This is a genomic window from Flavobacterium sp. P1_E4 (assembly GCF_056405915.1).
In genome coordinates this window covers 1-115,343 of the sequence record NZ_JBFUBE010000003.1, presented here as the reverse complement: position 1 = coordinate 115,343, position 115,343 = coordinate 1, and the positions used below count along the sequence as shown (strand labels likewise).

The 115,343-nt window shown below is 33.5% G+C and carries 104 protein-coding genes and 3 tRNA genes (1 of these 107 running past the window's edge); 50 read left to right on the top strand and 57 right to left on the bottom strand.

What is annotated here, in order from left to right; all coding sequences use genetic code 11:
- On the bottom strand, positions 1-382 hold the 5' portion of the coding sequence (locus tag AC1DY0_RS04160; RefSeq protein ID WP_477187408.1) for a 3-deoxy-D-manno-octulosonic acid transferase. It extends 866 nt beyond the left edge of the window; only the first 382 of its 1,248 coding nucleotides appear in the window; its start codon is at positions 380-382; its stop codon lies off the left edge, out of view.
- A gap of 261 nt (positions 383-643) precedes the next feature.
- On the opposite strand from AC1DY0_RS04160, the gene AC1DY0_RS04155 reads away from it, so the two are divergent.
- From AC1DY0_RS04155 to AC1DY0_RS04145, 3 genes are all read left to right on the top strand, one after another.
- The gene (locus AC1DY0_RS04155; protein WP_477187407.1) at positions 644-1,774 is read left to right on the top strand and encodes a DegT/DnrJ/EryC1/StrS family aminotransferase; all 1,131 of its coding nucleotides are present in this window, start codon (positions 644-646) and stop codon (positions 1,772-1,774) included.
- A 46-nt stretch (positions 1,775-1,820) separates the two neighbouring features.
- The gene (galE, locus tag AC1DY0_RS04150) at positions 1,821-2,834 is read left to right on the top strand and encodes a UDP-glucose 4-epimerase GalE (RefSeq protein WP_477187406.1); all 1,014 of its coding nucleotides are present in this window, start codon (positions 1,821-1,823) and stop codon (positions 2,832-2,834) included.
- 111 nt (positions 2,835-2,945) lie between these two features.
- Positions 2,946-3,143, top strand: coding sequence for a hypothetical protein (locus AC1DY0_RS04145; protein WP_477187405.1), 198 nt, complete (start codon positions 2,946-2,948; stop codon positions 3,141-3,143).
- A gap of 384 nt (positions 3,144-3,527) precedes the next feature.
- On the opposite strand, the gene fabD is transcribed toward AC1DY0_RS04145, so the two are convergent.
- Together fabD and AC1DY0_RS04135 are read right to left on the bottom strand one after the other, a co-directional pair.
- Positions 3,528-4,400 (bottom strand): ACP S-malonyltransferase, encoded by an 873-nt coding sequence (gene fabD, locus AC1DY0_RS04140; protein WP_477187404.1) that lies wholly within the window; start codon positions 4,398-4,400, stop codon positions 3,528-3,530.
- Positions 4,401-4,426: 26 nt separating this feature from the next.
- Complete coding sequence (locus AC1DY0_RS04135; RefSeq protein ID WP_477187403.1) at positions 4,427-4,579, bottom strand: hypothetical protein; 153 nt, start codon at positions 4,577-4,579, stop codon at positions 4,427-4,429.
- A 324-nt stretch (positions 4,580-4,903) separates the two neighbouring features.
- Between AC1DY0_RS04135 and AC1DY0_RS04130 the strand changes: the two genes are divergently transcribed.
- The 3 genes from AC1DY0_RS04130 (at position 4,904) to AC1DY0_RS04120 (ending at position 9,279) form a co-directional block, all read left to right on the top strand.
- Positions 4,904-6,370 (top strand): glycoside hydrolase family 130 protein, encoded by a 1,467-nt coding sequence (locus AC1DY0_RS04130; RefSeq protein ID WP_477187402.1) that lies wholly within the window; start codon positions 4,904-4,906, stop codon positions 6,368-6,370.
- A gap of 71 nt (positions 6,371-6,441) precedes the next feature.
- Entirely contained in the window at positions 6,442-8,712 is a 2,271-nt protein-coding gene (locus tag AC1DY0_RS04125; protein WP_477187401.1) for a glycosyltransferase, read from the top strand.
- A gap of 9 nt (positions 8,713-8,721) precedes the next feature.
- Positions 8,722-9,279: a sugar O-acetyltransferase gene (locus AC1DY0_RS04120; RefSeq protein ID WP_477187400.1), complete on the top strand. Its 558-nt coding sequence runs from the start codon at positions 8,722-8,724 to the stop codon at positions 9,277-9,279.
- Here AC1DY0_RS04120 and AC1DY0_RS04115 read toward each other — a convergent pair.
- From AC1DY0_RS04115 to AC1DY0_RS04075, 9 genes are all read right to left on the bottom strand, one after another.
- Positions 9,276-9,506, bottom strand: coding sequence for a (4Fe-4S)-binding protein (locus AC1DY0_RS04115; protein ID WP_173503571.1), 231 nt, complete (start codon positions 9,504-9,506; stop codon positions 9,276-9,278). The genes AC1DY0_RS04120 and AC1DY0_RS04115 overlap by 4 nt on opposite strands.
- 2 nt (positions 9,507-9,508) lie before the next feature.
- Complete coding sequence (locus AC1DY0_RS04110; protein ID WP_477187399.1) at positions 9,509-9,919, bottom strand: OsmC family protein; 411 nt, start codon at positions 9,917-9,919, stop codon at positions 9,509-9,511.
- On the bottom strand, positions 9,919-10,203 hold the full coding sequence (locus tag AC1DY0_RS04105; protein ID WP_477187398.1) for a GNAT family N-acetyltransferase: 285 nt from the start codon (positions 10,201-10,203) through the stop codon (positions 9,919-9,921). The genes AC1DY0_RS04110 and AC1DY0_RS04105 overlap by 1 nt, the downstream gene beginning before the upstream one ends.
- Positions 10,204-10,326: 123 nt before the next feature.
- Complete coding sequence (locus tag AC1DY0_RS04100) at positions 10,327-11,043, bottom strand: pirin family protein (protein WP_477187397.1); 717 nt, start codon at positions 11,041-11,043, stop codon at positions 10,327-10,329.
- A gap of 298 nt (positions 11,044-11,341) precedes the next feature.
- The gene (locus AC1DY0_RS04095) at positions 11,342-12,643 is read right to left on the bottom strand and encodes an amidohydrolase family protein (protein WP_477187396.1); all 1,302 of its coding nucleotides are present in this window, start codon (positions 12,641-12,643) and stop codon (positions 11,342-11,344) included.
- A 1-nt stretch (position 12,644) separates the two neighbouring features.
- Positions 12,645-15,644 carry an amidohydrolase family protein gene (locus tag AC1DY0_RS04090; protein WP_477187395.1) on the bottom strand — a complete coding sequence of 1,000 codons (3,000 nt, stop codon included), beginning with the start codon at positions 15,642-15,644 and terminating at the stop codon, positions 12,645-12,647.
- Between the two features lie 253 nt (positions 15,645-15,897).
- Positions 15,898-16,473, bottom strand: a complete 576-nt coding sequence (locus AC1DY0_RS04085) for a Crp/Fnr family transcriptional regulator (RefSeq protein WP_477187394.1) — start codon at positions 16,471-16,473, stop codon at positions 15,898-15,900.
- Positions 16,474-16,794 carry a DUF6370 family protein gene (locus AC1DY0_RS04080; RefSeq protein WP_477187393.1) on the bottom strand — a complete coding sequence of 107 codons (321 nt, stop codon included), beginning with the start codon at positions 16,792-16,794 and terminating at the stop codon, positions 16,474-16,476.
- 52 nt (positions 16,795-16,846) lie between these two features.
- The gene (locus AC1DY0_RS04075; protein WP_477187392.1) at positions 16,847-17,209 is read right to left on the bottom strand and encodes a DUF983 domain-containing protein; all 363 of its coding nucleotides are present in this window, start codon (positions 17,207-17,209) and stop codon (positions 16,847-16,849) included.
- 90 nt (positions 17,210-17,299) lie between these two features.
- Between AC1DY0_RS04075 and AC1DY0_RS04070 the strand changes: the two genes are divergently transcribed.
- Positions 17,300-18,163 carry an AraC family transcriptional regulator gene (locus AC1DY0_RS04070; protein ID WP_477187391.1) on the top strand — a complete coding sequence of 288 codons (864 nt, stop codon included), beginning with the start codon at positions 17,300-17,302 and terminating at the stop codon, positions 18,161-18,163.
- Between the two features lie 6 nt (positions 18,164-18,169).
- Here AC1DY0_RS04070 and AC1DY0_RS04065 read toward each other — a convergent pair whose 3' ends face one another.
- From AC1DY0_RS04065 to AC1DY0_RS04040, 6 genes are all read right to left on the bottom strand, one after another.
- Positions 18,170-18,511, bottom strand: coding sequence for a helix-turn-helix domain-containing protein (locus AC1DY0_RS04065; protein WP_477187390.1), 342 nt, complete (start codon positions 18,509-18,511; stop codon positions 18,170-18,172).
- 189 nt (positions 18,512-18,700) lie between these two features.
- On the bottom strand, positions 18,701-19,198 hold the full coding sequence (locus AC1DY0_RS04060; RefSeq protein ID WP_477187389.1) for a hypothetical protein: 498 nt from the start codon (positions 19,196-19,198) through the stop codon (positions 18,701-18,703).
- 432 nt (positions 19,199-19,630) lie between these two features.
- The gene (purT, locus tag AC1DY0_RS04055; protein WP_477187388.1) at positions 19,631-20,788 is read right to left on the bottom strand and encodes a formate-dependent phosphoribosylglycinamide formyltransferase; all 1,158 of its coding nucleotides are present in this window, start codon (positions 20,786-20,788) and stop codon (positions 19,631-19,633) included.
- 285 nt (positions 20,789-21,073) lie between these two features.
- Positions 21,074-21,646, bottom strand: a complete 573-nt coding sequence (locus AC1DY0_RS04050; protein ID WP_477187387.1) for a hypothetical protein — start codon at positions 21,644-21,646, stop codon at positions 21,074-21,076.
- A 174-nt stretch (positions 21,647-21,820) separates the two neighbouring features.
- Positions 21,821-23,026: a pyridoxal phosphate-dependent aminotransferase gene (locus tag AC1DY0_RS04045; protein WP_116796110.1), complete on the bottom strand. Its 1,206-nt coding sequence runs from the start codon at positions 23,024-23,026 to the stop codon at positions 21,821-21,823.
- 43 nt (positions 23,027-23,069) lie between these two features.
- A complete protein-coding gene (locus tag AC1DY0_RS04040; protein WP_477187386.1) occupies positions 23,070-24,161 on the bottom strand; it encodes a fatty acid desaturase family protein in 1,092 nt (363 codons plus the stop codon).
- Between the two features lie 107 nt (positions 24,162-24,268).
- Between AC1DY0_RS04040 and rsmG the strand changes: the two genes are divergently transcribed.
- The 4 genes from rsmG (at position 24,269) to AC1DY0_RS04020 (ending at position 28,839) form a co-directional block, all read left to right on the top strand.
- Positions 24,269-24,898, top strand: coding sequence for a 16S rRNA (guanine(527)-N(7))-methyltransferase RsmG (rsmG, locus tag AC1DY0_RS04035; RefSeq protein ID WP_477187385.1), 630 nt, complete (start codon positions 24,269-24,271; stop codon positions 24,896-24,898).
- Positions 24,899-25,100: 202 nt separating this feature from the next.
- Positions 25,101-26,162 (top strand): sensor histidine kinase, encoded by a 1,062-nt coding sequence (locus AC1DY0_RS04030; RefSeq protein WP_477187384.1) that lies wholly within the window; start codon positions 25,101-25,103, stop codon positions 26,160-26,162.
- Positions 26,159-26,878: a LytR/AlgR family response regulator transcription factor gene (locus AC1DY0_RS04025; RefSeq protein WP_477187383.1), complete on the top strand. Its 720-nt coding sequence runs from the start codon at positions 26,159-26,161 to the stop codon at positions 26,876-26,878. The genes AC1DY0_RS04030 and AC1DY0_RS04025 overlap by 4 nt, the downstream gene beginning before the upstream one ends.
- Positions 26,879-27,096: 218 nt before the next feature.
- Positions 27,097-28,839, top strand: coding sequence for a CocE/NonD family hydrolase (locus AC1DY0_RS04020; RefSeq protein ID WP_477187382.1), 1,743 nt, complete (start codon positions 27,097-27,099; stop codon positions 28,837-28,839).
- A 76-nt stretch (positions 28,840-28,915) separates the two neighbouring features.
- Here AC1DY0_RS04020 and pruA read toward each other — a convergent pair whose 3' ends face one another.
- The 7 genes from pruA to map form a co-directional block, all read right to left on the bottom strand.
- A complete protein-coding gene (pruA, locus tag AC1DY0_RS04015; RefSeq protein ID WP_477187381.1) occupies positions 28,916-30,544 on the bottom strand; it encodes an L-glutamate gamma-semialdehyde dehydrogenase in 1,629 nt (542 codons plus the stop codon).
- Between the two features lie 95 nt (positions 30,545-30,639).
- Positions 30,640-31,026: a Co2+/Mg2+ efflux protein ApaG gene (gene apaG, locus AC1DY0_RS04010; RefSeq protein ID WP_116796107.1), complete on the bottom strand. Its 387-nt coding sequence runs from the start codon at positions 31,024-31,026 to the stop codon at positions 30,640-30,642.
- Positions 31,027-31,106: 80 nt separating this feature from the next.
- Positions 31,107-32,357 (bottom strand): type IX secretion system plug protein, encoded by a 1,251-nt coding sequence (locus tag AC1DY0_RS04005; RefSeq protein WP_477187380.1) that lies wholly within the window; start codon positions 32,355-32,357, stop codon positions 31,107-31,109.
- A gap of 89 nt (positions 32,358-32,446) precedes the next feature.
- The gene (locus AC1DY0_RS04000; protein WP_477187379.1) at positions 32,447-35,353 is read right to left on the bottom strand and encodes a DEAD/DEAH box helicase; all 2,907 of its coding nucleotides are present in this window, start codon (positions 35,351-35,353) and stop codon (positions 32,447-32,449) included.
- A gap of 215 nt (positions 35,354-35,568) precedes the next feature.
- Positions 35,569-36,333, bottom strand: a complete 765-nt coding sequence (locus tag AC1DY0_RS03995) for a methyltransferase domain-containing protein (protein ID WP_477187378.1) — start codon at positions 36,331-36,333, stop codon at positions 35,569-35,571.
- Positions 36,334-36,383: 50 nt separating this feature from the next.
- Positions 36,384-36,797: a GxxExxY protein gene (locus AC1DY0_RS03990; protein WP_477187377.1), complete on the bottom strand. Its 414-nt coding sequence runs from the start codon at positions 36,795-36,797 to the stop codon at positions 36,384-36,386.
- Between the two features lie 72 nt (positions 36,798-36,869).
- On the bottom strand, positions 36,870-37,688 hold the full coding sequence (gene map / locus AC1DY0_RS03985) for a type I methionyl aminopeptidase (RefSeq protein ID WP_477187376.1): 819 nt from the start codon (positions 37,686-37,688) through the stop codon (positions 36,870-36,872).
- Between the two features lie 168 nt (positions 37,689-37,856).
- On the opposite strand from map, the gene AC1DY0_RS03980 reads away from it, so the two are divergent.
- Positions 37,857-39,113, top strand: coding sequence for a DUF445 domain-containing protein (locus AC1DY0_RS03980; protein ID WP_477187375.1), 1,257 nt, complete (start codon positions 37,857-37,859; stop codon positions 39,111-39,113).
- Positions 39,114-39,156: 43 nt separating this feature from the next.
- Here the strand turns inward: AC1DY0_RS03980 and AC1DY0_RS03975 are convergent.
- A tRNA-Gly gene (locus AC1DY0_RS03975) sits at positions 39,157-39,232 on the bottom strand.
- 48 nt (positions 39,233-39,280) lie between these two features.
- Positions 39,281-39,353: transfer RNA gene (locus tag AC1DY0_RS03970), tRNA-Gly, on the bottom strand.
- 136 nt (positions 39,354-39,489) lie between these two features.
- Between AC1DY0_RS03970 and AC1DY0_RS03965 the strand changes: the two genes are divergently transcribed.
- Positions 39,490-39,936: a GNAT family N-acetyltransferase gene (locus AC1DY0_RS03965; protein WP_477187374.1), complete on the top strand. Its 447-nt coding sequence runs from the start codon at positions 39,490-39,492 to the stop codon at positions 39,934-39,936.
- Positions 39,929-41,506: a L,D-transpeptidase family protein gene (locus tag AC1DY0_RS03960; protein WP_477187373.1), complete on the top strand. Its 1,578-nt coding sequence runs from the start codon at positions 39,929-39,931 to the stop codon at positions 41,504-41,506. Before AC1DY0_RS03965 ends, AC1DY0_RS03960 begins: the two co-directional genes overlap by 8 nt.
- Here AC1DY0_RS03960 and AC1DY0_RS03955 read toward each other — a convergent pair.
- On the bottom strand, positions 41,495-42,217 hold the full coding sequence (locus AC1DY0_RS03955) for a murein L,D-transpeptidase catalytic domain family protein (RefSeq protein ID WP_477187372.1): 723 nt from the start codon (positions 42,215-42,217) through the stop codon (positions 41,495-41,497). The two genes, AC1DY0_RS03960 and AC1DY0_RS03955, sit on opposite strands and share 12 nt — an antisense overlap.
- 188 nt (positions 42,218-42,405) lie before the next feature.
- On the opposite strand from AC1DY0_RS03955, the gene AC1DY0_RS03950 reads away from it, so the two are divergent.
- From AC1DY0_RS03950 to gpmI, 3 genes are all read left to right on the top strand, one after another.
- Positions 42,406-44,799 (top strand): DUF5916 domain-containing protein, encoded by a 2,394-nt coding sequence (locus AC1DY0_RS03950; protein WP_477187371.1) that lies wholly within the window; start codon positions 42,406-42,408, stop codon positions 44,797-44,799.
- Positions 44,800-44,925: 126 nt separating this feature from the next.
- Complete coding sequence (locus tag AC1DY0_RS03945) at positions 44,926-47,343, top strand: DUF5916 domain-containing protein (RefSeq protein ID WP_477187370.1); 2,418 nt, start codon at positions 44,926-44,928, stop codon at positions 47,341-47,343.
- Between the two features lie 246 nt (positions 47,344-47,589).
- Positions 47,590-49,107, top strand: coding sequence for a 2,3-bisphosphoglycerate-independent phosphoglycerate mutase (gpmI, locus tag AC1DY0_RS03940; protein ID WP_477187369.1), 1,518 nt, complete (start codon positions 47,590-47,592; stop codon positions 49,105-49,107).
- A gap of 88 nt (positions 49,108-49,195) precedes the next feature.
- Here the strand turns inward: gpmI and pepE are convergent, their stop codons facing one another.
- Positions 49,196-49,903, bottom strand: a complete 708-nt coding sequence (gene pepE / locus AC1DY0_RS03935) for a dipeptidase PepE (protein WP_477187368.1) — start codon at positions 49,901-49,903, stop codon at positions 49,196-49,198.
- A gap of 348 nt (positions 49,904-50,251) precedes the next feature.
- On the opposite strand from pepE, the gene AC1DY0_RS03930 reads away from it, so the two are divergent.
- The 7 genes from AC1DY0_RS03930 (at position 50,252) to AC1DY0_RS03900 (ending at position 56,617) form a co-directional block, all read left to right on the top strand.
- A complete protein-coding gene (locus AC1DY0_RS03930; RefSeq protein WP_477187367.1) occupies positions 50,252-50,947 on the top strand; it encodes a carboxypeptidase-like regulatory domain-containing protein in 696 nt (231 codons plus the stop codon).
- A 28-nt stretch (positions 50,948-50,975) separates the two neighbouring features.
- On the top strand, positions 50,976-51,695 hold the full coding sequence (locus tag AC1DY0_RS03925; RefSeq protein WP_477187366.1) for a hypothetical protein: 720 nt from the start codon (positions 50,976-50,978) through the stop codon (positions 51,693-51,695).
- Positions 51,696-51,932: 237 nt separating this feature from the next.
- A complete protein-coding gene (locus AC1DY0_RS03920; protein ID WP_477187365.1) occupies positions 51,933-52,691 on the top strand; it encodes a hypothetical protein in 759 nt (252 codons plus the stop codon).
- Complete coding sequence (locus AC1DY0_RS03915) at positions 52,688-53,191, top strand: DUF6702 family protein (protein ID WP_477187364.1); 504 nt, start codon at positions 52,688-52,690, stop codon at positions 53,189-53,191. Before AC1DY0_RS03920 ends, AC1DY0_RS03915 begins: the two co-directional genes overlap by 4 nt.
- A gap of 66 nt (positions 53,192-53,257) precedes the next feature.
- Positions 53,258-55,501, top strand: coding sequence for a M1 family metallopeptidase (locus tag AC1DY0_RS03910; protein ID WP_477187363.1), 2,244 nt, complete (start codon positions 53,258-53,260; stop codon positions 55,499-55,501).
- Positions 55,502-55,658: 157 nt separating this feature from the next.
- Positions 55,659-56,057: a Sec-independent protein translocase subunit TatA/TatB gene (locus AC1DY0_RS03905; RefSeq protein WP_477187362.1), complete on the top strand. Its 399-nt coding sequence runs from the start codon at positions 55,659-55,661 to the stop codon at positions 56,055-56,057.
- The gene (locus tag AC1DY0_RS03900; protein ID WP_477187361.1) at positions 56,057-56,617 is read left to right on the top strand and encodes a phosphatase PAP2 family protein; all 561 of its coding nucleotides are present in this window, start codon (positions 56,057-56,059) and stop codon (positions 56,615-56,617) included. The genes AC1DY0_RS03905 and AC1DY0_RS03900 overlap by 1 nt, the downstream gene beginning before the upstream one ends.
- A gap of 139 nt (positions 56,618-56,756) precedes the next feature.
- On the opposite strand, the gene AC1DY0_RS03895 is transcribed toward AC1DY0_RS03900, so the two are convergent.
- From AC1DY0_RS03895 to AC1DY0_RS03865, 7 genes are all read right to left on the bottom strand, one after another.
- Complete coding sequence (locus tag AC1DY0_RS03895; RefSeq protein ID WP_477187360.1) at positions 56,757-57,398, bottom strand: O-methyltransferase; 642 nt, start codon at positions 57,396-57,398, stop codon at positions 56,757-56,759.
- Positions 57,399-57,598: 200 nt separating this feature from the next.
- Positions 57,599-58,156, bottom strand: coding sequence for a YceI family protein (locus AC1DY0_RS03890; RefSeq protein ID WP_477187359.1), 558 nt, complete (start codon positions 58,154-58,156; stop codon positions 57,599-57,601).
- Positions 58,157-58,241: 85 nt separating this feature from the next.
- Positions 58,242-59,648: a hypothetical protein gene (locus AC1DY0_RS03885; protein ID WP_477187358.1), complete on the bottom strand. Its 1,407-nt coding sequence runs from the start codon at positions 59,646-59,648 to the stop codon at positions 58,242-58,244.
- A gap of 6 nt (positions 59,649-59,654) precedes the next feature.
- A complete protein-coding gene (locus AC1DY0_RS03880) occupies positions 59,655-60,218 on the bottom strand; it encodes a YceI family protein (protein WP_477187357.1) in 564 nt (187 codons plus the stop codon).
- Positions 60,219-61,081: 863 nt separating this feature from the next.
- Complete coding sequence (locus AC1DY0_RS03875; protein ID WP_477187356.1) at positions 61,082-61,633, bottom strand: hypothetical protein; 552 nt, start codon at positions 61,631-61,633, stop codon at positions 61,082-61,084.
- A 4-nt stretch (positions 61,634-61,637) separates the two neighbouring features.
- Positions 61,638-63,044 carry a hypothetical protein gene (locus AC1DY0_RS03870; protein WP_477187355.1) on the bottom strand — a complete coding sequence of 469 codons (1,407 nt, stop codon included), beginning with the start codon at positions 63,042-63,044 and terminating at the stop codon, positions 61,638-61,640.
- 11 nt (positions 63,045-63,055) lie between these two features.
- Complete coding sequence (locus AC1DY0_RS03865) at positions 63,056-63,622, bottom strand: YceI family protein (RefSeq protein WP_477187354.1); 567 nt, start codon at positions 63,620-63,622, stop codon at positions 63,056-63,058.
- Between the two features lie 634 nt (positions 63,623-64,256).
- Between AC1DY0_RS03865 and rlmN the strand changes: the two genes are divergently transcribed.
- Positions 64,257-65,300 carry a dual-specificity RNA methyltransferase RlmN gene (gene rlmN / locus AC1DY0_RS03860; protein WP_477187353.1) on the top strand — a complete coding sequence of 348 codons (1,044 nt, stop codon included), beginning with the start codon at positions 64,257-64,259 and terminating at the stop codon, positions 65,298-65,300.
- 79 nt (positions 65,301-65,379) lie between these two features.
- On the opposite strand, the gene AC1DY0_RS03855 is transcribed toward rlmN, so the two are convergent.
- Positions 65,380-66,225, bottom strand: a complete 846-nt coding sequence (locus AC1DY0_RS03855; protein ID WP_477187352.1) for a hypothetical protein — start codon at positions 66,223-66,225, stop codon at positions 65,380-65,382.
- 359 nt (positions 66,226-66,584) lie between these two features.
- Between AC1DY0_RS03855 and AC1DY0_RS03850 the strand changes: the two genes are divergently transcribed.
- From AC1DY0_RS03850 to dnaG, 5 genes are all read left to right on the top strand, one after another.
- On the top strand, positions 66,585-67,562 hold the full coding sequence (locus AC1DY0_RS03850; protein ID WP_477187351.1) for a polyprenyl synthetase family protein: 978 nt from the start codon (positions 66,585-66,587) through the stop codon (positions 67,560-67,562).
- A 161-nt stretch (positions 67,563-67,723) separates the two neighbouring features.
- Positions 67,724-68,281 carry an RNA polymerase sigma factor gene (locus AC1DY0_RS03845; protein WP_477187350.1) on the top strand — a complete coding sequence of 186 codons (558 nt, stop codon included), beginning with the start codon at positions 67,724-67,726 and terminating at the stop codon, positions 68,279-68,281.
- Positions 68,282-68,296: 15 nt separating this feature from the next.
- Entirely contained in the window at positions 68,297-68,995 is a 699-nt protein-coding gene (locus tag AC1DY0_RS03840; RefSeq protein WP_477187349.1) for a hypothetical protein, read from the top strand.
- A gap of 85 nt (positions 68,996-69,080) precedes the next feature.
- Entirely contained in the window at positions 69,081-70,070 is a 990-nt protein-coding gene (locus AC1DY0_RS03835) for a coiled-coil domain-containing protein (protein WP_477187348.1), read from the top strand.
- Between the two features lie 140 nt (positions 70,071-70,210).
- The gene (gene dnaG / locus AC1DY0_RS03830; RefSeq protein ID WP_477187347.1) at positions 70,211-72,187 is read left to right on the top strand and encodes a DNA primase; all 1,977 of its coding nucleotides are present in this window, start codon (positions 70,211-70,213) and stop codon (positions 72,185-72,187) included.
- On the opposite strand, the gene AC1DY0_RS03825 is transcribed toward dnaG, so the two are convergent.
- A complete protein-coding gene (locus AC1DY0_RS03825; protein WP_477187346.1) occupies positions 72,184-72,813 on the bottom strand; it encodes a LuxR C-terminal-related transcriptional regulator in 630 nt (209 codons plus the stop codon). The two genes, dnaG and AC1DY0_RS03825, sit on opposite strands and share 4 nt — an antisense overlap.
- 88 nt (positions 72,814-72,901) lie before the next feature.
- Positions 72,902-73,699, bottom strand: coding sequence for an NAD(+) synthase (gene nadE, locus AC1DY0_RS03820; RefSeq protein WP_477187345.1), 798 nt, complete (start codon positions 73,697-73,699; stop codon positions 72,902-72,904).
- A gap of 198 nt (positions 73,700-73,897) precedes the next feature.
- On the opposite strand from nadE, the gene gldB reads away from it, so the two are divergent.
- Positions 73,898-74,854, top strand: coding sequence for a gliding motility lipoprotein GldB (gene gldB, locus AC1DY0_RS03815; RefSeq protein ID WP_477187344.1), 957 nt, complete (start codon positions 73,898-73,900; stop codon positions 74,852-74,854).
- Positions 74,854-75,189, top strand: a complete 336-nt coding sequence (gene gldC / locus AC1DY0_RS03810; protein ID WP_111409904.1) for a gliding motility protein GldC — start codon at positions 74,854-74,856, stop codon at positions 75,187-75,189. The genes gldB and gldC overlap by 1 nt, the downstream gene beginning before the upstream one ends.
- Positions 75,190-75,271: 82 nt before the next feature.
- Here gldC and yihA read toward each other — a convergent pair whose 3' ends face one another.
- Both yihA and AC1DY0_RS03800 read right to left on the bottom strand, forming a co-directional pair.
- Positions 75,272-75,892 (bottom strand): ribosome biogenesis GTP-binding protein YihA/YsxC, encoded by a 621-nt coding sequence (yihA, locus tag AC1DY0_RS03805; RefSeq protein ID WP_477187343.1) that lies wholly within the window; start codon positions 75,890-75,892, stop codon positions 75,272-75,274.
- A gap of 31 nt (positions 75,893-75,923) precedes the next feature.
- On the bottom strand, positions 75,924-76,697 hold the full coding sequence (locus tag AC1DY0_RS03800; protein ID WP_477187342.1) for an alpha/beta fold hydrolase: 774 nt from the start codon (positions 76,695-76,697) through the stop codon (positions 75,924-75,926).
- Positions 76,698-77,071: 374 nt separating this feature from the next.
- Here AC1DY0_RS03800 and mraZ point away from each other — a divergent pair, with 374 nt between their 5' ends.
- The 16 genes from mraZ (at position 77,072) to AC1DY0_RS03720 (ending at position 94,884) form a co-directional block, all read left to right on the top strand.
- On the top strand, positions 77,072-77,545 hold the full coding sequence (gene mraZ / locus AC1DY0_RS03795; RefSeq protein WP_477187341.1) for a division/cell wall cluster transcriptional repressor MraZ: 474 nt from the start codon (positions 77,072-77,074) through the stop codon (positions 77,543-77,545).
- The gene (gene rsmH, locus AC1DY0_RS03790; RefSeq protein ID WP_477187340.1) at positions 77,520-78,428 is read left to right on the top strand and encodes a 16S rRNA (cytosine(1402)-N(4))-methyltransferase RsmH; all 909 of its coding nucleotides are present in this window, start codon (positions 77,520-77,522) and stop codon (positions 78,426-78,428) included. Before mraZ ends, rsmH begins: the two co-directional genes overlap by 26 nt.
- A gap of 4 nt (positions 78,429-78,432) precedes the next feature.
- Entirely contained in the window at positions 78,433-78,780 is a 348-nt protein-coding gene (locus AC1DY0_RS03785; protein ID WP_077370880.1) for an FtsL-like putative cell division protein, read from the top strand.
- Positions 78,771-80,774: a penicillin-binding protein gene (locus tag AC1DY0_RS03780; RefSeq protein WP_477187339.1), complete on the top strand. Its 2,004-nt coding sequence runs from the start codon at positions 78,771-78,773 to the stop codon at positions 80,772-80,774. Before AC1DY0_RS03785 ends, AC1DY0_RS03780 begins: the two co-directional genes overlap by 10 nt.
- Entirely contained in the window at positions 80,771-82,234 is a 1,464-nt protein-coding gene (locus tag AC1DY0_RS03775; protein ID WP_477187338.1) for a UDP-N-acetylmuramoyl-L-alanyl-D-glutamate--2,6-diaminopimelate ligase, read from the top strand. Before AC1DY0_RS03780 ends, AC1DY0_RS03775 begins: the two co-directional genes overlap by 4 nt.
- Before the next feature lie 93 nt (positions 82,235-82,327).
- Positions 82,328-83,557, top strand: a complete 1,230-nt coding sequence (gene mraY, locus AC1DY0_RS03770; protein WP_477187337.1) for a phospho-N-acetylmuramoyl-pentapeptide-transferase — start codon at positions 82,328-82,330, stop codon at positions 83,555-83,557.
- A 1-nt stretch (position 83,558) separates the two neighbouring features.
- Entirely contained in the window at positions 83,559-84,890 is a 1,332-nt protein-coding gene (gene murD, locus AC1DY0_RS03765) for a UDP-N-acetylmuramoyl-L-alanine--D-glutamate ligase (protein ID WP_477187336.1), read from the top strand.
- 96 nt (positions 84,891-84,986) lie between these two features.
- Positions 84,987-86,306, top strand: a complete 1,320-nt coding sequence (locus AC1DY0_RS03760; RefSeq protein ID WP_477187335.1) for an FtsW/RodA/SpoVE family cell cycle protein — start codon at positions 84,987-84,989, stop codon at positions 86,304-86,306.
- A gap of 79 nt (positions 86,307-86,385) precedes the next feature.
- Positions 86,386-87,474 carry an undecaprenyldiphospho-muramoylpentapeptide beta-N-acetylglucosaminyltransferase gene (murG, locus tag AC1DY0_RS03755; protein ID WP_477187334.1) on the top strand — a complete coding sequence of 363 codons (1,089 nt, stop codon included), beginning with the start codon at positions 86,386-86,388 and terminating at the stop codon, positions 87,472-87,474.
- Positions 87,475-87,553: 79 nt separating this feature from the next.
- Positions 87,554-88,903 (top strand): UDP-N-acetylmuramate--L-alanine ligase, encoded by a 1,350-nt coding sequence (gene murC, locus AC1DY0_RS03750; RefSeq protein ID WP_477187333.1) that lies wholly within the window; start codon positions 87,554-87,556, stop codon positions 88,901-88,903.
- The gene (locus tag AC1DY0_RS03745; RefSeq protein ID WP_477187332.1) at positions 88,890-89,612 is read left to right on the top strand and encodes a cell division protein FtsQ/DivIB; all 723 of its coding nucleotides are present in this window, start codon (positions 88,890-88,892) and stop codon (positions 89,610-89,612) included. Before murC ends, AC1DY0_RS03745 begins: the two co-directional genes overlap by 14 nt.
- 6 nt (positions 89,613-89,618) lie before the next feature.
- Positions 89,619-91,010: a cell division protein FtsA gene (ftsA, locus tag AC1DY0_RS03740; protein WP_477187331.1), complete on the top strand. Its 1,392-nt coding sequence runs from the start codon at positions 89,619-89,621 to the stop codon at positions 91,008-91,010.
- Positions 91,011-91,103: 93 nt separating this feature from the next.
- The gene (gene ftsZ / locus AC1DY0_RS03735; RefSeq protein WP_477187607.1) at positions 91,104-93,062 is read left to right on the top strand and encodes a cell division protein FtsZ; all 1,959 of its coding nucleotides are present in this window, start codon (positions 91,104-91,106) and stop codon (positions 93,060-93,062) included.
- 325 nt (positions 93,063-93,387) lie between these two features.
- A complete protein-coding gene (locus AC1DY0_RS03730) occupies positions 93,388-93,837 on the top strand; it encodes a GatB/YqeY domain-containing protein (protein ID WP_477187330.1) in 450 nt (149 codons plus the stop codon).
- A 69-nt stretch (positions 93,838-93,906) separates the two neighbouring features.
- Positions 93,907-93,980 (top strand) — tRNA-Arg (locus tag AC1DY0_RS03725).
- An 88-nt stretch (positions 93,981-94,068) separates the two neighbouring features.
- Complete coding sequence (locus tag AC1DY0_RS03720; protein WP_477187329.1) at positions 94,069-94,884, top strand: zinc-dependent peptidase; 816 nt, start codon at positions 94,069-94,071, stop codon at positions 94,882-94,884.
- Positions 94,885-94,918: 34 nt separating this feature from the next.
- Here the strand turns inward: AC1DY0_RS03720 and AC1DY0_RS03715 are convergent, their stop codons facing one another.
- The 15 genes from AC1DY0_RS03715 to AC1DY0_RS03645 all read right to left on the bottom strand — a co-directional run bounded on the left by AC1DY0_RS03715 (position 94,919) and on the right by AC1DY0_RS03645 (position 108,974).
- Entirely contained in the window at positions 94,919-95,350 is a 432-nt protein-coding gene (locus AC1DY0_RS03715; protein ID WP_477187328.1) for a GPW/gp25 family protein, read from the bottom strand.
- A gap of 6 nt (positions 95,351-95,356) precedes the next feature.
- Complete coding sequence (locus AC1DY0_RS03710) at positions 95,357-96,070, bottom strand: hypothetical protein (RefSeq protein ID WP_477187327.1); 714 nt, start codon at positions 96,068-96,070, stop codon at positions 95,357-95,359.
- Between the two features lie 56 nt (positions 96,071-96,126).
- A complete protein-coding gene (locus AC1DY0_RS03705) occupies positions 96,127-96,663 on the bottom strand; it encodes a hypothetical protein (RefSeq protein ID WP_477187326.1) in 537 nt (178 codons plus the stop codon).
- A gap of 95 nt (positions 96,664-96,758) precedes the next feature.
- Complete coding sequence (locus AC1DY0_RS03700; RefSeq protein WP_477187606.1) at positions 96,759-98,078, bottom strand: DUF5458 family protein; 1,320 nt, start codon at positions 98,076-98,078, stop codon at positions 96,759-96,761.
- A gap of 68 nt (positions 98,079-98,146) precedes the next feature.
- The gene (locus AC1DY0_RS03695) at positions 98,147-98,596 is read right to left on the bottom strand and encodes a hypothetical protein (RefSeq protein WP_477187325.1); all 450 of its coding nucleotides are present in this window, start codon (positions 98,594-98,596) and stop codon (positions 98,147-98,149) included.
- Positions 98,597-98,893: 297 nt separating this feature from the next.
- Positions 98,894-99,775, bottom strand: coding sequence for a hypothetical protein (locus AC1DY0_RS03690; protein WP_477187324.1), 882 nt, complete (start codon positions 99,773-99,775; stop codon positions 98,894-98,896).
- A 338-nt stretch (positions 99,776-100,113) separates the two neighbouring features.
- Positions 100,114-100,917, bottom strand: coding sequence for a DUF5991 domain-containing protein (locus AC1DY0_RS03685; protein ID WP_477187323.1), 804 nt, complete (start codon positions 100,915-100,917; stop codon positions 100,114-100,116).
- 45 nt (positions 100,918-100,962) lie between these two features.
- Positions 100,963-103,014: a hypothetical protein gene (locus tag AC1DY0_RS03680; protein ID WP_477187322.1), complete on the bottom strand. Its 2,052-nt coding sequence runs from the start codon at positions 103,012-103,014 to the stop codon at positions 100,963-100,965.
- 12 nt (positions 103,015-103,026) lie between these two features.
- Positions 103,027-103,521, bottom strand: a complete 495-nt coding sequence (locus tag AC1DY0_RS03675; RefSeq protein WP_477187321.1) for a DUF4280 domain-containing protein — start codon at positions 103,519-103,521, stop codon at positions 103,027-103,029.
- A 5-nt stretch (positions 103,522-103,526) separates the two neighbouring features.
- Positions 103,527-104,672, bottom strand: a complete 1,146-nt coding sequence (locus AC1DY0_RS03670) for a LysM peptidoglycan-binding domain-containing protein (protein WP_477187320.1) — start codon at positions 104,670-104,672, stop codon at positions 103,527-103,529.
- A 51-nt stretch (positions 104,673-104,723) separates the two neighbouring features.
- The gene (tssO, locus tag AC1DY0_RS03665; RefSeq protein WP_477187319.1) at positions 104,724-105,236 is read right to left on the bottom strand and encodes a type VI secretion system TssO; all 513 of its coding nucleotides are present in this window, start codon (positions 105,234-105,236) and stop codon (positions 104,724-104,726) included.
- A gap of 15 nt (positions 105,237-105,251) precedes the next feature.
- A complete protein-coding gene (locus tag AC1DY0_RS03660) occupies positions 105,252-106,424 on the bottom strand; it encodes a hypothetical protein (protein WP_477187318.1) in 1,173 nt (390 codons plus the stop codon).
- A 29-nt stretch (positions 106,425-106,453) separates the two neighbouring features.
- A complete protein-coding gene (locus AC1DY0_RS03655; protein ID WP_477187317.1) occupies positions 106,454-107,389 on the bottom strand; it encodes a TssN family type VI secretion system protein in 936 nt (311 codons plus the stop codon).
- A 3-nt stretch (positions 107,390-107,392) separates the two neighbouring features.
- On the bottom strand, positions 107,393-108,319 hold the full coding sequence (locus AC1DY0_RS03650; protein ID WP_477187316.1) for a type VI secretion system baseplate subunit TssG: 927 nt from the start codon (positions 108,317-108,319) through the stop codon (positions 107,393-107,395).
- Positions 108,306-108,974 (bottom strand): C40 family peptidase, encoded by a 669-nt coding sequence (locus tag AC1DY0_RS03645; protein ID WP_477187315.1) that lies wholly within the window; start codon positions 108,972-108,974, stop codon positions 108,306-108,308. Before AC1DY0_RS03645 ends, AC1DY0_RS03650 begins: the two co-directional genes overlap by 14 nt.
- Positions 108,975-109,559: 585 nt before the next feature.
- On the opposite strand from AC1DY0_RS03645, the gene AC1DY0_RS03640 reads away from it, so the two are divergent.
- Together AC1DY0_RS03640 and AC1DY0_RS03635 are read left to right on the top strand one after the other, a co-directional pair.
- The gene (locus AC1DY0_RS03640; RefSeq protein WP_477187314.1) at positions 109,560-110,624 is read left to right on the top strand and encodes a PKD domain-containing protein; all 1,065 of its coding nucleotides are present in this window, start codon (positions 109,560-109,562) and stop codon (positions 110,622-110,624) included.
- Between the two features lie 5 nt (positions 110,625-110,629).
- Positions 110,630-113,086, top strand: coding sequence for an AAA family ATPase (locus tag AC1DY0_RS03635; RefSeq protein ID WP_477187313.1), 2,457 nt, complete (start codon positions 110,630-110,632; stop codon positions 113,084-113,086).
- Positions 113,087-113,337: 251 nt separating this feature from the next.
- Here AC1DY0_RS03635 and AC1DY0_RS03630 read toward each other — a convergent pair whose 3' ends face one another.
- Positions 113,338-115,176, bottom strand: a complete 1,839-nt coding sequence (locus AC1DY0_RS03630; protein ID WP_477187312.1) for a type VI secretion system baseplate subunit TssF — start codon at positions 115,174-115,176, stop codon at positions 113,338-113,340.
- Between the last annotated feature and the right edge of the window lie 167 nt (positions 115,177-115,343).

The following is a 115,343-nucleotide window of genomic DNA, read 5'->3' as shown; positions in this document are numbered from 1 at the left end:
TGAAGAATACAAAGTCTGGATGGACTAATTCTAAAAAGCGTTTAGCATTTTTTGGGGTGTCCAAAGGTAGATAAACCGTTGCGTGGGCAACAGTATTGTTTTTTCGAACTTCATAACCTGATGGAGAAAAAAAGGTAACCACGATTTTATGGGTTGGATACTTTTCTTTGATTTTTTCAATGACGGGAAGCCCTTGTTCATACTCGCCTAAAGATGCAGCATGGAACCAAATGGTTTGATCATTGGCTGATATTTTTTGTTCCAAAATTGTAAAAACATCTTTCCTGCCATCAACGAAAAGTTTCATTTTAGGACTGAAAAGCGCTATGATTTTTAATAAAAATTGGGTGAATAGAATGGTTGAATTATAAAGAAAATGCATCGATAATTTTTTTGTAAAAATACATTTTCTTTGTGTTATTTTCTTCCTTAATAAATGTTTAAATTATGGTTGTTAGGAACCTACTTTTTATTTCTTCGGAAAAATATTTTTTATTGTGGGTTTGATTGGTTTGAACTCATTAAATAACTATTTTTGTTGTGCTTGTTTGGGGTGGTTAAATTGCAGTAAAATTTGACCTTAAAGCAAGTTTACTTCTATTAATTGTTCCTGTGAAAGGCATAGGATGCTAAAAAAGAATACATGAAAAAAATACAAATGGTTGACTTAAAAAGTCAATACGATAAAATCGCAGCAACTGTAAATGCTTCGATTCAAGAAGTTTTGGATACCAATACTTATATTAATGGGCCACAGGTTCATACATTTCAAAAATCATTAGAAGAATATTTAGATGTTAAGCATGTAATTCCTTGTGCTAACGGAACCGATGCCTTGCAAATCGCAATGATGGGATTGGGTTTGAAACCTGGAGACGAAGTTATTACGGCCGATTTTACTTTTGCCGCGACTGTTGAAGTAATTGCTCTGTTGCAATTAACACCAGTTTTGGTTGATGTTGATATGGTAAATATGAACATTTCTATTGATGCTATCAAAAAAGCGATTACTCCAAAAACAAAAGCAATTGTACCAGTTCATTTGTTTGGACGCGCTGCCAATATGGAAGCAATTATGGCTATTGCCAAAGAACATAATTTGTACGTGATTGAAGACAATGCGCAAGCCATTGGTGCTAATTGTACATTTTCGGATGGGACAAAAAAGAAAGCTGGAACTATTGGACATGTATCTTCTACTTCTTTCTTTCCGTCAAAAAACTTAGGTTGTTATGGTGATGGTGGAGCTATTTTTACCAATGATGACGCTTTAGCACATATAATTCGAGGTGTTGTAAATCATGGAATGTACGAGCGTTATCATCATGATGTTGTGGGAGTAAATTCTCGTTTAGATAGCCTTCAAGCAGCTGTACTTAATGCTAAATTACCTTTGTTGAATTCATACAATAATGCACGTCGTGAAGCAGCGGGGAAATATAACGCAGCTTTATCTGGACATTCTAATATTGTAATTCCAGAGTTTGATTCAAATGATGATGATCACGTTTTTCACCAATATACTTTGAGAATTATCAATGCAAATCGTGACGGATTGATGCAACATTTGTTGGATAAAGGAATTCCATGCGCTATTTATTATCCAATTCCGTTGCATTTGCAAAAAGCTTATTTGGATGTACGTTACAAAGAAGAAGATTTCCCAGTAACGAACCAGTTGGTAAAAGAAGTAATTTCATTGCCAATGCATACAGAACTTGATGATGAACAAATTAAATTTATAACGGACAGCGTTTTAGAATATTTAAAATAATTACAGTAAAGACGCTATTTATAGCGTCTTTTTTATAAAAACAAATATGAAAATACTAGTAACAGGAGGTTTAGGTTTTATTGGTTCTCATACTGTAGTAGAATTACAAAATGAGGGTTTTGAGGTTGTGATTATTGATAATCTTTCCAATTCATCAGAGGAAGTCTTAAAGGGGATTGTTGCTATTACAGGCAAAATGCCATTATTCGAACAACTAGATTTACGCGAGAAAAAAAGTGTGCAGGATTTTTTCAAAAAGCATAATGATGTTAACGGAGTTATTCATTTTGCGGCTTCCAAAGCAGTTGGAGAAAGCGTTGAAAATCCTTTGTTGTATTATGAAAACAACTTAGGAACGTTGGTTTATATTTTGCAGGAATTAGAAAAAAAGCCAGAAGCCAACTTCATTTTTAGTTCTTCTTGCACTGTCTATGGACAAGCAGAATTAATGCCTATAACCGAAAATGCTCCAGTGCAACAGCCAATATCTCCTTATGGGAATACCAAGAAAATAGGGGAAGAGATTATAATTGATGTTGCAAAAGCGACTAATATCAACGCGATTTTGTTGCGCTATTTCAATCCGATTGGTTCACACCCTTCTGCCGAAATTGGGGAATTACCATTAGGTGTACCACAAAACTTAGTGCCTTTTATTACCCAAACTGGTTTTGGTTTGCGCCAGGAATTATCGGTTTTTGGAGATGATTATCCTACACCAGATGGAACTTGTATTCGGGATTACATACACGTAGTCGATTTAGCAAAAGCGCATGTTATTGCTTTGCAACGTTTGTTGAACAAAAAGAATCTTGATAAAGTGGAAACGTTCAATCTAGGAACTGGGACAGGAAGTTCGGTTCTGGAAGTGATTCGCAGTTTCGAAAAAGTGAGTGGCAAAAAACTTCCTTATAAAATTGTTCCTCGCAGGGAAGGTGATATTACCGAAGCTTATGCCAATACTGATAAAGCCAATAATGTTTTGGGTTGGAAAGCACAATCAACCCTAGATGAAGCTATGGCCAGTGCTTGGAAATGGGAACAGAAGATTAGAGGATAGATTTCAGAATGCAGATTTCAGAATCAGAGAAACCCCAAACTATCTAATTGATAATTTGGGTTTTTTTGTTTTAAATAATTAGTTGTAAATTCGTTAAGTAAATTATGAGACATGAACCCTAAAAAAGAGAATCCGAAAATAACCAAAGTAGAAGAGCCTTCTGTTGCTTATGAAGCTTCGAAAGTTAAGTTCAAAGGAATTGATAGGGCAACTTTTGATTTTGATGAAGAAGTAAGGAATGGTTATGCACCTGAAGAATTTAAGGCTGAAATGCATAAAAGAATAAAAGCGTATCCTTTGAAAAAATAATTTTTAAGAACAAGGTTTTAGATTATTTTGATGAATTGGTTTATGCGCTTTTTGAAGAAGAGTATTTTAGTTATTCTGAAAATGCACAGCTTTATGTTGATAAAATCGTAGATTTCATAATTTTAGAAATAAATAGTTTTCCGCATAAGCCAACCCCTCAAAAACTCCAATATTTAGGCTCGAATTATATTTTCTATAAAGCCAATGCTAGAACCACTTGGTATGTTTTCTTTGAAAAAAGGGATGCAGTTTTCTTAATTACTGGAATTATAAATAATCATTGCCAGGAAGCAAAAGAATTTTAAATAAAAAAATCCTCATAAACGTAAGTTCATAAGGATTCTAATATTTTTATTCTGAAATCTAAAATCTGCAATCTAAAATTTAAGCATTCGCTGTAGCAGCTTCTTTGTCAATTTTTCCAATCAAACCAGCCAATACTTTTCCAGGACCTATTTCTGTAAACAAAGTTGCGCCATCGGCAATCATTTGTTGTACAGATTGTGTCCAACGTACAGGAGCAGTCAATTGAATGATTAAGTTTTTCTTGATTTCGTTGGCGTCAGATACTGCGCTTGCTGTCACGTTTTGATACACTGGACAAATAGGAGTTGAGAATGTAGTCGCTTCAATTGCAGCTGCAAGTTCTTCTCTTGCAGGTTCCATCATTGGTGAGTGAAAAGCTCCTCCAACAGGTAATAGTAATGCACGTTTTGCACCAGCGACTTTCATTGCTTCACAAGCTTTTTCTACTGCAGAAAATTCTCCTGAGATTACTAATTGTCCAGGACAATTGTAATTAGCAGCTACTACAACACCATCAATAGATGCACAAACTTCTTCAACGATATTATCTGCCAATCCCAAAACGGCAGCCATTGTTGATGGCGTGATCTCACAAGCTTTTTGCATTGCCAAAGCTCTTTGAGAAACTAATTTTAATCCGTCTTCAAAAGATAATGCGCCATTGGCAACCAATGCAGAAAATTCACCCAAAGAGTGTCCTGCTACCATTTCTGGTTTGAAATCTTCCAATGTCTTGGCCAAAATAACCGAATGTAAAAAAACTGCCGGTTGCGTTACTTTGGTTTCTTTCAATTCCTCAGCAGTTCCTTCAAACATGATGTCAGTAATGCGGAAACCTAGAATTTCATTCGCTTTTTCGAATAATTCCTTTGCTAATGGTGAGTTTTCATATAACTCTTTGCCCATTCCTGTGAATTGTGCGCCTTGACCTGGAAATACGTATGCCTTCATATTTTTTCGTTTAAAGTTTAAAAGTTTCAGATTTTCAAAAATGAAATCAAAAAACCGACTGCAAAAGTACTACTTTTTTTAGGAGCAACAATTTTTTGGACATCAAGAACAATTCTCCTGCTGTCATTCCAATCTTTTTGCTCGCTGAAAAAGCGTTCAAAAAGGATTTTCCCTTCCATCAGGGCTAAATTAGATTATTTTATTTTTATAAGAATAGAGCTTTTGAATTAGTTGTAATATGATAATTATCATACGTTTAAGTGATTTATTATTCGTAAATTTGGTTGAGTTTGGTTTTATTTAGCATAAAAAAAATGTTTTTTTAAATTGACTCTTTTTCCTAAAAAGGCAGAACTATTTAGTCTGAATTGATAAAAATGTACAAGCTCCGATTTGATGAAGTTGGACATATTTGTCAAGATGATAAAATAGTTTAAAAACTAAAATGCCTTTCTACAGCAACCAGAACACTTTTACTTATATGATAATTAAAAAATAATTTTATGAAAGTCTCTGTTACCCGAAAAAATGTAAAGTTTTTGCCTGATTCCAGTAGAGTTGTTGCTCGATATTTTATGAGCGGAGAAGAAAGAACCAAAGAATTGATTGGTCGTATTTTGGTTATGAACGATCAAGAGGTTAGTCATACTTTGGAACAAATAAATAGGGAGTTTGCAAGAAGGCATCGAAATATTTCGTCTTTATTTTATAGACATTGTGGAAACGTTCGATCGATAATTGAGGAAATGCAGGTGAGTTATGAGGAACTCTCAGACGAAAGAAAAATGCTTATCGGTTCATATCTTACTATGGAATATTCCATAGAATCAGCTGCTTTTTTTAATCCTTCCATGGTAGAAGATTTTGATCAATCGGGTTTGGAAAAAGGAGAAAAGCGTGTGATTATATCGTTTCGGGCTACGGGAGAAGGACATGTGTCGTCTATCGTATTCAGAAGAGGGATTATCGATAAAGATAATAATCTAAGGATGATGCGAATTGGTGACAGTATTGAAAAGGCCGAGGTCTCACATAAAATGATGTTTAATAAAAAGCGAGTTTTGTCTAAATTGACAGAAATGCATACACTGGATATTTATTCACCCATGATGTGTGATTTGCCAGACGTCTTTGAGTATTCTGTATTTAAAGATTTGATAAATAAAGAATTAGAGTGTCAAAATATCAGTAAAGAAAAAAAGGAAGCTTATGAAGAAGTGATTTGGTTGTTGGACTCGTTTTATGATGTGCAGTTCAAGCACGATTCCGATATTTCAGAGCGCGTTATATTTCCGGTTTCTGATGTTGAGAGTCGTGGGATTGAAGATGCCCGTTTTGTCCGTTTTGTGGATGATGATGGTTCCGAAAGTGTGATGGGGACTTATACGGCTTATAATGGACATTCCATTCTTTCAAAATTAATTACCACAGAGGATTTTTATACCTTCCGCATAATGCCTTTACACGGTGAAGGATCGCAGAGTAAGGGAATGGCCTTGTTTCCTAAAAAAATTAAAGGAAAATATGCCATGCTAAGTAGAATAGATGGAGTCAATAATTATCTGATGTATTCGACACGAACCAACGAATGGAAAGACCCACAAATTATTCAGCGACCACAATATCCATGGGAATATACTCAAATTGGTAATTGTGGTTCTCCTTTATGGACTCAAGAAGGTTGGTTGGTTATTACACATGGAGTAGGGGCAATGAGGCGTTATTGTATAGGTGTGTCATTGTTTGACTTGGACGATCCCTCAAAAGAAATAGGTAGGTTGCCTGAACCTTTGCTAGCCCCTTTGGAAGATGAACGCGAAGGATATGTTCCAAATGTGGTGTATTCATGTGGTTCGATAATTCACAATAACAGCCTTATATTGCCTTATGCTGTTTCGGATTATTCTTCCACTTATGCCGTAGTAGATATGGTCGAATTAATGGTTGCCCTAAAAAACAGTAAAAAGTAATTACTGCGAAATGTTCTAATCTAAAAAGAATTGCAATAGAAAAACATCGATGAAAATAGAAATAAGTACAAGTGAAAGCCAAAAAAAGCAAAACAATACTATTGATGAGTTCTTATCCACCGAGACAATGTGGATTGGCAACTTTTTCGAGTGATGTAGTTAATTCCGTTAGATTAGTCTTTGGGGATTCACTGCCTATTGAGGTATGTGCTTTGCAAAAAGAAGAAAATCAATTTGAATATAGTCTTGATGTACATTATGCGCTAACAGTTTCTTCGATTGAGGAATACCGTATTATAGCGGAAAAAATAAACAATCGCGAGGATATTGGAATGGTATGTATTGAGCATGAGTTTGGTCTTTTTGAAGGCGATTACGGGAATTATCTACTTTCCTTTTTATTAGCCATTAACAAACCCATAGCTACGGTTTTTCATACGGTATTGCCGGGACCAAATGATAAATTAAAAAAAATAGTTAAGGCGATTATTGATTTGTCTAATAAAATTGTGGTACTAACCAAAGGATCTCAAGAGATTTTGATAAAGGACTATGACTGTCCAGAATTGAAATTAAGGGTAATTCCGCATGGTACCCATATGGTGCTTTGGAACCAAAAAGAAAAATTAAAAAGAGAACACAATTATTCCGGTAAAATAGTATTGTCAACATTTGGTTTAATAAGTGATAATAAAAATATTGAAACCGTTTTGCATGCCTTGCCTGAGATTGTTGCCAAACATCCAGAAGTTGTTTATTTGGTAATAGGAAAAACACATCCTGAGGTCTTAAAAAGAGACGGAGAGAAATACCGTACTATGCTCATTGAAACGGCCAAAAAACTTCATATTGAGAACAATGTTTTCTTTATCAATGAATTTCTGGAGTTAAAACAATTGCTTAACTATTTGATTTTATCAGATGTTTATTTGTTTGCTTCCAAAGACCCCAATCAGGCCGTGAGCGGAACTTTTGCGTATGCAATGAGTTGCGGTTGTGCGATTATTTCAACTCCAATTGCCCACGCCACCGAGGTTTTGAATCCGGGGATAGGAATATTGTTGAATGGGTTTGATAATCCGGAAGAATTTCAAAGAGCCATATTAAAATTGGTTGAAAATAAAGAAAAACGTTTAGAAATGGGACGTAATGGCTATGCTTTGACCCACGAAACCACTTGGGAAAACATTGCCTTAAAGTATGGATTCCTTTTTGCTAAAGTAACAGAAAGCAAGGAGAAATTAAGATTTAACTTTCCGCCTATAAAATTGGATCACATCAAAGAGTTGACAACAGATTATGGGATTCTTCAGTTTTCAATTTTTAGCCAACCCGATTTGTCATCTGGCTATACCTTGGATGATAATGCTCGTGCATTGATTGATATGGTAATGTATTATGATATGAGTTCAGATCCTATTGCCTTGGATTTGGCAACAATCTATTTGAATTTTATTACCGAAATACAACGAGAAGATGGTCGATTTGATAATTACAAAGACATTAACCGTCAATTGACAAAACAGAATGAGTTGGTGAATCTTGAGGATTGCAACGGAAGGGCATTATGGAGTTTAGGTTTTTTGTTATCCTATCAAAAAAAACTTCCGATAGATTTAGTTCAACAGGCACAAAAAGCATGGGACAAAGCTGTTGTGCATATCGATGAAGTCATTTCTCCCAGAGCGATTGCTTATACACTCAAGGGACTTTATTATTACCGCCAAGTTAATAAAGAGGAGAAAATTAAAACAGCTATTGTCGAACTTGCGGACAAATTACTGAATCATTATCACATCAATTCTGATGATGATTGGTGCTGGTATGAAGATTATATGACATATGCCAACAATGTACTTCCAGAGGCGATGCTTTTTAGTTTTTTGGCGACTGGAGATTTAAAATACAAAAAAATAGCCTTGATTACTTTTGATTTTCTTTTGTCGCATTATTTTATGAAAGGAGAATTAAGCGTGATTTCAAATAGAGGATGGTTTGTTAAAGGCGAGAAAAAAAGCACTTACGGTGAACAACCTATTGAAGTGGCGACAACAATTATTACCTTGCATTTGTTTTATCAGGTAACCGGAAATGTGAAATACAGAAACCAACTGAATCTGGCATTTTCATGGTTTTTGGGGAATAATCATTTAAATCAGATTATTTACAATCCGGTAAATGGAGCATCCTATGACGGACTTGAAGATAAAAATGTGAATATCAATCAAGGTGCGGAATCGACACTTTGTTTTTTTAAAGCGCAGCTCATCATGAATGAATATAAAGATTATAAAAAATACAGACACTTGGATACTAAGAGTGCTTTACAATTTGAAAAATAATTTAGAAGAATGACCGAAAAAGAAAAAATGCTTTTGGGCGAAGTTTATTTTGCCAATGATAAACAACTAACTGAAGAGCGTACCAAAGCCAAAAAGTTATTACATAAATTAAATGTTACCGAATATTTGATGAATGGGCGATCACGTGCGATTCTTAGGGAGTTAATGCCGAATTCTCATAAACGATTGTATATAGAACCACCGTTTCACTGTGATTATGGATACAATATCCATTCTGGGGAGAATGTGTATTTCAATGTCAATTGTGTGGTTTTGGATACGATGAAAGTAACCATTGGGAATAATGTTTTCTTTGCACCGGGTGTACATATTTATACTGCAACCCATCCGCTCAATGCTGTTGAAAGAAGAACTGTCGAAAGTTCCAAGCCCGTGTCGATTGGCGATGATTGTTGGATAGGAGGGAACTCCGTTATTTGTCCTGGAGTCACTATTGGAGCCGGTTGTGTAATTGGAGCGGGGTCTGTAGTGACCAAAGATATTCCCGAAAATTCTTTAGCAGTGGGTAATCCTGCTAAAGTGATTCGGAAATTGAATGAGGATTAATCTTTTTTATTCATATAAAAGCTCAATGCTCCTGATGGACATTTATTGATAGTTTCAATAATTTTTTCTGTTGTTGAATTTTCAGCCGTAATCCATGGTTGTTCTTTCGGTTTGAAAACGTCAGGATTGTTGCGCACGCAATTTCCGGAATGAATGCATTTTCCAGATTGCCACACGATGGTTACTTCACCGTTGGTATATTCTTTTTTGATGTTTTTTGGATCCATGGTTAAAGGGTGGTGTTAATGATTGTTGTTCCTTTTAGTAGTTTTGAAATCGGACATTTGTCAGCAATGATTAGCAATCGTTCTTTTTGCTCGGCAGTAACTTCTCCCGAAAAGACAATCTTTCTTCTTATTGTTGTTGTCAATTCTCCACTTATTGTTTCTTGATACAAATTTAGTGAAATATTTATTTCGGGGATTATCCATTCTTTTCTGTCAATGTACATTCTTAGCGTAGAAAGTGTACAGCCCGCCAAAGAAGCTAGTAAAGTCGAAAATGGATCCATTCCTAAATTTTTACCGCCAACATTTTCGGGTTCATCCATAAGGAATTGCCCGTTTCTCCAAGTGATGTTGCATAAGTACTTTTGAGTACCAATGCGACCAAGTATGTCATTTTCGAAAAGATCTTCCATTATAATACGTCGTTAAATTGAGGGTTTCTGTCAAAAGTTTTTTTAGCAAAAGGACATAAGGGGATAATCTTCCAGTTTTTTTCTCTTGCTACTTCAACTGCTTTTTCCACTAATTTTTTACCCAACCCTTTTCCGTTGAATACAGGAGATACTTCGGTATGATCAATGATGATTTTATCGGGACCGGCAAATACAAAAGTCATTAGAGCTACTTTTCTACCTTCGGATGTAATGTTCAAATTACCGTTTTTTTCGTTGAATTCTATATTTACTGTTTCGGTCATTTTTTTTGTTTTTGAAGTTGCTTAGAATCTGAAATTCTAAGATTCTAAGATTTTTATATTTTATAAATTGAACTTTCTTTTTAATCTTAGAATCTCAGCTTCTCAGAATCTCAGTATCTATTTTTAGTAAGTCATCGGAATTTCCATTAATAGAAATTTCGCGTCAGTTGTTGCTTTAATGTCTAGGGTTTTGAAATCAGTTATTCCTAAACCGTCACGAGTTTCTAATTCCTGACCGTCAACAGTTATTGTTCCAGATATTACAAAAACGTACATACCGTTTCCTTCTTTTTTTACTTCATATTGTTTAGAAAAACCAGCTTCAAAATCGGCTAAATGAAACCAAGCATCTTGATGAATCCAAACTCCAGCGTCATCAGGATTTGGAGATAATATTTGAGCAAAATTATTTTTTTGCTCAGCAGTATCATAAGTGATTTGTTGGTAGCGAGGGGTTACATTTCTGGTTTTTGGGAATAACCAAATTTGAAAAAGTTTGGTGCGTAAATCTGCATTTGGATTGAATTCACTGTGTTGGATTCCAGTCCCAGCACTCATTACTTGTATATCGCCAGTTTTTATGGTAGATTCATTTCCCATGCTGTCTTTGTGGGCCAAATCCCCTTCCAACGGAATAGTGATGATTTCCATATTGTCGTGTGGATGTGTGCCAAAACCCATACCTGCGCCAATGGTGTCATCGTTTAAAACGCGTAAGGTTCCAAACTGAACTCTATCTGGATTGTACCAACTAGCGAAGCTAAAACTGTGATAAGCATTTAACCATCCGTGATCTGCGTGTCCTCTTGTGTCGGCTTTGTGTAAAACTGTATTTTTCATGATGTATAAATTTAGTGATTTTTTGTTATACAAATTTACACTCGATGTCAGCGAAAGACACTTAATCTAGATTAAGAAAGAAAGTTTTGGTATTTTGTTTTTTTGTTGAGAATTTTGAATTTGATAGAAATGAATCTATAAAATAATTAGCCACGAATTTTACGAATTAGTGTGTGCTAATTGGTATAATTCGTGGCTAATAAATAAGTGATACAGTGTTTAATCTGTCAACTAAATCTGTGTTTAGTATATGTCAAACATTTTAAAAAAATGTTTTGTCCAATTACAACAGCTCTATTTATTGTTGATTGTATTTGGTTTTATATTTTTGATAAAGTCTGGTTTGGTGTGATTCTAAGTCAATTTTTCGTCCTTGAATAAAAGCATCCGTCAATTTATTGGTACGCATATCCAAGGCATCTCCTTCGGAAATAAACAAAGTTGCGTCTTTTCCTAATTCGAGTGTTCCTAATTGATTATCGATTTCCAATAGTTTTGCAGTATTGGAGGTGATTAATTGTAATGCCTGCTCTTTGTTTAATCCGTAAGCAGCACAAGTTCCAGCAAGAAAGGGTAAGTTTCTAGCATTCATTCGTTCTTTACCTCCACTGTTTTCCAAACCAACAATAATGCCGTTATCAACTAGTATTTTTGCCATTTTGTAGGGCATATCTATATCTTGATCCTCTTTTGTCGGCATGTCGTGAACATCTCTTAAAAACACACCAATTTGATTTTTTTTCAATAAATCAATCACTTTATAAGCTTCAAATCCTCCGACAACAACGACTTTCTTGATACCGCTTTCTTGAGCGAGCTGTATGGCATCAATAATTTGTTTTTGATCGTTAGCTGAAATGAACAAAGTTTGAGTGGCATCAAATATTCCTTTCATTGATTCTAAAACGATGTTTTTATCTTTTGACGGAGCTCCCAAATAAGCTTTTGCGCTTGACAAAAACGTTCTTATCTCATTTACTTGTTTGTCATAATCTTTGTTTTCGGTTATGTCTCCTGGATTTGTCCAGTCACCACCTCTTGAAGCAATGGAAGGAAAATTTAAATGGATTCCGTCGTTTTCTTTAATTAAAGCATCTTTCCAATTCCAAGCATCCAGTTGAACAATTGAAGATGTTCCTGAAATTCTCCCTCCGTTTGGTCTAATTTGGGCAATCAAAACCCCGTTTGGACGGCAAGTTTCAATAACTTTTGAAGCTGCATTATAAGCAATAATACTTCTTACGTTAGGATTCATATCGCCAATTTCAGCCTCATCATCTGAAGCTTTTACTGCATCAATTTCGACCAATCCCAAAGTCGAATTTGGAATTATGAATCCTGGATATACATGTTTTCCTTTGGCATCAATTGTGATGTCAAAAGGAGTGCTTGTTTCCATGGTTTTAGAATCGGAGACCATAGTGATTTTTCCGTCTTTGAAACCAATAGCTGAATTCTCAATTGTTTTTCCGTTACCCAAATGAGCCGTAGCATTAAGAATCAATATAGATTTTGTTTGCTTTTGGGCTGGGGTTTGTTGTGCATTTGTGTGTGTAGAATGACTAAACACAAATAGTATAATTATAGCTAATTTTCTCATTTTATTGTTCTAAAGTGTCACAAGTATATTCAATTTTCTCTTTTTTCTTAGGCTCTTGCAAAGGAGATCCTTTTGATTTTTCCTGTAACAATTGTCCAATTAATTCATTTCTTTCTTTAGCAATAGATAATCTTTGCGTTTCGTCTTTTTGAATGTCAAAATAGACTACTCCATCGATTATTGTTTTCTCCGCTTTTGCATAAATGGATAAAGGATTGTCGTTCCAAAGTACCAAGTCTGCATCTTTTCCTGCTTTAACGCTTCCAACTTTATCGTCTATATGCAACAGTTTTGCTGGGTTTAAGGTTACAAATTTCCAAGCTTCTTCTTCGGAAATGTTTCCATATTTTACCGCTTTTGCTGCCTCTTGATTCAATCGTCTTGACATTTCGGCATCATCAGAATTGTATGCAACTACTACACCTTGATTATGGAGAAGTGCACCGTTGTACGGAATTGCATCGTTTACCTCAAATTTGTACGCCCACCAATCTGCGAATGTTGAAGCACCAACGCCATGAGCTTTCATTTCATCGGCTACTTTGTATCCTTCTAAAATGTGGGTGAAAGTGTTTACTTTAAAATTAAATTTATCGGCAACATTCATCAACATCAATATCTCTGACTGCACATAGGAATGGCAGGTTATGAAACGCTCCTTATTTAAAATTTCAACCAATGTCTGCATTTCTAAATCAACTCTTGGTGCTTTAGTTTTGTCTTTTTTCCCATTCGAGTTATAAGTCTTCCATGAAGTTTCGTATTCTTTTGCACGCTGGAAATAATCAGTAAATACTTGTTCTACACCCATCCTTGTTTGAGGAAAACGAGTTGGATCTGTAATTCCAAAATTGGATTGTTTTACATTTTCTCCTAAAGCAAATTTGATGAATTTAGGCTGATCTTTGTATAGCATTTCATCTGGTGACAGTCCCCATTTCCATTTTACTATGGCTGATCTACCACCTATTGGGTTTGCTGAACCATGTAACAATTGTGATATGGTCACTCCTCCGGCCAAATCTCTGTAAATATTGATGTCTTCAGAGTTAACAACATCTTGAATAGTGACTTCTGCACTGGAGTTGTGTCCAAATTCGTTCACTCCTTTAGAAATGGCAATATGCGAGTGTTCATCAATAATACCGCTGGTAAGATGTTTTCCCGTGGCATCAATAACTTTTGCAGAAGCGTCAGAAATATTATTTCCGATGGAAGCTATTTTCCCGTTTTTAACCAATACATCAGTGTTTTTTAGAATTCCGTCTTTTTCATTAGTCCAAACTGTGGCATTCTTAAATAATAATGTTTCTTGTACGGGTTTTTGAGTGTTTCCAAAAGCAACATTAGGATATGTTACAGGAATAACTACATTTGGTTTTTGAAAAGCAGATGAATCTATTTCTTCTTTAAAAGGAGCTGTTTTTAATGCAGACCAATTCACTTCTTTTCCATTATACAAAACAGCTTTTCCAGAAAGATTTTTTGGATCTTCGACAAGTCCAGTTAATCGGATAAAACTTGTTTTGATTGAGTCTTTTGGGTTAACAATAACCGAAATCCAATTGTTTGAAATTGCTAGTTTTGAATTTACTTTTTTAGAGTTTGCTGTTATATCTGACTTTGGCTTGTTGATGTCGCCACCAATTATCCATTTGTAAACATCTTTATCAATTGTCAAGTCATAATTCCCTCTAATGTCTTTGGCGTTAATATCGTTAACTACATATTTATTTCCTTGAACCCAGTTTTCAAATAAAATTGTTTTTTCGTCGAAAACAGGACCAGATGTGATCAAGAAATTGGCCACGCTTCCCACTTTCAAATTTCCTAGTTCATTGCCTTTTCCAACTAATGAAGCTGGAGTTGTTGTTAATGACTCTAATGCTTTGGTGGCATCAAATCCATATTTAATTGCTTTTAAAAGATTGATTCTAAAATCTTCAGTCTTTTTTAATTTATCTGTTGTTAAAGCAAATACGATTCCATTGTCAGATAAGATCTTAAGGTTTGTTGGCGCTTGATTCCAAAAACGCAAATCAGCCAATTCCATACGATCGGTTTGATAAGGATTTGAAACATCATACGCTTCTGGGAAATTAATTGGTATGATAAATTTTAAATTAGTCTTTTTAATTTCTTCTATTCTTTCAAATTCATTTCCAGAACCTTTCAAGACATAATCAAAACCAAATTCTTTGGCTAATTTCGAGGCTCTTAAACTGTTCAATTTGTCTTCAGTGGTAAATATTTTTACCAATTTTTCATTATCGATTAATGCTTTTAATGATAAATCGGTAGTGGTTGCGTTGCCGTTTTTATACCAGTTTTCATCCAAATATAACTGGCGAAGCAGTGCCATGGACCCCATCAATGAAGATGGATAGGTCTGGTTTGTAAGCACACTCTTGGTAAAACTAAAATGGTTTGTAATTTTATCCGACATTAGGCGAGTGCTTTTGTTATCGTTATTAAGAGCAACCAGGATACCAGTTCCTCTCGCAATACCATCTTGGACATGCGATCCAACAACACCAAATCCTGCTTTTAATAACTCCTCCGATTTCGACTGGTCATATGTAAAACTGTCATAAGCATTTACTTCAGAACGAATGCTTTCGTTCCAGTAGTAACCTACTCGTTTAGTGTCATATAATGGGCTTCTTTCGTTATCACCAGCTTTTTTAACTGGCTCTATCCCAAAGTTGGTATAAATATCTATAAATGAAGGATAAATTGATTTGCCTTCAAGATTTACAGTTACACAATTTTTAGGAATCGAAACCGAAGTTCCAGTTGCAATTACTTTTCCATCTTGAATAAGTAAAGTCCCTTTTTCTATAATTTGTGTTGGCGTAATATAAATTTTAGCATTTATAAAAGCGGTATAATTATTGTTTTTATTGTGAATACTTTCGTTATTTGGAAAGTAGTCTTGCGCACTAATTTCTGGGATAAATAGTCCGAGAAAGAAAAGGAGTAGAAATAGTTTTTTTTTCATAGGTTGAGAATTGTTCTTTGATTGGGTATTAATGATATTTTCCATTATTGCGTGCTAATTTAACAAAATAATACAATTATTAGATTTTATTTTTGATTTAATGGAGTTTTTTGACCCTTTCTATAGAGGGTGTGTTTATAATGTCTCCTTATTTTGATTTAAAGAGTTTTATTTTACGATTAAGTGATTTGCAGTTTTATTTACTTAGAGGTTATATAGAAGGATAGCAAATTATACGCTTTGTCTATTATAGTTATTTTCTAAGTAATTTGGATTTCATTTTACTGAAAAATTCTGGTGTGACTCCTAAATAAGATGCAATTTGCTTTTGAGCTATTTTCTGAATGAGTGTGGGGTACTTTTTGCAGAATTTTTCGAAACGTTCTTCGGCGGTAAGGCTTAGATTATCCATTAAGCGTTCTTGATTGGCTACCAATGAATTTTCGGTCAGTATTCTGAAGAAACGTTCCAGTTTTGGGATTTCGCGATACAGTATATCTTGGTTTTCTTTGGATAACAAAACCACTTCGGCGTCTTCAAGAACCTCTATAAACAAGTTGCCTGGCTTTTGCGAAAGCAAACTGTACATGTCACCAATCCACCAACCTTCGCAGGCAAAAGTCAATACATGTTCTACAATATTATCATTAATGTTGAAACTGCGTAAAATACCCGAATTCACAAAATAGGAATGTTTGCAAATCGCACCACTATTCAATAAAATAGTTTTGGCTTTGTAATGGTGTATCTCTGTTTTGGACAAGAAAAGTTCTTGCTCCTGTTGGGTAAGCGATACGTGTTGCGCAATGTTTCTGAGTATCAATTCCATTTATTTTTCCTGTGGAAGTAAAGTAAAGGAGGTAACTTTGAAACGATCATTTACTATCTCTCCAGTAACTTTGGCTTTTCTAATGGTCTCGCAAAAACCATCTTTGGCATGCGAATCCCCATGATCGTCTATGTGCGTTCCGTCTACAAAATATGCTTTACCATCAATGCGAACAGCCAGATCGCAGCTTTTTCCCTTTAGGCCAAAATTGCACTCGCCACAGGAAACTTCTACAATTTGAGATTTTAAAGGTTCTTTTTTGTCTTGGGCATTAGACAAAAACACTGTGAAAAAAGATGCAATTAAAAATAGATTTTTCATATAAGGCTAATTTGAGAGCCCTAAGTTAAGAATTTTATGAGTCTCTTATATTCTAAATGGAATAGTTTTTAAACATATAAATCCATAATAATCTTGAAAAGCGAATGTTGAAAGAGGCCATTGATACTATGACTACGGCAATAATGGCAATGATTCTTAGGTCGAATCTTTCTGTAAAAAATTGTTGCGCAATTAGATAGGTAGCTATTCCTTGTGCTACGGTTAATCCATAATTTACATACATAGCACCGAAGAAATAACCAGGTTCTTTTTCGAATTTGTATTGACAATGTGGACAATATTGATTCATTTTTGGGAAACCAATATTTAAAAAGATGTTTTTTTCGTTGAATACCTTTCCCTCATGGCAATGTGGGCATTCATTATTTAGGATGTGGACAAGTGTGTGTGACATTTTTTTATTTTTTTCAAAGGTATTTTTTATTCGTGTCACAGATGTTTTCTATATTCGCTAATTATAGCACAATAAAGACATTGAAGAGTTATGAGCAAATATCCAATTTATTCCATTCAGCGATTCAATTGCAATGATGTCAATAGTGATTTCTATATAAATACCTTCAAAAATCACTTAGTTGACCACAGTTTTGTTGAAGAGCCACATAGACATAATTCGTATGTGCTGGTTCTTTTTACAAAAGGATCCGGAATGCACGACATCGATTTTGATAGTTATGGGATTCAGCCAGGGAGTATGTTTTTTATGCAGCCAGGACAAATGCATCATTGGAGTTTGTCTGATGATATTGATGGTTTTGTTGTTTTTTATTCCCAAGAGATGTACAATCTTTATTTTAGGCAAAAGGGGATAGAGGCTTATCCTTTTTATTCTGCACTGGGGAATTCTCCCGAAATGATATTTGATGCCAAAGAATTAAAGGCAATAGAGCCTTATTTTTATAATATGCTTGAAGAATATCAAGGGAATAAAATCATGAAGCAGGATAAAATCATGAATTTATTGGACAGTATTCACATTGAAATCGCCCGAAAGTATAATGAAAGCCACGTCTTGGAAACACATTCCTATAATGTGAAAATCAAAGATCTTGATGTGCTTTTGGAAAAGTATTTTTGGACAGAAAAAGCGCCTTCCTTTTATGCTTCCCAACTTCATATTACGCTGAAACATTTGAATAGAATATGCAATGAAATCCTAAAAAAGACAACCACTCAGGTGATTACGGATCGAATTATTCTGGAGGCGAAAAGGATGCTAATGGATAAAAAAAGAACAGTCAACGAAATTGCAACAACGTTGGGTTTCGACGACTATTCCTATTTTGTGCGATTGTTCAAGAAGCATACTGCAATGACACCGACAGCTTTTCGGGATTCTAAGAAATAAAAGGGCTTAGTTTATTTTAGCTTTGATGAGGTTGCTTAGCACATCACGCTCCCGTTTCAGCATTTTTATTTCGAGTTCCAACTCAGCTATTAAATTGTCTTTGGTTGAATCCTTTATTTTGTTTGTTGAGAATTTCTCTGGCAGCGATGCAGCAATATCAGCAAAGAAATTATGTTCTAGTAAATTGCTTATTTTCAAAAGAATATCGGTGCGAATCCAATCTTGTTTAAGCCGAACTTCAAGATTTGCCGGGCCAATACCCAAGGCTCTTGCCAAAGCAGCTTTCGAAACATTATTTTCTTTGATATATCGCTTTAATAGCGCGCCAATGTGTATGTTGTTTTCCATTATTTGATTTAAAAATAGAAGTTAATTATTAAATATATCAATTTAATTATCAAAAATAACAATTTAATTGTTTTATATATCAATTTTATTGGTAATAATATCAATTAAATTGTAGTATATAATTATTTAATGTTTATATATATTAATTAAATTGTTTTAAATAACAATTTAATTATTTTTTAAAACAATTTATTGTTGTTTTCTTTTTAATTGGGTGTCAAATTTTCTGCCGGTGGTCGTTTTAAATCTTTGGTTAAGCTGTTCAAAAGAAGATTTAGATCCAGGTACACCCGATTTTGCGGCAGTTTCATAAAGTTCATACGCCTTTAGTGCAGTGTCATAAGCTTCTTTTCCGGCTATTCGTTGGGCGGCATTAATTTGACTCATAACTTGATTTAGCATTGATTTTAGAATGTCGAGTTCCTCGAATAGTTTTAAATCGGCGATAAGATTATCAATTTTGATATACGAAGGCATTGTTTCGGCGCCATTCGAGCGGAGCTGATTGATACAGTCTTCGGTAAATGCTTTGTTGGCTACATCCATACCCCGAAAAGATTTTTTCTCATCAGTTGTTAGTGAATAGGCAGGAAGTAAAGAGCTAATATGTTGCAAATTGGTCTTTATGGAATTGATCGATGACTCTGGAATTATGGTGTCGATGCGATTATAGGTAATATTTCCCATACGGTTGGTTTTTTGGTTCGAATACTAAGATATTAGAATAATACGAAATGCACTACATTTATAGCGTTTAATTTTTTTTGAAAAAAAAGTTATATAAAATGACGTTCAAGAATTGGCTAACGATATATCGCGCAACACCCTACGGCTAATATTGTCATTCCTGTAAAAGTTTGTGGATAATTGGAGTGCTTAAAAAACGTTAATACAAGTATTTTACTTATGTTAATTTCTGTAATAACCTGACTTCGATTAATACATAACAAAGCCTATTTATAAATAAATTATGTGATTGAATGTTCCTGCAAGGGTTTTTTTTTAACCTTGTAGGTATGATTACTAATGACGAGATACCTACAAGGTTAAAAAAAAACCTTGCAGGATATCCAATGAATTACAAATTATTTAATAATCGAACTCAGGTTAATAAGTATATTAAAGCAACTTTACTAATCCAGCGGCTGCTTTTGCTTTTTCCACCACTTCTTCAATTGCGGTGTCCAGAGTGTCATTGACTAAGGCAACTCCCATTCTGCGGTACGGTCTAGAGGTTGGTTTTCCAAAAAGCCTAAAATCGGTTTTGGGTAAAGAAGCTATTTTTTCTATTCCTGTAAAAGTTGGATTTGTTGAATTTTCGGAAGCCAAAATTACGGCACTCGCTCCTGTTTTTTCTAAAGTGATTTCGAAAATAGGCAAACTCAAAATAGCGCGTAAATGCAATTCGAATTCATTAAAGTTTTGCGTTCCCGCCAAAGTTACCATTCCGGTGTCGTGTGGTCTTGGAGATAATTCAGAGAAATATACACCATCATCGGCTAGGAAAAATTCAACGCCAAAGAGTCCTGCTCCACCAAGAGCGTCGGTTACTTTTTCGGCCATATCCTGTGCTTCGTATAAATCTTTATCGGATACTTTTGCCGGTTGCCAGCTTTCCTGATAATCGCCGCGTTCTTGTCTGTGACCGATTGGAGCGCAAAACAAAGTGGGGTTGTTGTTTTGAACCACAGTCAATAATGTGATTTCTGAATTGAACTTTACAAATGCTTCTACAATAACTTCTACAACATCGCCACGGGAACCTTCTACAGCGTATTGCCAGGCTTTGTTAATATCGGCAGCTGTTTTTATGGTGGATTGCCCTTTTCCGGAGGAAGACATTAACGGTTTTACTACGCAGGGCATTCCAACGGCTTCGACTCCTTTGCGCAATTCTTCGGCAGAAGTGGCATAACGGTAATTGGCAGTACGCAATCCCAGTTCTTTGGCAGCCAAATCCCGAATGGCTTTTCTGTTCATTGTAAAGTTCGCCGCTTTTGCAGAGGGAACTACCGTGATTCCTTGTTTTTCGTAATCATAGAAACGCTCGGTTCTGATGGCTTCTATTTCGGGAACGATGAAATCGGGTTGGTGCTTGGCTACGATTTTGTCTAGGGCATCTCCATCAAGCATATTGATGACTTCAAAACCGTGTGCTACTTGCATTGCTGGAGCATTTTCATAACTGTCAACAGCAATTATGGTTTGCCCGATGCGTTGTGCTGCGATTGTAAATTCTTTTCCTAATTCGCCAGAGCCTAGAAGTAGTATTTTCATTGAAAGAAGTTTAGAAATGTTATGCCGTTTATGAGTTTAGTCTGTATTGTATTATTATAACAAAAATACGTTTTTGGGTTGAATTTTTTATAGAAATGCTTGCTGTGTTTTGCTAATTTCTTTTGAAAATATTGAATAGCTCATTTAGCAGTTTGCTCGCGTGAGGGATAGAAGCAAGCTACCGAAGTAGCGCGGATAGCCCGACAGCATAAAGACAAGAGGCCGACTCACCGTTGCGATGAGTTGGCCTCTTGTCTTTATGGTGGCACGCCCCAATGATCTTGTTTAAAAGCTGTAGCCGAGTTTTACTCCGCAACGGAAAACGAAATTATCGGAGTAGATATTGTCGATGTCGCCTTTCCCTTTTACTTCCCATTTCCAGTTGTACCCGATGGATGGGTCTATGCTTAAATTCTTCCCGATTCTGATTTTGTACCCAATGTCGTTATTGATTAAACTCCAATAGGAATAGACTCCGTCGAAATGTCCCAATGGAGTGTTTTGGTCAAAATTGGTGTTCGAATATCCCAAAAGCCATTGTATATAAACCCCAGATTTGCGTCCAGATTTTCTATAATATCGACGGCCAATCTCTACGGTAAAACCGTTTCCTTTTACTTTTACCAGATTATTGTCGTATTCCATTTGGGAAACGGAAACATTTAATATACTAGTAGTGTAAAGTCTGAAAAGAACCAAGTAGTCATTACTGAATTCGGCACTTATTCCGAACAATGAAGGATCGGAATAACCATAGTTTGCCGAAATAGTAGTGCTGTTGATGTCTAATTTTTGTTGCTGGGCAAATGTTTTTGCCGTGAATAACAATATCCCGATTAGTAGAATTGACTTCTTCATTTTCCTAAGGATTTAGTGTTATGAAGTTACGGAATTTTTGGCAATAAAACTAGCTTGTCTCTGTGTAGAATTTTTGGGAAATAGCTTGAATTTTGGTCATAAAAAAAACAGTTTAAAGAATAAAGTGATGAAGCTTTAAACCTTAAACTGTTTAATAATTGAAATAAATATATATTATGCTAGAACTTCAGTAAGCGAAACCGCTTCTTTGATTCTGCGTAAAGCTTCTTTTAATAATTCCTCACTTGTTGCGTAAGAGAAACGGATGCAATTTGGGTTTCCAAAAGCGTCACCTGTTACAGTCGCTACACAAGCTTCAGCCAAAAGATACATTGAGAAATCATTTGCATCTTTGATTAAAGTTCCTTTTAATGTTTTTCCGAAGAAAGAAGAAACGTCTGGGAATACATAGAATGCTCCTTCTGGAACGTTGATTTTCACACCTGGAATTTCTTTTAATAATCCAACTACTAAATCTCTACGGCTTTGGAAAGCGTCAACCATGTGTTTCAATACAGATGGATCAGCATCTACAGCAGTAATAGTAGCACGTTGTGCAATACTGTTGGCACCACTTGTTACTTGACCTTGAATTTTAATACAAGCTTTGGCAATGAATTCTGGTGCTCCAATGTATCCAATTCTCCATCCTGTCATAGCAAATGCTTTGGCAACTCCATTAACAGTTATTGTTTTTTCTAACATTCCTGGAATAGAAGCGATGCTGCAGAAAGTTCCTGAGAAATTGATGTGCTCATAAATTTCGTCGGCAACTACATATACGTGTGGGTATTTTTCTAAAACTTTTGCAAGAGCAGTCAATTCTTCTCTGTTGTAAACAGATCCACTTGGGTTACAAGGAGAACTGAACCACATCATTTTTGTTTTTGGTGTGATGGCTGCCTCTAATTGTTCTGGAGTGATTTTGAAATCTGTTTCTACAGAAGTTGGAACTTCTACAGGAACTCCTCCGGATAATTTTACAATTTCGAAGTAAGATACCCAGTATGGTGCTGGTAAAATTACCTCGTCACCGTCGTTAAGCATTACTTGTGCAATGTTATATAAAGATTGTTTGGCTCCTGTTGAAACCACAATTTGTGATGGTTTGTAATCTAAATTATTGTCTCTTTTGAATTTTCTGCAAATTGCTTCTTTCAATTCTGCGTAACCTTCTACTGGAGAATATGTGCTGTAGTTTTCATCGATAGCTCTTTTTGCAGCTTCTTTGATGAAATCTGGAGTATTGAAATCTGGTTCTCCTAAACTTAAACTGATAATGTCTTTTCCTTGTGCTTTTAATTCTCTTGCCAATGCAGCCATCGCTAATGTTTGTGATGTAGCTAAATTGTTAATTCTGTCTGAAAGTGGATTGCTCATTAAATTGTAATTTTTTGGTTTATTCTTTTTTTTTAGATAATTATTATAGTGCGGGTTCTAGTCCCAATGTTCTTAAATGTTTGAAATGGGCAACAACAGCAGCTGTCATTGTCTTGTATTCGTAGTATGGCAATTGGCATTCTTTTGCCGTTTCTTTTACGATTTTCGCAATTTTACCATAGTGAACGTGGCTGATATGAGGGAAAATATGGTGCTCAATTTGGTGGTTTAATCCTCCTGTGTACCAGTTTACGATTCTGTTTTTTGGTGCAAAATTTACTGTGGTGAACAATTGGTGAATAGCCCAAGTGTTTTCCATTTCGCCAGTTTCATTTGGTTGAGGATTGGCAGCTTCGTCAACTACGTGTGCCAATTGGAATACAATACTTAGGATTAATCCAGCAGTATAGTGCATGATAAAAAATCCAACCAAAACTTTCCACCAAGTGATTCCTATTACGATTGGTAAAACAATCCAAATAGATAGGTAAATTACTTTTGTGATGATTAATGTTGTCCAAAGTACTTTTGGGCTTTTTGGTTCACCATAAGATAATTTTCTTTTTAGGTAACTGCTCATTTGTTTAAAATCGGTTGTAATGGCCCAATTGAAAGTCAATAAACCGTATAAAAACACAGCGTAATATTGTTGAAATTTGTGGAATTTATGCCATTCTGCTTCTTTGGAGAAACGCATGATTCTTCCTGCTTCCAAGTCTTCGTCATGACCTATAATGTTCGTGTAAGTATGGTGTAAAACGTTGTGTTGTACTTGCCAGTTGTGTACGTTTCCGGCTAATACGTATATGGTTCCCCCCATGAATTTATTAACCCAACTTTTAGTTGAATAAGATCCGTGGTTGGCATCGTGCATTACGTTCATTCCAATTCCTGCCATTCCAATTCCCATAATGATGGTTAATAGAAGGTGTACCCAAAAAGGCATGTCTAAAGTAAGTATCAAAAAGTAGGGAACAAGGAAGACGGTAAAAAGAATTACAGTCTTCAAATGGATTTTCCAGTTTCCAGTTTTTTCGATATTATTTTCTTTGAAATAGCTGTTAACACGAGAATTAAGAGTTCTGAAAAACTTTAAATTGTCTTGTTTTGCAAATGTAGGTGCGGTATTGTTCATATAATTTTTTGAATATTTGCAAAGGTAACCAATATAAATTTTCAACATACAATATTGAGTTAAATATTTATAAGTGAAAAGCAGTACTTTTGTTAAAAATTTTTAAGATGGACGAGATTCTAAAGTATTTTCCTAACCTATCTGATATTCAGGTAGAACAGTTTCAAAAATTGGATTTTTTATACCACGATTGGAATGAAAAAATCAATGTTATTTCACGTAAAGATATTGATTCGTTGTACACTAAACATATATTGCATTCACTGGCCATAGCCAAAGTAAATAAGTTTGAACCTGGAACTTATGTGCTTGATGTAGGAACCGGTGGTGGATTTCCAGGAATTCCATTGGCTATTCTTTTTCCTGAAACTCGTTTTTATTTGATTGATGTTATTGCCAAGAAAATAAAAGTTGTTCAAGCTGTTGCTGAAGCCTTAGAACTAAAAAATGTCAAAGCCGAACAACTTCGTGCCGAAAATGTAAAAGGTGATTTTGATTTCATAGTAAGTCGTGCAGTGACTAATATGCCTGATTTTGTTTCTTGGATAAAAACTAAAATCAAGAAGCAAAACAAGCATGAATTAAAAAACGGTATTCTTTATTTGAAAGGTGGTGATTTAACCGATGAACTAAAAGATTTCCCAAAAGCGACAGAATACAATATTTCGGATTTCTTTGAAGATGAGTTTTTCGAGACTAAGAAAGTGGTCCATTTGCCTTTGAAGTTTGTGGTGTAAGTCTGAAAAACGAAATTTTGAAAGTCATAAGGTAAAAAGCCGAATCTTAAATTTAAGATTCGGCTTTTACATTTCAATGTGTTAGAGTAGTATAATTTTGAAACGAACTCCATTCATCCTCTATTATTTTTCGTTCATGTACTTTTATTTGCTCAATCTGTATTAGAGGAATACCTTTACAATAGCATTAAAAACTTTTGTATTGAAAACAATTAGAACAATATCTACCTATTGGAAAATTCAACTCATTGGATGGATTACCACTTCTTTGTATTGGGGGATCTCGGCTTTTTTTAATGGTAATTTTATTTGGAAAATAGGAATAGCAGATTTAATACTGGATGTGTCTATCGGTATTACATTGACGCATATTTACAGAAATTTTGCTTTAAAAAATGGATGGAATAAATTAAATCTAAAAACGTTAGTTCCAAAGATTATAGTTAGTGTTTTGGTACTTTCCTTATTGTACATGTTTCTGATTGTTGGAAAACTTTATCTAGTACGTTTGTTTATTTTAAAAAGTGCTCCCGTTTCATTTTTAGAATTTTTCAAATCTACACAACTGCAGGTTTTTATCACGGGTACTAGACTAATGTCTATTTGGGTTTTGGCATATCACCTTTATCATTATTCAAGACTTGAAATAGAAACAGTAAAGGAAAATGCTCGATTGTCAATTATAATAAAAGAGGCACAGTTGAATAGTCTGACTGCACAGCTTAATCCCCATTTCTTTTTTAATTCACTTAATAATATAAAGTTTTTGGTATTGGAAAATCCACATTCGGCTAGGAGAGCAATTGATTTGTTGTCGGAGTTATTGAGGAATTCCTTAAACAGTAATATTGAGAGATTAGTATCCTTAAATGACGAAATAAACCTTGTCAAAGATTATTTGGAATTAGAGAAAATACGATTTGAAGAACGTTTGCAAACAAAAATTGAAACAAATCTAGATTTATCAAAACATTTAATTCTGCCTTTGAGTATTCAAACGTTGGTTGAGAATGCAATAAAACATGGAATTGAAAAAAGAAAAAGTGGTGGATTCATTAATATAAAAATTGAAATGGAGGATAATTTTATAAAAATCAGTGTTCAAAACTCGGGAAAGCTAAGTAGAGAGATTAAAGATTCGGGTATTGGATTAAATAACCTGAGAGAGAGGTTATTGCTGCAATATAACGGAAATGCCTCTTTTGAAATTACAGAAATGAAAGACGAAACGGTTTTAACAGCTATTTTACTTCCATCCGAATGAAAAAGATAAAAGTTGTAATAGTAGATGATGAACGTTTATCAAGAGAAGAACTGAAAAGAGCATTAAAAGTATATGAAGACTTTGTTCTTATAGGTGAGGCTGAAAATGCCGATCAAGCTAAGGATTTGATCGAAGCGAAAATGCCTGATTTAATTTTTTTAGATATTCAAATGCCTGAGAAATCCGGTTTCGATTTATTGGAGTCATTAGATAATGTGCCAGCTGTACTATTTACTACTGCTTATAACCAATATGCTGTACAGGCATTTGAAGTAAATGCTCTGGACTATTTAATGAAACCCATACGAGAGGAACGTTTTGCAAAAGCAATTGAAAAAATAAGGAATACTATAAACCTGAAATCCTCTTTAAATAATTCTGAAACGAAAGATCGAAAAATTTTCATTAAGGATGGGGAGAAACGATTCTTTATCCAATTGGATGAAATTTATTTAATTGAATCACTTGAAAATTACACTAGACTTTTTTTTCAAGGTAAAAAAGCCCTGCAAAGGCGTTCGCTCCGCCAATGGGAAGAGATGTTGGATGGAAATATTTTTTTTAGAATAAACAGAACCGAAATTGTAAATATTAAATATATCCAAGAAGTTAATACAACAATCAGCGGAAGGCTAGAAGTAAAGCTAAAAACTGGAGAGCTATTAGAAGTGTCAAACCGCCAATCAGCCAAATTCAAAAATATTAATAGCATTTAAATTTGGGCGTGACCCTCCGTAAAAACTACGGGTCGGGCTTTTCGCTCCCGCTTTTTTTTATTTGGCGAAGAAAAATCGCCAAATAAAAAAAGAGCTTCACTGCAATCCCTCGCGCAAAATAACTGCTAAGAATGCGTTTAGTATTATTCAAGAGCTACTTATCATATGATTAAGCAACTTTTTATGCTTTAAAAAATAACTACCTAAAAAAAGATTTAATGAAACCAATTTTAAACTTTGTATTTCTAATTTTAATATTATCAAATGCGTTCTCACAGCAAACTAGTGTAACAAAATCGGAAGATGTAAAAAGTGCTTATGATATTCAAGACAGTGTGATGATCAAAACCCGAGACGGTGCATTTATATCAGGAATGGTAGTTCGGAAAAAAGGAATCATTACTCCAAAACCTGTCATCCTTCAATATACCATTTATGTTAGGGACAAAGGCAGAGATATCAAATCCTTAAAAGAAGCAGCAGACAACGGTTATGTAGGCGTAATTGCCTATACAAGAGGTAAACGGTTTAGTCCAAATGAAATATTCCCTTATGAAAATGACGCTAACGATGCTTATGATGTCATTGATTGGATCAGTAAACAAGAATGGTGTAACGGAAGCGTTGGGATGTTTGGCGGTAGTTATAATGGATTTACACAATGGGCTGCTTGTAAAAAAAAGCACCCTGCACTTAAAACCATTGTGCCTTATGTTGCTAACAGGCCCGGAATGGGACTTCCAATGGAAAATAACGTTTCTGTAAATCCCAATTATGAATGGTCGTTTTATGTTGGGAATAATAAATATTTAGATACCATTGCGGGAAATGATAGGCAACGATTTAGAAATATGCAAAACAAATGGTGGGAAAAAGGTGTTGCCTATAAAAAAATGGACAGTATTGACGGAAGTCCCAATAGGCTGTTTCAGAAATGGATAGGCCATCCCTCATTTGACGAATATTGGCAGAAAATGGCACCATACGGAAAAGAATTTGCACAAATAAGTATTCCTGTGTTAGCTTTTGACGGGTATTACAACGATTCTCAAAATTCAGGTTTGTATTATGTAAGAGAGCTTCAGAAATATAATCCAAAAACTCCAGTCTACGTAATTATTGGGCCGTATGGTCATTTTGGTACTCAAATTGGTGGCGAAATTAATTTGTATGACTACAAGGTTGATTCAACAGCAATGATCAATACCAAAAAAATAACGTATCAATGGTTTGATTATATTCTAAAAAATGGCACGAAACCAGAAATACTGAAAGACAAAATTAACTATGAAGTAATGGGAGCAAATGAGTGGCGAAGTGCGCCTTCTCTTGATAAAATGAGCAATGGTTTCTTGAAGATGTATTTGACTGATAGCAAATCGGGGAATTTTTACGCTTTAAATCCTAAAAAGCCAATTCAGAAAAATTATTTGTACCAAGAAGTTAATTTTGCAGACAGAGAAACACAGAATAATGATTATTATCCTGATCCTATTATCCGAAAAGAGATTGATACAAGCAACGGATTTGTTTTTATAAGTGAACCTTTAAAAGAACCAATGTTGGTTAACGGTTCTTTTTTTGGAGAAATAAAAGCAAGTATCAATAAAAAAGATTTCGATATGGGAGTCACTTTATATGAATTAATGCCTAACGGAGACTATTTTCATTTGTCTTATTTTTTAGGTCGTGTCAGTTATGCTAAAGATATTGCAAAAAGGAATTTGTTAAAACCAAATAAAATAGAATCGATTCCTTTTTCGAATACGCATTTGGTCAGTAAACAATTAAGTAAAGGCAGTCGTTTGCTTGTGGTTATCAATGTCAATAAAAATCCATTTTCTCAATTGAATTATGGTACAGGTAAAGAAGTTAGCGATGAAACTATTGAGGATGCAAAAGAACCGTTAAAAGTAAAATGGTATAATGATAGTTATGTAAAGATTCCTATTTGGAAATAAAAGTTTTAAATGAATAAAATTAAAAGCCACAAATTTCATTTGAAATTTGTGGCTTTTTTATAAATCTAAAATTAGATTATTCTCCCAAAAAAGKATATCTATAATCTGTTGGAGTTACGAATGTTTCTTTGATTGTTCTTGGAGAAGCCCAACGCAATAAGTTCAATGCAGAACCTGCTTTGTCGTTAGTTCCAGAAGCTCTTGCTCCACCAAATGGTTGCATTCCTACAATAGCTCCAGTTGGTTTGTCATTGATGTAAAAGTTTCCGGCAGCGTTTTGTAAAGCAGTTGTTGCTTCTTCAATAGCATAACGATCTTGACTAAAAACTGCTCCAGTTAAAGCATATTCAGATGTAGAATCTACCAATTTCAATGTTTCAGACCATTTAGCGTCTTCATAAACATAAATTGTCATAACAGGTCCGAATAATTCGGTTTCCATTGTTGTGTAATGTGGGTTTGTTGTTACGATTATTGTTGGTTCAACAAAGTAACCAACAGATTTGTCGTAATTTCCACCAACGATGATTTCTGCATCAGTATCTTTTTTGGCTTGGTCAATAAAGCTAGCCAATTTATCAAAAGATCCTTCATGGATTACAGCAGTAATAAAGTTACTGAAATCTTCTGGAGAGCCCATTTTCATTGATTTTGTATCAGTAATTAATTGTTCTTTAATTGCTGGCCATAAGCTTTGTGGCACATAAGCTCTTGAAGCAGCAGAACATTTTTGTCCTTGAAATTCAAATGCTCCACGAACGATTCCTGTAGCCACTTGTTTTGGATTAGAACTTGGGTGAGCAATGATGAAATCTTTACCACCAGTTTCTCCAACAATTCTTGGATATGTTTTGTAATGGTGAACGTTTGTTCCAATTTTCGCCCAGATATCTTTGAATACATGAGTAGAACCAGTAAAGTGGATTCCAGCAAAATCACGACTTGCCAAAACAGTGTCAGTAATCATCAATGCATCTCCAAAAACAACGTTAATTACACCGTCAGGAACTCCTGCTTCTTTGAATACGTCAATAATAACTTTAGTAGAGAATACTTGGCTGTCACTTGGTTTCCAAATCACAACATTACCCATCATAGCAGCACTTGCAGGCAAATTAGCAGCAATAGCAGTAAAGTTAAATGGAGTAATAGCGTATACAAAACCTTCAAGCGGTCTGTATTCTAAACGGTTCCACATATCGGATGCTGATTTTGGTTGATCAGCATAAATTTGTGTCATGAATTCTACGTTGAAACGTAAAAAATCTATCAATTCACAGGCAGCGTCAATTTCTGCTTGATGAATATTTTTGGATTGCCCAATCATTGTTGCGGCATTAATTTTTGCTCTGTAAGGACCGGCAATCAATTCAGCTGCTTTTAAGAAAATTGCTGCTCTTTGTTCCCAAGCCATATTTGCCCATGCTGTTCTGGATTCCAAAGCATTTGCAATAGCACTTTCTACGTGTGATTTTTCGGCTAAATGGTAAATTCCAACTACATGTTTATGATCGTGTGGAGCGGTCATGTTTTTGGTGTTTCCTGTTCTAATTTCTTCGCTACCAATATACAATGGAACGTCGATTTTAGTATTCCACATTTCTTTATACGCTGATAAAACAGCTGCTTTTTCTGGGGAATTAGGTGCGTATCCTTTTACGGGTTCGTTTACCGCTTTTGGTACATTGAAAAATCCTTTTAGCATATCTCTATAATTAAATATTAAACGATTATAAATTTGATGCAAAAGTACAAAGGAAAGATTTAAATTATGCTAAAAATGTCATAATTAAAGTCAAATTAATTCAATGCGAAAGGAGCGCAAAGTCTAAAAGTAGGCACTATAACTCTAAAAGATTTGGTTGAGGTAAAGTTAATCATATTGAAATAACCTTTCATGGCTCCATATGGAGATGATAATAAACATCCTGAACTGTAGGTGTGTTGTTCTCCCGGTTTCAAAACTGGTTTTTTCCCAATAACACCTTCTCCATCTACAAATTCTAAATCATTTAAAGAATCGAAGATTTCCCAATGGCGTGAAGTCAATTGGACAGAATCTTTACTATGGTTTTCGATTGTAATCTCATAACTAAAGGCAAAATGAATCTTATAGTTTTTGAAGTACGTTCCTTCAAAACTAGTCAATACCGAAATTTTAATGCCTCTTGTTATTTGTGAAACCATGTTAATGAGCTAATTAAGTGCTGTATGGCAACAAATCTACGAAAAAAATGAATATTTTATTTAAAAATTTTCAAAGTTTTCTAATTTGTTATGTTTAATGAAGTGGCGGTTCCGCGGCCGATGACTTTTTCGTATCGATCGCTGCTTCCTTTGTAATAAACTAAAACAGTATATTCATTTTCAGTTTGATAAAAATTTCCATCAATTGCATGTTCCTGGTCGATAAATCCTTTGCTGTTTACCGACATGTATTGGTAGTTTGTAAATCCTTGTTTGATTAAAATCGCTTTTTCATAAAGACCATTTTTGGAATTAAAATCCATTTTATTTTCTGGAGTAAAGCTATAATTATTGAACATTCCAACAATATAGATAGAAGAATTTGGATTGGCTAAAGGAGCTGATAAACTGAAGTAAACCCAAGAATAATCCGCCTCAATGGTGTTGTTTTCACCGTCTATTTTTCGGATAGAGAAATTTCCATTAATGTCTGAATAGTTTGTGTAGGGGAAATTAGCTTTGTCATTATTGGTATATAAATGAGTATTATAAATGTCATTGTCTGAGTTGACAAAACTCACATAGTTATTGGCGTTTTTGAGGTCTTTGGAATCAAAATTCAAAAATTCGTTTCCACCCCAAAACTGTGTTTCCTGATCATATTTATAAACAAAATTATTGCTGACTGTGTATTGTGGAGGAACATTTTTTATGGCGGTGCTGAATTTCCCATTTTGAAGCAAAAGTACTTTAAGGTTTTGCATTGGGTTTTGAAACAATATTTGATCTCCAGTTTTGATTTCAAAATCTAAATTATGTTTCGTATAAATGTTTTTCACTGTTCGAGCCTTTCTAATTCTTAAAGGAACAGACACCAAGTCTTCATATAAAATGAAATATCTTTTCATAACCACTTCTTTATCCGAATTTAAGATAGTAAGAACATAATTGCCACTTAAGAGTATTTTACTATAGTTATTAGGAATTGATAACTTATAATGGGTGAAAATCTGTAACGTGTTGAAAGAATTGACAGTTTCCTGTATTTTTTGGCTGTCAAAACCGGACAGATATTCACTTTTTGGAATGTCTGTAGGAACCCAATTGTAATCGCAATGGGTGATTTCATAATAGTAGTCGGCTTCATTGCCAAATAAATCATCAAATTCAAAATCAAATCGTTCCCCCAATCTGAATATGGGAACTACGTTTTGATTGTTTTGAATAAAAGAAACCGTTTTGATATTATAAGGAGGTGCTATTTCATTCACTACTTGGGCAGTGAGAGTGAGGCAAAAGAAAGAAAAAAGTAAAACAGCTATTGATTTCATTATTAACTATCGTTCATGAATTGTAAATATACAAATAAACGAAAATTATAATGATATATTTGATTGGACTAGTAAACAGGATTATTTGTCTATTCTAATATGAAACTCAAATTCTCCTCAATCTCGGCACTAATATAATTTTCGTCTAAAAGCGAATCGGCTAATAGTTTTTTGCTTTCCTGCAAACGGATGATTTTTTCTTCAACGGTATTTTTGGCGATAAACCGAATCACATTTACTTTATTCAATTGTCCAATTCGATGCGCACGGCCAATTCCCTGTTTTTCCGAAAAAGGATTCCACCAGGGATCCAAGAAAACAACATAAGAAGCTTTAGTGATGTTGAGGCCAACGCCACCTGCTTTCAAAGAGATGAAAAATAACAACGGTTTTTCTTGTTCCTGAAAACGATTGACTTGATATTCTCTTTCTTTCAAAGGAGTTTCTCCAGTTAGTTCACAAAAATCAATTTTGTTTTCCTTACACCAAGATTTATAAAAATCCAAATTAGACACAAACGAACTGAAAACAATTGTCTTTTGACTGGATTGCACCAAAGTTTCCAAATATCGAGTCACGGCAATATATTTCCCTGAATCCATTTCCGATTTGGAATCAATCATTTTTGGGTGATTGCTCAATTGTCTCAAACGCATCAAGGTATTGATGATATTGATTTTATCAACTCCAGAACCATCAGTTTTTAATAACGAGTTTCGGGCTTTGGATTTTTCTTCTTCGTACAACTTCTCTTGTTCAGGTTCCATTTCACAATAGAAAATCTGTTCGGAAAGTTCCGGTAAATCTTTTAAAACCTGTTCTTTGGTACGTCGTAAAATAAAAGGACTAATGAGATTTTTTAGTTCTAATAAACTGCTCTCGTCCTGTTTTTTCTCGATTGGAAATTTATAATTTTCGGCAAAAAAGGAATAGCTACCCAATATATTTGGATTGATAAATTGCATTTGCGACCACAAATCATCGAGTGAATTCTCTATCGGAGTTCCGCTCAATGATATTTTATGATTGGCTTTTACTTGGTTGATTGCCTTGAAAATTTTGGAGTTTTTGTTTTTGATGTATTGACTTTCGTCCAAAATTAAATACCTGAAATTGTATTTTTCCAAAATTGAAATATCTCTCGAAACGATAGCGTAACTGGTAAAAATCACATCATATTTTTCCAGTTTTTTAGAAAGCATTTTTCGGTCGTTGCCAATGTATTGCACTCGTCGAAAATGCGGAGTGAATTTCCGGGCTTCGTTATACCAGTTAAAAACCAAAGACGATGGCAGAACAATCAATGCTTTTAGGTATTCTTTAGGCATTACAATTTCGTTTCCAAACAAATCCAACTGAACGTTTTCGGCTTTTTCAAAATCCAATTGTTCTTGTACTGCTACCAATGTAGCTAAGGTTTGCAGTGTTTTCCCTAATCCCATATCGTCGGCTAAGCAAGCTCCCAAGCCATTGTTGTAATGTTCTAAAAGCCATTTGACTCCATCAATTTGATATGGTCTCAATGTCGCTTTTACCAAAGGTGAAGGCTGGTATTCTATGTCTGCTTTAAAATTAGCGGAGCCTTTAAGTTCGGGAATGTGTTCCAGAACAGCAAAATTGCTTTTTAGCAAAGTAAGATTTCCGTTTTGAACTTTTGCGAGTTTTGCCATTGGACCGTAAAGTGTCATCCATTCCAGTGGAATCAAAAAGTAGTTGCCGTTTGGCAAAAGAAAGAGTCGATTTCGGTTTTTTATGTTTTCAATAATTTCACTGAAACTAAATTCAAATGCTTCACATACGACTATCATTTTGATGTCAAACCAATCGCTTTTGACTTCATTCGAGAATTGAATATTCACTTTGTGAGAGTCAATTTTCATGCTGTCAATTTTTAAATCTTTAATTGAAAAACCTTTATATTCGAGAATTTCCTGATTTTCTATCGCCCATTGGACGGTTGCGAATGGATCTTGTTTTTCTTCCTTTTGCGAAAGCTGAAACAAGCTATTTTCAGTTTTTGATAAGCCGATTTCCAGTAATTTGTTTTCAAATGATGCTTCTTCGGATGTTCTTTTATATTGAATCACTTTGATTTCATCCAAATTACGAATGTCAATTTCGGAATGGATTTTCTTAGCCTTGCTATTGTCAAAACTAAAACCGTCGTAGTCGAATAAAAGATTGAGAAAATAAGTATTTTTGAAAAAGTCGTGCGCAAGTTGGAGAGAACAAGAACTAATCTTGTCCTTTAGTTCAACAGCAAATCCGGTGGCTTTTATATTTGCTTTTTTTGCAATGTCCTTGATGAATTTCTCAAAATAGTCAGGAACCAATTTTGACGGAATCTCGACGGATTTTTTTGTCAAAAAAGGAGTAATTTTTTTAGTGTTGATGTCTTTTAGTCGGTACAATTTATGATACGCAACTAACCATCCCGGTTCGTCCAAAAGAAGAGTGATCGTGGTATTTGAAGGGTAGAACTCAGTAGTCTCATCCTTTAAAAGTAAGGTGTAAGAAATTCCGTTTTCGTGCTTGTCAAATTCAAGACTGGTTTCTAATGCTGTGTTTTTAGAGGCAATTTGGCTAATGCGAAAATCTTTTTCTTTTCCCAAATTCAGCGAAATTGGAAAATCGCCTTGAGAAACTAAAGAGTAAAACTGGTCTAAATTAGTTTGTATGAATTGCCGAATCCCGAATTCCAGTTTGCTGTCTTTAAGTAAATCCTCTATGTTTTTGGACGATTTACTGTTTTTGCTGAATTTCTTGAAAATCACTTCAGGCTTAAGTGCTTCACAAAGAGATAAAACATTTTTAGTGTTTATGTCTAAATTTTCAAGAATAATTCCAAAACTTTGAAGGACTTCGGGGCTCGCTTTCTTGTCCAAATAAGTTATGGCTTCAGAATGTCCAACAATATAAGCGGTCGGAATATATGTATTTAGTCTTTTCTCAAAACTAATATCAAAACAGAACTGAAAGTTATTCTCGTTTTTCAATTGGAATTATTTTTAGGGCTATAAATCTATAGTGGCTGGTTTTTCAATTGCCTCCAGCTTTAGCTGGAGGAACAAAATTGGTATAGTTGTTAAATGGCTTTAGCCAAAATAGATTGCTATTTTGGCTAAAGCCATTTTGATATACATTAAATTTTCCTCCAGCTAAAGCTGGAGGCAATTTAAAGCTATAGTCAATAAAACTTTGAAGATGTTTTTTATTTAAAACAAACAGGGATGATTTCGCCTTTTGCCAAACAATATTTTTCAACCAATTCGGGAGCTATTTTATTCGTGTAATCTTCTTCAACAACGGTAAAACCAATGCTTCTTAGTTTGTCAAAATAATCAAGGCCATAAATGCGTACGTGATCGTATTGTCCAAATATTTTGGCGCGTTCTTTCTGGTCTGTAATCGTATCGTCAGCAAAGGTTACTGCTCTTTTCAAATCTTGTGGGATTTGCAAAATAGCCATTCCGCCCGGTTTTAAAACGCGATACAATTCCTGCATGGCTTTGGTGTCATCCGGAATGTGCTCCAATACGTGATTGCAAAGAATAACGTCATATTGATTGTCTTCAAAAGGCAAATTACAAATATCTGCCTTCACGTCCGCCAATGGCGAAAACAAATCGGTTGTGGTATAATCCAGGTTTTTTTGCTTGCGGAACATTTTATAAAAAGCCTGTTCAGGTGCAAAATGTAATACTTTTTTGGGAGCGGTAAAAAAATCGGTTTGCTCGTTTAGGTACAACCAAAGCAAACGATGTCTCTCCAACGAAAGCGTACTTGGTGAAAGCACATTATTGCGCTGTGTTTCGTACCCGTAAGGCAAGAACGATTTGAAACTTTTCCCATCAATTGGGTCGGTATAAGTATCTCCTTTTAATGAAAAAGCAATAAAAGGGCGTGCGACATAACTCAACCTAATTAATAAAGGACGAGGGATGGTATTGAGTATAAGTTTAAAGGCTTTTTTCATAGTTATTACGCAGAGATTCACAAAGAAAACACAGAGATTCGCTAAGTTTTTTAGAAATTCGAATTTGAATTTATAAATCGTTTTATATTATTTCTTAAAATTTTAGAATTGTAGTTGATTAATAACCCTAATGGATAGTTGCCTAATTTTAAATAGGTGAGTATTTGTGCAAAATGAACAGAAGTGAAACTTTCTACAGTCTTTAATTCAATAACTAATTTGTCTTCAATAAGTAAATCAATTCTGTAACCGTGGTCAAGTGTAATGTCTTTATAAATTATCGGGAGAGTTATTTCTTTTTCAACTTTTAAACCCGCTTTTTTAATTTCATAATAAAGACATTGTTGATATGCTGATTCTAAAAGGCCTGGGCCCAATTGTCTGTGAACTTCAATTGCTAAACCAATTATTTTATATGAAAGGGATTCTAAGTCTACAGGAATTTTTGATAGTTCTTCGTTCATTTTTATTGCTATAATTTAAACTAAAATCTTTGTGAATCTCTGTGTTTTCTTTGTGAATCTTCGTGAAATTATTTAAAGAACCAACGGCACTTTTCTAAATTCATCTTCTTCATTGCTCACAATTCCCAGTTCTTTGTAGATATAGGCAAACGTCGATAAAATCTCAGGTTTTCCGTCAATAATCGCTACGTCGTGTTCAAAATGTGCAGATGGTTTTCCATCAGCAGTGGTGATTGTCCAGCCGTCTTTGTGCTGTTTGATGTTTTTGGTTCCCAAATTAATCATTGGTTCAATAGCGACAACCATTCCTTCGATGAAAAGTTTACCACGACCTCTTTTTCCGTAATTAGGCATCTCTGGATCTTCGTGCATTTTTTGTCCTACACCGTGACCAACCAGCTCTCGAACCACACCATAACCATGCGCTTCGGTATATTTTTGGATAGCATTTCCAACATCTTCTACACGGTTTCCAACACGCAATTCACGGATTCCAACGTATAGAGATTCTTTGGTAACTTGAAGTAATTTTTTTGTTTCAGGTGCAACCTCGCCAATTTCAAAAGAGTAGGCATGGTCTCCGTGGTATCCGTTTTTGAAAGCACCGCAGTCAACCGAAATTACATCGCCACTTTCTAATGGTTTGTTGTTTGGGATTCCGTGTACCACCTGTGAATTTGGACTCATGCACAATGAATTCGGGAATCCATAAAGTCCAAGGAAACTTGGTACTGCACCATGGTCCCTGATAAATTCTTCGGCTCTTTTGTCTAGATATAATGTTGTAACTCCTTCTTTTATTTCAGAAGCTATCATTCCTAACGTTTTTGATACGATCAATGCACTTTCGCGCATTAATTCTATTTCCTCACGGGTTTTTTGAATAATCATATTTTCGAATTTTCAGTGTGCAAAAGTACAATTTTAAAATTATTTCTTTTGTGTTGATTTAGTTTTAATTTTTATACTTAATAGCAAGGATAAGTGAATTTTGCAATTAATTTTTTAAAGTATAGTTTTTTAAATGCTTAAATTAGCTAATAAATCAATTTGTTAACTATGGATGGATCTCTAGAACAGGAAAACAGTAAGAAAGAGCAAGATTTGGATAGAATGAAAAGAAATGCATTAATTCTTTTGGGATTTGCCGTGGTTCTTTTTGTGGTTGCTAATATTTATAAGATTGATTGGTTGAAGGCTTTGAGTGAAGCGGCAATGGTGGGAGGTATTGCCGACTGGTTTGCAGTCGTGGCTTTGTTTAGGCATCCGCTTGGGATTCCGATACCGCACACGGCTTTGATTCCTAGTAATAAAGATAAAATTGGGGAGAATCTCGGGGATTTTGTTTCAGGAGAGTTTTTGACTCGAGAAAAGTTAGAAGTCAAAATTGAACAATTTAATGTAGCTGTAAAAGCTTCGGATTGGTTGATTGATGATAAAAATGCTAATCTCGTGGCTAATTTAATTGTAGAAAATGTGATTCCTGGTGTTTTAAAAACAATAGATGATGAGGAGGTGAAGCATTTTGTACATAGTCAATTTAGTGATAAATTAAGTAAAGTGAATTTTGGGGAATGGATTGCTATTGGTTTGGAATCATTGGCCAAAAGTGAAAAGCAAGAGGAATTGGTGACCAATGTTCTGAAAACACTTATTGTAGAATTGCAGAACAATAAGCATTTGATTGAAGAAAAAGTAAAGAGTTCGACTCCATTTCTATCTTTTGGCTTGGCTGACAAAAAAATAACTGAAGGTGTTTTTAATGGATTGTACGATTTTCTGGAACAAGCCAGTCATCAGGATAGTGACATTCGTAAAAGAATAAATGACTATGTAATGCGTTTTGTAACAGAGTTGAGGGATTCTGTAGAAATGCAGAAGAAGGTCAATGATTTGGTTCTTGGCTTTGCCAATAAAAAAGAAGTGCAGGAATATATAAGCGGTATTTGGTTGGAAATTAAAACGGCTATCAACAATGATTTGGCTCAAAAAGAGAAATCAACTATAAAAAAAGGCATTGCTAATATGATTCAGGGTTTTGGAAAAGGAATACAAAACGATCAGTTGATGATGGGTAAGATTAATGATTTTATCAAGAATGATGTATTATCAGTGCTTATCAATAATAAAAAAATGATTGGCGATTTGATATCTTCTACTGTGAAAAGTTGGGATACAGATGAGGTTTCCAAAAAGTTGGAACTGGAAATAGGAAGCGATCTTCAATACATACGTATTAATGGAACTCTTGTGGGAGGTTTGGTAGGGCTCTTGATTTATGCAGTCGAGTGTGTGTTGGAAAGTTTTGTAATGTGAAATTTTAGAATAAAAAAAACCCCAAATTTTCATTTGAGGTTTTTGGAGCGAAAGACGAGGCTCGAACTCGCGACAACCAGCTTGGAAGGCTGGAGCTCTACCAACTGAGCTACTTTCGCATTAATCATTAAAATTTACCCTTTACAATCAAAAAAAATTGATCTTAGAGCGAAAGACGAGGCTCGAACTCGCGACAACCAGCTTGGAAGGCTGGAGCTCTACCAACTGAGCTACTTTCGCATTACTGAGGTGCAAAGATAAATAATAAAAACAGTTATTTGCAAATTTTTTTTTGAAAAATAAATCGACATTCCTCATTCCAGTTTACAACCGTTTTAAAATTAAAATGTTATACTTTTATTTTTTTTAAATTACCATGCAAAACATCGAAAAAATTACCGATTTAGAGACCTATTCCGTAAGGCATGCTGTTCTTAGAAAAGGAAAACCAATTGAAACTTGTCAATTTGAAGGTGATGATTTACCTTCAACTAGTCATTTTGGGTATTTTCTAAATAATGATTTAGTAGGAATTATATCTATTTTTAAAAATAATAATGACATCTTTGCAGCCAATAACCAATATCAAATTCGAGGAATGGCTGTTTTAGAATCACATCAAAAAAAAGGAATCGGAGAATTACTGGTTAAACATTGTGAAGCATATTGTGAAAAACTGCAATCTGATTTAATTTGGTTTAATGCCAGAACAGCTGCAGTTGGCTTTTATGAAAAATTAGATTACGCCAAAGTTGGAACGGCTTTTGAAATCAAAGATGTTGGTGAGCATTATTTAATGTCAAAAAGCATAAGTAATGAATAAGTTTTATTTGTTTATTGTTTTTGCAGTTTTAATAAGTTGCAAAAAAGAGCCTATTCTAAATTTGGACTCTTTTAAAATATCCGACCCTACAGACAAAGAAGGCGAAGTTATTGAAATAGATACTCTATTGATTACTCCTTTTAAAAGCAAATCACTCATGGAATTTTATAGATCCAGAGACAATCAAACTGTATGGCAATCTGAAAAAAATAGAATGATCATTCTTGAAACCATAAAGAGATGTGAAATAGAAGGGTTGAATCCATTAGATTACAATATTTCAAAACTAGAAAGCCTCGAAAAAAGCTTCAATGATTTAGATGAAGAAGAGCAAGTTAATTATGATTTGCTGCTTACTTATAATTTTGAAAAATACCTTACTCATCTTCATAACGGGAAACTTAATCCAAGGAAATTATACAGGAATTGGGACTTACATATTGATGAACTAGACACCAACTCTATTTTGAATAATGCTTTGGAAAAAGATTCTCTTATTTGCATAACAGAAAAATTTGAGCCAAAAGCGTTGACTTATATGAAATTGATAAAAGCTTTGGAACTCATTAACGAATTTCCTGAAGATAAAACACAGCCCATAGATACTTCGACTGTATTAAGACACAATCATAATAATAGGGCAATAATCAATATCAAAAATAAATTACTCTATTGGAAAGATTTGGAAAGTAAAGACAGTGTTACTTCTTTGTATGATGATAAAACGTTTGAAGCAGTCAAGAAATTTCAAAATCGACATGGTTTGATTTCGGATGGTGTAATTGGTAAAAGCACGATAAAAGCGCTCAATTTTACCAAGGAAGAAAGAAAGCATCAGATAATAGTTAATCTGGAGCGCTGGAGGTGGTTTTCCAAATCATTTGCTCAAAATTATGTGCTAATTAATATTCCTAATTACAGTTTAAATGTAGTCGAAAACCAAAACACGACTATGAGTAAGCGCATTGTCGTTGGAAAAAATAAAAGAAGGACACCAGTATTGACTTCGGTGTTGCAAACGATTGTTTTTAATCCTACTTGGACAGTGCCACCAACTATATTAAAAGAGGATATAATTCCTGAATTGATCAAAGATAGAAACTACTTGAAAAATAAGGGGATTGGAATCTATGACTCTGATACCAATGAAGTTGATCCGAAAAAATGGGATGAAAACCGACCAAGAGGATATCGTTATATCCAAAAACCTGGTTATTACAATGCTTTGGGGGTTGTCAAAATTAATTTCCCCAATAGATACAGTGTTTATTTGCATGACACCAATCATCGTGATTTGTTTGAACGAAATTACCGTTCATTAAGTTCAGGATGTGTGCGTATTGAAGAGCCTTTAGAATTGGTAGAGCTTTTATTGGACAATCCAAAGAAATATTCAAAAGAAAAAATGGACTCCATCATTGCAACCAAAAAAACGCTGTTTATAGGTATAGCAAAACGCTATGCCATATACCAATGGTACTGGACGGCATGGAGTGAGAATGACGAATTGATTTTTAGAGAAGACATCTACAATCTAGATGCTGATTTATATAATCAATTACGAAACTAGTTTGAATTGTTTCGAATTATTTATGGAAGGATGATAGATATACAAGCAAGATTGTCCTTTTATCATCGTAATGATTTCTGAAGCAAATTCAAGAGGGACAGCAGGACATCCTTGGCTTCTTCCTAATCGTTTGTGATCTTTTATAAAGGATTCTGAAACATAATCGGCACCATGAATAACAACAGCTCTTTTACGTGCATAATCATTTAGGCCTTTTTCTAAACCATCAAGTTTTAGTGAGATACCGTGTTTTCCATTATAAACCTCTCCTGTTGCATAAAAGCCTAAACTACTTTTGAAGGACTCTGGTGTGTTAGAAAAATTATTTGCAAATTCCTCGCCCGTGTTTCTTCCGTGTGCAACTAAAGATTGAAAGAGTACTTCATTAGTTGATAAATTAATAATCCAAAGACGCTTTGCATTAGATGATAGACTAAAATCAACCAAGGTTAATATATCTCTTTTGATTAATCCTTTTTCTTTTAATTCATAAAACCCTTTCAATGCTTCGGCAAAACATTCTTCTTTGGGTAATTGAAATTGATTGACTTGTAATGAATTATAAACTAATTGAATCTTGCTGTCAATACTTGATATTACATTAGGAATGTTTTTTTTATTTGTAGCTATTTTGTCAATATTTGTGGTATTGCCTTTAAAGGACAAAGATAAAAACAGGTAGAATGTGGAGATAAAAATCTTATAAAGCATTGTATTTCATTTTGTTGTAAATTAATCTAGGGATTACAAATATACAAACAATTACAACCTAGCAAAATAAAAATGCATTTTGACGGCTAATTTTAACTTTTTGTCGATTTTTTTTTGCGAAAAATTACTTATGTCAGTATTTTATTAAAATATTATATTACATTTGGTTGTAAAATCAACAGTTTTTTATGACCATATTTAGAGGCAGTATTGTTTTTTTCGTAATTATTTGCACAAGTCTACTGTACGGTCAAAAAAAGACTCTTAATACGAAGTCTATTACAACTAAGATTTCTATTGATGGTAAAATAACTGAAGAGGCATGGAATTCGGCCGAAATTGCATCTGATTTTGTTATGTATCAACCCGATAACGGTAAGCCAATAAATGAAAATAAAAAGACAGAAGTAAAAGTAGTTTATGATAATGATGCAGTTTATATAGCTGCAACATTATACGATGAAAACCCAAGCAAAATAAAAAAGGAAATTACCAACAGAGATAGTTTTGGGGTGACCGATTATTTTGCAATATTTATTAACGGGTTTAACGATGGACAACAGGATTTTAGGTTTTATGTTACAGCAGCTGGGGTGCAGTTAGATTGTATTGCTACTGAAGATTATAAAGATTTTTCATGGGATGCTATTTGGGATAGTAAAGCAGTGATGACTGATAATGGTTGGGTAGTAGAAATGAAAATCCCTTATGCGGCAATACGTTTTTCAAATTCAAACAAGCAAACTTGGGGTATAAATTTCCTTAGAAATATTCAACAGGATGTTCAGGTGTATTCCTGGAACCGAATTGATACTAAAATTGGAGCCGAGCTTACGCAAAACGGTTTATTGGGAGGTATTGAAAATATCAAAACGCCAACTCGATTATTCTTCATTCCTTACGTTTCATTTTATAATCAAAATGACAATAGCCAGTCTGATAATACATTCAAAGGTGGGCTCGATATAAAATACGGAATTAATGATGCTTTTACTCTTGATGCGATTTTGGTTCCTGATTTTGGTCAAACCAAATTTGACAATGCCATTTTAAACCTCGAACCATTTGAACAAAAATTGGATGAAAACAGGCCTTTTTTTACAGAAGGAACGGAACTGTTTTCTAAAGGGAATCTATTTTATTCAAGAAGAATTGGAGGATATCCAAGTTCGGACCCAACAGTGAGAGAAAATGAGGAAATTACAGATTATCCAAGTACTGTCGATTTGCTTAATGCTATCAAAATATCTGGGCGTACCAAAAAAGGCTTAGGAATAGGTTTTTTGAATGCCATTACTGAAAAAACATATGCTACTATAAAAGACACTATAACTTCGGCTACCAGAAAAGAAGTTATTGAGCCTTTAGCTAATTACAACATATTTGTTTTGGACCAGCGCTTCAATCAAAATTCATCGGTGACTTTTATAAATACCAATACTATTCGAAACGGTAGTTTTAGGGATGCCAATGTTTCTGGACTTTTATTCGACTTGAACACCAGGAAAAACAGCTATAGTCTAAACGGGGATTTTAAATACAGCACGGTAAATACTTTCGAAGATTATGATGGCTATAAAACAGCCTTGAATTTTGAAAAAACAAGTGGTAAAATTCGATATGAAATTTCAGGAAAATACATTTCTGAAGATTACGACGTTAATGACCTTGGATTAATTTATTATACCAATTATCATGGTGGTTATGCCAATGCGAGCTATAGAATCTTAAATCCAACTTCTATTTTCAATACGTTTAAAATTCTTCAGGAAGCCAATTTAGAAATTCAAAACACAACAGGCAAAATACAAGATGACTACCTGAAAACGACCATAGGTGCGTCATCTTTAAAAAATGATAATTATGAATTTTCTTTACTTTACACACCTAAAGAAACATTTGATTTTTATGAACCCAGAGTTTATGGTCGCTATGTGTATGTGCCCAAAAGAATATATTCATATTTTGTATTTGAATTGAATAGAAATCATGCTTTTGTTTTTGATGCAACTGTTTCATTTGCGAAATACAATGAAGAAAATAGGTATACTTATGAGATCTACTTAAACCCTAAATACCGATTCAATAATCAATTTTCGTTAGAATATGCCTTAGATTATACCTCTAAAAGTAATGAGAGAGGTCGCGTGGGCTATGACGATTCGGGAATTGTATTTGCCGAAAGAAATAGAGCAATATTCCAAAATACCCTTACTGGAAAATTTGCTATTACAAATAGAATGGCTCTAAATCTGGATGTCCGCTACTACTGGTCTTATGCAGATAATCATGAGTTCTTTACCTTACAAGACGATGGTTATTTAACTCCAAATCCTAATTATAATCTTAACAAAAACAAAAATTTTAACTCTTGGAACTTAGACTTATCCTACTCATGGTGGTTTGCTCCTGGAAGTGAAATGATAGTTCAGTATAGGAATTATGCTTTGGAAGAAACTAATCAAGTTGAGAAAGATCTTTCGACCAACTTGTCAAGTATTTTTAATAGCAATTTGACGAATATTTTTTCTGTTAGCGTTCGCTATTACATTGATTATAATGTTATAAAAAATAAATTTTAATCATTTTTTTACAAAACTGTAACATAAACAGTATTCAATAGTCTATTGATGCAACGTTTGTTAAATTTTACGTCTCAATTTAGAATCGGATTTAATATTCTTATGGCATCTAAAATTATTGTTTTCATGAAAAAGTATTATTTCTTTTGTTTTTTTTTATTTTCAACTTTGATGTATAGTCAGAAGAAATCTTTGCAGACAAAATATATTACTGAAAAAATAAGTTTAGATGGAAAATTAGACGAAACAATTTGGCAATCGGTTCCTATTGCAACTGATTTTGTTATGTTTCAACCTGATAATGGTAAGTCAATTCCAGAAAATAAAAGAACTGAAGTTCGAGTTTTGTATGATAATGAGGCTATTTATATTGGAGCCTTGATGTATGACGACGAGCCGAGCAAAATATTAAGGGAAATTAACAAAAGGGATAATTTTGGAGCAGCTGATTTTTTTGGTGTTTTTATTAATGGTTATAATGATGGACAGCAGAATTTTCAGTTTTTTGTAAATGCCGCAGATGGACAAGCCGATTGTTTGGCAACCGACAGTAATGGAGAAGACTATTCTTGGGATGCCGTTTGGGACAGTAAAGCGGTTATTACTTCTTTTGGGTGGGTTGTAGAAATGCGAATTCCTTATTCTGCTTTGCGATTTTCTAGTGAAAGTAAACAAACTTGGGGCGTTAACTTTTTTAGGGAAATACGTAGAGACCGACAGAAATATTCGTGGAATTTGATCGATAATAAAATAGGAACATTTACCCAACAAAATGGGACTGTGGATGGGATCGAAAACATAAAAACACCTACAAGACTTTTCTTTTTGCCATATGCTTCTTTTTATACGTATGCTAGTGCCGACCAAAAAACCTACGGCGAATTAAAAGGTGGTTTGGATATTAAGTATGGAATAAATGGTGCCTTCACTCTTGATGCGATGCTTATTCCTGATTTTGGGCAAACCAAATATGATGACCGAATTCTGAATTTGTCTCCTTTTGAACAGCAATTCAATGAAAATCGCGCTTTTTTCACCGAAGGGACTGATTTGTTCAGCAAAGGAAATCTTTTCTATTCCAGAAGAATCGGAGGACCTCCTTCCTATTCTCCAGAGACGAAAACTAATGAAGAAATAATAGAAAATCCAACGACTGTAGATCTTTATAACGCTACCAAAATATCAGGTAGAACAAAAGGTGGTCTGGGAATTGGATACCTAAATGCTGTCACCCAAAAGACATACGCAACTATTAAAGATACCATTACTCAAGAAACACGTAGGGTTTTAGTGGAACCACTGACTAATTATAATGTTTTGGTTTTTGACCAACGTTTTCATAAAAATTCTTCGATGTCTTTAGTAAATACAAATGTAACAAGGAACGGCTCTTTTAGGGATGGTAATGTAACGGCCTTGGTTTGGGATTTAAACACTGTCAAGAATACTTATAATTTATCTGGAAATTTTGAATATAGTTATGTGAATGATATTGAAAGTAATAAAGATGGGATCAACACGACTTTTAATTTTGCCGAGACGAGTGGGAAATATCGCTCTAATTTTGGGGCTAACTTGGTTACAAAAGACTTTGACAGCAACGATTTGGGAATTATTTTTGAAACCAATTATTATAGCTTTAATGGATTTACGAGTTACAGAATTCTTAGTCCAACCAAATTATTCAATTCATTCAATACGAATATTAATGGCTATACCCAATTTCAGAAAGAAACGGGTAAATTACAATCTGATCAATTTAATCTGAACGTAAATACCACTACAAAGAAGAACCACTATATTGGATTTGGGTTAGAATATCGTCCAGTTGAAACCTATAATTATTATGAGCCAAGGACAGAAGGCCGTTACAGTATTGATCCAACCCGTTTTGGAAGCTGGTTTTCGTTATCTACGAATTACAACAATAAATTTGCAGTTGATTTCAATCCGTCTTTTGCAGTGTTAAATGAAACGAAAAGAACAACATATAGTTTTTATTTAAGTCCAAGATATCGTTTCAATGACCATTTGGCATTAAACTATGAATTTAATTTTTTTCGACAAAATAATAACAAGGGATATGTTGACAGCAGTTCCGATAATGATGCTTTGGCTCCCAATACTATAATTTATGCAAATCGGAATGTAGTTAATTATACCAATAACATCAATGGGAAATATTCGTTGAACAGTAAAATGAATTTTGATTTATCTGCCCGTTATTATTGGTCTTACACCGAGAATAAAGATTTTTATATGTTAGAAGACAACGGACGACTAACTCCTTATGCTGGTTATACTGATAATAAAAATCAAAATCTGATTACTTGGAATTTGGATGTGTCGTACAATTGGTGGTTCGCACCTGGAAGTCAATTGACAATTTTGTATCGAAGTAATGCCTCAAAATATGATAATTTAATCAATAAAGATTTTGGAAACAATTATACTAGTTTACTTAACAATGAAGATTTAAGCCATGTGATTTCCGTTAGCGTAAAATATTTCATTGACTATAATCAAGTCAAAAATATTTTCTAGTTAGTGTTGATTTAAAATAAATTTTCACATCAAAAGTAATATTTTTTAATAGGATAAAATTCTCCTCAAAATCCTGGTTTTTCAGACTGGATTTCTGAGGATTTTTTTTGCGTTTTTTTTATAAAAAGCCACTTTTTACAACACAATTTCAAGTATTTGTTGTACTTCTCTTTTTTATGTACAATAGTAGTTTTGACAAACTTATATTTTTTTGGAATACTTTATCTTTGCAAAAAATTTCATACCATGAACAAAAAAGTAATTTTAATGATTTTAGACGGTTGGGGGAAATCACCTGACCCGAAAGTTTCTGCAATTGATAATGCAAATGTTCCGTTTATAAATAGTCTCTATACAAAATATCCAAGTGCACAACTTAGGACTGATGGTTTACACGTTGGTCTTCCTGAAGGACAAATGGGAAACAGCGAAGTAGGGCATATGAACCTTGGAGCTGGAAGAATTGTTTACCAAGATTTGGCGAAAATCAATCTTGCTGTTGAACACAAAACTTTGGTAAAAGAACAAGTACTTATTGATGCTTTCGAATATGCCAAACAGAATAATAAAAAAGTACATTTTTTAGGATTGCTTTCTGACGGTGGAGTTCACTCACATACTTCTCACTTGCGTGGATTAATTGATGCCACTCAAGATTATGGATTGCAAAATGTATTTGTACATGCTTTTACGGACGGTCGTGACGTAGATCCTAAATCAGGAAAAAAATATGTACAAGATCTTGAAAATTATATCGCAAACACTACTGTGAAATTGGCTTCTGTGATTGGACGTTATTATGCAATGGATCGTGACAAGCGTTGGGAAAGAGTAAAACTTGCTTACGATTTAGTTGTAAACGGGACTGGAACTCATTCAACTAATGCCTATGAAAGCATAAAAGAAAGTTACAAAAATCACGTGACAGATGAATTCATTGCGCCGACGGTTATGGTCGATGAAAATGATAAGCCTATTGCAACTATCCAGGAAGATGATGTGGTTATTTTCTTCAATTTCAGAACTGATAGAGGACGTGAATTGACCGAAGCGCTTTCGCAAAAGGATTTCCACGAGCAAAACATGCACAAATTAAAACTGTACTATGTAACGCTAACCAACTATGATGAAACATACGAAAATGTAAAAGTGGTTTATAATAAAGACAACATCACGGAAACATTAGGTGAAGTTTTGGAAAAAGCCAACAAAAAACAGATTCGTATTGCCGAAACAGAAAAATATCCTCACGTAACATTCTTCTTTTCTGGAGGGCAGGAAACTCCTTTTGAAGGCGAAAGCAGAATATTAAGAAACTCTCCAAAAGTAGCCACTTACGATTTGCAACCAGAAATGAGTGCTTATGAATTGAAAGATGCTTTGGTTCCTGAATTAAACAAGGGAGAAGTTGATTTTGTATGTTTAAACTTCGCCAATGGTGATATGGTTGGACATACAGGAGTTATGAGTGCTGCTATAAAAGCGTGTGAAGCTGTTGATGCTTGTGTAAAAGAAGTTATTGAAGCGGCCCTTGCAAATGATTATACAACTATTGTAATTGCGGATCACGGTAACTGTGAAACAATGATTAACCCTGATGGTTCTCCAAACACTGCTCACACAACCAATCCTGTGCCAATTATTTTGGTAGACAAAGATTTAAAAACTATTCACGATGGAGTTTTAGGAGATATTGCACCTACTGTTCTTGCTTTGATGGGAATCGAGCAGCCAGCAGCAATGACTTGTCATTCGCTGTTATAAAATAAAATTTAATGCATAAAAAAAGAGACCAAATTCTAAAATTGGTCTCTTTTTTATTTTTAAGAAATTAAGTTTCTTTAAGAATGTTTTATTTTAATGAACTTAAATCACTTCCGCTGGCTAATTCTTCGGGTAATTGGTTTTGTCTAAAAAGACGTGCCTGCAAATTTCCTTTGAGAGTAATTTTTTCTCCTTTTACGTCTAACCAACTTCCTTCTCGTAATCCTAATACGGGCAAAGTGTTAAAGGCATGAAATTCTTTGATTCTCGTTTCTCTCGTTTCTCCCATATGCTTAGATTGGTCATCTGGATCCAAATAATGAGGATTCAAATTGAACGGAATCAATCCTAAAGTTTGAAAACTAGGCGGATAAATAATAGGCATGTCGTTGGTCGTTTGCATCGTTAATCCGCAAATATTACTTCCTGCACTGGTTCCCAAATAAGGGGTTCCACTTTTAACAGTATCAGCAAGAATTGTCATTAGGTCGTTTTTGTATAATTGGGTTACAAGCAAGAAAGTATTGCCACCGCCAGTAAAAATACCTTCTGATTTTTGAATGGCTTCTTTCGGATTTTCAAATTCATGAACACCTTTTACTGCTATGTTTATTTTGGCGAAAGCCGTAGCAACTTTAGAAGTGTATTCATCATGTGATATACCGCTCGGTCTTGCAAATGGAATAAACAGAATTGTTTTACAATCCTTAAAATGCGATTGTAATTCAGGTAATAAATACTCTAGGTATTCTCCTTCATGCAAGGTTGAAGTACTTGCTATAATGCAGTTTTTCATTTTATATGCTGTGTAAAATTCTGTGTAAAGGTATAAAATGATTGTTTTTTAATATATAAAGAAGCGTTTTTAATTAACAAACTTTTATCAACTCATTAGTAAATATTTTGGATGGGATTGGGATACTTTTACATTTTGCAAATGAAGTTACGATGAAATTTTTTCGACCTAAAAAAATAAAATTGTGATTACTCGCCAAAAAAATGGACTGTCTTCAATGCTTAGGTTCAGAAAATAATTAATTTTTAAAACTCAATTCTCAAATTGCTCGTGAATAATAATTTTACTCTTTTACTTATATTCTTTTTTTTAACACATTTTGCTGTTGCACAAGAAAATGCGGAAAAAATGATAAAAGGACAAGTAAGCTCTAATGGGTTTCCGTTGGAAGGAATAAACATTACGAATGCCACATCCAAAGTAATGGTAGTTTCAGATCAATATGGTGCTTTTTCGGTTCTTGTAAAAGTGGGTGATATTTTGAATTTTTCAGCCGTTAATTATGAGGATTTAAGGAAATATATAAATATCCAACAATTCAAAATGGGGAACATTGTTGTGGACTTAACCCCCAGAAGCATCGAATTGAAAGAAGTGATTATTAATGAACACTCAGAGATAAGTGCTGAGAATCTTGGTATAATTCCCCGTGATCAAGTCAAATTGACATCTCAAGAGAGGAAATTGCAAACGGCTGGTGATTTCAAACCAATACACTTATTAGGATTGTTAGGCGGGATGTTGGCGGTTGATCCTATTTTAAATGCTATAAATGGTAGGACTGCAATGCTCAAAAAAGCAGTTTCTGTAGAGAAAAAAGAGTTTTTGATGGCAAAAATGGAGGGATTATTCGAAGATAAATATTATATGGAAACCCTAAAAATACCCGAAGAGTATATCAAGGGATTCCAGTATTATTGTATAGAAGACCAAGATTTCGCTAGGTCTTTAAGAGATAGAAACAAGACTATGAGTATGTTTTTAATTGTTGGTCTGGCCTCCACTTTCAATAAAAATAGACAAAGTGATGCCGAGAGCGATTAGTCTTAAATTTTAATTTTATTTATTATCAGTGAAGAATAGTTTAATAGTATTGTTTGTTTTGTTAAGTCAACATCAGTTGACTGCACAAACTAATGTCGAGAAAATTATAATAGGAACAGTCATTTCCGATACTGCAAAATTGGAGGGAATTAGCGTTATTAATTGTATGAACAAAAAGATGGCGGTAACTGATAAAGATGGTTGTTTTTCGATTCAAGCAAAAGAAGGAGATATTTTAAACTTATCAGGAATTGATTATAAATATTTGAAAAAATATGTGTACAAACACGATTATAATTTAGGAATGATGGAAATAGATATGATTTTTAATGCTGTTGAATTGGATGAGGTAGTAATTAATAAGGATGCGAATATAAGTGCCGAAAACTTAAGGATAATTCCACGGGGCCAAATTAAATTCACGCCGCAAGAGCGAAGATTGTATTCTAATTCTGGGGGTATTCAAGGGTTGTTTAGTTCTATTTCGGGAGAAAAAGAGATTCTTAAAATGAATGTTGAAATAGAAAAGAAAGAATTGTTATTGAAAAAACTGGATTACCTTTTTGGAAATAAATATTACACCAAAACCTTAAAAATCCCTGAAGAACTCATCAAAGGATTTCAGTATTATTGTGTTGAAGATCCTAGATTTGTTGAATCCTTAAGTTTGAAAAATAAATTTATGAGCATGTTTTTGATGACAAATTTAGCCATAGTTTATAATCAAAAAAGGGTGAGAGGAGAATAATTGAATTGCGATTATTTTTTTTAAATTGGAGAAAGTTGATTGAGTAGGGATTCAAGAATCTTGTTTTGAAAGAGTTGATTACCAAAATTTAAATACTTTTTGGAAGAAATTATAAAAAAATAATAACGGTAGATATCATTAGGATTAAAATAAAGTTGTAATTTTAAATAGGTGTAAAGGTGTCGTTTTGATACTGAAACTGCTTTTTTTGAGTTGTTAAACCTTAAGTGATTACAAATGAAAAATGTATTGGGAATCTTGGTTTTGTTATTGAGTTGTCATCTTGCTTTTGGTCAGGTGTTAACTCGAAAAACAGTGCATGGAAAAGTAGTAAATGATTCTGTTGCTATTGAGAATGGTTTGGTTTTTAATGTAAATGCCAAAACGGGTTCCATAATTGATACCAAAGGATACTTTAGTATTTTGGCTAAAGTAAAAGATACTTTGGTATTTACTAGTTTAGGTTTTAAAAGTAAAAAAGTAGTGCTTTCAGAAAAGGACATTACTTCTTCTTTTTACAGAATAAAACTTAATGCAGTTGCAAATCAATTACTTGCTGTTGTTGTTTATGCAAAAAATGGTCCACATCCCGAATTTGGTAATACCCAAAAAATTGTTGATACCCAATATTACGACGATAAGCAATCTTCGCCAGACAATATTTTAATGATGCCTACAGGAACTGGGGATCCTAATAATATGGATGTCATTAGAGTCTATAATAAAATTTTCAAAAACTTGTTCAAAAATAATCCCAATAAACCTGATTTGGTTTCGGATGTTGGTTTTACCACTGTTGTTATGCAAAGTGTCAGTTATTCTTTTTTTACGGATAAATTAAAATTGAAAGATGACCAAGTAGGTTTGTTTCTGTTGTTCTGTGAAAATGACCCAAAATCTAAAACTTTTGTCAATACAAATCAAGAATTTGAAATCATGGATTTTTTAATCACAAAAAATAATGAGTTCAAAAATATTGCTACTTTTGAAAAATGAAAAAAAGAATAATTGTTGCTCTTTTATTAATTTTGGCGCTTTCGATAAGCAGTTTTGGTGTGCATAAGTTTTATATGGCAATATACCAAATCAATTATGCGCCTGAAAAGAAAATGCTCCAAGTTACTTCTCGCATATTTGTTGATGATCTCAATAAAACCTTAGAGAAAAAATACAGTAAAAAGTCTTTTTTGGGGACCGATAAAGAGACAGCCGAATCAATAGATCTATTAAAAAAATACCTAGCAGAAAATTTCACGGTTAAAGTCAATGGACAAGTCAAAACCATCAATTTCTTAAGTAAAGAAATGGACGGTGATGTATTGGTTTGCTATTCAAACATTAAAGACGTTTCGAAAATAAATGCTCTCGAAATTTATAATTCGATATTAATTGACTGTTTTGCCGAACAGCAAAATATAGTTCATGTGACGGCATTTGGAACTAAGAAAAGTTTTCTTTTTACGGAGAGTTCTACTAAACAAGTGTTAAAATATTGACAGAAAACTACAATTCTATTTAAAAATGTTATTTTCACCGCCTAAAAACAACTTAAACGCTAGTTTATGAGAAAATTTTCATTTTTATTTATTCTTCCAACAATTTTATTGGCACAAGAAAAAGCAGTTACACCAACTGTAAAGCAACCTGGTAAATATGATACCAATAAATTTAGCCAGATGTATGATTTGTTGGCAACTCCCAATATGTTTCGTACTGCATCAGGGGCTCCAGGTCCAGCTTATTACCAACAACAGGCTGATTATAAAATTGATATAGAATTGGATGATAAAAATGCTAAATTAAGTGGTTTTGAAACAGTTACTTATTATAATAATTCACCTGATAATTTAGAGTATCTATGGGTACAATTGGATCAAAATCAAGCAGCAAAAAACTCACAATCTCCATTGGTTGAGAATGAAAAAATAGAGGCTGTTTTACCTGTAAATAAATTTACTAATGAATATTTGAAAGAAGGATTGGATCGCGGTTTTAACATCGAATATGTAAAAGATGTGAAAGGAAATCCATTATCCTATACTGTTAATCAAACAATGATGCGAATTAATTTGGTTACACCGATGAAGCCTGGTACTAGCATGACTTTTTCTATAAAATGGTGGTACAATATCAATAATTATCAGCAAGATGGTGGTCGTTCGGGGTATGAATTATTCGAAAAAGAAGGTAACAGACTTTATGTTATTGCACAATTTTACCCTAGAATGGCAGTTTACAATGATGTCGAAGGTTGGCAAAATATGCAATTTTGGGGAGGTGGAGAATTTGCCTTGCCATTTGGAAATTTTGATGTAAATATTACAGTACCTGCAGATCATGTTGTTGATGGCACAGGAGAATTAATGAATAGAAGCGAAGTATTTACACCAGAGCAGGTAAAAAGATATCAATTGGCTCAAAAATCCTTTGATAAACCTGTGGTTATTGTAACACAGGCTGAAGCTGAAGCTGCTGAAAAAGGATTTTCGGACAAAAAGAAAACATGGAAATTTAGCGCCAAAAACGTAAGAGACTTTGGAATAGCCACTTCAAGAAAATTTATTTACGATGCAATGGCTGTTCAATTGGGTGGAAAAGTTGTTATGGCCGAATCCGTTTATCCAAAAGAAGCTAATCCACTGTGGGGTGAAACGTCAACAATGATGGTTGCACATACTTTAAAAAGTTATTCTTCTCATACTTTTGATTATCCTTATCCAAAAGCTGTTTCGGTATCAGCAGAAGATCAAGGAATGGAATATCCTATGATTTGTTGGAACTTTGGTCGTCCAGATGAGAATGGTGTGACTAGTGAACAAATTAAAAACGGAATGATTGGAGTGGTGATTCATGAGGTAGGGCATAACTTTTTTCCTATGATTGTCAATTCTGATGAGCGTCAATGGACTTGGATGGACGAAGGATTAAACTCTTTTATGGAATATATGGCTGAACAGGAATTGGGAACCAATTTTCCTTCCAGACGTGGGCCAGCCAAGAATATTGTTCCTTATATGAGTGGTGATCAAAAAATGTTGGAACCTATTATGTCCAACTCAGAAAATATAATTCAGTTTGGAAACAACGCTTACGGTAAACCTGCAACAGGACTTAATATTCTTAGAGAAACAATTATGGGACGCGAGTTGTTTGATTATGCTTTCAAAGTATATGCCAACAGATGGAAATTCAAACACCCAACTCCTGAAGATTTCTTTAGAACGATGGAAGATGCTTCGGCAGTAGATTTGGATTGGTTCTTTAGAGGTTGGTTTTATTCTACAGACTTCGTGGATATTGGTGTTAATGATGTAAAACAATATTATGTAACAGAGACTCCAACTGTGGCTTTGAAAGATGCTAAAGTTAGAAAAGGACGAAGTGGAATTGATAAAGGACCATTCGTGTATCTAATAGCAGGAGATAATCCAGAATTGAACCCAGCTTCAAAAAAGCCATTGCAAATAGAAGAAGTAAGCACTCTTTCGGAATATGTAAATCAAAAACTTACTGCTGAAGAAAAAGCAGCTTTGAAAAACCCGAAATACTTTTATGAAGTAGAGTTCAATAAACCAGGGGGAATGCCAATGCCTATTATTGTTCAAATTACTTATGAAGATGGAACAATGGATAATTACAAATATCCAGCTCAAATTTGGAGAAAAAATAATGAAACGGCCAAGAAAGTGTATGCCACTAACAAAACCATCAAACAAATTTTAATCGATCCAAAACTAGAGACTGCCGATATTGATGTAACAAACAATTCATGGCCAAAAGTGGAAACGAAATCAAAATTTGATTAATAAATAAAAAACTAAGTTTCTAAGATGCTAAGTTTCTAAGATATTGAAAAGCTGGGTAAAGCTTTATAGTCTTAGAAACTTGGCATCTTTTTTTTAAGAGAAATTTAAAACACAAAGTTTTAAATTTTAATATCTTTGCTCATTAAATACAAAAATTATGTTTGGAATAGGAGGAGGCGAATTAGTTTTTATCATGTTTATCGTATTGATGCTTTTTGGATCTGATAAAGTGCCAGAAATTGCAAGAACTATGGGTAAAGCGATGGCACAGCTTAAAAACGCTACCAACGATATTAAAAGCGAAATTCAAAAAGGAGTCGAGGCTAATGGTTTCGATCAAAAGACTTTGAACGACATAACAGGTGGTATCAATTCCGAAATCAATAAAGTCACATCAAATCTTTTGGGAGAAACATCCAATACATTAAACGGAATTTCAGAAACATTCAGTACGGAAGTTAACAAAACAAAAGACAGCGTGCTAAGTGGTACTAAAAATTCTGATGGGACAACCGTTTTAGATGATCTGACTGGACCTATAAAACGACAAATGTAATGCTCGAAAAAATACTTGCCCTAGATACCCAATTATTTATTTATCTCAACGGTTTAGGTTCTGAAACCTATGATGGATTTTGGCTCATTATAACTAATCAAGTCAATTGGATTCCCTTTTTTTTACTGTTGTTTTATCTTATTTATAAAAAATTGGGAATAAAACAAACAGGGTATTTATTGCTTTTTATAGCCGTTTTGGTGTTGGCTACAGACCAAATTACGAATCTCTTCAAATATACTTTTCAAAGAGCTAGACCTTGTAATAATCCCGAAATTAATACGATTATCAGAGTTGTTCAAGTTCGAACTTCTTTTAGTTTTTTCTCAGGGCATGCTGCCAATACTATGGCGGTGACTACATTTTTGTATTTTATTTTTAAGAAACAATTCAAGTATTTTGGGTTGTTGTTTCTATGGCCGTTAATCTTTGCTTATAGTAGAATTTATTTAGGACTGCATTATCCATTGGATATTCTTTCTGGATATTTATGTGGACTAATCACCGGTTATCTGATGTATAAAACATACCAATGGGCAATTAAAAAAGGAAAGATTTAATATAGATAGCAGAATTTAGATTTCAGATAGCAGATAAAATAGAAAGAACATTTAATAAAAAAATCCGCTTCTTTTTAGACTGCACCCAAAAAGTTAGACACTATTTGGGGGCATTTTTTATGAATCTGCAATCTAAAAATTAAAGCACCCTGCTCACCGTCAATCCATCACGAATAGGCAATAAAACGGTTTCAACTCTTGGATCATCTTTAAGTAATTGATTGTATTCCACCAGTATTTTGGTGCTGATATCATTGGGATGTATTGGTTCCAAGACTTTACCACTCCATAACACATTATCTGATAAAATGATACCGCCTTTATTCATTTTTGGCAGGATTATTTCAAAATAATTCAAGTAATTTTCTTTGTCAGCATCAATGAAAACCAAATCAAATTTCAAATCTAGATTTGGGATGATGTCAACTGCTTCACCCAAATGTTGTACAATCTGATTTCCCCAAGGTGATTTGTCAAAATGCTTACGTTGAAAATCAACCAATTCTTCCTTTATGTCAATTGTGTGTAATTGCCCTTTTTCTTGCATTCCTTCACACAAACACAGAGCCGAATAGCCTGTATAAGTCCCTATTTCAAGAATGTTTATGGGGCGAATCAATTTGGATAGCATACTCAAAACGCGTCCCTGAAAATGACCGCTCAGCATTCGTGGCAACAATATTTTTTGATAAGTTTCTTTGTTTAAAGCAGCCAGTAATTCCGGTTCTTTTTCAGAATGTTGCTCAATATAATCTTCTAAATCTTGGGAAATGAAATGCATTTTGTGAGTTGTTGAAATTTTGGCAAAGTTATTCATTTAACATTTACAAAAAAGCAGTTGTATTTGATTTTGTAATGGTTTAATGATTTGACTATGATTAAAATCAATATGAAAGCTCTTCAATACCCTATTATAAAAATGAAAAATCCTAGCAGAACATTTGTCTACAGGAAATTATGAGTAATAAATTGCGAGGGTATTTATAATTTAAATAGGATGAAGTGAATCACGAATTCATCTTTTACTTTTATGATGCCTCCCATTTTAGTTGGTGGTTCAAGACCAATGTCTGAAAATTTTACCGTTACAGTTCCTTCTAGATTCTCTTTGGTGCTTTTTAAAACCATGTTTTGGTATGAAAGGGTTTTGTCCGTTATGCGAAAATTCAAACTGCATTTGTAATTTGCTCCAGAAGGTTTTATGTTGGTAATGGTGACAGTACTTTTGGGGAATTTGGTAGCCTTAACAGTAGTTTTAAGGTCTTTGTTCATAATTCTGTTACCGCACTCAAAATTACCCATAGGGATTTCTGATTTCAAACTGTTTTTAGTATTTGAATTTAGAAAAATGGTGTCCTTGAAAGAAAGTGAACTGGCGCAATTGTATTTCCCAACGGTTGAATTTCCGAGAATTTCTAGTTCCAGTTTGTCTATAACTATGATGTTTGGGTCAGTATCAAATAAAGAAATGGGTTTAGCTCTTCCCATTAAAAAGAAAAGAACTAAACCCATAATTGTAAATAATATTCTTTGTTTCATATGAAAATAATATTTGTTTTTTAGCGGAATATGGTATCGCCATTCTTCATTCCTATTTATAATTTGGAATCATGGCGATTTCATATTAGAAAGTGATAGCCGCTTCAAACATAATTCCGTTAAAACTACCTCCGTAAAGATCGTTTAAACTATTTCCGCTATATTGGGAGTAGTCTGAATAGTTTTGATTTGTGTAGGCTAATTTAGCAATAATATTTTTAGTCATAAACCAACCTGCGGCAGCTTCAAATCTATCTACGTTAACTTTATCCGCTGCGTTTGATAATTTTCCAGAAACGATATTGTATCTTCCGCCAATATAGAATTGTTCTGTTTTTCCAAATCTATAAACTAAATCGGCAGCATATTGATCTACACTGCGAGAGTCATCACTTCCTTTTCTATCTCCACCGCTTGTAAATTCCAAAGTTCCGAAGAATTCCAATCCTTTGTATTTGATAAATGGGTTAATCATGAATGCAGTGTACCAATTTGAATATCCAGGACTAAATCTACCAGTAGTTGCATTGGAAGCTGGGTCAAAGTTGTTTGCTATTGGAGTTGTGTTGTACATGTAAGCTTGGTGTGACATAACCCCGAAGTAACGACTACCAGCTCTGTCTGAACCCCATGGATTTGAGCTCATGTTGGCGTTGTGATTGTAGGATCCTGTGATTCTTACTCTCAAATCTTCGTTTAATTGTTTGTCATAACCCAATTTGGCTAAAACAGTTGGACTAACTGTTGTGTTTGGATCTGGGGCACTTGGAGTTGCGGTACCAGGAACAAATTCAGCTACACCTTGGTTCAATTTTCCATTTGTAACTCCCAACATACTTACCAAACCGTCTCTGAGGTAGTATACTTCCATTCCCATATCAGTTTGAAATGAATCCATGATATTTGCCTCAACAAAAGGGTTTAATATAGCATTACCATTATCAGTTCTTCTAAAGTGTGAATCGCCATAGTTGTTCTCCATTTGGCCAATTTTTATGCTGGTGTATTTCATTACATCTTCCAATAATCCTTTTTTGATGAAGTCTAGTTTGTCAATTTGTAAATAACCACCTTTTACCCAAGTTTCGTTGTGGTGTCTTGAAGCTAGGTAAACATCTAAATTTACACGAACTCCATCTGCTAATTGAGCACCAAAAGTCAAATTGGCTGCTGGTAAATTGAAGTTGTTTTCTAAGCCGTTTAGTCTATAACCAGTGGTACCAGCATTTCCAGAAATCAAAGCACCGTTAGAAGCGGTATATGTGCCTTCTTGTTGGTCGTTAAAGGATTTTAGCCCTTGAAATTGCATTGCAAAAGCACCTCCAAGATCTACACTCATTCCGTCAAATTCAACATCATCTTTCTTGACATCAAATACATTCAATCCATCTTTGCTACGTGGAATCATGTTTTGCATTTTTCTAAATGAAACCTGTGCAGTAACGGAGGTCAGGGATAATATACCAGCTGTAAAAAATATAATTTTTTTCATGGTTTTTTATTTAAAGTTAAGATTAAATTTTATTGTCAAATCTTCTCCGGTTTTAATCGTACCAAGCATTGCAGTAGGTGATTTCATGCCAAACTCTTTGAATGTTATTTTGTCGGATCCTTGTAGATTAACAATTCCATTCGTTATCGAAGTTTTAACTTGGGTTTTGTGTTCTTTGCTCACACCGGCTATAGTATAAGTCCCTGTGAGATTCCAAGTTGTTTCATTTACTTTTTCAGCAGATTTTAAAACATATTTGATGTTTTTATGTTTGTCTGTTTTTAAAGTTTCATATGCGATTTTATCCATTTTAGTTTTCTCGCTTTTGAGAGTTTCGGACATAAGTGTGATGTCAATATGGGTGATGGCTGTCAATTTATTGTCGGTTACTGTTAAGTTTGCAGTCCCTATCTTGGAGCCAGATTTCATTTCCCAATCGTGAAGCGTTGAGGTCCCGAATACAGAAAAATTTGTTTTGACATCCAACGTATAATTTTTTTGCGCATGTGCGGACATTACAAATGCAAATAATGTCAATGCTGCTGTAATTTTTTTAAGAAATGTTTTCATGATTTTTTTTAAAAAATTAGTTAGTAATTGTGTTTGAAAAAGATTTTATTTTTTTAATTGATTTGTCTTTAAAACATCAAATAAATTTATTTAATGGATGCTCAAAAAAATAATAATTATAAATATAAAAATAATCCTGTTAAATAAAAATTTAAAAATTTATATTTTATAAATGTTGATTCTTCAAATGACAATTATGTCCTTTTTTTGAAAACAATATTTTTTATTGTATTTAAAGAATAATAAAAAAAATGATGTTTTTTTGTTTTTGTTAAAATGTAATTATGTTGATTTTTTTGGGCTAGTTAACATAATTTTTAATTTCTGTATTTTTATCAAAACTTACCAAAACTCCTTTTTGGTATAAGTGTCGTATTAATTAATTGATTCAGAAAGTATGTTTTTGTCTTTGGGTTAAGACAAATTTAATAAAACAAAAGATAAAAAATGAGGAATAGTGTTAAATTTTAGCTAATTAGTAGTTGCTTTTTTAACAGTTTTGATTTTTGAACACTTTTAGGGACTGAGTTTAAGAACTTTTCATAAAAGTATGAAGACTTTGTACTTCTAAAAAAATCTTTTTGAAGCAGTTAATTTTTTCAATTAATGTTTTAAAAAGTGCTTTAAAAAATTAAAAAATAAATATAAAAAAGTTCAAATTTAACTTTTTTTTGATTTTAGTAGTGCAACTGAAATTGTTGGTTATAATGTGAAATCTAATCTTTCCTTACAATGTAAAAAAAATATTCTAAAGTTTTAATTTTTTTAAAGTAATGAGAGAAATTTCAGGACCATTATAAAACAAAAAAATCTAATAAAAGATTTGTTTAATTAGGAACTGGGGAATAAAGTGAGGAGTGGAATTATAGTTTATACAAGTTGAAGTGAATCACAAATTGATCCTTTACTTTTATGAGACCTCCCATTTTGGTTGGCGGGTCTAGGGCAATATCCGAAAAATTTACGGTGACAACTCCTTCAAGTGATTCTTTTGTGGTTTTTAAAACCATGTTTTGATAAGAAAGGGTTTTGTCTGTTATGCGAAAATTCAAACTGCATTTGTAATTGGTTCCAAAAGGTTTTATGTTGGTAATGGTTACTGTACTTTTGGGGAATTTGGTTGATTTAACAGTGGTTTTGACATCTTTGTTCATAATTCTGTTTCCACATTCAAAATTGTTCATAGAGATTTCAGACTTTAAACTGTTTTTAGTATTTGAGTTTAAAAAAATAGTGTCTCTGTATGAAAGAGAGTTGGAGCAACTGTATTTGCCTACTGTAGAATTTCCAAGGATTTCTATTTCGAGTCTGTCAATGATAATGGTATTTGGATCAATTAATGAAGAAATGGGTTTAGCACTTCCAAGTAAAAAGGAAAGTACTAAACCCATAACCATTATTGATATTCTGTGCATTGTATTAGAATGAAATAACAGCTTCGAATACTAAACCGTTGAAATTACCACCATAAAAGTTGTTAGCCATTAGTCCAGTAGCAGGCGTTCCTGTAAATTGTGAGTAATCTTTATAGCTTTGGTTAACATACTCTAATTTTGCCAAGATGTTTTTAGTCATAAACCAACCAGCACTTGCTTCAAATTTATCTACAGTCACTTTTTGAGCATCAGCATTAGATAATTTTCCAGACACAGTATTATATTTTCCGCCAAGATAGAATTGTTCTGTTTTCCCAAATCTGTAAACAAGCTCTCCAGCATATTGGTTAGCAGTACGCTTGTCGTCAGTCTTAGCATTATCTCCACCTGAAGCTAATTCAATAGTTCCAAAAAATTCAAGACCTTTGTATTTTACAAATGGGTTAATCATATAAGAAGTATACCAGTTTTTGAAATTAGGATTGAATGTTCCTTCTGGTGTAGAAGTTGAATTATAATTAGAAGCAACTGTAGTTGGAGTAGGAGTAACAACACCAGTTACCTTATCTTTAACATAAGCAACAGTATTATAAGATGCATTGTTCAATACGCTCCAGTAGCCAAATCCTGATCTAGAACCTGAATAAATGTTAGCGTTACCCATGTTGGCATTGTGTACGTAAGAACCTGTAAGTCTTACTCTCAAATCTTTGTCAAGTTGTTTGTCATAACCAAATTTAGCTAAAACAGTAGGGCTAACAGTTGTATTATAACCAGAAGCCAATTCAGTATTAGTTTGATTTAAATTACCATTTGTAGCACCTAACATACTTATCCATCCGTTTCTGTTGTAGTATACTTCGATACCCATTTGAGTAGAGAATGCATTCATGATATTGTTTCCAACAAACGCATTTTTGAGCGTACTACCATTATCGGAACTTTTGAAGTGAGCATCACCGTAGTTGTTCTCCATTTGTCCGATTTTAATTGTAGCATATTTCATTACATCAGCCAAGAAGTCTTTTTTGATGAAGTCTAACTTGTCAATTTGTAAATATCCTCCTTTTACATAAGTTTCATTGTGGTGTCTAGAAGCCAAATAAACATCTAGATTTACTCTTACACCGTCAAACAATTGGGCAGCAATAGTCATATCTGCTGCAGGAAGAGTGAAATTGTTTTGATTATTGAGTAATCGATATCCAGTGATATCTCCATTATTTACAGGTTGGTCATTGAACGAATTTGTAGCTTGGAAATCCATGTTGAATGCACCTCCTAAGTCAATACTAAGGCCAGTAAATTCTACATCGTTTTTTTGAACGTCAAAAACGTTAATTCCATCTTTGCTTCTAGAAATTTGATTTTGCATATGCCCAAATGATACTTGAGCGTTTGCAGCAGCCATTGATAATAGACCTACTGCTAAGAAATATATTCTTTTCATGATTATGGTATTTAGTTAAAGTTTAGGTTGAATTTTATTGTTAGTTCTTCTCCGGTTTTTATAGCTCCAAACATTGCAGTTGGAGATTTCATACCGAAATCGGTGAATGTTATTTTGTTTGAACCTTGTAAGCTTACCACTCCGTTTGCGGCTACTGTGGTTTTTACTTGTGTTTTTAATACTTTAGAAACTCCAGCGATGGTATAAGTACCGGTAAGATTCCAAGTGGTTTCGTTTACTTTGTCTGCAGATTTTAAAACATATTTGATGTTTTTGAATTTGTCTGTTTTTAAAGTTTCGTAAGCTACTTTATCCATACTCTTTTTTTCGCTTTTAATGCTTTCAGATGGAAGAGTAATATCAATGCTATTAATATCTACTAATTTTGAATCGGTTACCGTAAGATTGGCTGTTCCTGTTCTTGAAGCTGATTTCATTTCCCAATCATGCATTGTTGAGGTTCCGAATACCGAAAAATTTGTTTTTGCATCTAATGTGTAGGCTTTTTGAGCATTTACTGATAAGGTCATTGTGAACAAAACCATTAAGGTGATAATTGTTTTAATTTTTGAATTCATGACTTTTTATTTAAAATTAATTGTAATTAAGCTTTAGTTTGAGTAGTAAAATTTCGTTTTATTCTTCATTTAAATCTTTTTACTTACTTAACTGGTACAAATTTAGAATGGAAATCAAAATAGGAATATGATATAAATCATGTTAAGAAATATATAAAACTTGTATTTTATTTAATGATAATGGGGAGTTATTGACTATATCGTTTTTTGTTGCTATTTTTTGTTAAATTAATTTAATCAAAAAATGAGCTTAATCCCTTAGCGTATAGGACTTAAGGGTCTTTTTATAAGCTTGTCATAAAGGATGATTTTCTCCTTTATGTAATTTGTTTTTTATTTGCTTTTTTTTGAAATTTACTATTTAAAATGTATTGTATTTCTTTCAATTATTTTGTTAATATGAAAAAAATGTGTTTTTAACATTTTAAAAATAATTTGAATGTTTTTTTTAAAATGACTTGAATAAAGAATCAAAGGGAGTTGTCTAAATTGGATGATATGATTTTTTTTTGATGCAATGACAAATGGATAATGTTGAGTTTTATTAACCAGAAACTGCTCTTCGGAATTAATGTTATTTGAGTGTCATTTATTTAAAATTGTGTTATCAACAAATTGTCATTAAATTTGTGCCATGCAAATTGAGAAAAAAGACATACGAGCACTATCCAAAGACCAACTGAGAGATTTTTTTGTAACCAATGGTGATAAAGCTTTTCGAGGCAATCAAGTCTATGAATGGTTGTGGAGCAAAGGAGCACATAGTTTTGACGACATGACTAATGTGGCCAAAAGTACTCGTGCCATGCTGGAAGAGCATTTTGTTATTAACCACATCAAAGTGGATACAATGCAGCGCAGTGAGGATGGAACAGTGAAAAATGCGGTTAGGTTGCATGATGGATTGGTTGTTGAGAGTGTTTTGATCCCAACCCAAACCAGAACAACAGCTTGTGTATCGAGCCAAGTAGGTTGTAGTTTGGACTGTAATTTTTGTGCTACGGCTCGATTGAAACGTATGCGTAACCTTGAACCAGCAGAAATTTACGACCAAGTAATCGCGATTGATAGAGAAAGCAGGCTCTATCACAATCATCCGCTGTCGAATATTGTTTTTATGGGAATGGGTGAACCACTTATGAATTACAATAACGTTTTGAAAGCGATTGAAATGATAACTTCTCCAGAAGGATTGGGAATGTCTCCAAAACGCATTATGGTTTCTACTTCAGGAATTCCAAAAATGATAAAGAAATTGGCCGATGATGATGTKAAATTCAAATTGGCGGTTTCGTTACACTCTGCAATTGATGATATTCGATCTCGAATCATGCCGTTTAGCGAAAATTTTCCTTTGGCCGACCTAAGAGAATCTTTAGAGTATTGGTATCGAAAAACAAAATGTAAGATATCCTATGAGTACGTGGTTTGGAAAGGGATTAACGATGATAAAGCTTCAATAGATGCGTTGGTGAAGTTTTGTAAATATGTGCCTTGCAAAGTAAATTTGATTGAATACAATCCAATTGATGATGGGGAATTTCAACAAGCTTCTGAGGAATCTATAAATGCCTATATAAAAGCACTTGAAAACACTGGGATTGTTGTAAAAGTAAGAAGAAGTCGTGGTAAGGATATTGATGCAGCTTGTGGGCAATTAGCTAATAAAGAGGCCTAAATAATAAACTAAAAAAATAAAAAAAAGCATTAAAAAGAACAGTCAAGTTCTTTTTAATGCTTTTTTTATGAAAAAGGTTTTATCTTTTTAATTCTATTGTCGTTGTTACGCCATTAGTCGTTTCAGTGGCAAGATTATCACATTCGCCAGTTCCATAGTCGATTACTGTTTCAACTCCATTATTGATCTTTAAAACAGTACCAGAAACTGGGATTGATTTTTTGCAAGCCATTTCATAACGCAATGGGGTTTGAATAGTACAAGACCATATGTCTCCATTTGATTTACTTGTGGTATAACTTCCTGTAACCAAGAAAACTCTATCTTCCCAATTGGCACCATCTATCATTTCTTTTGTTCTGGTTCCAGTTCTGGTATACACGGATCCATCTTCGAAAGTTACGGTTATATCAATGCTATGGGTGAATACGGGATGCACTTCTGCGAGTAATTCGGTGCTTTTAAGGGTTCTGGTAATCGTTCTACTGCCTTGAATTTTAATGCCGTTATGGTAAAATTCATCAAAACTATAGGTAATCGTTTGTTCTTGAGTCATGAAATTTCCTGAAAAAGAAAGAGTTATTTTTCCTTTTAGCACATTTCCGTTTTCAAGAGTACAGCCTTCAGTTCCAAAATCAATTGTACCAGTGAACGTTCCGTCTACATATGTCCAGGTTACAATGGCGCAGGAGGGCAAAAAGGTATGAGTCGTTTCGGATGATCTGGCAGTATTGCTTTGTTTTGAAGAAAATTGATCTTCAGCAATATTTGAAACATCTTCAATGGAAGCATCAATTTTGGAATCGACAGCTATCTGATTGTTAGTAGAAAGATTTGTGTCATCTGTGGTTTTGTCTGAAGAGTCACAGCCGATGCAAAAGAGAATAGCTATGAATGAAATAATTAGAAAAATCTTTGTTTTCATGTTTAATAGATTTTAGGGTTATTTTAAAACGTTTATTAGTTTGAAAAAAAGCTATTAGAGAATTTGTTTTTCTTATGAAAAGAATAAAAGGACAATTTAATCTGAATGAAATCAAATCAATTTTTAAAGATTTTTTTGAATGGAATTATTCGTGTTTTAATGGGGGAGTAAGCTATAAAACACTATTTTTATAAAGTTGTAATCATACTTAAAAACCTTTTGAAATAATACTTAGATTTGGTATAAAAGGGTGAATGAATATAATTGCTAATATATTGTTACTAAATAATTAATTTTAATTACTCTTAACATATTATGATTAACGTTTTTTTATTTAAAATAGTATATTTGACATCTAAATGAATATTACTACACAGATAAAGCAGCCAATAGTTTATGAAATGGAACTTTTTGAGAAAAAGTTCTATGAATCAATGACCTCCAAAGTGGCGCTTTTAAATCGCATTACCTATTATATCGTCAACAGAAAAGGAAAGCAAATGAGACCTATGTTTGTTTTCTTGATGGCCAAAATGGTATCCAAGGGCGAGGTGAACGATAGAACTTATAGAGGAGCTTGTGTTATCGAGTTAATCCATACAGCAACATTAGTTCACGACGATGTGGTGGATGACAGTAATAGGCGTAGAGGTTTTTTCTCCATTAATGCGCTTTGGAAAAATAAAATTGCCGTTTTGGTAGGAGATTATTTGTTGTCCAAAGGATTGTTGCTTTCTATTGATAATGGTGATTTTGATTTATTAAAAATCATTTCTGTTGCTGTTCGGGAAATGAGCGAAGGAGAATTACTTCAAATAGAAAAAGCCAGAAGGCTTGATATTACCGAAGCTGTTTATTACGAAATCATCCGAAAAAAGACTGCTACACTTATTGCAGCTTGTTGTGCTCTTGGTACTCGATCGGTTGTGGAGGATGAGGTTCAGGTAGAGAACATGAGAAAATTTGGAGAACTCATCGGAATGGCTTTCCAAATCAAAGATGATTTATTCGATTACTCTGAAGAAGCTATTGGAAAACCAACAGGAATTGACATCAAAGAGCAAAAAATGACTTTGCCATTAATTCATGTTCTCAATAATTGTACTTCAAAAGAAAAAAGTTGGCTTATCAACTCAATAAAGAACTATAACAAGGATAAAAAAAGAGTTAAAGAGGTGATTGCTTTTGTAAAAGACAATCATGGTTTGACTTATGCCGAAAATAAAATGGTGGAATTTCAGCAAGAAGCACTACAACTGCTGAACGATTATCCCGAATCGGACTATAAAGCAGCGCTTATTTTAATGGTAAACTACGTTATCGAAAGAAAGAAGTAAGTTTAAAAAAAAGATTTTTTATAATTTTAAATATTTGACAAATAGCTATTTGAGGTATTTGTGTAAATAAATTGTACTTTTATTTTGACTTTTTTTTAAATCCATGCAACCTTTTTGCATTAATTCTCGTCTATACTTATAGAAACACTTTTTAAACGATTTTGAAAGTAATTAATTTACATCAGGAGGAAAATGAAATAATTGCATTGGCTGTTAAAAACAACCGACAGGCTCAACAATGTATTTATTCCAAATATTCACCAAAGATGTTAAGTGTTTGTCGACAGTACATTAAAGATTTACAATTGGCTGAAGATGTAATGATTACTGCTTTCATGAAAGTGTTTGTCAATTTAGGACGATTTGAAAACAAAGGGAGTTTTGAAGGTTGGATTAGGAGAACTATGATTAATGAATGTATTTCATTTATTAGGGTTCAAAAAAAAGTACATTTTATAGAAGATTCTGTAGGTTTTGAGGAAGTTGAAAGTGAAGTCGATATTCAGTTTTCTATAGAAGATATTCAAAGTTTAATAGATAGTTTACCAGATGGATATAAAATCATCTTTAATTTATTTGTTATAGAAGGGTATAAACACAAAGAAATTGCAAGTATGTTGGGTATTAATGAAGGTACTTCCAAATCGCAATTTTCTCATGCCAGAAGAATTTTGAAAAATAAAATAAGTATTTTGAAAAATAAAGAGAAGTATTCTTGAGTAAAAAACAATAAGATGAAAAAGAGTGTTATAGAAAATCAATTTAAAGAAAAGATTAATGCTAGGGAAATTACCCCTTCAAAAGCTTCTTGGGATAGATTGGATGCTATGCTTACTGTTGCCGAAAAACCAAAACGTAATTTTAAGTGGATGTATATTGCTGCGAGTCTTTTTGGGGTTTTGATGATAGGAACTTTGTATTTTAATCAAAATGTAACAGGAAATGTTATTGCCAGAGATTCTATCGTAGTTGATGAACCCAAAGTTATTCCTGAAATAGAACTAACTGCTGTTGAAATAGATTCAGCAAAAAAAGTTGAGACGGCAATAAATACTAAAGGGCAATTAGTGTCAACAAAAATAAAGCCTGAAGCGGGTTCTAATAGGGTTTTGACCAATAATGAAATTCAAGTTGCAGAAAAAGAAGTTATTCAAGAAGAACAAATACCAATCATCAATCAAAAAGCGGAACAGAAAATAGTTCTGCAAAAATCAACGTATGTTAATGCTGACGAGTTATTGGCATCCGTAGATAATGCCTCTCCAAAAAAGAGTTCTATAGTAGCCAAATCGAATGTCAAAGTTAATTCGAATGAATTGCTGACTCAAGTCGATGGTGAACTAGATCTTACTTTTAGAGAAAAAGCAATTAAAACTGTAAATCAAAATTTTAAAGCAGTGAAATTGGCTTTGAGCAATCGAAATTCAGAATAAATCATCAATCACATCTAAAAAAAAAACAAACATGAGGAATTTTAAAATTTACTTAATAGTATTCGTATGCCTTTTCGCGAGCAAAATGCAAGCTCAAGAATCATTTGAAGGTAAAGCAAAAGACATCGCTTCACGGATTGAAACTATTGTTAAAGAAGAAAAAAACGAATTGAAAGTAGAAGTCGAAGCAGTAAATGAACAATTGGCCCAGGGACAATTAACGAATGAGGAAGCTGATGAAAAAAAGAAAGCCTTGGCCGAAGCCCGTGCGAAAACAATAGAAGAGAAAGTAGCTAAGCTGGAAGAAGAACTGCATGTTTTGGTTCAGGATAAAGTGGATGGAAAAATAAAAGTCATAGATACTTCCAAAACGATTACTGTTCATATTGATAAAGATTTTTTCTCTCATCATAAGAATAAGTGTTCTAATGGCGAAAAAAGAACAACTTCTCAATTTGTTTTTGCATTTGGGGCAAATAATTTAGTAACTGATAAGCAAGTTGCTAATTCGGATTTTAAATATTGGAAATCTCATTTTTATGAATGGGGATTGACCTACAATACAAGAATTCTAAAAGAAGACAATCTGTTGCATTTTAAGTATGGAATGTCGCTGATGTATAACAATCTTCGAGCAACTGATGATCGTTACTTTGTGAAAAACGGGGCACAAACCGATTTGGTAACCAGTACAGTGCATTTAGACGAATCCAGATTTAGAAATGTGTATATCATGGTGCCTTTGCATTTAGAATTTGATTTCACTAAGAAGGAAATACGAGATGGTGCAAATTATTTTAGAACTCATAAAAGTATGCGAGTTGGTTTGGGTGGATATGCCGGATTTAGGGTGAAGTCAAAACAAATTCTTTGTTTTGATGATGCTAGTGGGAACGATGTGGAACAAAAAACGAAAGGCAACTATAATGTTAATGACTTTAATTATGGTTTAAGTACCTATGTTGGATATAGAGCAACAAGTTTGTATTTAAAATATGATTTACAACCTTTATTTGAAAATAATACTGTTGATCAAAACAATATTTCGTTAGGACTTCGTTTTGATTTTAATTAGTAATTAGTTAAGTTGTGTAATGTTAAAAAGTGCTTCAGAAATGAAGCACTTTTTTTATTTTGAATTATAAAGTTTGATTTACGTATTTTTGTAACTCTTCGAATTTTCGAAAGGATTACTATTAAATATTCTTATAAGTTTTGATATCACAAGCAACCATAGATACTGTTTTTGAAACCGCTCGAGTTGAGGAGGTTATTGGAGATTTTGTACAGTTAAAAAGAGCGGGAAGTAATTTCAAAGGGCTGAGTCCGTTTTCGGATGAACGTTCTCCTTCTTTTATGGTTTCGCCAGCAAAAGGAATTTGGAAAGATTTTAGTTCTGGAAAAGGTGGGAACTCGGTTGCTTTTCTAATGGAACACTCGCATTTTACGTATCCGGAAGCTATTCGATATTTGGCTAAAAAATATAATATTGAGATTGAAGAAACAGAACAATCTGATGAGGAAAAATTAAATACAGATGTTCGCGAAAGTATGTATTTGGTTTCTGAATTCGCCAAAACCTATTTTCATACTACGCTTTTAAACTCTGAAGAAGGAAAAGCTATTGGGCTCTCTTATTTTAAAGAGCGAGGCTTTACCAATGAGACCATCAAGAAATTTGCTTTAGGATATTCACCTGAAACATGGGATGCTTTCACAAAAGAAGCACTAGGAAAAGGTTATAAAATGGAATTTCTGGAAAGTACTGGTTTGACCATTGCTAGGGAAGATCGCCCATTTGACCGATTCAAAGGCAGGGTGATGTTTCCGATTCAGAGTATGTCCGGAAGGGTGCTTGGTTTTGGAGGGCGAATTTTGACAAATGACAAGAAAGCTGCCAAATATTTAAACTCGCCAGAGAGTGATCTTTACCATAAAAGTAAAGTACTGTATGGTATTTTTCAAGCCAAACAATCAATAGCAAAACTTAATAATTGTTTTTTGGTTGAAGGCTACACTGATGTTATTCAGTTTAATCAAGCGGGAATTGAAAATGTTGTTGCTTCCTCGGGAACTGCGCTTACTCCAGATCAAATTCGATTAATTAATAGACTTACTAAAAATATTACTGTTCTGTTTGATGGTGATGCTGCGGGACTTCGCGCTTCTGTTCGCGGAATCGATTTGATTCTTGAGGAAGGAATGAACGTAAAAGTTTGTGCATTTCCTGATGGAGAAGATCCTGATAGTTTTGCCAGAAAAACATCCTATGAAGACTTGGTTGCCTATTTAGAAAACAATGCGAAGGATTTTATTCAGTTCAAAGCATCGCTTTTGATGAATGATGCCAAAAATGATCCCGTTAAGAAAGCCGATTTGATTCGGGACATGGTCGCAAGTATTTCGAAAATTCCAGATAGAATTCAACGTGAAATTTATATTCAGGAATGTTCCAGAATAATGGATATTTCGGAGCAGGTTTTGACAAGTACTTTGGCGCAGTTGGTTCAAAAAGATGTTACCGAAGTAGGGAAAAAAGCAAAACAAGAGCAAAAAGCTTTTGAAATTGTAAAAAATGAAAATCCTGTTCAAGCGGCAAAAGTTGATGTGCTGTATCGTTTGGAGCGTAAAATAATTGAGATTCTTTTATTGTATGGCAATAAAACTGAAGAATTTGAAGATGTTTATTTGAGAACAAATGAATCTGGTGAAATTGAAAATGTAACAGAAAAGAAAGAATATAAAGTTTATCAAAGGATTTATTTGAGCTTGCAAGAAGATGAAGTAGAGCTAGCTAATCCTTTGTTTCGAGATATTTTTAATGATATAATTCAATATTTTCTTCAAAATGAAAATTTAGAATTTGAAAAATATTTAATGCATTTAAATTCCGACTTTGCTCAAGAAGTGACCGATATATTGATGGAAGATGAACGATTGGTGTTGCATAATTGGGAAGGACAAAACATCATTCCTAAAACTAAAAACGAAACTATCAGCCAGTATGTGTCAGAAACTATCTTGACAATGCGTTGGTATTTGGTTGATAAAATTATAGAGGAATTAAAAAACTCTGTATCAAATGAACCAGGTTCAGATAATACAGAGTCTATGTCTATGGCGATGGACTATTATAAACTAATTAATTCGTTTTCAAAAAAATTAGGAAGAGTCATGTCGCGCTACAGTTAAACGATTTCTAGAGTTTTAGCTTTATTTACTAAATCTACTAGATTCGTAACGTTTAATTTAGTTAACAATCGTAACTTGTAAGTACTGATTGTTTTTTCGTTGAGCGATAAAATCTCAGCGATTTCGTGGTTTTTCTTACCGTCGCTTAAATAACGCAATACTTCCACTTCACGATTTGAAAGTTTTCTGTACAAACGCTCGCTTTTGCTTTGTTTTGCAATCAAAGCAATGTTTTTCATCACTGTTTCATTCATGATGATTTTGCCTTGGTGTACTTTGATAATCGATTGACCTAAAGTTTCCAGTTTTTCAGTTTTGTGAACAAATCCAGAAACTCCTGCTTTAATAGCATTTGGAGCGTAAATCTGTTCTGAAAGACCGCTGTAAAAAATAATTTTTGTTTTTGGAAAATTTTTCAAAACCGATTTGATTTCGAAAATACTTGATAGGCCTTCAAGTTCTAGGTCCAATACAAGAACATCTATTTCTTTGGTAAGAAGAATGTCTTTTACCATTGCAAAATTACCAACGTTAGCAACGATGGAAATGTCCGAATGGTCTTTGAAGTACGATTTTATTCCAAAATGTACTACAGGATAGTTATCTGCTAAACAAACTTTAATCATGGTATTTAGTTTTAGGATTGTTTTTGAAGATATAAAATTAAAAAAATATTTTCATATAAGTCTAATTTTTCGGACAAATTATTTTTTTTTAACAGTTTATTGTGCAAACTGGTATAGGATTCATTTTATGTTGGTTGTTTTGATTAAGTTTTTTGTAGATTTTTAAAACTTCTTTTTCACGTTCTGAAAAAGTATTAGTATCTAGTTCTGTGTCAGTTATACGCATTGCCCATTCCAATTCGTCATAGCTAGCTCCCAATTGGTCTTCGTCTGAACGATCATCTCCAAATAATCCATCAGTAGGTGCAGCTGTTAAAATAGAATTTGGAATTTTAAGATAGGTCCCTAATTGATATACTTCTGATTTCATTAAATCTGCAATTGGGCTCAAGTCGACTCCGCCATCTCCATATTTAGTATAAAATCCTACACCAAAATCTTCAACTTTATTTCCTGTTCCTGCTACTAATAAACCATGAATTCCAGCAAAATAGTATAAAGTTGTCATGCGTAAACGGGCACGAGTATTGGCAAGTGATAAATTTACAAGGCTTTCGTTGTCAGTTGTAGGGACTTCTTTTTTGAATGTTTCAAAAACAGAAGTTAAGTCAGCAACTACATTGGTTACATTAGGGAATCTATTTTTTAATTGCTCAATGTGTTCTTTGGCTCTTGATACGTGACTCGGAGCTTGATGAATTGGCATTTCAACGCATAATACTTTCAAACCAGTTTGGGCGCAGAGAGTTGAGGTTACTGCTGAATCTACTCCGCCAGATATTCCAATTACAAATCCATTAACTTTTGAATTTTCAGCATAGCTTTTCAGCCATTCAACAATATGAGTATTTACTTTTTCGATTTGGAGGGTTCTTTTTTTAGTCATAATAGTTTAAGTTTTAAAAAGCAGGGATGTATATTTGCAAAAAAATAAACGCAAAGTTTTAAGAGTCCCTATCGTAACAAATTTAAAGAAAATAATACAATTGAATAGAGGATGTTTGATATAGGTTGAAAAATCACATGAAGATTTGCGAATAATGCTTTAAACTTATCATGGAATTGATAAATAAATAAAATAAATATGAAATTTTTTCTCTTACCTATAGTTTTCTGTTTGCTTTTTTGTTCTTGTGACCAAAAAAGTAAAGTTGAAAAAACTATTGAAGAAACTCCAGTAGATATTAAGGTGGAACGTTTTGATAAAGAGTTCTTCGAGACTTCTCCAAAGGACTTGTCAAACCTAAAAAAGAAATATCCTTATTTTTTCTCTCCTCAGATAAATGATACTGTTTGGATAAACAAAATGACGACACCTATTTGGAGAGAAGTGTATAACGAAGTTCAAAAAAAATATCCTTCTACCGAGGGGATTCAAAATGAAATTGAAGCTTTGGTTCAGCATATGAAATATTATTTTCCAAAGACCAAAACGCCTAAAGTGATTACGTTGATTTCGGATATGGATTATACGAATAAAGCTATTTATACGGATTCTTTAGTTTTAATTTCGTTAGAATTGTATTTAGGGAAGGATCATAAGTTTTATACTTTTCCAAAATATCTAAAACAAAATTTTGAAGAAAGACAAATGATGCCTGATGTTGTAAAGAGTTTTTCATTAGGGAAAATTGCTCCTCCAACGGATAAGAATTTGTTGTCTCAAATGATTTATTTTGGAAAAGAACTTTATTTAAAAGATCTTTTACTTCCAGAATACAGTGATGCTGAAAAAATGGGATATACTCCAGAGCAAATTGTTTGGTGCCAAGAAAATGAAAGTTATATTTGGCGCTATTTTATTGAGAAAGAAATGCTTTTTAGCGATGAGCAAAAGTTGACTTCTCGTTTTATTGATCCAGCTCCTTTTTCAAAATTTTATTTAGAAATAGATAATGATTCTCCAGGGCAAATAGGATCTTGGATAGGTTGGCAAATTGTTAAATCTTATATGGAAAACAATGATGTTACGGTAGACCAGTTGTTAAAAACGGATGCCAAAGAAATTTTCGAAAAATCAAAATACAAACCCAAGAAATAATGTCAAATAAAAATACCTCAGAAATTAAATTTTTAGTCGAATTGGATGAAAACCGCGTACCGGAAAAGCTTTTTTGGACTGCAAAGGACGGAGGAGTGGAGCTATCAGAATCAAAAGCAATTATGCTTAACGTTTGGGATAGCAAAGCCAAGGAAAGTATGCGTATCGATTTGTGGACTAAAGAAATGCCTGTTGATGAAATGAAGATTTTCTTTCATCAAACATTAGTGGCTATGGCAGATACTTTTAAAAGAGCTACTAATGATGAAAAAATGTCGGATACAATGTTGGACTTCTGTGATTATTTCGCTGAGAAACTAGAATTGAAGAAATAGCTTATTGTGGACAGGTCGAAAAAAAATCCCAAAGCTGAAATTTAATATTCAGTTTTGGGATTTTTTATATTTCTAGTTTTTTTTAAAACTCTGAATTATTTTTGAAAACCTCTTGATTTACTTCGTCTATATAGCCTAAAAGTTCTTCTTTTCCTGTTGATTCTGTTGCCGAAGTAACAAAGTATTGTGGCATTTCGGCCCAGTTGTTGGCGAACATTTGTTTCTTGTAAGCAGCAATATGAGAATCAATTTTTACTTTACTGATTTTATCAGCTTTAGTGAAAATAATGCAAAACGGAATTTCACTTTCTCCCATATATGACATAAATTCAATGTCGATTGTCTGTGCTTCATGGCGAATGTCAATCAAAACAAAAGCACAAACCAACTGCTCTCTTGTTTCGAAATAATCGGTGATGAATTCTTGAAATATGGATTTTGTTTTTTTTGAAACTTTGGCATAACCATAACCGGGTAAATCTACAAGAAACCAATTGTTATTGATTAAAAAGTGATTTATTAGTTGGGTTTTTCCTGGTCTTCCAGATGTTTTTGCCAATTTTTTATGATTGGTCAACATATTGATCAATGATGATTTTCCAACATTGGAACGGCCAATAAAAGCATATTCCGGCAAAAAATCCTTTGGGCATTTGCTTACATCTGAGTTACTTATTACGAATTCGGCAGTATTGATTTTCATTTTTTTTTGAGTATAAAATTCTCCTTTTCGATTAATGTTCCCTAAGATGAGTGTGGGTAAGCCAGTCTTCAAGATGAGTGTTAAATTCTTCTGGTTGTTCCATCATGGCAGCATGACCACATTTGTCAATCCAGTATAAAGTGGAATTAGGTAATAACCTATGGAATTCATCTGCTACATCTGGAGGTGTAACTTTGTCATTTTTTCCCCAAATAATACAGGTTTGTACATGCATTTTCGGTAAATCTTTGGCCATATTATGACGAATGGCACTTTTGGCAATAGTCAAGGTTTTGATTAGTTTTATACGATCATTTACTGTGGCATATACCTCGTCAATAAGTTCTGGTGTTGCTATTTTTGGATCATAAAAAACATCTTCAGCTTTTTTCTTGATGTATTCATAGTCACCTCTTTTTGGGTAACTGTCTCCCATAGCGCTTTCGTATAGTCCTGAACTTCCTGTAATTACAAGTCCAGATACTTTTTCTGGAAACATTTTGGTATGGTATAATGCAATATGTCCTCCAAGTGAATTTCCTAAAAGAATGACTCTGTCTAATTTTTTGTAAGTAATGAAGTTTTTTACATAGACGGCAAAACTCTTCACGTTTGTTTTTAATATGTTTTGGGTGTAGATAGGCAAATCGGGGATGATGATTCTGTACCCTTTATTCGAAAAGTAACTAGCTACAGCATCAAAATTGCTAAGTCCCCCCATTAAACCATGTAAGATGACAATCGGAATTCCTTCGCCTGCTTCGTAATATCCGTATTTGCCTTCTTTTTTATAGTATTTTTCCATGTTTTAAATGACAATTTTCAATTTTTCACAAATATAGGGTTTATAAAATTAAAAAGAATTTTAGTAGCCTTTTTTTAACCTTTTATTGTCTAGGGTAAAAAGTATAGTCTTGAATGATGTTTTGATAATTTTTTAACTAATGAACAATAGAATTTTTAAGCTTTTAAGAATGTGCTTTAACAATCGAAAATGTCTACTTTTTAGCAAAACACAATCTTTCTTACAAATTATTGAAGTTTTAGCTAACGTTCTGATTGTCTATAAACTAAGCGTTTTCGGGTAAAAGAGGTTAAACTTATTAACAAAGTGGTATATAGTGGTAAATTGTGGTAAAATTTTATATATTTTTGCTTTATACAATTAACACTATTTACTTGGACGCAATTATAGGAACATATGAGTGTAAAGTTGATGCAAAAGGACGGGTTTTATTACCTGCTCCCTTAAAAAAGCAATTGGCTTCCTCGCTTCAAAACGGTTTTGTTTTGAAGCGTTCTGTATTTCAGCCCTGTTTGGAATTGTATCCTATGGAAGAGTGGGATTTGATGATGAAAAAAATCAACAAACTTAATCGATTTGTAAAAAAGAACAATGACTTTATTCGCCGTTTCACTGCTGGAGTAAAAGTGGTGGAGATAGATGCATTGGGAAGGTTGTTGATCCCTAAAGATTTAGTGGTTTTTGCTAGCGTTGATAAAGATGTGGTTTTTTCTTCTGCAGTTAATATTGTGGAAATTTGGGATAAGGATTTGTATGAGAAATCAATAGACGGTGCAGATGTTGATTTTGCTGATTTAGCCGAGGAAGTAATGGGTAATTTAAATGACGACGACAATGGAATATCATAATCCAGTATTGCTACATGCTACGGTAGATGGCTTAAATATAAATCCAGAGGGAGTTTATGTTGATGTAACTTTTGGTGGAGGTGGTCATTCAAAGGAAATATTGAGTAGGCTGGGACCAAATGGTAAATTGTTTGCCTTTGACCAAGATGAGGATGCTTTGGCCAATGCTTTGCCTGACGAAAGATTTACACTTATTAACGAAAATTTTAGATTTATAAAAAGGTTTTTGCGTTTTTATGGTATAAAAGAAGTGGATGGTATTTTGGGAGATTTGGGAGTTTCTTCTCATCAGTTTGATGTACCCGAAAGAGGCTTTTCAACTCGATTTGATGCTGGACTGGATATGAGAATGAGTCAAAAAAATGATTTGAATGCATATCGAGTGGTAAATGAATATGATGATGCCAACTTGAGAAGAGTGTTCTTTGATTATGGTGAATTGAAAAATGCACCAGCTTTGGCAAGAACAATTATAGAAGCTAGAGAGCATAGATTAATCGAGACCACTGATGAATTGAAAGAAGTCTTGGCGAAATATTTGCCAGAAAGAGTTCGAAATAAAATATTGGCCCAAATCTACCAGGCGATTCGTATTGAGGTGAATCAGGAAATGGATGTTTTGAAAGAGTTTTTGGAACAGTCCCTTGAGATTTTAAAGCCAGGTGGAAGATTAAGTGTAATTTCTTATCATTCATTAGAAGATAGATTGGTGAAAAGATTTATAAAAAATGGAATGTTCGAAGGGGAGCCAGAACGTGATTTTTATGGAAATTTTTCAGTTCCTTTTAAAACTATCGGAAAATTAATTGTTCCTGATAACGAAGAAATCAAAATAAATAATAGAGCTAGAAGTGCTAAGTTGAGAATTGCTGAGAAAAAGTAATAAAATGAAAGGTGGAATTTATAACATATTAAAAGCACAGTTTCTTATAGATGATAATGCAGTCAAAAATTGGCGTTTTATTGTCTTTGTGATTTTACTTGCTATAATAATGATTGCCAATACGCAACGATACGAACAAAAAGTATTTAAGATTGTTGAATTGACCAATAAAGTAAAAGAGTTACGTTCTGAATTTGTAGACAGACGTTCTGAGTTGATGAAACTCAAAATGGAATCCACGGTTTCGGCTAAAATGGAAGAAAAACAAATTTTCCCATCAACCGTTCCGCCAGTTAAAATAGAAGTTAAAGAACCTGAAGAGAAAAATTTCTTAGAAAGAATATGGCAGTAGAAGATAAATATATATCCTATAGAACCTATTTGGTTGCCTTTTTCATCTTTTTGATGGCAATTGCTATTGCTGTTAAGTTAACGAATATTCAATGGGTTGATGGAGATCATTACAGAGAATTAGCGAAAGAAAGAACGGTGAAAAATTTTGTTATTCCTGCCAATAAAGGAAATATCTATTCAGCTGATGGAAGCCTTTTGGCAACTTCAATTCCTAATTATGCAATCCGTTTTGATGCTGTAGCGCCGAAAACAGAAGCTTTTGAAAAAAATGTAAAATTACTGTCTGATTCATTGGGAATGTTACTTAAAAAATCCAGTAGTACAATTCAAAATGAACTAAGAAGAGCTAGAGCACATAAAAATAGATATTTTTTAGTTGCTCAAGGTTTGAGTTTTACCGAATATATGAAAATCAAAGGATTTCCATTGTTCAATTTGGGAGCTTATAAAGGTGGAATTATAATTGAGCAAAAAACAATTAGAGAACATCCAATTGGGCATATTGCTGAGCGTAGTATTGGTTATGAAAGAAAAATGCCTGAAGGATATTCTGATGGTAAAGGAATAGAGTGGGCTTATCGTGAATATCTTAACGGAAAGGACGGTAAAATATTAAAACAAAAAATAGCTAAAGGGCAATGGAAACCTATTCGTGACGTCAACGAAGTGGAGCCTCAAGATGGATATGATGTTATATCAACAATTGATGTTTACATTCAGGATATTGCACATCACGCTTTGTTGAAGCAATTGGAAGAATATGAAGCAGATCATGGTTGTGTGGTGGTTATGGAAACTAAAACAGGTCATGTAAAAGCTATTTCAAATTTAGGAAGAGCAACAGATGGGACTTATTATGAAACTACAAATTATGCTTATGCTGAATCTCATGAGCCAGGATCGACTTTTAAATTAGTTGATTTGATGGCAATACTAGAAGATAAAGTGGCTGATACAAGTACTGTTTATGATAGCCACGGAGGTGTTGTTGTTTACTCAGGTCGAAAAGTAAGAGACTCTCATGAAGGAGGTTATGGTAAAATATCTTTAGCTAGAGGATTTGAAGTTTCTTCGAATACGGTAATGGTTCAAGCCGTTTATAACAATTACAAAAATAATCCTACGAAGTTTGTGAATCACATTAATTCCTATGGTTTAAATAAGAAATTAGGATTGGCTTTTAAAGGTGAAGGAAAACCTTTCATTCCGCAACCTAGTGATAAAAATTGGTCAAACATTTCACTTCCATGGATGGCTTTTGGATATGGGGTTTCGGTTACACCTTTGCAAACTTTAACCTTTTATAATGCTGTTGCAAATAATGGTGTGATGGTAAAACCACAATTGGTTTCTGAAATTAAAGCGTGGAATAAAACAATAAAAAAATATGATACAGAGGTAATGAATCCAAGGATTTGTTCCCCTGAAACGTTAAAAAAAGTTAAGGCAGTTTTGGCTAATGTAGTTAAAAAAGGAACTGGGTCAAAATTGTATTCCAAAGATTTTTCTATGGCCGGTAAAACGGGGACAGCTCAAGCAAATTATGYGACAAATGGAGGGAAAGATAAACATTATGTTTCGTCATTTGTAGGTTATTTTCCAGCTGATAATCCTATGTATTCTTGTATTGTGGTGGTTCATAAACCTAATACTTCGGGGAATAATTATTATGGAGCCGATGTTGCGGGACCTGTTTTTAAAAGAATTGCCCAAAAGATATTTACAGATATCCCTTCTACGAATGTGATTAAGAAATTAGACAATCCTAATCCGAAGCAAGAGAGCAATTATAATGCCTATTATGTGAAAATGCAGAAAAAGCAAAATTCTGTTCCAAATGTAAAAGGAATGTCAGGAATGGACGCAGTTGCTTTATTGGAGAATTTAGGTTTAAAGGTTAAAGCTGTTGGAGTTGGGAAAGTGAAAAAACAATCCATTCAAGCAGGACAGAGTATTGTAAAAAATTCATCAATTCTATTGGAATTATCATGAGTATACTAAAAGACATATTATATAAAGTGGCGATAGAATCTGTAACGGGTTCTACCGAAATTGCTATAAACCAATTGAATTTTGATTCTAGAAAAGTAGAAAAAAACGATGTTTTTATTGCAATTCGAGGGACCATTTCAGATGGGCATGATTTTATTGAAAAAGCAATTGGGTTAGGAGCTTCAACGGTTATTTGTGATACACTTCCAGCTAACCTAATAAATGGCGTGACTTATGTTTGCGTAAAAGATACAAATGCAGCTTTGGCTTTTATGGCTGCAAATTTTTATGGTAATCCTTCTCAAAAACTAAAATTAGTTGGTATTACAGGAACGAATGGTAAAACAACTATTGCTTCTTTGTTATATCAAATGTTTAAAAAAGCAGATTTTAAAGTAGGTTTACTTTCGACTGTGAAGATTTTAGTTGGCGATGTAGAATATAAAGCAACGCATACTACTCCTGATTCTATAACCATAAATTCTTTTCTTAAGGAAATGGTGGATGCTGGTGTTGAGTATTGTTTTATGGAAGTAAGTTCGCATGGTATTCACCAAAAGCGAACTGAGGCTTTGCATTTTAGAGGAGGAATATTCACTAATTTATCACATGATCATTTAGATTACCATCCTACGTTTGCAGAATATAGAGATGTTAAGAAATCTTTTTTCGATCATTTGCCAAGTGATGCTTTTGCTCTTACCAATATCGACGATAAAAATGGGCAAGTAATGCTTCAAAATACTGCTGCCAAAAAACTTTCTTACGCTTTAAAAACGTATTCTGATTACAAAGCTCAAATTCTGGAAAATCAATTGTCTGGATTGCTGTTGAAAATAAATGGTAATGAAGTTTGGGTGAAATTAATTGGAACTTTTAATGCTTACAACCTATTGGCAATATATGGAACAGCTGTTGAGTTAGGGTTAGACAGTTTGGAAGTGCTTCGATTGATGTCCGAATTAGAAAGTGTTTCTGGACGATTTCAATATATTGTTTCCAATACGAATATAACGGCTATAGTAGATTATGCTCATACGCCAGATGCACTCGAAAATGTTTTGAATACCATTAACGATGTACGAACAAATAACGAACAATTAATAACAGTTGTGGGTTGCGGAGGAAATAGAGATACTGCAAAACGCCCTGTAATGGCCAATATCGCTACAGAATTGAGTGATAAAGTAATTTTGACTTCCGATAATCCTAGAAACGAAGAGCCGGAAGCCATCATTCAAGAAATGGAAAAAGGAATTCAAGCTCAAAATTTCAAAAAAGTTTTATCAATTACAGATAGATTGCAAGCGATTAAAACAGCTTGTCAATTGGCACAGCCAAATGATATTATATTGATTGCTGGTAAAGGGCACGAAACCTATCAGGAAATCAAAGGGGTACGTCATGATTTTGATGACATGAAAAATGTAAAAGAGATTTTAGATCAATTAGGAAAATAATAGTTTAATCGGTTATTTGTTTATTCGTTTAACCGGACATTAAAAGACCTAACGATTAAACAAATTAACGATTAACCAAATAAACAAAGAGATATGCTATACTACTTATTTCAATATTTAGACAAAGTAATGGATGTTCCTGGTACAGGGGTTTTTCAATACATCACCTTTAGATCGTCCTTAGCATTGATGTTATCATTGTTATTGTCTACCATTTATGGAAAGCGCATAATTGGTTTTTTAAGTAGACAGCAAGTAGGAGAAACAGTTCGTGAATTAGGTTTGGCTGGACAAAATGAAAAAGCAGGTACTCCTACAATGGGGGGAATTATTATCATTTTTGCGACTTTAGTTCCTGTGATACTTTTTGCAAAATTGCATAATATTTATATTGTTTTGTTGATAGTTACCACTTTATGGATGGGAACCATTGGTTTTGTTGATGATTATATTAAGATTTTCAAGAAAGACAAGCAAGGACTTAAGGGTATTTTTAAAGTATTTGGTCAAGTTGGATTGGGAGTAATCGTTGGATCGGTTTTGTATTTTAGTCCAGCCGTTACGGTTAGAACAGATACTGGTAAAGTTGATATTTTTAAGCAAAGTACTGAAACTGTTGTTAATCCAGTTTCATTGGAGGAAAAATCAACTGCAACTACAATTCCTTTCTTTAAAAATAATGAATTTGATTATGCCGAGCTTTTAGCTTGGACAGGTGAAGGATATGAACAATGGGCTTGGTTAGTCTTTATTCCTATTGTGATTTTTATTATTACGGCAGTTTCAAACGGAGCCAATTTAACTGATGGTATAGACGGTTTAGCAGCAGGGACTTCTGCAGTTTCAGTCTTTGCATTGGCTATTTTTACGTTTGTTTCAGGGAATATTATTTTCTCAAACTATCTGAATATAATGTACATACCCAATTCGGGTGAGATGACCGTTTTTATAGCTTCGTTTCTCGGTGCTTTGATTGGTTTTCTTTGGTACAATTCCTATCCGGCTTCTGTTTTTATGGGGGATACTGGAAGTTTGACCATCGGAGGAATTATTGCGGTATTGGCAATTGCTGTTCGTAAAGAAATGCTTATCCCTTTATTGTGCGGAATCTTTCTGGTTGAAAACTTCTCTGTTGTTTTACAAGTGAGCTATTTTAAATATACCAAAAAACGCTTTGGTGAAGGGCGAAGGATTTTTCTAATGTCGCCACTACATCACCATTATCAAAAGAAAGGTTATCATGAAAGTAAAATAGTGACGCGATTTTGGGTTGTAGCTATAATGTTGGCCATTTTGTCAATTGTTACACTGAAATTGAGATAATATGAGGCTAGTGATTTTAGGAGGAGGAGAAAGTGGTGTAGGTACTGCTATTCTAGGTAAGAAAAAAGGATATGATGTTTTTGTATCCGATTTTGGAAAGATAAAGGACAGTTATAAAGAGGTGTTAATTATAAATGGCATCGCTTGGGAAGAAGGAAAGCATACTGAAGATTTAGTATTGAATGCCGATTTGGTTATGAAAAGCCCCGGTATTCCTGATAAATCACCAATTGTGAAGCAATTAAAAAATAAAGGTATTGCTGTAATCTCCGAGATTGAATTTGCAGCTCCTTTTACAAAGGCTCTTACCATTGGGATAACGGGAAGTAACGGAAAAACGACCACTACAATGCTTACGCATCACTTGTTGAAAACAGCAGGATTGAATGTAGGATTAGCTGGAAATGTAGGTAAAAGTTTTGCTTGGCAGGTCGCAGATAATAATTATGATTTTTATGTGATAGAGTTGAGCAGTTTTCAGTTAGATGGAATTGTGGATTACAGACCGGACATTGCGATAATAACGAATATTAGTCCAGATCATTTAGATCGATATGATTACAAATATCAAAATTATATTGAGTCTAAATTTCGTATCACGATGAATCAAACAGAGGAAGATTTCCTTATTTATGATGCAAACGATGAAGCCATTTTAGAATGGTTGAGTAAAAATAAAGTTAAAGCCAAATTAATTCCTTTTTCGTTAACCGACGAATTTACCGAAGGAGCTTATATAAAAAATAACAAAATGGAAGTAAAGATCAATCAAGAAGAGTTTTCAATGGACACGGAATACATTGCATTAGAAGGAAAACATAATTTAAAGAATGCTATGGCTGCTACTTCTGTTGCAAAAATTTTGCAAATAAGAAAAGAAACAATTCGTGAAAGTTTGTCTAATTTTCAAGGTGTTGAACATCGTTTGGAAAAAGTATTGAAGATCCAAAATGTTCAATATATAAATGATTCAAAAGCTACCAATGTAAATTCAGTATTTTTTGCTTTAGACAGTATGAACACACCAACTGTTTGGATAGTGGGAGGAGTTGATAAAGGAAATGATTACCATGAATTAATGTCTTTAGTTCGTGAAAAAGTAAAAGCAATTGTTTGTTTAGGGGTTGATAATAAAAAAATTATTGATGCCTTCGGAAATGTAGTTGATATAATGGTTGAAGTAACAAGTATGAATGAAGCTGTCCGCATGGCTCAACGTCTATCTGAAAAAGGAGATACAGTATTATTATCACCAGCATGTGCCAGTTTTGATTTGTTTGAAAGCTATGAAGACAGAGGAAAACAATTCAAACAAGCAGTTAAAAATCTATAAAATAAGTTTAAAAGGATAAGAGTTTAGAATGTTTAGATAAAAGTTAATTCTAAATTTATTTTTAATAAACTCATAAACCTCACTAAATATAATAAAATGAAAGAACTAATTAACAAGCTAAAAGGAGATAAAGGCATTTGGTCATTCGTGGCCTTATTGGGCCTGTTTTCTTTTATGCCAGTTTTTAGTGCAAGTAGTAATTTGGCTTATTTGGGTCATGGTACTGGGAATACATTAGGTTATTTGGTAAAACATTTTGCTCATATCTGTATTGGATTTTTAATTATTTATTGGGTTCATAAAATTCCGTATCATTATTTTAGAGCAATTTCGAAAGCGGGACTGCCTATAGTTTGGCTTTTATTGGCTTATACTTTAGTAAAAGGAACCGTGATTGCAGGTGCAAATGCGAGTAGATGGATTCAGATTCCTTTTATAGGATTGTCGTTTCAAACATCAACATTGGCGGCAATTATGCTGTTCATTTTTGTTGCTCGTTACTTATCCAAAACCAGAGAAACGCCTATTACTTTTAAGTCTTCTTTATGGGAGCTGTGGACTCCGGTTTTTATAACATTGATGTTCATTCTGCCAGCCAATTTTTCTACTACAGCTTTGATCTTTTCAATGGTACTTATGCTTGCTTTTGTTGGTAGATATCCTTTGAAGTACATCTTTTTCATCATAGGTTCTGGAGTCGTGATTTTGACTTTGTTTTTTTTAATGTCAAAAGCTTTTCCTGAATCTAAATTTTTCAGCAGGGTAGGGACATGGCAAAGTCGTATTGAAAATTTCACAAGCAATAAAGCTGATGAAGATGATTATCAAATAGAAAAGGCTAAAATAGCTATCGCTTCTGGACAAATATATGGTTTGGGACCTGGAAAAAGTGTTCAGAAAAATTTTTTGCCACAGTCTTCTTCTGATTTTATTTATGCCATTATTGTTGAAGAATATGGACTTGTAGGAGGTTTAGGAGTTTTAGTTTTGTATCTGCTTTTGTTATTCCGATTTGTAGTCGCCTCTCATAAAGCAAATACGCTCTTTGGAAAATTGGTGGTGATAGGGTTAGGGTTTCCAATGATTTTTCAAGCGATGATTAATATGGCGGTTGCCGTAGAGTTATTGCCGGTTACCGGACAAACATTGCCTTTGATAAGTAGTGGAGGTAGTTCGATTTGGATGACTTGTTTTGGACTCGGAATTATTTTGAGCGTGACCAAAAAAGAAGAAGAAATTACACAAGAAAAATTAGAAAAAGAAAAAAGAGAAGAAATACTTCAAAAACTTATAGATAGAGAATTGGAAGCAGATCTTGAGGAAGCAGATTTTAAAAATGTAAATGACAATTTTGACACAAGTGATTATTCAATTACGGATAATTCAATGAACCCAATGAATGCGGTGTTAAAATAATTGGGTTTATTAGATTTTATAAATAATACAATTCGTTACAATTTAGTATTAAAAGAAGCAACTTAGAAATTTTTTCAAAATGGCAAAACATAGATTTATCTTGAGTGGAGGAGGTACAGGAGGACACATTTATCCTGCGATTGCAATTGCAAACGAGTTGGAGTCTCGTTTTCCCGATGCTGAAATTTTGTTCGTTGGTGCCAAAGACAAAATGGAAATGCAAAAAGTGCCTCAAGCAGGTTATAAAATAAAAGGTCTTTGGATTGCTGGTCTACAAAGAAAACTAACAATTCAAAATGCAATGTTCCCATTTAAATTATTGAATAGTTTATGGGAATCCAGAAAAATTATAAAAAAATTCCAACCAGATGTTGTTATTGGTACAGGCGGATTCGCCAGCGGACCATTGTTGAAAATGGCCAATAGTATGAATATCCCAACCGTTATCCAAGAACAAAACTCTTATCCGGGAATTACTAATAAACTTTTGAGTAAAAAAGCAAATAGTATTTGTGTTGCTTATGATCATTTGGAACGTTTTTTTCCAGAAGACAAAATAATTTTGACCGGAAATCCAGTTCGTCAAGATTTATTGGATATCCAGGATAAAAGAAAAGAAGCTATCGAATATTTTAATTTGGATCCATCCAAGAAAACATTGTTGGTTCTCGGAGGAAGTCTTGGTGCCAGAAGAATCAATCAATTGATCGAAAAAGAATTGCATAATCTACTTTCTTTAAATGTGCAGGTGATATGGCAATGCGGGAAGTTTTATTTAGAAGATTATAAAAAATATAATAAACATAATGTACAGGTTCTAGCCTTTATTGAAAGGATGGATTTGGTTTATGCTGCTGCAGATGTTGTTATTTCGAGAGCCGGAGCTTCTTCTGTTTCAGAGCTGTGTATTGTTGGAAAACCGGTGATTTTTATTCCATCACCAAATGTTGCCGAAGATCACCAAACTAAAAATGCCGAAGCAATAGTAAAAAAGAAAGGAGCTATTTTGCTTAAAGAATCACAATTGGATGAAGACTTTAGCTTGGTATTTGAATCCTTGATAAAAGACCAAGGGAAGCAAGATCAATTGAGTGAAAATATTAAGTTATTGGCTAAGCCAAAAGCAACAGAACAAATTGTTGATGCAATTGTTAAGTTGATTAAATAATAAAGTTAATGAATCGATTAGCATGTCGAATGTGTAGCATGAAAACGGATAATCCTGATAAATTAAAATAAGAAGCAAAATGAATTTAAATCAAATTAAAAACGTCTATTTCATAGGAATCGGAGGAATCGGAATGAGTGCTTTGGCTCGTTATTTCAAAACTATAGGAAAACAAGTTTCGGGCTATGATAAAACACCTTCTATTCTTACCAGTGAATTGATTGAAAGTGGAATTGATATTCATTTTGAAGACAATATTAATCTAATTCCAAATGATTATTATGCTGAAAATACATTAGTAATAATTACTCCTGCGGTACCTGTTAAGCATTCTGAGTGGAATTATTTCTTGGAAAGAGATTATCAAGTAAAAAAGAGAGCAGAAGTTCTGGGCATTATTACTCAAGATACTTTTTGTTTTGCAGTTGCGGGAACTCATGGAAAAACCACGACTTCTAGTATTTTAGGACATATTTTGTATGAAAGTGGAGCTGATGTGACAGCTTTTATAGGTGGGATTGTTGAAAATTATGATTCTAATTTAATTGGAACCGGTAAAACAGTTACTGTTGTTGAAGCTGATGAATTTGATCGTTCCTTCTTGCATTTACATCCAAATATCGCCTGTATCACGTCTATGGATGCGGATCATTTGGATATTTACGGTACAAGCGCAGCAATTGAAGAATCATTTGTGGAATTTGCAAATAAAGTTGAAGATAAGAGCAAGCTTTTTATAACCAGTGAATTGCCTATTGAAGGGATGATTTGTGGAGTTAATGAAGATGCTGTTTTTGAAGCCTTCAATGTAAGAATAGAAAGCGGAAGCTACGTTTTTGATGTTAAAACTCCTGACGAAACTATTAAAGATTTGCGTTTTGGATTGCCAGGTAAGCATAACTTAATGAATGCTTTGATGGCATTGGCTATGGCAATAACCTACGGCACCCCGACCGAGGTTATTGCTAAAGCTTTAGTTTCTTTTAAAGGAATTAGAAGACGTTTTTCGTATCAAATTAAAGAGGATAATCTTGTATATATCGATGATTATGCACATCATCCAACAGAAATTAACGCAGTTCATCAAGCCGTTCGGGAATTGTATCCAGGTCAAAAAGTGTTAGCGATTTTTCAACCGCACTTATTCAGTAGAACTAGAGACTTTGCTGATAATTTTGCTAAAAGTTTATCGGCTTTTGATGAAGTCTTTTTAATGGAAATTTATCCTGCCCGAGAATTGCCTATGGAAGGTATTAATTCACAATGGTTAATGGATAAAATGACAAATGAACATAAGAAAATTGTTAGTAAAGAAGATTTAATTCCTTCAATTTTAGGAAATGATGCCACTGTTATTGTAACAATTGGGGCAGGTGATTTAGGAGAAATGGTTCCTTCAATTAAAAAAGCATTATATGAAAGTCTTTAATTGGAATAATATACGATTATTACTCATGTTTGTTTTGGTAATTTTTCTTTTTTCGTTTACCTCTAAACGAAATTCAAAAAGAAAATTAACTAAAAGCGAAGTTGTTTTTGTAGGCGAAAACTCTCTTTATTTAAAGAATGAAACGGTTAATAAATTGTTGATAGAAAATAATTCGAATGCTAAAACCATAAGAAAAGATAGGCTAGATTTGAATAGATTGGAGCAAGTATTAAATGCTCAAGAAATGATTGAGAAAGCAGATGTTTATGTGAGTATCGATGGTGTTCTAAAAGCAGTTGTGAAACAGAAGACACCTATAGCTAGGGTCTTTAATGATGAGGGTTCCTTCTATATTGACAGTGAGGGAAATACCATGCCTTTATCAGCTAATTTCACAGCTCGAGTTCCACTTGTTTCTGGGGAGATAAACAAGAAAAATAGCAAAGATTTATTTAAATTATTTAAGATAATTTATGATGATGCGTTTTTGAGAAAAAACATCATTGGTATACAAATTATGCCTAATGGTAGCTTATTAATGCTCAATAGAAATTATAATTATCAAATTGATTTTGGTAGTTTGATAAATGTAGAACGTAAATTTCAAAACTATAAAGCTTTTTTTCAAAAAGTAAGTTTGGATAGTTCTTTGTATAATTATAAAAAAATAGATCTCAGATTTACGGAACAAGTAGTTTGCACAAAATAATAGAAAATGGAAAAAGAGAATATTGCAGTAGGTCTAGATATTGGGACGACGAAAATTGTTGCCATGATAGGCAAAAAGAATGAATATGGTAAACTTGAAATTTTAGGTGTTGGAAAATCTAAAAGCTTAGGTGTGGCTAGAGGTGTTGTGAATAATATTACGCAAACCATTCAATCTATTCAACAAGCAATACTTGAGGCAGAAAATAATTCTGGGTATAAAATAAAAGATGTTGTAGTTGGTATTGCTGGTCAGCATATCAGAAGTATTCAGCATAGCGATTACATTAGCAGAAGCAATCCTGAGGAAGTTATAGGAGGAAGCGATATTGATTTATTGATCAATCAGGTTCATAAATTGGCCATGTTGCCAGGAGAAGAGATTATTCATGTATTGCCTCAAGAATTTAAAATTGATGGACAATCGGATGTTAAAGAGCCAATCGGAATGTATGGTGGAAGATTGGAAAGCAGTTTTCATGTAGTAGTTGGACAGGCTTCTTCTATTAGAAACGTTGGAAGATGTATTCAAAGTTCAGGTATCGAATTGTCAGGTTTGACATTGGAGCCATTAGCTTCTTCCGATGCAGTTTTGAGTCAGGAAGAAAAAGAAGCCGGAGTTGCTCTTATTGATATTGGAGGAGGAACAACAGATTTGGCTATTTTCAAAGATGGAATTATTCGTCATACTGCAGTAATACCTTTCGGAGGAAATGTAATTACAGATGACATAAAAGAGGGTTGTTCGATTATAGAAAAACAAGCCGAATTATTGAAGGTGAAATTTGGTTCTGCTTGGCCAGGAGAAAATAAAGACAATGAGATTGTTTCTATTCCAGGATTAAGAGGAAGAGAGCCTAAAGAAATTTCGTTAAAAAACCTTTCAAAAATAATAAATGCCAGAGTTGTTGAAATCATTGAGCAAGTTTTTACCGAAGTAAGAGCTTATGGACATGAAGATCCTCGTAAAAAGTTGATTGCTGGAATCGTTCTTACAGGTGGTGGTGCACAATTGAAACATATCAAGCAATTGGTAGAATACATTACTGGAATGGATACTAGAATTGGTTATCCAAACGAGCACCTAGCAGGAAACTCTGATGAAGAAATTTCAAGTCCATTATATGCCACAGCAGTTGGATTAGTAATGAACAGCATTGAAAACAAAACGCAAAGTGCAGTTAAAATGCAGGCAACAGTAACACCTGAAAAAGTAACTTATTATAGAGAGCCTATTGTAGAAGAAAAAGTTGAAATTAAAGAAGAGGTTTATGTGCAACCCGAAAGAGTACTTCAAGTAGATCCTGTTAGGGAGGAATCTACTGAAAATAAGATAAGAAGATCGTTTTTTGATAAATATGTGGACAAGATTAAAGATTTTTTGGACAACGCAGAATAATAAATAAAGAATAAAAATGTTATCATACCTCCTTTTTGCCCCAAGCCTAGAGTAGTTAGAGATAAAGTTAATAAAAAATTAGAACCCCATATGATGCCAAGCAACACAGAATTTGGAAGTATTTCATTTGATTTGCCAAAAAATCAATCAAATGTAATCAAAGTAATTGGAGTAGGTGGTGGCGGTAGCAACGCTATAAACCACATGTTTAAACAAGGGATTAAAGGCGTTGATTTTATCGTCTGTAATACCGATTCTCAAGCATTGGATAATAGTGCTGTACCCAATAAAATTCAGTTAGGGATGAATTTGACTGAGGGATTAGGCGCTGGAGCAAATCCAGATATTGGACACCAATCAGCTATAGAAAGCATCGCTGACATTGAAAAAATGTTAGATATTAATACCAAAATGGTATTTATCACTGCCGGGATGGGTGGTGGAACTGGAACAGGTGCTGCCCCAGTTATCGCTCAACTAGCCAAAGAAAGAGACATACTTACAGTAGGAATCGTAACTTTACCATTCTTATTCGAAGGTAAAGTACGTCAAGAACAAGCGCTTATTGGTATCGAAAAATTGCGCAAGCAAGTCGATTCTTTAATCGTTATCAATAATAATAAATTAAGAGAAGTATATGGAAATCTAGGTTTCAAAGCCGGGTTTTCAAAAGCGGATGAAGTTTTGGCAACTGCCTCTAGAGGAATTGCCGAAGTAATAACACATCACTATACTCAAAATATCGATTTACGTGATGCCAAAACAGTATTGTATAATAGCGGAACTGCTATTATGGGATCTTCTGTTTCCTCTGGTGAAAATAGAGCTAAGGAAGGAATTGTTGCTGCTTTAGATTCTCCACTTTTAAACGATAATAAAATTACAGGAGCCAAAAACGTATTGTTGCTTATCGTTTCTGGAACTAATGAAATTACTATCGATGAAATTGCCGAAATCAATGAGCATATTCAATATGAAGCAGGTTCTAATGCTAATATTATTATGGGAGTTGGTGAGGACGAAAGTCTTGGTGATGCCATTGCAGTAACTATTATCGCTACAGGTTTTAATGTGGAACAACAAAACGAAATCGTAAATGTTGAGCCTAAAAAAATAATCCACACTCTAGAAGAAGAGCAGAGAGGTGTTTTTGATCTAACTAGAAACACCGTTGCAAACTTTAATTTAAATGCAGAAACGCCGGTTTCAAACTCTGATGAAAGAATCGTTTTTGATTTAATCGAAGATGTTGTAACTCCTGCGGCTATAGTTGAGTCTCCGATAATTGCTTCTATCAATGAAGATGAATTAATAGGGATGACTGAATTTATCAAAAATTTGGATGTAACATTCGAAATTGTTTCTCCAATGAAAGAGATCGATTTTATCGTTGCAAACCCTGTTGTTGAGCAAGTAAGAGAAGTAAGAGCAGAGCCAGTACGTTTTGAAGAAAAACAAGAGCAAACTGCTTTTTCATTCGATTTGCCATTAAGCAAACCAGAGCCTGTTCAAGCAAAAGAGGAATCAAATAATTTCTTGTTTGAATTGACAAATGAAACTCGCGATATCAAAGTAGTACAACCTGTTCAGTTCGTTCCAGTAACTGAATTGTCAGATAACGGGATTATAAAATACTCTCTTGAAGAATACATGGAAGCAGAGAATGACTTGATGGAAAGCAAGCCTGTAGCCAAAATTGAAGAGGAAGTAATACCGGCTGAATTGAACATAACAATGAAGCAAGTGTCTGAGCCAGTTGTCGAAAGTCCTGTTCTGGCGAACAATTCTCCAGTTGACATGACAATCGAAGAAACACTTAGATTCAGAGCTGAAGAAAGAAGAAAAAAACTTAAAGATTTCAATTATAAGTTTCATGATAATGTATCAAGAGTGGATGAACTAGAAAGAGAGCCAGCTTACAAAAGATTTGGCATCGACCTTAGTAGTTCACAAACCAATAATTCTACGTCAAGAATATCAGTTGGAACAGATAGTAATAATGACTTGCAGTTGCGTTCCAACAACTCCTATTTACATGACAATGTAGACTAACTAACTCAAACCATTTTGAGATAGCCCGAAAATTTTATTCAATTTTCGGGTTATTTTTTTGAGTATAAAGCATAAAACAAGAAGTTGTTAATGCGAGTTAAATTTTCTAAATTTGTCGGGCCTTATCCAGCTGTACATTACAAGCTTTTTGTCGTAACTATTTTTTTCTAAGAACAAGAAAGAGCTTCTTTCAGTCGCTTTTCTGGTTCAAGAAAAAATATAGTTTCTCCCAAAAAGGCTTTCCATTTCCATCTGGGGCAGTCACAGAGATTGGTTTTCAAAGAGACAATCTGAAATCTAAAATTTTAAATTTAAAATACAGAATATGAGTTTATCAATTCAAATCATGGACGAATTAAAAACCGCCATGAGAGCCAAAGATACAGTAGCATTAGAAGCATTAAGAGCTATAAAATCAGAACTTTTATTGGCGCAGACAGCATCAGGTTCAAAAGAAGAAATATCGGCTGATGATGAGATTAAATTGCTTCAAAGATTAGTTAAAACTCGTAAAGAAAGCGCCAGAATATTTACAGAGCAAAATCGTTTGGATTTGGCTGAGCCTGAATTGGCACAAATCGCGGTAATCGAAAAATTCTTGCCAGCTCAATTAAGCGAAGAAGAAGTAGAAGCTGTAATCGCCAAAATCATTGCCGAAACAGGAGCGTCTGGAATAGCATCAATGGGTAAAGTAATGGGATTGGCATCTGCTCAATTGGGTGGTACTGCCGAGGGAAAAACCATTTCAACCATCGTAAAAAAATTATTGACTTAAAATAAAATAGATTGTTGGTTAGTGTTTTTTTAATCTAAACTAGTTAATCAACAATCTAAATTTTATATTGACCGCGTAGTTCAACTGGATAGAATATCAGATTTCGGCTCTGAGGGTTGGGGGTTCGAACCCCTCCGCGGTCACAAATAAAAAGCAAAATCATAAATGAATTTTATGATTTTGCTTTTTTTTATTTATATTTAGCCTAACCCCAACCTGCCAAATTTATTTATGGATAACATTACACTAGTAGTTTTTACTTTTAGCCTTACTTTTTTTGTTGTAGTAGCTCTTCTGGTAGCTTTATTTAGGCTTTTGGAATACTATTTTGGTTTGGTGTTTGGGAGACCTCTTTTTATCCATTTTTGTCCTTTTCCAAAGAAAATTAGCCCCAATGCACTGCATTTTTTAAACACCCAATTCCCTTTTTATATTCGTTTGTCGAATAAAAACAAAGTGTATTTTGAGCATAGGGTAGCATCTTTTTTTGATAATTATGAATTTGTAAGTCGAGAGAATTTTGAAATTACCGAAGAGGTAAAAGTTCATATAGCTGCAACATTTGTTATGCTGTCTTTTGGTATGCGGGAATATCTTTGCGATGTTTTTGAGACAATAATCATTTACCCGTCAATCTATTTTTCTAGGATTACAAAACAGTATCATAAGGGAGAATTTAATCCCAACACAAGAACGGTTGTCTTCTCTTGGGAAGATTTTCAAAAGGGATTTGATATTTCTTCCGATAATATAAATCTTGGAATACATGAATTTGCCCATGTTTTGCATCATCATGGATCGCAAAGTAATGATAGTGGTTCAGTAGTGTTTTCCAGGATGTATGCTATTATTAATGCAGAGGTGAGTGAAGCTGCCTTCAGGGAACAATTGATGCAATCCAATTATTTCAGGGGCTATGCATTTACCAACCAGTTTGAATTTCTGGCAGTAATCTTGGAGAATTATTTTGAAACACCTTTGGAGTTCAAAGCTCGTTTCCCAGATTTGTATGAGAAAGTAAGTTTGATGTTAAATCAAAAGTCTTAATTGGGTTTTAGTTTTCTAATAAAAGGGTTGCGATTTACTTATAAGAGAGTGGTCCCACAAAGAAATAGCCCCTAAAATCAAAAGGTCTATTGGTGCTTTTAACAGTAGCTTCAATGATGATGTCGACTCTTTTCTTTGCACGATTGACATCTTTTACCAAAAATTTTGTTTCGGATAGCTCAATCTTTATATCATTCACTTTAATTCTTTTCTCGTGTTGGCTTAATGATTGTTTCATTGTTTTCGAAATGATCTCTTTCAGCGTGTTTTCATTCATTAACAGGTCAAAATCGATCTCCCATATTTTGGAGCCATAGGTTTCATCAAATTTGCATTCGCCAAAAGTTGTGGTAGCTAAGAGTATAATTTGTTGGGCTATTGAATGTTCTAAAGATGTTTTTTCAAGCTCTTTTTTTTGGACAATGCTTCCAAAATCAATGGGTAATTTATAAAATGCTCCTTTCATATGTTATTAAAGATAAATGAGTTTGTCTGTCTTTCCTTTTAAATTGGTTTCTATTGCTTTTGAGACTTGTTTTCTTTTTACGATATGTAATTTTACTTTTGGTATAAGCTTCAAAAACTTCTCTCGGTAGAGTAGGTCACCAATCATTTTTTTGCCATTGTTTTCATCAACAATAATAAAGTAACTAATCCCTTTTTGGATTTGAAGGGTATTGATATCGCCTGCAAAAAGTTGGATGGTTTGGTTGTTTTTTTGAAAAGTATAAGTGAGCTCTTCTGAATTGAGTTTTCTATATTTTGAAATATCAAAAGACTCTATTTCTTCCTTTAAAGGCTCGAATGGAATGTTTTCGAACAAGAAATTCTTTGGTTCTAAAAATTTCAGACCCAGAAAACTCCAAATGTTTTTCCTTGTAGTTTGTTCTTTGAAAAAGAAAGTGTCTCGGGTAACTTTATAGATTGTTTTTTCATTGGTTTTATCATCTGTGAGAATCATTTGGTAGGTAGGAATCTCAATTTCTGAAGGAATGTTAGAATCTGATAAATGGGTTCTTAAATTAATCGCTCCTACTTCTTGCTCAGAAATGATAATGCTAATTGTGTACTTTGTTAATGCGGTATCCGTTCGAACAATCACTTTGCCTTCTCCAGATCCGGCATAAAATACAGATCCATCATTGTCAGTAAGTCCTAATGAAAGATTTAATTGGGGAATTGGCATTTTTAGTATGTTTAATTTTGATAAGGTTTGTGTTATTATAAAAGACAATAAATCGATTAATCGTTCTTGACTTTATAATATTTAAAACAGGTCAAATATTCTCTTAATAATTTGTTATCAGCATCGGTTGGACTAAATTCATAATCTTTATTGAGGGTAAAAAGCCTAATCTTATTGATCATATGACTTCTTATGATCTTAATTTCTTTGACGCTCAATTCTAAAACAACATTTCCGTCGCAGTTTACTTTGAGCTGATTTTTCAAACTTAAGATTTCACCATTTTCAAAATAAAATTCCAAAGGCTGTTCTTGTTTGACACAGGTATTGTCAGTAAATATTTTGAAATACAAAAAAACATTTCCTTTTCTTTTTCCAAGTTGCAGTGTTGCATATTCAGTAGTCTCGTTATAAACTCTTAAAAAAATTGGAGGAACACTTGCAAAATGTTTTCCGTCGAGTAACAACTCATTTTGGGTTATTGGGCAATTGATACCATCTAAAGGATGACTCTTTTTCTTTTTTTGAGCTTGTACAGCTCCAGAAAAAGAAAGCAAAAAAAATAGAAATAGACTTTTTTGAAATAATTTCATCGGTTTTGGATTATAGCATTTGATTTTCTTCGAAATGGTTTTAAAAAAAAGGAAACACAAAATTGCGTTCCCTTTTTTGTGGACTATTCAAAGGATTATTTTTGTTCGTAATCAGTATCCCATTCAGTGCCATCATCTCCTTTGTGACCATCCATTTTAATAAGGAAGTTCTTTGCAGGGAAATAAGGTTTCATGTGAATGTCAACATAAATTCTATCTTTTTGGATAGGATCTTGCTCAAAACGACGAATTTCAAAATTCTCAATTAATTTGTCCGGACCCGTAATTCCGTCTAGGAAGCTTACTATTTGTCCCATAATTTCTTTACGAGTTTTTGCTGTGAAATTCTCGAAAGCACGACGGTTAAGAAAATCCATTAATACTTTGGTCACATAGTCAAATACACGAACTACTGAATACGTTTGCAATCCTAAGTTGTCTCCGCTAAACAATGTTTTAGCCGAAAATGCCATTACTTTACCATACTCATTTACCATAGGAACTAATCCCATGTTTTCCAGGTTAGCAATTTCACTTTTCTTAAGGTCAAATTTCACTCCGTCTACTTCGTTGATACCTCCAAATTTCTTTCCGGCAGTAACTTGCGACATTAATGTTTTGTATATTTTGCCAGCAAGGGCAGCAGATGGAGCGATATATAAATCTTCACCTTCTCCTATTTGTTCAAAACGGCCACGTCCTACTAACCAGTTGCAGGTCATAATTACATTTGAACGATAAACATCACCTCCTGTTAAGTTGGCAGCGTCAAACATTTCCATTACATCATCCGGTTCGTCTAGATGCTCAAAATCGGTAACCAGCATCACTTTGTTTTCATGAGCGATTTTAGCCCATTTTTCAACCACTTTGTTTGAACCCAAATAGCCAGGAATAACAACTATGCCGTAGTTATTTTTTAGATCCAAACGATCGTAGTTGTCCACCAATTCCGAATGAATTGCATCGATAAAGCGAGTGTTGTCAAGGTCTTTCAATTGCTCAATATCGGCATTAACAATAGTGACATTTTTTACTTTATCCGTTTCAGTGTTTTTGTAAAACAAAGATAAAGTTCTGTAAGCCGCTTCAATTTCTCTTGTATCTTCAACGGCTTTTGCAAGATTCTTTTTAAGCAATGCTTCCGATTCTTTGCTTTTGTCTTCACATTGCGCGACCATGTCAGTCAATGCTTCGTTATTGTTCAAAACGGCAACCCATAATTCTAGGGTTTTCATCAAAGTTTCTCTTTCTTTGGCTTTGTTTATTTCCCCCAAGAAAATTTTTCTTCTTGCTTTTCTGTCAGGATTTAAGTTTTGAGTTCCTTCAATGGACATTTCCAGTAAATCGAAACCACCGTATTTGGCTAATTTCTCAACGCTTTTTTCTACTGATCCTGCAACTTTACGTTCCATTACCGCAACATCCCCATCATTATCCTGAAATGCTCCTTTTGTATTATTATCTTTCATCTGATGTCTTTTTATTTGTTGTCTTTTAATTCATTAATTAACCCGCCTAAGCTTTCTAATAATGCTTTTTTGGCATCACCATCTTCTAGAGCCGCTTTCAAAATTTTGTTCGTTTTCAACTGACGAATAATTTTTAGGTATTGGTCTTTCTCTGTTTCCAAGTCAGATAAAAAAGAACTTTGTGTAGTAATTCCTTTTACGCCAAAGTCACCAAGATTTTTAAATTTTAACGCTTCTGTTTTAGTAGCCCCTTCAGCATTTTCGAAGTTTACTTTTACTTCTGGTTTAAAGTGTTCGAAAGCTTTTTCGATACTTGTGATCCCTTCAACCAATTCTGGTTTTACTGGAGTGTCAATAGTAAGTTTTTGTGCGATAAGGGTTCTGTTTTGAGGAATTGCACTGATTGCTTCATCAGCGTCTAATTTTACCTCATTCCCTCCAATTCCATAATTTGTTAACATAGTTTTTGTTTTTAAATGAATGTTCGTTTTAACTTTTTAATGATTTATAGATTTATATTTTTTGCTGTATTACAGCGTCTTTCAAAATGCTATGTTTTTGGAATTTTTTCTTTTTGGGCATAAGTATATCCCTCAAGCTTTTGGCTTGATACTAAGGTTCTGTAAGATTGTGGTATTTTGCCTTAGATTTTTATTTTGGGTGTCTCTAAGAGAAATGTTTCTTTATGTTTGGAGTCTTTTAAGGACTGTTGTGTTTATTCTCCTTGTGGCCGAAAATTGTGCATTCTCACTATTTGGTTAAAAAAGATTTTCCTTTAAGTTTGTTTTTGAATATTTGAGTAATTCATTTCTATATTTTAGTATTTGTTTGGTATCTAATATTTCGTATTTTGCTAAATGTTTTGACTGTCTTTCTATCTCATTATCAAAAAACTGACAAAATGATTCATTATTGTACTTACCAAACTCCTCAAAATAGTTACACATGTCATTTAAAAAATATTCTGTTTTTTCTTTGACTAGTTCATCTGTATTCTCATCAAAGCCTATAATGGTACAGTATGATGGAGAAGGAAATTGACTCGGTTCCGGTATTTCTATGTCAAGTATCATCAATTCATACAATTCAGTAAGGTTTTTTTTGGACAATACCATTTCTTGTTTGATGGATTCGGTTTTGATATACTTTATCATTTCCCAATAGTTTCCGTTAGACATATTCATTCCAATACTAATAATAATTTCTCCTTTTTCTAGAATAGGAATTTCTACGCCTACTAATTTTTCAATCTCTTTCATTTGCGTGTTATAATCTATTCCGTCTTTTAGGTTGGTTGTGTAGAGTACAATGTATGATTTAGTATCTTCAATTTCCTTTTTATATTCACTGCAGTTAAAGTTGTGTACAGTATATAAATCTGTTGTCTTTTCAAGATTTTTAGCTTGAAAATTTATTTCTGTAGAACTAATACCTCTTATAATAACATCTTTCTGATTGTAGATTTTTCCATTCACTATCTGCGTTTCGTTCTTGAAGGAATATGAAAAGTTTACATCATCATTGTCTGTAAAGTTTTGATCAGTAGTGTATTGCTTATTCATAATTGGAGCATATTCTTTGTTGTTGTAAAGGATTGAATGTAGCTCTCCTTCTTCACCCAATTTGTATAATATGTGCATATTATACTTGTAATTAATAAATTGGCAATATGATGTGTTTGCTAAAATTAAAATAATAAATAGTAGTGATTTTTTCATGTTTGTGAACTGTTTATTTAATATGCTAATGAATTTTTTATGTTTTGAACCCTTGAAGGGGGAGTTAAGTTTGTGCTCTTTGTGGGCAAGGATTTCAAATCCGCGCTATCGGGCGCAAATATTATTTTATTAATTGATTCATTTTGCCTTGAAATCTGTAAATGGCATTATCATAAACTGTTTTTTATTTGAGTTCTTGAGTCTAATGCTTTTTCGAAATCGCAGTCTCCTTCAAGTATTTTGATTTTATTTCAAATCACTTAACGTTTTAGTGCCTTAACATAATTATTGCTAATTTGTTTTCCATTCACATTAGAATACACTAATTCACTTTTGAAAAAATAATCTCCATTTTTTAAATACATTTTTACTAAAGGATGTTTTATATCTCCCTTGAAGGGATTTCCTTCAATTGTTTTGTCGTATTTAAGTATTAGAGTGTCCTTATGAATTTCGTTATTACATAAATAATAAAAATCTGTTTGATATCCAGATCCTGAAAATATTATGCTATCTTTCGTTATTGAAATATTGTATCCAACCACAGCTCCAGATAAATCATCAATCTTCCCATAATTTATTGTGTAATCATATTTCCCATACCATTTGTCATCTATAATATTGTTATTAACATTTAAATCACTCTCATTGAAATTTATAGGTGCAACAATTTTTATTTTTCCATTTTTATTAAAATATAATATTGACCATTTACTTTGTAATTCATTCTTATTAATTGTCAGACCCGTTTTTTTATAGTTAACCACCATCTTATCGGTTGTTATGTATTTAATTTTTTTTAAATCCAATTGTTCCGTGATGTTTGCAATATATCCTGCAACATCGTCAGCAATTGTATAGAAATCATCATCGCCGTGTTTCTTTTTTAATTCTTTTATTTCTTTTGTGTTTGGTTCAAAGAAAACAATAATGTTATTGTCTAAAACTACTAAGGTGTCATTTGATTTGTCATTTGAAAAATTTTGAGAAATGCTATTCTTATTTTTTTTAACCTGTATGCCTAATTCATTTTTTTTATTGTCATTTTTACAGCCAAATGCCATAAATAGTAATAGTCCTATAAATGTTAATTTTGTTTTTTTCAYTTTTTATTGATTTATTTGGATATGGTAGCATTCATTCTCAATGAGTACTTTGTCTAATTCTTCTCTTTTTTTTATTTCACTTAAAAAATCATTTTTATTTGATAATTTAGTATAGGAAATGTCAAGCGTATTCATTATTGTAAAATCGGCAATATGTTTTGAAACATTTGAGGGGCCTAAATCTTTGATTTTATTTTCCATAGCGATTATAGTATCCATTTTACTTTTGCCTAGCTTTTTCTCATTAACATAAACATCAATGACTTTATCTCCTGGATTAGCGTAAATTTCTTTTTGCTTTGCAACTCCTCCTGGTTTACTGCAATTCTCATACATTATTCTGGCTTGATCGTATGTGTTTCTTGCCGTACTTGTAATATAGATATCGAAATTTTTTGATAATTTTCCAACTTCTTTTAATATTGCTTTTGTCTTTTTGGATAGTGATCCTTCATTTGAAGTTTGTCCCTCGAAATGTAATCTAACTTCTTCTATACTATCTTTTTTTTCTTCTTCTTTATTTCCGGCGGAACACTTGTTGTCAATTAAGTTTTTATTAAGCTTTCCCTTGTCTATATATATTTGAATCCCCTTTTTAATTTCATCTTTAGTTACCATACCGTCATTATTACCGTATTTTGGATTTGTATCAAATCCACCGTTTACTCCGTATGCTTTTATTCGTAAAGCGTAATTTCGATCATTTTCATTAAGTCCTCTTCCGTCGATACTAAATACTACATGGTTATCTGGTTTGCCCATTGATGCAGGAAATAAAACTTGCAAATAAAAATCAACAAATTCAAGTTTTTTTCCTTTTAGCGGTAAAAAATATTTTTTGACATATTCTAGTTGTTCAACTCCAGTCATTTTTGCTAATTTTGTGGTAGTAGTTCCTAATTTTTCAGCGGTATCTGCCATGAATTGGATTAATCCAGTTGCAGAAGACTTAGGGTTTTTTTTTGAAGGACTAAATGTTTCTCCAGTTTCCCAAGCCATAACAGCCATTAAATTATTAGCCATATTTTTATAATCGTTTGGCCATAATTCTTTACAAATTTCAACAACCTTCTTCCTAAAATCACAACTTACCTTATTTCCCCAAATCAAATCATAGTCCTTACAAACACAAACTCCATTTTCTTTTTTCTCATCCGGTTGGAAAATTTTCAACACACTATTAATTGCATCAATTGGATTGGGTAGTACTATTGGGTCTATTTTAATTTTATCTTCCCACCAATCAATAACATCATCTAAAATAGATTTTTCTTTCTCTTGTTTTTTGGATGGTCCTTTTTTCTGTGCAGGAGTTTGTTTTTTTGGTTTTGCTGTTGTATCCTTATAATTAGGATTGGCAACATTAGTGTTTTTACTGGCTGTTTTTGTATTCAAAATCTCCGCAGTGACATAATACTCATGAGTTTTTCCTTCGCTGGTATCGCCTTTGGATTTAATGGCATCGGCAATTTTTGCGAAATCAGGCTCTAAGACAAAATCAATATCAGTAATTCCATCTTTGACAATGCCTGAAAGTGTTTTCATTTTATTTTTCTCATTGGCTTTGTCATGTCCTGCACCAGGAGCATCATCTTCCCATAAGGTTGCAAATACTCTACGATTTTCCATGTGCAAACAATGTACTCGTGCTTTGAGTGTCTGACCGTAAGCAAATGGCTTGGATGGTTTGTTACCTTGTTTATCAAGAAATTCAATACTGTCTATTTTTGGACTCTCGGCATTGTGAGGTTTTATATCTAGTCTGGCAGTTTGTTCTCCTCTTTTGGCAAGAATGCGAATGCCTTTTCTTTCCAGGCTTTTTTGTATAAATTTATATGAAACTTTATTTCCTGTTTTGTTGTTTTCTTCTTTTTTGATCCACCTGCCTTTTTCCAATGTGTGTACTGACCATTCAACTGGTAGCTCAAAAGGATTTGTCGCAGTAGTGCTCAAGTTTTGAAAAGGCAATGGACTTGGCAACAATTGGTTTACCGAGTACAACTCTTCCTTGCCAACTACTGGATTTGGATTTCCTGTTATTTTAAGTTCAGACATAACTTTTTTCTTTTATATACAAATAGAATCAGTTCCATTCACCTCAGATTGAAATTTTGAAGTATTGACCAAAGGATTCAATTGGTTGTTTACTTGTGGTTTAGCTTTTTCTGCATTTTGCTTACCGGGCTCTGCTTTTTGTCCATGTTTGTCTATAGTTATACAATCAGGCCCACCCATAGGGCAGGTTGCTTTGCTAGTTTCTAGCAAAATTTTGCCTTTATTAGACAGCGTAACTTTATCATAAAAACCGCTCCATTTATTTATTACAGCTTTACATGGTAAATAATCGCCGCTTCCATTGGGTTGTTTTTTGCATTTTCCAAAGGTGTTTTTCTCCAATGTTTGTCCAATCTCTTTATCAGTGGCTATAAGTTTTTTTGAAGCATCTTTGTCATTGGCATAATGCTTACTATGTGTTTTTACCTTTAGTTTGTCCAACTTAGGTTCTACACTAAATTTGCATTTTACGGTGGCTCCCTGTACTACTATATGTTTCTCACTCATAGCTTTTAATTTTGTGTTTGAGGTTCATTAAAAATACGAGTCAGTAAACTAAAAAAGGTTTCTTTTTTAAGCAAGCCACCTGTATTTGTTGAATTTTCATCATTAGTATTTACAATCTCTTTCGGTTTTATTTCTTCAATATTTAGGATAGCTTTCATCGTACTGTCATAATGGATTGCACATTCTAATTCCATTTTCTCAACGCAGTATGAATTGGGATTCAAAAAATAGTTAGCATTGTATTTACCTTCCCAAGGATCAAAAACAAAATCAATGTCGAAATCGGTGTCTATATATTCTCCTTTTTGTTCAACCTTAATCCACTTCCCATCTTCCAAAAAAGGTGCTATTTTTTGTTCAATAATAAATGAAGCTTCTTCATCTTTTATTAAGGGGAAGGAGATGTTATTTTCAAATTCATAATTTGCAGTATAATTTATATGTATGCCATTAAATAAGCCTCTCAAAAACAAATCGGACCTTAATGAGTCATATAATGCAGCTTTACTGGTAAGGGACTGTTCCGTCTGTTCTATATGTATTTGAGTTACCTCACCTTCATAATAGTCAAGTATTTCTCTTTTTTTATTTTCCCAACGATCTAAAATTTGTTTGTAATTGTGAACATCAATCCATTTTCCTGTGTGGTCAACAACTATTTGTAGCGGATATATAATTTCGGCTGTTTTTGCTGCCAATTCTTCCAACATTGTATCTGGTTCAGAATTGTTAATGTATGTTTTTGTCATTCTATCAACCTCAAAAAAATGAAATCCTTTTGGATCAACGGCAATCCACTTTACAATCGACTCAAAATGAATTGTGTCTTTTTCTTCTCCGTTTTCCAAAACATAATGAACATCATATTTTTTCTTAGAACCCGCAGGTAAAAAAGGTAGGGTATGTCCATTTATAAGACTAACTTTTCTGGGTTTTGTGTTTATTGTAGGGTTTGCTGTAACTTCAATTTTAGTTGGTGGCAATAGCAATATTTTCAAATGACTTGGAAAATCAGCTTCAATCAAATCCGAAATTTCGCAATAGATATTATGATGCCTTCGGAGTTCCTGAGGTGCAATACCAAGTTCCTGAGCTACTTTTTGTAAAGTGTCTCCTTTTTGGATAGCATAGGTTCTTTCAATTGTTTTCAAGAGATATCGTATTGGTTCTAGAAATAATTATTTTTTATCAAAAAATCTTATTTATTGATTCTGATAGATTTGTCGGCAAACGTCTAGGTCCCTTCGTACTTTCTCGAGCTCTTCTTTGTATGTTTTCGCCGATTGGTTTAAACTGTCGATAAGATGTGCGTTGTGGGTAAGGCTTCTTATTTCTTTTTTGTAATCGATGATTTGCTTGTATGCCAATATGATATTGTTATACATTTTTTTGTTGTTGATAGAATCTTTAGGTAGTTTTTGATAGACATCGGCCAAAATTACATTTGCCAATCTTTGTTGGAAATCATTGTCTTGTTTTGGTGCATTTATAGAGTCAATAACTGTTCTTACACTGTCAATTTTAATGGCGAAATTGGTTTGATATTCAATTTCTTTTTTGAGTTTTTCATTGTCGGATTTCAATACTTTATTTTCTGCCTTTGGCATATAAAAATTGAAAGAAGCTGCAATTAATATCACGGTGATGGTTAGAATAAAAACTATTAAAAAAGCGAAAAATGCTTTTTGACGTTCTTGTTTGTTTAATACTTCCATTTTATTTTTTTAATTTTATTTTTCTACAAAGAAATTATGTCGTTTAATATTGTTTAGAATGCTATCGTTTTTATCTGTTTCAGCAACAAATAATTCGATATTTTCTTTTTTCTTACCTATGTAATCCAATCTGTTTAGAGTTTCGAAAAGTTTTTCTATTTTATCTAGAAAATGAATGGTAGCTGTAGCCGTTTTGTCGATATGGACATGATCATAATTGGTGTTTATCAATGAAGTAAATAAGGTTTCAAAATCACCTTGAGAGAGATCACACCAATCGGCAAAATAATTTAAAAGCTCCTCTTTACCGGAACCCGATTTGGAGTCGATAAAGTTTTTCATGATTCTGGCTAAGGATACAACTGAACTAAACATTAAAGCTGGATGTTGATGCATAGAGAACCAACGGAATTGTGTTAGTGTTTGCCCTAGATAATTGGAGGTAAAATCTGCCAATCCCATCATCATTTGAACTAAAATACCTGTTTGTTGGTTTCTGTTAATTTTTTGGGCAATTTGTACCGAGTATATTTCGAGTTGTCCAAATGTATGTGCAATATTTGCTTGCATATCAATCAATTTGGGATGACTGGAAACGGTCATAGATGCAGGTATGTATTCTTCGTCTAAAGTGGTAACATCTCCAATCATAATTTTACCTATTGCTAGGTAAAAGCCACCAAATCCTATTCCGGAACGAAATTCATCTGCATTGATCAAATGGAGTTTGTATTCGGGTTGGGTATTGGGATATCGCGGGGGAACTTCTTCCGGATCCGGTTCTCCAAACGGAATTCTTTTCATGGTGTTTACTGATATACAGGCTAATAATGCGTGTTGCTCTCCTGTCTTTATTTGATAAGTATCTTCCGCATATGGAATTTGTAAATCTAGAGTATCGGTAAAGTTTCGGCTTATTTCAATACGGGATCCATTAGGTGTTATCGCATGGCATTCTTCAACTCTTACTCGCAATAGTTTATGGTTGTCTATTCCTAAAGTGATTTTTATAGCCTCTTTATTTTGATTGCCTAAATTCAATAAACCATAGCTTACTGGGGTAGTGTGTATTCCTATTGCATCATTTACTAACTCTGCAACATTATCTTGCATAGCCAAAAAATGACTTTTATTAATCTTCATTCCGTCAATCCAATTGACTGGAAAATGATTCAGCTTTTCAACCATGTTTTTATAGTATTAGTAATTTGTTTGTATTAAATCTCTTCGGGCTCATAAACAAAACCGACTTTATTATCCGCTTTAGTATCTATTACTTGTTTAGATTTTCGGTGGCAAATAATAACCGAATTTTCCGTTATTCCATTCATCCCCAAAGTATATCTTGCATCAACATATTTTGCTCTTTCATTCCATTTTGGTTGCAGAAAAAAGACCCAGTGACACGGTTCTCCATCAAATGAAAGCTGAATTGGTTGTTTGGAATATCTCTTGTTGTAGTCTAAAGTGGTGTAGTAAAATAAACGTCCAAAATCCATTCGAACAGGCCCTTTTGCTCTAATCGATGTATATTCGCTGTCGTTTTCGTTCTTTTTGATTAATAAGGTAACTAGCAAAAGATCTCTAATTTCTGTATCTTCAATTTCAGGAAATGCATTTTTTTCTTTCGGAAGTTTCCAGGTAACATATATTTTTGGGGGGATCGCAACGATGTGCTCAAATAGCCCGTTGACCCAAGTTGGAATGAAAAAGGCAATGAATTGGGAACACATTAAAAAAGCAAATTCCAATCCGCTTAACGCAGTGTAAATTAGAATAAAGGGGATACTGGAATATAATACAATTACGAGAGCAAACAGTAACTCCGTTCCAAGGGATTTTAAATGGAATTCTTCAAAATACCAACGATAAAAGAAGGCCTGAATTCCTCCGAAAAGCAATGTTGAGATTTGATAAAAAAGAAACTCATCAGACAATTTAGAAAAAAGTTTGTTGAATCCCAAAAAAGCAACTAATGCATAAATAAACATAAATGATAATGCATAGATGTAAAATTTCCTTTTGTATTTTTGATTGAATTCTTTGACCTTATCGCTAAAAATCATTGTCAATACCACCGTGATGGCAATTAATATTGCTAAAATTATAATGAGTCTTATGTCGATAAGATCTCTTAAATGGTTTTTGATCATTTTTTATATTCTTGTTGAGTAACCTAATACAGGTTGTCTATTAAAATTAAATTTTTCTATTTCTTGATTCATAATCAAAAGTGTCTTTAGTTCTACTTCCATTGGGAAGAAATGCTCATAGAAACAATCGATAAATATTTTTATTTCCCCATTATTAATAAAATTTGCAAAAGAATTTTTAGTAATTGGGCCAATTTCTATTGTAACATTGTATGAATAATCCATATAACTGTTTCCGCAGATCAAGTCAATTCCCAATCGGTTATCTCCAAGTGTTATTTCTTCTTTATTGTCGCTATATTCTCTTGATCCCGATGTTTTAAAACTAACAGGTTCTTCAATAATATTGGATAGACATTTACAGCATAAATCGATATCTCCTACGATTTTATATGCATAAGGCAATAACTGAATCAGTTTTGAAACCAAAACAGGCGGAAAATCTTTTGACAATCCCCAGAACTCATAAAAAAAATCCAAAGGTTTACTGCCATTCAATTTGTATAGAAAATCACGCTCAATATTCTCTATTTTTGTTCTGTAATGAAATATCTCATTTTCAAATGGTGAGAAAAAATTACGTGATTCGGCTTCCTTTTTTTTCTGATGTTTGTGTTCCCTAATCATTTGGTTCACTGATTTCTCTGTGCCATTATCATTAGGACTGTGCATAAAACCTTCGGGCAACGTATCGTAGAAGCTGTCTCTGGAGAGTTGTAATTTGAGGTATTCTTGACTATTGTAGTCATCATCAATACAACTAGCACTCAATACATCATGACGATAGGCTCTTGAGAATTGACCCTCATTTGTAATTATGATATTGTTTTCGGTAAGCACATTATTTTGAATGAGTTCATTGACAATGATCTCAGCCCGAATGTCATGAGGGATTTCCTCTATCTGTTTGACTACCTTACTTAGTTCCATTGGATTGTTTCTTTGCCTCTTCATTAATTCTGCCAGATGCTATATACCTTAATTGAAAATATTCATCATTAAAATTATAGATTGCCAAACCTTTCTCTGTACAGGCCAGTATCCTGTCGTTGTGTAAATACATAGCAACATCAGAGATTGGATGATCTTTGTCGTATCTAAAAAACACTAAATCACCTTCTTCAAGAAAATCTCGACCAGTAAATAGCTGTAAAGATTTTGATCGAAACATACCCGCAGGATCTTTGGGGAGTGTGACTTTGTAAACACTGCTAAATAGAGATTGGATGAAATAAGCGCAGTCGATACCATCTTTTGAAAAACTCTTGTCTTTATAAGGTGTATCAATCCATTGGTCGATATAAGAATATAATTTGTAGTCTGAAATTTTTGCAGGCATAACTCCGAGGATAATGGAGTATTTTTCTTTAATGGCTAAAACTTCATCACTTAAATTCTCAGTGTTATCATTGACTACAGCTTGGTTTTCTAATGCAATTTTATCCATTTTATTCTGTTTTTTTAATAAATCAACAGAATAATCATATTTAAATGGAACCTGCGCAATGTAATTTTCGCTTCCACAACCAAGCAGAATCGAGCATAACATTAATAGTGCTAATTTATATTTTATGGGTAGGTTCATAAATTTGGGATCCGAATTGTTTCGAAGTTTTATTTTTTAAAAGCGTGTTTTTTTTATTGAATAGTGCATCCTTTTTTTGCTGCAAAAGTTCTAGAATGTGACATTCTTTTTTAGTATAAAACAAAAAAATAAGTATAAAACTTAAGGTATGTCTTAATTTAATTGTCAGAAAAAGGACTATGAAAAAATGATGTGTTTTTTGGGGAAATTTCTAATTGTCTTAATAATTACAATTGAAAATAAAATGTGGTACGAGGCAAATGTATAAATTTATCTTTAGAAAAAAATATTTTTTTGTAATTTAAAACTTAAAATTTAAATTTCAGTCGTAAGAAAGTGATTACTGAGTTTTATGCCTGTTTTTTTAGTTCCAGATAAAATGTGTAAAATGTGTTTTTAATTGATGTAATTACTTGTTTTTTAATCTATTAATATTTTTTAGTCTCTTTTGATGTTTTTTATTTTTAAAAAAATTCTTATAATAATTTGTTTTTGAATCTAATAATAGTATAAGTTTGTATTTAAAATCATACATATTTGGCAGTGAATTATGTGTTTGGTTTTTAGATAAAATATTAAGTAGGGATGAAAAAAGGTTTTTTTGATGTAAAGTTTGATTTGAAAATCGTGCTGTTTTTTGTGCTATTTTTATTAGTGTCAATTATCTATTTTTTAGTGCAGTTTTTTAATAAAGTAGATTGTGATACGGCTAGATTTTATGTATTGTCAGAACATTTCCAAAGCAATGAATCAGTTGAGTTTTATGATAAAACGGAGAATGCCAATAATTGGCTTTGGGACTTTGGAGACGGCACCGATTCGGATTCCAGACCCCATACTTTTCACATCTATAAGCAACCTGGAAAGTATACTGTTTCGCTTACAATAAATGGTGTTTGCATTCATACCAAAGAGGTCATTATAAATGATAATCAGAGTATGAATAGAAGCGAAATGCCAATAATTATGGCTTCTAAAATTATTACTGTTGGACAACCCACTTATTTTAGAGGAATAAAAGATGATGGGCGAACTTGGGAATGGTCTTTTGGTGAAAACAATGGGGTTGATGATACTGCTCAAAATCCTGTTTATACTTTTGCCAAAGCTGGTGAAAAAATAATCACTCTTGTCACTAATGGTAATTTTAACAGCGTTGCCAGGATCGCTGTTTATGTACACCCACGCACAATTAAGCAGATAAATCCATTAGATGTCGCTTCTTACGAATATGAAAAAGAACCTGAAAAATTTTCGTTACCCAAAGGTAAAGTTCAAAAAGACCCATTGGAGGATATGCTGCAATATATTCCTGTAGCATCCCGAACAGAGGCTAAAAAAGACACACTCAAAATAGAAACAAAAGCCTCTAAAATATCAGAAGACCAATTTGAAATTCTTTTGTTAAAAGTGGCTGAAGGAAATAAAGTAAAAGATGATTTTGAAGATTTTTTATGCGGAAATTATGAAATGCCGGTAGTTAAAAATGGTGAAGATCTTTTGACGTTTGATCAATTCTGTGAAAATATTAAAGGAAAAAAGATTCGAATTGATGCCATTCGGCTTAATAAAGACAAAAATACTAATTGTATAAAAGGTTTAAATATTAGTTATAAAGTCAAAAAAATACTCATTTGGTCTAAAGATTAAAGAAAATGGAAGAAGAAAAAAATATTTTCAGTAAGGAATTAATTGATGCTTTCGAAATTGCCAAGAAAATTGCCAAAAACAATTCGAATAAATTTTATGCAGCTTCCCATTTGCTAAAAGCGCTGTTGAATAGGGATTTTTCCCTTTTGAAGCAACTAGAAAGTATGGGTAAAGATGTTTATTATCTTGATGAATGGGCAGAGGTTCGTATGGAAGATGAGCCTAAAACGAATCATGTTTTGAATGCTGAACCAAGCGATGTTATTGATGCTGTCATCAATGAAGCCGAATTGGTCAGGGTGATACTCAATGAAGATGAAATCTCTCTTTTTTCAGTTATGGTAGCTTTAAGTTCGCCAGGTGTGGGTTTCAATTTTGATCAAATGAAAACTTACCCTATTTCGAGGAATGAACTGTTGGAAGATCAAATTGAATCGCCACAAGAAACAGGTAATCAGTTAAAACAAGAGGTTAAAAAAGGATTCCTTGGGAAGTATTGCATTCACAAAAATATTCACAAAAATAAAAAACACAGAATAGCGATTGGAAGAGAGTCGGAACTGAACACAATGAAAGAAATTTTGTGTCGTTTTTCCAAGCCAAATGTGCTTATAATTGGTGACAGAGGTATTGGGAAATCAACTCTGATTGATAATTTGATATTGAATGTGATTCAGAATCAAGTGCCTGATGTATTGCATAAGGTACAATTATTTGAGTTGGATTTGTCTACATTAATTGCAGGAGCTTCCTATAAAGGGGAGATTGAAGACCGCCTTCGCAACTGCATTCAGGAATTGCAGCAGTACCCAAAAGCGATTCTTATTATTGAGGAGATTCATACTTTACTAGATAAAAATGGTGGGGATTCTGGAGTCTCGAATGTGTTGAAAGGGGAATTGGCCAAAGGACTGAATATTATTGCTACTTCTACAGTTGAGGAATATTCAAAACGAATAGAGAAGGAGCAGGGCTTAGCAGGTATGTTTGAGATTTTGAAATTGGAAGAAGCTGATGATGTTACTTTGTTTCGAATGATTAAAGAGTCGATACAAGTGTATCAGGAGCATCATAAAATAAAAATCGATGAAGAAACTATTTCAGAATCTATTCGGCTGTCAAGGAGATATTTGAAAGAAAAAAGTCTGCCGGAATCTGCTATAAATCTGATTGATCATACTATGTCGGTTTTGAAAACTTCGGGAGAGACTTTTTTGAAAGAAAAACAATCTTTACAGGACAAACTTCAAGTTTTGAAAGTGAACGAGAAAGAATTGTCCGAAGAGCAATTGCTCAAAGAGGCTAATTGGTTCTTACAGGATCTGACAAAAAAAACAACTTTTTTGATGGTTGTTGATGAACAAGTCACAGTTGTTTTTGAAAAATCAAAATCCTTATTTCTACATATTGAATCATTATTGCAAACTCTTGAAGAAAAAGCATTGGATAAAAGAGTGCATATTGAAGCGTTTGATTTATCTCTTGTAATTGCTCAGAAAACTGGAATTCCTGTTGGAAAATTAAAAGAGGAAGAAAAAAATAAACTCAATTCGATAGAAGATGTATTGAGCCAGCGTGTGATTGGCCAAGATCATTGTATCGCTACTGTCGCTGGATCAATACTAGAATCTCGATCCGGTTTAAGTAAAGCGGGGCAGCCTATAGCTTCTTTCTTTTTTCTGGGTCCTACAGGAACAGGAAAAACAGAGTTAGCTAAAAGTTTAGCCGAATTTCTATTCCAAGATGAGAATGCCATTATCCGTTTTGATATGTCAGAGTTCAAGGAAGAACATTCTGCAGCATTGCTTTATGGAGCACCTCCAGGATATGTTGGTTATGAAGAAGGAGGGTTATTGGTGAATAAAATAAGACAAAAACCTTATTCGATAGTGCTTTTTGATGAGATTGAAAAAGCGCATACTTCTGTTTATGACGTTTTTCTTCAAATTATGGACGAGGGAAAATTACACGACAGATTGGGGAAAGAAGGAGATTTTTCGAATGCGATTATATTATTTACTTCAAACATTGGAGCTGATCATATTGTGGAATCTTTTAATAGAAATGAAATTCCGACATCAACTTCATTGATGGAAATTATGGGTAGTTTTTTCAGGCCTGAATTTTTGGGAAGACTTACAGAGATAGTCCCTTTCGCTCCAATTAGCAAAGACAATGCGTTGAAAATATTTGAAGTACACCTTAAAAAAGAATTTGTTGATTTACTGAAAACGATCAATATTACTGTTGATATTCCTATGGAAGTGAAAATGAATTTGGCTGAAAGTGGTTATAATGCTAAGTACGGCGCAAGACCAATAAAAAGCATAATTAGAAGTCATTTGAGAAGACCACTTGCCAAAAAAATTATTTCGGGTGAAGTTCAAGAAGGGGACAGGATGATTGTCTCTATAGAAAATGGAGAGGTAAAGTGGATGAAAGAATCGTTATTGGTTATTTAATAGTTATTTGATTTTATTAGTTCAATAAAAAAGCAAACACTTTTGAGTGTTTGTTTTTTTTTATAATTGATTTGCTATTGATGATTTTTCTACAGAATCTCTTATTTTTCACTTCTGTGTGAGGGATAGAAGCAAGCTACCGAAGTAGCGTGGATAGCCCGACACCAATAAAAAAAGGAGCGACTAGCACGAATGTTTAGTTAGCTCCTTTTTTTATTGGTGGCACACCCAAAATGTACTTTACCGCTTATTTATTCTTCTATAAAAAGACGGTACGGGAAAACATTGGAAGATCGTTGTTTTAAATATTTCATAAAACTTTCACAGATATAATCCCACTCTGTTACGGAAATATGCTGCTTTTCTTCGGGGTTTGTTTTGATGAATATATCAACTGTTCTGCTAAAACCAGCTTTAATAGAGACTTCTTTTTTGGTTCCTTTTTCGATTCTTACTTCGGCTAAAGTGGTCTTGAAATGGTCGTAGGCAAAAGCTTTAATGTCTGCAAAAGTTACAATTCTTCCTCTCGTGAGTAGGGCATTGCGGTATGCCAGTATGCGGTCTTTGTTATTTTGTTTGTTGATGCCACCTACGGTGTTTGTCATTAAGGTGGTTTGTTTGCTTACAAAGAACAAATCATCTTTGGATTCAAGTACGGTTCCGGCTTTGATGTCATTTCCGTCTTCGGCGCAAGTTGACCAGTATTGGGCTGTGAAATTCTTGCCATTTTCGATATTGTGTTTGGGTCTGATCATCAGATAAGGAGCATTGTTTCGTGTAAAACTGCTTTCCTTGGCCTGTTGTTCTACAGAAGCAAGCAATTGATTGATTTCGGTAAGTGCACTTTTCATAAAATCCTGTCCAAGGTCTGAAAAGGAAGAACTCTCATCTTTTAATAAATCCAATACATTCTGTAACAACTCAGATGCCGTTCTGGAATCAAAACGGGAAACGCCTCCGGTCCTCAAAACAGCATTACCTTCATCGACCATACCATCGTTGAATTCTTTTATTTCGTAATGACTGCCAGAGGGATCCACAACTGTGTCAATATCTAGATAGTTATTGTCCTCGGTGTCTAATGCCATATAATTCAAAAAACCGCTTAATTCTCTAGTTAAAGTGTGTAGTTTTTTGTTGATTACCGGAAAACAGTTTGTTGTAATTGATACGTTGTCAATTATTTGTGGGACTAATGATTCTGGAAAAATCATTTTCAACCAAATGATTTTGTTTTGATTTTCATTGGTCAGTTCTTCAAAAATTTTGTATTCAGGGGAGTATTCAGTAATTTTTTTATGAGTAAGTTTCCCTTTAAGCGTGTAGAAATTATCGTAGTAAAACTCATTTACTTCTCTGGAAATTTCTACCAGATGGTTGTAATTCCTATTGATAATGGAGTCAATATTCATATTATTAATAGGCACATTGTATCCCTCGCTAACTTTTATTTCCAGATCATCGTGATAGCATTTCAGTTGTTTCAAATAATATTGGAACATTTCTTTTTGATGAGTATTTTTTATATCGATGTGCAACATTAAATCTTCCAGTTCCAAGACATCAGGGTTGGTGATTTCGATTCCCAATAGGATCTCTCCTGCAGTTAAAACAGACTTGTATCCGTGCACTTGTTCTTTATAGAAAAGATTCGAAATTTCAAATAAATTGCGTTCATAAGCAATATATTTTATATTACAGGAGGATAATTTTACTTCCAATGTAGGTGAAAGATGTATTTCCTTTAGTATTGGTTTTAATGGATTGTAGATATTGTGCATTCTACGACTGACTATCATTTGGTTTTTTAGTGAGACGTTCAGATTGTTTTCTAACGGCAAAGCGTGAAGAATCCCTCTTGCTGGTTTAGCTCCCGAAGTAACCTCAGGGAACATAATTTCCAGTACACGCTCTACAATTCGGGTTTTGGAATCTTCAAGTTCGTGTGAAACTTTTTCTAATTCATAAGAAAGCGCATTGAGGAGTAAACTTACCACGGGATCAAAAGTGGTTTCCATTTCAATATCCGAAAACCCCCAAGCTCTTGCCGCTCTTTTCAGTACTCTGTCTTTTATTCTTTCTTGTCTCATATTCTAAAAAAATGTATTGAATCTTTATTTACGATTGTTGTTTTGGAAAACGGATTTTAGTAAAATTATTTGCGTAAATATAAGAATAAAATAATTTTTTTCTTATATATTATTTGTTTTAAATAAGATTTTTGTATCAAAAATATATTCTATTTTAGGAGTAGGAG

Coding starts and splice junctions, on each gene's coding strand:
- AC1DY0_RS03720 (WP_477187329.1), top strand. CDS start 94,069: ATGGATAACATTACACTAGTAGTTTTTACTTTTAGCCTTACTTTTTTT.
- AC1DY0_RS03685 (WP_477187323.1), bottom strand. CDS start 100,917: ATGGCATTTGGCTGTAAAAATGACAATAAAAAAAATGAATTAGGCATA.
- AC1DY0_RS03640 (WP_477187314.1), top strand. CDS start 109,560: ATGAAAAAAGGTTTTTTTGATGTAAAGTTTGATTTGAAAATCGTGCTG.
- gpmI (WP_477187369.1), top strand. CDS start 47,590: ATGAACAAAAAAGTAATTTTAATGATTTTAGACGGTTGGGGGAAATCA.
- AC1DY0_RS04100 (WP_477187397.1), bottom strand. CDS start 11,043: ATGAAAAATACAGTTTTACACAAAGCCGACACAAGAGGACACGCAGAT.
- AC1DY0_RS03745 (WP_477187332.1), top strand. CDS start 88,890: ATGAAAGTCTTTAATTGGAATAATATACGATTATTACTCATGTTTGTT.
- AC1DY0_RS03775 (WP_477187338.1), top strand. CDS start 80,771: ATGAGTATACTAAAAGACATATTATATAAAGTGGCGATAGAATCTGTA.
- AC1DY0_RS03960 (WP_477187373.1), top strand. CDS start 39,929: ATGAATAAGTTTTATTTGTTTATTGTTTTTGCAGTTTTAATAAGTTGC.
- map (WP_477187376.1), bottom strand. CDS start 37,688: ATGATTATTCAAAAAACCCGTGAGGAAATAGAATTAATGCGCGAAAGT.
- AC1DY0_RS03785 (WP_077370880.1), top strand. CDS start 78,433: ATGAAAGGTGGAATTTATAACATATTAAAAGCACAGTTTCTTATAGAT.
- ftsA (WP_477187331.1), top strand. CDS start 89,619: ATGGAAAAAGAGAATATTGCAGTAGGTCTAGATATTGGGACGACGAAA.
- AC1DY0_RS03825 (WP_477187346.1), bottom strand. CDS start 72,813: ATGATTAAAGTTTGTTTAGCAGATAACTATCCTGTAGTACATTTTGGA.
- AC1DY0_RS04105 (WP_477187398.1), bottom strand. CDS start 10,203: ATGACCGAAACAGTAAATATAGAATTCAACGAAAAAAACGGTAATTTG.
- murC (WP_477187333.1), top strand. CDS start 87,554: ATGAATTTAAATCAAATTAAAAACGTCTATTTCATAGGAATCGGAGGA.
- purT (WP_477187388.1), bottom strand. CDS start 20,788: ATGAAAATACTACTTCTAGGCTCTGGCGAATTAGGAAAAGAATTTACA.
- AC1DY0_RS03705 (WP_477187326.1), bottom strand. CDS start 96,663: ATGAAATTATTTCAAAAAAGTCTATTTCTATTTTTTTTGCTTTCTTTT.
- tssO (WP_477187319.1), bottom strand. CDS start 105,236: ATGGAAGTATTAAACAAACAAGAACGTCAAAAAGCATTTTTCGCTTTT.
- AC1DY0_RS03980 (WP_477187375.1), top strand. CDS start 37,857: ATGGATGGATCTCTAGAACAGGAAAACAGTAAGAAAGAGCAAGATTTG.
- AC1DY0_RS03930 (WP_477187367.1), top strand. CDS start 50,252: ATGATAAAAGGACAAGTAAGCTCTAATGGGTTTCCGTTGGAAGGAATA.
- galE (WP_477187406.1), top strand. CDS start 1,821: ATGAAAATACTAGTAACAGGAGGTTTAGGTTTTATTGGTTCTCATACT.
- AC1DY0_RS04025 (WP_477187383.1), top strand. CDS start 26,159: ATGAAAAAGATAAAAGTTGTAATAGTAGATGATGAACGTTTATCAAGA.
- AC1DY0_RS03885 (WP_477187358.1), bottom strand. CDS start 59,648: ATGAAAAAAATTATATTTTTTACAGCTGGTATATTATCCCTGACCTCC.
- AC1DY0_RS04135 (WP_477187403.1), bottom strand. CDS start 4,579: ATGGAAGGGAAAATCCTTTTTGAACGCTTTTTCAGCGAGCAAAAAGAT.
- AC1DY0_RS04060 (WP_477187389.1), bottom strand. CDS start 19,198: ATGGGAAATATTACCTATAATCGCATCGACACCATAATTCCAGAGTCA.
- AC1DY0_RS03990 (WP_477187377.1), bottom strand. CDS start 36,797: ATGAACGAAGAACTATCAAAAATTCCTGTAGACTTAGAATCCCTTTCA.
- AC1DY0_RS03850 (WP_477187351.1), top strand. CDS start 66,585: ATGAATATTACTACACAGATAAAGCAGCCAATAGTTTATGAAATGGAA.
- gldB (WP_477187344.1), top strand. CDS start 73,898: ATGAAATTTTTTCTCTTACCTATAGTTTTCTGTTTGCTTTTTTGTTCT.
- nadE (WP_477187345.1), bottom strand. CDS start 73,699: ATGACTAAAAAAAGAACCCTCCAAATCGAAAAAGTAAATACTCATATT.
- yihA (WP_477187343.1), bottom strand. CDS start 75,892: ATGAAAATCAATACTGCCGAATTCGTAATAAGTAACTCAGATGTAAGC.
- AC1DY0_RS03690 (WP_477187324.1), bottom strand. CDS start 99,775: ATGCACATATTATACAAATTGGGTGAAGAAGGAGAGCTACATTCAATC.
- AC1DY0_RS03955 (WP_477187372.1), bottom strand. CDS start 42,217: ATGCTTTATAAGATTTTTATCTCCACATTCTACCTGTTTTTATCTTTG.
- AC1DY0_RS04070 (WP_477187391.1), top strand. CDS start 17,300: ATGAGCAAATATCCAATTTATTCCATTCAGCGATTCAATTGCAATGAT.
- AC1DY0_RS03675 (WP_477187321.1), bottom strand. CDS start 103,521: ATGAGTGAGAAACATATAGTAGTACAGGGAGCCACCGTAAAATGCAAA.
- AC1DY0_RS03915 (WP_477187364.1), top strand. CDS start 52,688: ATGAAAAAAAGAATAATTGTTGCTCTTTTATTAATTTTGGCGCTTTCG.
- AC1DY0_RS03875 (WP_477187356.1), bottom strand. CDS start 61,633: ATGCACAGAATATCAATAATGGTTATGGGTTTAGTACTTTCCTTTTTA.
- AC1DY0_RS03890 (WP_477187359.1), bottom strand. CDS start 58,156: ATGAAACAAAGAATATTATTTACAATTATGGGTTTAGTTCTTTTCTTT.
- AC1DY0_RS03840 (WP_477187349.1), top strand. CDS start 68,297: ATGAAAAAGAGTGTTATAGAAAATCAATTTAAAGAAAAGATTAATGCT.
- AC1DY0_RS03635 (WP_477187313.1), top strand. CDS start 110,630: ATGGAAGAAGAAAAAAATATTTTCAGTAAGGAATTAATTGATGCTTTC.
- AC1DY0_RS03645 (WP_477187315.1), bottom strand. CDS start 108,974: ATGAACCTACCCATAAAATATAAATTAGCACTATTAATGTTATGCTCG.
- AC1DY0_RS03900 (WP_477187361.1), top strand. CDS start 56,057: ATGCTCGAAAAAATACTTGCCCTAGATACCCAATTATTTATTTATCTC.
- AC1DY0_RS04040 (WP_477187386.1), bottom strand. CDS start 24,161: ATGAACAATACCGCACCTACATTTGCAAAACAAGACAATTTAAAGTTT.
- AC1DY0_RS04020 (WP_477187382.1), top strand. CDS start 27,097: ATGAAACCAATTTTAAACTTTGTATTTCTAATTTTAATATTATCAAAT.
- AC1DY0_RS04110 (WP_477187399.1), bottom strand. CDS start 9,919: ATGGAAGATCTTTTCGAAAATGACATACTTGGTCGCATTGGTACTCAA.
- AC1DY0_RS03950 (WP_477187371.1), top strand. CDS start 42,406: ATGACCATATTTAGAGGCAGTATTGTTTTTTTCGTAATTATTTGCACA.
- rsmG (WP_477187385.1), top strand. CDS start 24,269: ATGGACGAGATTCTAAAGTATTTTCCTAACCTATCTGATATTCAGGTA.
- AC1DY0_RS03835 (WP_477187348.1), top strand. CDS start 69,081: ATGCAAGCTCAAGAATCATTTGAAGGTAAAGCAAAAGACATCGCTTCA.
- AC1DY0_RS03630 (WP_477187312.1), bottom strand. CDS start 115,176: ATGAGACAAGAAAGAATAAAAGACAGAGTACTGAAAAGAGCGGCAAGA.
- AC1DY0_RS03680 (WP_477187322.1), bottom strand. CDS start 103,014: ATGTCTGAACTTAAAATAACAGGAAATCCAAATCCAGTAGTTGGCAAG.
- AC1DY0_RS03995 (WP_477187378.1), bottom strand. CDS start 36,333: ATGAAAAAAGCCTTTAAACTTATACTCAATACCATCCCTCGTCCTTTA.
- AC1DY0_RS03920 (WP_477187365.1), top strand. CDS start 51,933: ATGAAAAATGTATTGGGAATCTTGGTTTTGTTATTGAGTTGTCATCTT.
- AC1DY0_RS04120 (WP_477187400.1), top strand. CDS start 8,722: ATGACCGAAAAAGAAAAAATGCTTTTGGGCGAAGTTTATTTTGCCAAT.
- AC1DY0_RS03945 (WP_477187370.1), top strand. CDS start 44,926: ATGAAAAAGTATTATTTCTTTTGTTTTTTTTTATTTTCAACTTTGATG.
- pepE (WP_477187368.1), bottom strand. CDS start 49,903: ATGAAAAACTGCATTATAGCAAGTACTTCAACCTTGCATGAAGGAGAA.
- murG (WP_477187334.1), top strand. CDS start 86,386: ATGGCAAAACATAGATTTATCTTGAGTGGAGGAGGTACAGGAGGACAC.
- AC1DY0_RS04075 (WP_477187392.1), bottom strand. CDS start 17,209: ATGTCACACACACTTGTCCACATCCTAAATAATGAATGCCCACATTGC.
- AC1DY0_RS03895 (WP_477187360.1), bottom strand. CDS start 57,398: ATGCATTTCATTTCCCAAGATTTAGAAGATTATATTGAGCAACATTCT.
- AC1DY0_RS03870 (WP_477187355.1), bottom strand. CDS start 63,044: ATGAAAAGAATATATTTCTTAGCAGTAGGTCTATTATCAATGGCTGCT.
- AC1DY0_RS04005 (WP_477187380.1), bottom strand. CDS start 32,357: ATGAAATCAATAGCTGTTTTACTTTTTTCTTTCTTTTGCCTCACTCTC.
- AC1DY0_RS03660 (WP_477187318.1), bottom strand. CDS start 106,424: ATGGTTGAAAAGCTGAATCATTTTCCAGTCAATTGGATTGACGGAATG.
- AC1DY0_RS04065 (WP_477187390.1), bottom strand. CDS start 18,511: ATGGAAAACAACATACACATTGGCGCGCTATTAAAGCGATATATCAAA.
- AC1DY0_RS03880 (WP_477187357.1), bottom strand. CDS start 60,218: ATGAAAACATTTCTTAAAAAAATTACAGCAGCATTGACATTATTTGCA.
- AC1DY0_RS03715 (WP_477187328.1), bottom strand. CDS start 95,350: ATGAAAGGAGCATTTTATAAATTACCCATTGATTTTGGAAGCATTGTC.
- ftsZ (WP_477187607.1), top strand. CDS start 91,104: ATGCCAAGCAACACAGAATTTGGAAGTATTTCATTTGATTTGCCAAAA.
- AC1DY0_RS03965 (WP_477187374.1), top strand. CDS start 39,490: ATGCAAAACATCGAAAAAATTACCGATTTAGAGACCTATTCCGTAAGG.
- AC1DY0_RS04080 (WP_477187393.1), bottom strand. CDS start 16,794: ATGAAAAATCTATTTTTAATTGCATCTTTTTTCACAGTGTTTTTGTCT.
- AC1DY0_RS03650 (WP_477187316.1), bottom strand. CDS start 108,319: ATGGAACTAAGTAAGGTAGTCAAACAGATAGAGGAAATCCCTCATGAC.
- apaG (WP_116796107.1), bottom strand. CDS start 31,026: ATGGTTTCACAAATAACAAGAGGCATTAAAATTTCGGTATTGACTAGT.
- AC1DY0_RS03800 (WP_477187342.1), bottom strand. CDS start 76,697: ATGGAAAAATACTATAAAAAAGAAGGCAAATACGGATATTACGAAGCA.
- AC1DY0_RS03865 (WP_477187354.1), bottom strand. CDS start 63,622: ATGAATTCAAAAATTAAAACAATTATCACCTTAATGGTTTTGTTCACA.
- AC1DY0_RS04095 (WP_477187396.1), bottom strand. CDS start 12,643: ATGAGAAAATTAGCTATAATTATACTATTTGTGTTTAGTCATTCTACA.
- AC1DY0_RS04085 (WP_477187394.1), bottom strand. CDS start 16,473: ATGGAATTGATACTCAGAAACATTGCGCAACACGTATCGCTTACCCAA.
- AC1DY0_RS04115 (WP_173503571.1), bottom strand. CDS start 9,506: ATGGATCCAAAAAACATCAAAAAAGAATATACCAACGGTGAAGTAACC.
- AC1DY0_RS04145 (WP_477187405.1), top strand. CDS start 2,946: ATGAACCCTAAAAAAGAGAATCCGAAAATAACCAAAGTAGAAGAGCCT.
- AC1DY0_RS03855 (WP_477187352.1), bottom strand. CDS start 66,225: ATGAAAACAAAGATTTTTCTAATTATTTCATTCATAGCTATTCTCTTT.
- AC1DY0_RS04050 (WP_477187387.1), bottom strand. CDS start 21,646: ATGAAGAAGTCAATTCTACTAATCGGGATATTGTTATTCACGGCAAAA.
- AC1DY0_RS03700 (WP_477187606.1), bottom strand. CDS start 98,078: ATGGAACGTAAAGTTGCAGGATCAGTAGAAAAAAGCGTTGAGAAATTA.
- AC1DY0_RS03910 (WP_477187363.1), top strand. CDS start 53,258: ATGAGAAAATTTTCATTTTTATTTATTCTTCCAACAATTTTATTGGCA.
- AC1DY0_RS03710 (WP_477187327.1), bottom strand. CDS start 96,070: ATGCCAATTCCCCAATTAAATCTTTCATTAGGACTTACTGACAATGAT.
- AC1DY0_RS03730 (WP_477187330.1), top strand. CDS start 93,388: ATGAGTTTATCAATTCAAATCATGGACGAATTAAAAACCGCCATGAGA.
- fabD (WP_477187404.1), bottom strand. CDS start 4,400: ATGAAGGCATACGTATTTCCAGGTCAAGGCGCACAATTCACAGGAATG.
- AC1DY0_RS04155 (WP_477187407.1), top strand. CDS start 644: ATGAAAAAAATACAAATGGTTGACTTAAAAAGTCAATACGATAAAATC.
- mraY (WP_477187337.1), top strand. CDS start 82,328: ATGCTATACTACTTATTTCAATATTTAGACAAAGTAATGGATGTTCCT.
- AC1DY0_RS03905 (WP_477187362.1), top strand. CDS start 55,659: ATGTTTGGAATAGGAGGAGGCGAATTAGTTTTTATCATGTTTATCGTA.
- AC1DY0_RS04090 (WP_477187395.1), bottom strand. CDS start 15,644: ATGAAAAAAAAACTATTTCTACTCCTTTTCTTTCTCGGACTATTTATC.
- AC1DY0_RS04130 (WP_477187402.1), top strand. CDS start 4,904: ATGAAAGTCTCTGTTACCCGAAAAAATGTAAAGTTTTTGCCTGATTCC.
- AC1DY0_RS03695 (WP_477187325.1), bottom strand. CDS start 98,596: ATGTTAACAAATTATGGAATTGGAGGGAATGAGGTAAAATTAGACGCT.
- AC1DY0_RS03760 (WP_477187335.1), top strand. CDS start 84,987: ATGAAAGAACTAATTAACAAGCTAAAAGGAGATAAAGGCATTTGGTCA.
- gldC (WP_111409904.1), top strand. CDS start 74,854: ATGTCAAATAAAAATACCTCAGAAATTAAATTTTTAGTCGAATTGGAT.
- rsmH (WP_477187340.1), top strand. CDS start 77,520: ATGACGACGACAATGGAATATCATAATCCAGTATTGCTACATGCTACG.
- AC1DY0_RS04045 (WP_116796110.1), bottom strand. CDS start 23,026: ATGAGCAATCCACTTTCAGACAGAATTAACAATTTAGCTACATCACAA.
- murD (WP_477187336.1), top strand. CDS start 83,559: ATGAGGCTAGTGATTTTAGGAGGAGGAGAAAGTGGTGTAGGTACTGCT.
- AC1DY0_RS03655 (WP_477187317.1), bottom strand. CDS start 107,389: ATGATCAAAAACCATTTAAGAGATCTTATCGACATAAGACTCATTATA.